Here is a 111934-nt window from a genome sequence, read left to right as displayed (position 1 = left end):
TACGGATTTTTTCGTCATCAGACCAACGGCGGCGACGGCCGGTATCAGAGACTGACAAAACTTGAATGCGGGGGGTCTTCGTGTGCGTCCATAAGGATACTCGATAAACGATCTCACAGCTCAGCAGCCAGACGGCCCTCGGCGGAAGTATACCGTAAGTCCGACCTTATGTCCGACTTTATCACTCGCCCCCAAATCGAAGTTCTGTCTGCTGCCGATGGTGAACGCCGCCGGTATTGGTCGGATGATGACAAGCTGCGTATGGCATTGCCAACCCAAGGCTTGATACGCTCTATTGCGCGGCTGCTGGGGGTTGCGATCGCAGTGCCGGATTTTTCCACTCTACCGCGCCGTGGCAATAGCCTTACGTTGCGCCCGAAGCCCAGGTCCAAGAGCGACAAACCCTTGCAACTGGTTGTGGACAGTACCGGCCTGAAGATCTTTGGCGAAGGTGACTGGTTTGAGCGAAAGCATAAAACAAAGTGCAAACGGCGCACTTGGCGGAAGCTGCCCCTCGGCCTTGATCTTGTCAGCGGCGAGATCGTCTGCTCTGATCTCACCAAGGACGACGTCGGCGATCCGACGGCGCTGCCAGGTCTTTTAGATCAAGTCGACGGTCCGATTGACCGGTTCCTTGCAGATGGTGCATACGACGGAGAACCAACATCTGATTTGCTTGCCGCTCGGTTCGGATCGACGATCAAGGTCACTATCCTACCTCCCAGAAATGCGATCCCGAGCCCCAGGGTGGCCTACAATCCGACGACACGCGACCGAGATATTGCGCAGTTCAAGGCCCGCGGGAGGATGGCATGGCAGAAGTCATCGGGCTACAATCAGCGGAGCCGCGGCGAAACCCAGATGGGTCCCTGGAAGACCGTCATCGGGCCAAAGCTAAAGGCGCGTACCTTCGAAAATCCGAAAACAGAAGCCAGGATTGGTGTTCGGGTTCTCAACCAGATGACCGCACTTGGCCGCCCAAGTTTTGAACGTACCGCCTGAATTCCGTCTCGGGTTGGGCGCTTTCCGACAACTTCATCCTCCATGCAACATCGTCCCTCGGATGGAAGACGCCAGCCGAGGTCTTCCGCGAAAAGATGTTGGAGGAAAGGCGATGACGTCCCTACCCTGATCCCAACAAGATTCGCAGTTCACGTATCGCTCACACTGACATCGCCATCAATCAGTCCTTGAGTGTGTTCAAAATCAGCAGAATGCGGCCTCTCACGCCCGCTGTTTATTCGGCTTATAGGTCATCGTTCTTGCGATTTCCTGGATGGGACGCTTCTCGCCAGCCAGAACATCGAAGTCGAGTTGGTTTTCGGGGGGAACAAGGGGACAAGTCACAAAGTTCGTAAAGGCGCAGGGTAAGGCGACTGCATAGTTGAAATCTATCCAGTCGATACGTTGGTTGCTCGCATCTGAGAACTGGAGCTCAATAACCCGCCCTGCCCCGTAGGTGATCGGCCCGCTGGTTAGGTCGCGAATATGTGCCACGGGTTGCACACCAGTTTCGGTATCTTTCCCGATTAAAACGATCTCATACGACTTGCCATTATGTTGGAATGCGAAGGTGCCTACCCGAGGTGTGGTCTCACGCACGCCCACTTCGACGGTCTTAGCTTCAAAATCTACCCGCTTGCTTGGCGTAAAGACACCAGGGACACGCCAGGCTGGATCGTAGTCGAAACTGCTAACATTTGCGTCTTCAGCGCGTGTCGCCTCTCTGGGGTCGCGCACCCGAACGGCGTAGAGGCGGCGTCCATCGTCGCTCGTGCGCACCACGGTCTCGACTTCATTGATCCCAAAGTAGACCGGAACGCTTTGCCCGTGCCCGTAGGTCTGATTGCGCCCTGGGACGATCTCAATAGGGGCCGTCGGATAGGCCCCATTTACCGAAAGGTTTGGTCCAGAAGCCGCGGGCGTGTAGATCACCTTCCCTGCATCGGCTGACCATGTTCCAGGGAGCAGATCAAAGCGGACGTCACGATCCCCCTCTTCAAGCCAGTATTGTGCGACAAGTGATGTCCAGCCATATGGTCGAAACATTGTGGCGACATGAGCGTGACGCCATTCGCGCCACTGCCCTTCCAGATGTTCAGATGTACTCACAGTTTCATTCCTCAAGAGTTTCTCGTGTCAGATTATTTGCGGTGAGAATGGCGTGCCCCTACTTTTGGGTCGCATCATTCAGGAAGGTCAGCACACCCCGCCATGATCCCTCATCTGCTTTGGCATTCCCCGAGGGGGTGCCGCCGCTGGTAAAGGGGACCTTGGAGACAGGATGCATGGTGCTCAGCTGTGTTGATGGCACAAACGGCAGATTGATTGAATGGCCTGCATCATCAAAATCCAGATGACTTACCTGATGGGGGTGTTGCGAACGCTGCAGCGTCGTCACCACCATGCGAGAGTACAAACTGGACGGCCAAGCGCGGTCGTCCCGTCCTGAAATCAGCAACACTGGGCCCTCAATCTTTTCCACAGGAATGCGCGCATGCACTGCAAGATCGCGGTCTTTGAGACCTTCAAAAAAGACTGAGTGGTGACGATCAGGTGGAGTATCGCCATGCCAAGGATGCCAATGGACGGCTTTGTTATCTTGCCACAGATGGGTCAAAGGCTGGCCGTCCTTTGTCCAGGTAACACCTTGCCAGCCGCCACGTTCGGGATCTCCAGCGCCTTGGGCGCCGTGCACCATTGCACCAGGGACATAAGCAATCACAGCCGAGATCAAATCTGGATAAGTGGCGCCCAAAAGCAAAGAAAGCTCGCCCCCGCGAGATTGCCCGCTGACAGCGACAAAGCCGTCGCGGGGGTGCAGTTCTTTATGCGCCCAACGAAGTCCCGTCTCGAAGTATTCTAGCGGCGTTTCAGTAATATAGGGCGACAAGCCAGGGGTTTTGAAATAGCCAAGCGCAAATGCCTGATAGCCATGGGAGGCATAAAGGGCGCCGCGCGGTTCATTTATACCGCCGCTGGAGCCGCTCAGAACCACAACGACCGGATGTGGGCCGGGTCCTGGGGGAGTAAACACAGTTCCCACCAGGCCGTCTTCACGCATTTCACGTCTTGTGACACCAGGCCCTGCAAAGTGCTGGATCAAGTCGGCTTGTGCGCTGCGGCCATCGCCAGTTTCTACTGTCAGCGTGGTTTGGAGCGGCTCCATCACATTGTCCGCAAAAATATCCTTTCCGACAGTATCGGATCGCTGTTGACCCCAAAGCAAGCCCATAGCGGAGACTTCGGCATAGTCCCCGCCCACGGGGGCATCACGGCTAAGGTCCACGACGCCAAGACTATCGGCTAAATATGTTGCTTGGCTGTCCCAATAGCCGCCGCCCGTGCGCTGCGTCTTGGCCGAAATCGCAACCAATTCGTCAGGTACGAGACCTGTGACTGTGATTTTGCGCGGCTCATCAATCAATCCGTCGGCAGGTTGAACCGTAAGAGTCGGCGTGGTTGCGTTCGTGGTGGTCATGTGAGTGTACCATCCTTTCGCGTTGGTAGGTTGGTGCGGTGTTTGGAATGCATGATCCCCGCGGGGCGCCGCAAAAAAGAGCCGTGCTGCATCAGCTCTCTCCTTTTGGGGTCATCTGCGAAAGATAGGCTATGAGACGCTGTTCGAATTCTCGACTGAGAACCGCGTCAGGGGGCATTCCGCCGCCTCGTGGCCAGTGCCCCCCAGCTGCCGACCAATCTTTTTGCAACTGGCAGAGCTTTTCTTCCCATTGGGCCTGCTCACCCGAAGCCGCAGGATCAATGGCGAGGATTAATACACCGCGACCCTTGGAGTCATCGCGGCCGCCGGTGAGGATGCCGCTCAAAAGCTCAACCGTCAGCCCCACAAGTGATCCTATCTGGCCGCCGCGGGGCAGCAATGCTGCCACTTGTGAGGCTCGAAGGGTCGGGTTTCCTGCGCCGTCTACGGCAATGCCTTCGGTCAAGTCTGTGTTCTCGGCACTTGCTTTGCGTATCTCGGCCATCGTAGCGGTGCTAGTTGCAATATCGATTACCACTCGGTCGGCCCCCTGCCCCAAAGCAATTGCGAAAGGGTTGGTGCCGATCAAAGGCCGGTTTCCGCCATGCGGGGCAACGAACGGAGGCCCTTGTGCACACATCATACCCACAAGTCCTGCATCAGCGAGATGACGCACGAAGGGCGCAAGGCGGCCAAAGCCCTTTACGCCGCGTAGAAATACCGCCGCGACACCGAATTGTTCTGCAACGCGAGGTAAGTCTTGGGTCGCAGAGGCAATGGCCAGAGGGGAAAAACACTCTGAGCAATCATGCCAACTGACAGCACTCTGGCCCGGGATCTTAGGCATGTTCCGAGCGGCATTGGTCCATTCGTCCAGCATTGTGATGCCGAACCGCGATTGTCCGAGCACATCCGCCTCAACCAACGCCGATGCTGCAAGTTCGGCTTTTGGATCCCCGCCGAGGGCGAATGACAACTTGCCGACCGCTTCGCGCGCCGCAATCATCGCCCCACCTGCCCGTCTGGAAGACGCCCCGGAACAGGGTTTTCTGACAGATAGCCAAGTGTCATCAAGCGCTCGATCAGAAAGTCTCGGCTGCTGCTGATATGGGCCGCCTCGATCGCCGCCGCCCGGTCTCCATCGCCAGCTTCAATCGCGTCTACCAGCAAAGTATGTTCGTCTGAATGCTCGCCAGCTTTGACCGAGAAATCAATGGCGAAGCGGACGAGCCGTTCGAGTTCATCGAACAAGGTCTCTGAGAGCGTCACCAGCCGCTGGTTGCGGCCGCATTGTGCGATTGTCACATGAAAGCGCCGCGCCACCTGCTGCATCGCCCCGACATCAAGTGGGCTTTTATACTCTTCTACGATGGATCGAAGCTGAGCGATCTCTTCCGGTCTGGCATAACGTGCAGCTTGTCGCGCTATGTGCGGCCCAATCGCCGTTCTGAGATCGAGGAGTTCGTGTACGCCTTGGAAAGTAATTGGCGCCACGCGATATCCACTACGCGATTGAATCGCGACTAGCCCGTCTGCCGCAAGTCTTTGCATTGCATCACGCACAGGCGTCCGGGAGACGTCGTACTCGCGGGCGATTGCGCCCGCATCAAGCATTGTCCCCGGTGAGATCTCGCACCGAATGACCGCTTTGCGAAGGGCGAGGTAAATCCGCTGAGAGATTGGCGGCAAGCTTTTTGCAGCCTGATTTGCATCACTGGTCATGATTACCTTCTCATCAGATGATGATTACTGCTTTGCCCAGGGCACAAGATGTCGCTCCAATGCCTCAATCAAAAGGATTGTTAGGTATCCCATGAAGGAGATCACAACGATGCCGACGAACATGCGCGACACGGCGAAGGTCTGCCAGGACGCCCAGATGAAAAATCCGACCCCACTGCGGGCGCCAAGAAACTCTGCGGCAGCGATGATAATGTAGGAAGATCCGGCAGCGAGCTTTAACCCGGTAAAAATATTGGGCAAGGCGGCAGGGAGCGCGATATGCTGAAACGTTTGGAACCGTGTGGCGCCCACATTCTTCGCCACATCCATATAGATCTGCGGTGCCTGCATGACGCCACCCAATGTGTTGTAAAACATTAGGAAAAATACGCCGATTGCGATCAAGACATATTTGGACATGTCGCCAACGCCAAAGATGAGCAAGATGAGCGGCAAAATCGCAATCTTGGGCACAGGGTATAGCGCCGCAAAGATCGGCCCCAGCAAACGGCGCATCGTCTGCGACAAACCAAGCATGAGCCCCAAAATAACGCCGGGGATGGCGCCCATTGCATATCCAATGCCGACCCTGCGCAGGGTCGCACCAATATGATCAAACAACTCAAGACTGACAATCATGCTCCACGCAGTCTGGGCGATTGCACTGGGGGCCGGGAAGAAACGACGATCAATCAGGTTGAGCTGGCTGGAAATTTCCCAGAGCAACAAAAGCAGAAGAGGACTAAAGAGTGATGCGCGCCGGAACAACCGTTCGCGCCGGGCCGGGGACTTCAACCGATGCATTTCTTCGTGGGTCAGAGGTCTGGAGGTCGTGTTCATTCTATGCCCCTCCCGGAGAAGCCAAGAGATTCCAAACCTGATAGGTCAGATCCCAAAAGCGCTTGTCTCGGCGCATTTCCACAACATCGCGGGGCCGCTCAAAAGGTACTTTGAGATCTGCAACCAAGGTTCCTGGACGCGGCGACATGACCAGAACGCGGTCGGCCAATGTAAGCGCCTCGTCCACACTATGGGTGATGAAGACAACCGTTTTACGGGTGGCCTCCCAGATGCGAAGCAACTCTTGCTGCAGCACCAATCTGGTTTGCTCATCAAGCGCCCCAAAGGGCTCGTCCATCAGAAGAATATCGCGATCATCGGCCAAGGCGCGCGCCACAGAAACGCGTTGCCTCATGCCGCCCGAAAGCTGGCTGGGACGGGCGTTTGCGAAACTGGTAAGCCCCGTTAAAGCCAACATTTCCGCCACGCGCGCTTTTTGTTGTGCATGTGGCGTGCCTTTCAACTTCAGAGGCAATGCCACGTTCTGTGCAACAGTCAGCCATGGAAGGACCGAGGCTTCTTGAAACACCATCGCTGGCGCATCGTCGGTATGCAGCTTCACCTCACCGCTGAGCTTGTTTTCTAAATCAGCCAGAATGCGCAGAACGGTGGTTTTGCCGCAGCCGCTGGGGCCGACGATGCAGACAAACTCTCCGCGCGCGACAGAAAAGCTGAAGTCGGAAACCGCCAAGGTGACGCTATCGGCATCGCTGTTGTAGAAGGCCTTGGTCAGGGTGGTGACTTCGATCGCTGGCGGCGTGCAAACCACTTTGGGCTTCGGCGTTTTTTGAAGGGCCGCTGTCATCAGAGGGTGCCTTTGAGAAGCTCATTCGCCTGCTTCAAAAGGTCCACACGGTAAACAGCTTCGATATTGGCTTCCCCTTCATAGGCGAGGGATCCACGCTCGCGAAAGAAGGTCTCTTGCGCGCGTACAGATGTCATATCGATGGCGCCGTCTTCGGGGCGGATCGTATAGGGAATGCCGCGCAGCGTGTCAGGTTCGGTGCCTGTATAATTTGCCACGATGCCAACGATCTCACCCTCCTCCCAACCGCCATTGTCGAGCTGGCGCGCCGCCTTGAGATAGCCTGCCATAAAGGCAATAACTGCGCCTTCGTGGGCGTCAACAAAGTCTTGGTTAAATGCGATGAAGCCAAGTTCTGTGCCGAAAGTATGATCATCTACCAAACGGCGCCCAATCCCCTCTTTCTCAAGCTGATGGGCAAAGGGTTCGATGCTCCAACCGGCATCGAGTGCGCCGTTGACAAAAGCAGGGGCCGTCGCAGGGGGCGGCAGGAAGACCGCTTCCACGTCATCAACTGTCAAACCACCTTTTTCGAGCGCTTTGGCTACGGAATACATGCCAAAACCGCCGGGGCCCGGAATGCCAACGCGCCCCTTAAGATCGGCAACGCTTCTCACGCCCTCATCCCACGCGCTTTGAGAAACCATAAAGGGCGACGGCGAGGGTACGGTATCAGGCATGCGTGCCAGCGTCGCGATGATTGAGACTGTGGCGCCGCGGTCAAGCGCGTTGAAAAGGCTTGCTCCCCAAGTGGCCGCGCCCGCCTCAATATTCCCAGAAGCGAGCAGTTGAATGGTCTCAGCAGTACCGCCCTTGGGCGACAAGGTGACATCGACACCAAAGTCGTCAAAGTAGCCTAAGTCTTTTGCCACAAAAAACGGAGCATAGTCAGCGAAGGGCGAATAAAGAAACTCGATCTTCGGGTGATCTTGGGCCCAGCTTGGCAGAGCCGCAGTAGCTAAACTGGCAGCAGCTGCCGCTGCAATGAGATGACGACGGCTGAACAAAGACATTCAAAATTCTCCCTGATGGCCAAAACGGCCGTTGGATGCAAAGCAATTAACACGCCGTAGCTCTCCCTAAACCGAAGACGCATGCTTAATATCCAAAACGCTACATCTGATGCATCAGGTAGGCAAGGTAATATTTTAGCGCTTTCGTGTTCGCCTGACAGCAAGGCGCAACGTTAAGGTCGTAAGGGCCTTTCTGCGACAGGCGCGGAAGACGGTCCGCCTTTATCGACCGTTGACCATCATAACCGACCAGACGCACAGCTATGCTAAGGTCATCGGTGAAATCAACGAAAGGCGGGGGTCAGACGGCGCGGTCCGTGATGTTGACCGCAAGTATCTCAACAACTGGCATTGCCAACTTAGCGACACTGACCTGTGAAGTTCGCCGAGTGTGATTTCTTCAGGCTGTCATTTTGAGCGCATAACCGTGCCACAGGTCGAAGGCATCTGACCTTGCGTGGCGGTATGAGACGGTGGAGAGGCGGTAGCGGCGGGGTCTGAATATTGTGTCGTTTTGATCGTGGGCCGCGAGGAACCTTTGCGTCTGTCGGATCGATTTGAACCGGCCCATGACCTTCTCCCGTTTGCGGGTCGGCCGATGCGACCCCTCGATGCGATTGTTGAGCCCTTTGTGTGCCCGATGATCAGCTTCAGGCGCAAGAGCCCGGATCGGTTTGATGTAATTGCGCAATTTGTCAGTCACGACGACACGAGGCTTGCCAAACCGGGCAATCAACCTAGCAAGGAAACGCTTGGCGGCTTTGGCATTTCGGCGCGGCTGGCCACGACTTCACGGGGGAAACGATAGCCCTTCAGGCGCGGCAACTCAGATGGTATTCTCATGACAAAACGCTAGTCGTACCAAGGTGTGGCAGCAAGTTGGCAATGCCCCTCGGAGACATCGAATTTGGTCGTGCGGGATCGGGCCATGGCTGGCCTCCTTTCGAGTTTTTGTGAGAAAGACAGACCGGAGCCCGGCCCGGACCCGTCCGAGGGACCCCCAAGGTCCCTCATCTGTCAGTCACAAAACCGGAAGGACACTTTCCCTTTCTGCCAACCCGGAGGCACAGGCTGAGGAATTCTGGGGCCGTCAAAACCGCGGTTCACCTTCATTGCATACTACACCCAAAGATCGGCGACGCACATCGGCAAAGAAGTTCATTAGTCTTCTGATTTAAAAGCTTTATCAACTACTTAGGATTTCCCCAGACCGGCAAGCCTCACCGGTACTTGGCTGACACTTCCTTGGAGTCCGCGTTTGGGGCTTCGCGTGTGACAAGCCTCTTTACGTCGCCGTCAGGGAATAGCTGGTGCTGCGTCCACCAGCCTCGTCTTTCTCCAAGGCGCCCAAGTCGATCAGATCGAGGATGTCGCGATATGCTGTGTCCTGCGAACACTTTTCGATCTTTGCATATTTCGACGTCGTGAGTTTGCCTTCGAACCCATCCAGCAGGCGGTTGAGCATGTCCCGTTGGCGGTCGTTTATGTTGGCCGCTCCGTATGTCTCCCAGAACCGCGCCTTCTGGAACACAGCCTCAAGAATGATTTCTGCACCATCGAATGCGCGGTCCAGGCAAGCAAGGAACCAAACGAGCCACGCCGTGACATCAAGCCCGCCTTTCTGCGTTTTCTCGAGCATGTCGTAATAGTCGCTCCGCTCCTGCCGAATTTGCGTCGACATGCTGTAGAACCGCTGGGCGCTGCCTTCCGATCGCGCCAAGGCCATGTCTGCGATCGCGCGCGCAATGCGCCCATTGCCATCATCGAAGGGGTGGATGGTGACAAACCACAGATGAGCGATGGCGGTACGTATGACGGGATCTGTTTCGGGTGGCTGGTCAAACCATTCCAAAAACCGCGTCATCTCCGCTTCCAGTCGGTTGGCCGCAGGCCCCTCAAAATGCACGCGTTCGCGGCCATAGGGTCCTGATACAACCTCCATCGGACCGTCACGCCAATTTCCCACCCTGATCCGGGTCATTCCGCTTCGCCCGGTCGGAAAGAGAGCTGCATGCCAGCCGAACAGGCGCTCAGCATCCAGCGGCTGGTCATACGCTTGGGTCGCGTCCAACATCATCTCCACGACACCATCAACATGGCGATCAGACGGGATCAGTCCACCAATTTCGAGCCCGAGCCGCTTCGCGATGGACGAGCGCACCTGATCCTTGTCGAGCGTCTCCCCCTCGATCTCGCTGCTTTTCACGACATCACTGGTAAGAGTGCGCAGCATTGCCTCGTTGCGAAGATCAAAGCCCAGACCCTCCATGCGCCCCAAAAGCTTGCCTTGACGGTGACGGACCGCGGCAAGTTGTGAAGACAGCTTGGCCTTATCCCAGATAAACTGCGGCCAATCAGGGAGTTCGTGGATGTAGGTCATATATTACGCACTCTTTGCGGATATTATACCGCTTTTTCTCCGCAAGACAACAATAACCGACGCAAAACCTGCGGAGAATACAGACGGCAATCTCCGCATGCCCCGCCTGGAACTTGGACCGCTGGACAATTGCTTGCGCATTGCTTCACGCGGCCTGTCCGCTCAACCGGCCATAGAAACGGTAGTGTCGCAAAGTTTCCGTTTCCCTCTTTTACTCGGGTATGTCAGCGTTGTCAGGGAGTTGGTGAAAGGCAGTTGACGTGATCGAGTTCAAGGGCGTGCATTACCCGAAATCGGTGATCCTGCACGCGGTCTTCTTCTATGTTCGTTTCGCCGTTTCCTACCGGGACCTTGAAGAGATCATGGCCGAGCGCGGGGTGAAGGTTGATCATGCCACGCTGAACCGCTGGGTGGTAAAGTTCGCATCGCTGATCGCAGCCCGGGCGCAAACGAGGAAACGGCCGACCGCCCCCTCTTGGCGGATGGACGAGACGTACATCAAAGTTAAGGGCAAATGGACCTTCCTCTATCGCGCCGTCGATCGCGACGGTCAAACCCTTGATTTCCTGCTGTCAGAACGCCGAAATCTGTCCGCCGCCCGGCGCTTCTTCAAGCGAGCGATTGCCGCCAACGGCGTGCCAGATCGGGTCGTCATCGACAAAAGCGGTGCCAACTTGGCTGGCCTGCAGGCGGTCAACGTGATCCTTAAATTCACCGGCGAAGGCCGCACAATCGAGATCCGGCAGATCAAATATCTCAATAATATCCTTGAACAGGACCACCGCTTCATCAAGCGGATCACCCGCCCGATGATGGGCTTCAAGGCTTTCCACTCGGCCGCAGCCACCATCGCAGGGATCGAGACCGCCCACATGATCCGAAAGGGGCAGATCCCCGCCGATGGCGCCACCGCCTTCCAGACATTCGCGAAGATCGCGGCATAATCATGTCCGCCGGTCGGCCCCCTTCATGCTGCCGGAAAGTTTGCGACGGAACCCTCCGGCGAAGGTTAGACCTATCCATATTCACCGTGAATAACGCTCCGCCTGAGGCTCCGGCCAATGTTAAGCCCACCCATATTCACCGTGAATATTGCTCTGCCTGTGGTTTTGGTTGAGATGAACGCCTGGCCAATTGTTCTATGTGGCACGGGCCAACTCAATTGCATAAAAGATGTCACGCACCTGGTCGGCGTTGTTCATCAGATGGATGATCCGCGAGCCTTATCGTGTACTGATGAAAGAAGAGATTTGTGAACATGCGCGCCATGTCACGCACAGGCAAACAAGGCTGTCGATAATGATCAGAACGTGTTCCCGGCCAGGCCAAGGTTCCTACCATATGACGGTGTTCACAAACCTTTTTTCCGACCGGATTTGATGAACATGCAAAAGAGTGAGCCAGAGCGCATTTTTTCGCTCCGGCCCTTATGCGCCGCCCCGGCCTTGCCCTGCGCCGTGATCTGCCACGAATGACCGGGCGTGCCGATGGCATGGGTGGCGACCCGCGCCTGCACCGTGGGCACGGCCCAAGACACGTCGGCCACATCCGTTGACCCCATCATCGCCGGCCCGCGCGACTGCGGCGGCACGATGTAGTCGCACAACGGTGAATCCTTGCGCGGCGCCAGTCCGTTCTGGCGGTACTCGGCATTGATGTCCTCATCGCTGAGCGTGGCCTGAATGCGCGCGGCATAGGCACGATCAGCATCGTCGAAAGGCACGCCGCCCAGCACGTCCATCGCCTGTTGCATGGCCTCTTCCAACGGGGTGTTGCCCTGCATGTTCGACACCGCTGACATGATCGGAATGTCGACCTTCGTCCCGGTCATCAATGCCGCACCCCCATCACTCTGTCTGTCTTTCGTGCCCGCGTATCCGCAACCTATGCTAAGGTCTACGTCAGAGCCTATCGTCAAAATGAGAGTCCTCTCTGAAGGAGGAATTAATGGATAGCATCTCATCAATCCTGCTTGCTGAAATCTCGCTGATCTCCATCAGCTCAGGGATCATCGTGGCGAGCTTGCTCGCTCTATGGCTCACGCGAAAAAAGCCAAAAAGAACAATTGACGTCAATGCAGCGGTTCGAAATGCCCCGTACCACTTACTCGGAGAAGCTGGGATCCCTATCGCTCGCATTAAGTGTTGAGAGGGTGACCGTAGCGTATGCCAAAGGAAACGGGCAAAGCGACTGAAAGTGCTTAGCGACTTGCTGTACTTTGTGGTGCGGGAGGTTCAACTCTGCAACAAATGACATCTGAAGTTTGAGAGGGACTTCAGAGAAAAAGGAGAAAGCGGGGCCCATCGCGGCCTCACCTGCGTTAAAATCCGAGATTGCGTAGGCAAGCTGATATGCGGAAAGGTTCGCACTGTACGGAGCATTCACAGTTTCAAGAACCTTAGATGCGGAGTCCATCGTCGTTTACCTCCCTACAAATGGATGTGCAGCCACTGGGTCTTCGGGATCTCATCGTTGTAGCGCTTAAGGTGCTCGTACGAGCATGGAGATCATATCAGATGGTCCGCGCAAAGTCACAGCGTTGCAAACAATACCGGAAGAGACGATCGCGAGCGTTGAGAGGTAGACGAGCAGTTGGTCACTCAATGGCTATCATTGACACACGCATCTACCGATAGCCGTGCCATTGAGACCCCGCCAATGTCCAAGGGTCCAAAAAGTATAGCAGTGTCCGCATTTCGTGTTGGTAAGTTTAGACAGCGCGTGGGACATCGCCTGACTGGGTGGTCAACTTGGAAGGGCCCACGTCGTTTGAAACTTTCGGAAGCGCTGAGGATGCAATGCCACTTGCTGCTGATCTGAGCCGATTGATCATCCCGGAGGGCTACTACGAAGATCCATCCGACCCGACGGCGGAATAGTCGCGCAGAGGCTTGATCGAGCGCAGTGCGGGCTCTTGGGCCCGCACTTATCCGCCGGGGTTCCGGGCGGATGTGTCCTGGTTTTCAGTAACCCGGGCAGACCACCACGATGACAAGGTCAGTGCCGGTAGAAGACGACCTTGAGCTTTGGTTCAAGCTGGCTCAGCCGATCGAAGTCAGCGACGTTTCGCGTGACGAGCGTGAGTTGCTCTTCGACTGAGTGGGCGGCAAGCATGGCATCCATCAAGCACTTGCGTCTCTGACCTTCATCGAAACCCAGCTCCCTGGCCATGACCCCTGCCAGGATGGCACCCCGGGCTTGTGCCGTGGGAGACACAGGCAGAATGCGGCGTTGAGGAATAGCGTCGATCAAGGCCTCGATGGTTGCAAGGGCCGAAGATGTGCGCGGATCGGCTGGATTGAGGCGACCGAAGGGGAAACATATTTCCGAGAGCGCAACGCTTGAGTGGAAAATGCTGCGGGCTGTGATGCGCGCCTCGACAGCGACAGGTAGCTTGCCTTGGAGCTGATCGATATAGACGCATGCATCCAGCATGATGGCGCCTCCGGCCACAGGCAGGCCCTCCATGAAGAGGAGATCCAAGTCAGTCCGGGTGGGGAGCGAGCGTGTCTTGCGCGCAGCGCGGGTCGCGCGAAGAACCTTTCGAATATTCAATGAGCCGCTCGATCAGATGCTGAGATCGATGTCCGCGGGGACGCGTCCTCGCGCGCGGGTGAATGCCCCCGGGAAGCCGTCTTCGGCCGCGAGGTTGGCGATGGCAAGCTCGACGAGGGCACTGTTGGCTTCTACCCCTGCTCGTTCCTTGGCAAGCCGGAGCAGTTCTGGGTTGATCCGTGCGGTCACGGTCTCCGACTTGCGCTCCAGCAGGTGAAGCTCACGCATGCTCTCCAAGACCATTGCGAGGCGGTGCCTAATCGGAGTGTCGGTCGCTTCTGCGGATTGCGGTGCCATGGCTCATTCTCCTATCCCTCTTGGATGTATTACATTCTTTGCGATTTGTCAAACATGGCATCGTTTTCGGCAACCTGGACGCGCTCCTGAGGTGAAGGCGATGCCATTCAGGGGACCGGTGTCAAAGTATCTCGAAGGGTATTTGCAGTGGTTCATCGCCCGTATCGGGAAGGTGCCGCCAGGCGATGTCTTACGCACTGTCTAAACTTACCAACACGAAATGCGTGTAGCAGCACAGCCGCGTCCAACCGCCGCCCCCTCTGGCCGCTTGGCCCAAAGCCGATTAAAAGCAAAGGCGAAACCGGGGGAGCGAACCGTTGCAAAAGATCACATTGCCCGAAAGACCCGACTGGCGCGCCCATGCGCAAGAGGTGGGCTTTACCTTTGCCGATATGCATGGCGAACCCTATTGGGACGAAACCTCGGCCTATGCGTTCTCCCTCACCCAGATCGAGAATGACATCGAAGACCCTTCGACCGAGCTTCACGCCATGTGCCGCGAGGCCGTGGCCGAGATCATCGCCAGCGAAGAGTTGATGTCCCGGCTCGCCATTCCAGATGCCCACCGCGATCTTGTGGCCGAGAGCTGGCGCCGGGGCGATCCTGAGATCTATGGCCGTTTCGATCTGGCCTATGACGGCACAAGCCCGGCCAAACTGTTGGAATATAACGCCGACACGCCGACATCGCTTTACGAAAGCGCGGCCTTTCAGTGGCAGTGGCTTGAGGACCAGTTGAAAGCAGGCCTGTTGCCCGAGGGCACGGATCAGTTCAACGGCATTCATGAGGCGCTGGTCGCCCGTTTTGGCGATGTCTTCGAGCAGGACAGCGATCTGCATTTCACCGCCGTGGCCGACAACCCCGAAGACTACGGCACCGTCGAAGCCATGGGCTGGGCCGCCCGCGAGGCGGGGCTGGGCGCGCATTACTGCGATCTCGAAACGATCGGGCTGAGCGACGATGGCCACTTCCTTGATGATCAAGACCGCCGCATTGCCGTCCTGTTCAAACTCTACCCATGGGAAGACCTGCTGCGCGACGACTACGCCGCCCATATCCAAGGCTCGGGCTGTCTGTTTCTTGAGCCTGCGTGGAAAGCGCTTTTGTCCAACAAGGGCCTTCTGCCGGTGCTATGGCAGATGTTCGAAGGCCACCCCAATCTGCTGCCCGCGTTTTTCGAGGCTGATGTGGCCGATGCGCTCGCCGGGCGCGGCCCCGCCGCCCCCGCCTGCGCCGACGCTTTTGACCGGGCGGCGGCGGAACTGGCCGAGGCGCATGTGCGCAAGCCGATCCTTTCGCGCGAGGGGGCGTCGGTCACGATCCACCAGTCCGGTAAGGTGATCGAACAGTCGCAAAACTCTGATTACGCCGAGCATCCGCGCATCGTGCAGGCCTATGCCCCGCTGCCCACCTTCGACGGCTTCCGCCCGGTGATCGGCTCTTGGATCGTGGGCGAGACCTGCGCGGGCATCGGCATCCGCGAAGACCGATCGCGCATCACGCAGGATTTGTCACGCTTCAAACCGCACTACATTCTGGCATAGCCCACCGCTCCGCCGCCCCTTGGCAGAAAGACAACCATCATGACCAAACGCTCGAAACGGGTTTCCATCGCCATCGTCGGCGCCGCCGCCTTCACCCTTGCCGGCTGTGAGGAGGAAAAGGTCGACGCCGCCGCCTTCCCCGACCTGCAAAGCTGTCTTGCCGACGCCGCCCGTGGCGGTATGTACAGCGAACAGGAATGCGAAACCGCCTTTGACGCGGCGCAAACCCTTCATGTGGAATCCGCCCCGCGCTACGACAGTCTTGAGGTCTGCGAAGAGCAGCATGGCGAAGGCGCCTGCGGCTCGGAAGAGGCAGCGACCCAAGGCGGATCGGGTGGCATCTTCATGCCCCTGCTGGCGGGCTATCTGATCGGCAATATGATGAGCAACCGCGCCGGCATGGCGGCGGCGCAGCCGCTTTACAAAACCTCCGATGGGCGCTTCACCAATGCCGCGCGCTCCAGCACCTATTCGACAAATCGCGGTGCGGCCAAGCTCAGCACATCGCAATTCACCCGCCCCAGCACCACCATCGGCAAAACACCGATGACCCGCGCCACCGCCGCATCGCGCGGCGGCTTTGGCCGGGCGGGCGGATCGCGCGGCTTTGGTGGCTGATCGGCGCTGACGCCCTACTTGCGGCGCAGCACCGCCGCGGCAAGGATCACGATCGCCAGCGACAGCATCGCCACCGCCCAGAAGGGATCGTTGCCATGGGGGTGCACATGCGCGCCCTCATGCGCCGCCAGCGGTGCGGCAAAGGTGGCGAGGGCGAATGTCAGTTTCTTCATCTCAATCTCCTTGATCTATCACGGTGGACCGGGCGGCCTCAGGCCAGCCCCAGAATCTGGCGCGCCTGCTGCGGGGTGGCGACAGGGCGACCGGCCTTGGCGCAGATATCGGCCGCGCGGGTCACGAGGGCGGCATTAGAGGGGGCGAGGGTCTGTTTGTCCAGCCGGATGTTATCCTCCAGCCCCGTGCGCAGATGGCCCCCCGCGGCGGCGCACCATGCGTTCAACTCGGCCTGATGCCGCCCGATCCCGGCGGCGCACCACGGGATATCGCCGAAGAGCCGTTTGACGGTTTTGATATAGAAATCAAAAACCTCCCGATCCGCTGGCATGGCGTTTTTCACGCCCATGACAAATTGAATATAGGGCCGGGCCGGGATCTTGCCCGCCTCGGCCATCGCCTTGGCCTGTAGGATGTGGCTGAGATCAAAGACTTCGATCTCGGGCAGCACGCTATAGGTCATCATCTCTTCCGCCAGCCAATCGACAAGCTCGGGCGGGTTCTCATAGACGCGGTTGGGAAAGTTGTTCGACCCCACCGAAAGCGAGGCCATGTCGGGCCGCAGCGGCAACATCCCGCCCCGGTTCTTGCCCGCGCCCGAACGCCCACCGGTCGAGAATTGCACGATCATGCCGGGGCAATGTTCCCGCAGCCCTTCTTGCAGCCGCGCAAAACGGTCGGGGTCCGCCGTGGGGGTGCCATCGGCGGTGCGCACATGGGCATGGCAGATCGTCGCCCCGGCCTCAAAGGCGGCATGGGTGCTTTCGATCTGTTCGCTGATGTCGATCGGCACCGCCGGGTTGTCGGCTTTGGTCGGCAGCGAACCGGTGATGGCCACGCAGATGATGGCTGGGTTATCGGTCATGGGTGTCCTCGGCTTTCTGGAAAATCAATCGGCGCTGTCGCGGGCAAGGGCGATGACACGGCGGAGGGCTTCCTCCGTCGGGCCCGAGCTCTCCCCCACGGGCCAGTCGTAGAACCCCTTGCCGCTGTGTTTGCCAAGATGCCCCCGCTCGACCAATGCGGTGAGGCTGGGCGAAGGGTCGTGCCGGTCGCAAAGGTCCGGGTAGAGGTATGCGGCGATGCTCAGATGGGTGCCCAACCCGTTCAGATCGCGCTGGCGGAACGGGCCGGAAAGCGCCATGCGCACGCCGACGGACCATTGCACGATCTCGTCGATCTCCGCCGGGCTGGCGACCCCTTGGTCCACCAAATGCAGACATTCGCGCATGATGGCATGTTGAATGCGATTGGCCACGAAACCGGGCGGCGCGTGATCGAGCCGCACGGGCCGCCGCTCCAACCCGCGCAGCAGGGTCATGACCTCGGCGCAAAGCCCTTCGGGCGCGTCTTCAGCTGCGACGACTTCGACGGCGGGGATCACATCGCCGGGGTTGAAGAAATGCGTGATCACGGCGCGTTCGGGCCGGGCCATATCCGCCGTCATCTCTTCCAACGTCAGGCCAGAGGTGTTGGACAAGATCGGCGCGCCCTCTGGCACGGCCCCCTCCAAGGCGGCGAGCACGCGGCGTTTCAGCGCGAGGTCTTCCGGCACGCATTCCAGCGCGAGATCGGCCTGCCCTGCCCCCTCCAACGCAGCGCAAGCGGTCGCCCCCGGCACCGTGGCCAAAAATGCCTCCCGCGCGGCCTCGGTCGGGTCGACCGCTTGGACCCTCCAGCCGTGCTGGCCAAAGAGCCTGCCGATGGATTGGCCCATCGTGCCCGCCCCCACGATGATGATGCCTTTGGCCATGTAATCCCCCTCCCGGATATCAGTTGTTTACTTATCACCAGCGCGTAGTGATAAGTAAACAGCGAATAGGAAAAAGGATACCGCCCCGTGACCCAAGACCCCTCTCCGCGCCATGCGCTCGTCACCGGCGGGGCGCGCAACATCGGCCTCGGCATCGCGCGCAGGCTGCGTGAAGATGGCTGGCGTGTCTTCGTCCTCGATATCGAAGAGCCCGAAGACCCAGCACTTCAGGCCGACGCGCAGCGCGTAGATCTGACGGACATCGCGGCGACCACGGCTGCCCTCCAACACATCCTCGCGCAGGGGCCGGTCACCTGTCTGGTCAATAACGTCGGCATCGTGAAACCTGCGTCTTTCGACGCTGTCGACCTCGACGATTTCGACTCCATCATGCATCTGAACCTGCGGCCCAGTATTTTGGCGGCGAAACTGGTCGTGCCGGGGATGCGCGCGGCGGGGGCTGGGCGGATCGTGATGAACACCAGCCGCGTCACCAAGGGCAAGATCGACCGCACGCTCTATTCCGCGAGCAAGGGCGCGATCCAGTCGATGGCACGGACTTGGGCGTTGGAGCTGGCGTGCGACGGGATCACCGTGAACTGCGTCGCCCCCGGCCCCATCGCCACCACCGCCTTTTGGGAGAACAACCCCGAAGACGCGCCGGAAACCCGCGCCATCGTCGATGCGGTGCCGGTGGGCCGGATGGGAACGCCTCAAGATGTGGCGCAGGCGGTGTCCTTCTTTGCCGATCCGCGCAGCGGCTTTATCACCGGGCAGACGGTCTTTGTCTGTGGTGGCACGGCGGTCGGGTAATCAGCCCTCGGGGGCGAGGGCCGCAAGCAACCTGCGCAGAACCGGATTGCGCGCATCGCGCAGGTAGGCCAGCCCGATCCGGCTTTGCACCTTGGCGTCACGGATCGGCAGAAAGGACACGCCCGCATCCTTCATCCGCGCGGCGGAGGCGGGGACGAAAGCCACCCCCAGACCCGCCGAGACGAAGTTTACAATGGCGGTGAACTGCGGTGCGCGATGGGCCACGCGGGGGGCGAAACCGGCATCGGCGCAGAGTTGATAGGCGCAGGCCGCGAAACCCATATCGGGGCCGAGATGGCTGAATATGAAACTCTCCTCGCGCAGCGTTGCCATGGAAACCGAAGGCACCCCGGCAAGACGGTGGTCGGGTGGGACGGCCAGCAGAATATCCTCGGTATGGACGGTGCGCGTGGCCAAATCCTCTGGCACGCCGGAAAGCGGCAGGCGCACGAAACCCGCGTCGAGCCTGCCCGCCACGATCTCGGCGATTTGCAGGTCCATGTCCAACTCGCGCAGGATCAGATCCACCTCTGCCGCGCCCGCGCGCAATTCGCGCAGGAGCCGCCCGAGGATCCCGGCGTAGGAGGCCGAGCCGACATAGGCCAATTCGATCCGCCCGCGCTGGCCGCTGCGCGCCGCTTCGGCCAATGCCTCGACCCGCCGGGCCTGTTGCAGCAGGGCACGGGCCTCGGGCAGGAGCGACTTGCCGAAGTCCGTCAGCATCACCCTGCGGCGGTTGCGGTCAAAGAGAAGCTCACCGCCAAAGGCGGTTTCAAGATGTTTCAGCTGCTGCGTCAGCGCCGGTTGCGCCACGCCGAGCGCGGCTGCCGCTTGACCGAAATGCAGCGTTTCCGCGATGGCGACGAAGACCTCATACTGGCGCAACGTGGCGGTGAGTGGCGTTTCCATGCGGCCCCCTGAACTGACGTCAGAGGGTTTTCACACGCGGGCCGGTGATAAGCAAGTTAGATCACCGGCCCCTACCCCTCCGCCGCGCGGGCGCGGCTGCGGCGGGCGTGCAGGGTCTCGGCATCGGCCAGATCGTCGCTTTCGACCTTAACCGTCTCATGCCCACCGGGGCGCCGTGCGCGCTTGCGCCGAAGCGGCCCGCTGTCATCGTTTTCCCGTGGGAGGATCAGCCGGTCGACCAAAGTGCGGCGGAGGCCGAGGGTCGAGGTCAGATCGAAGACCCGCGCGGCGACCGCGTCAGCCTCTTGCGGCTGGACCAGCAACTCAAGCCGCGTGACGGGGCGGGATTTCTTGCCCTGCCCGCTGAGCATCATGAGATCGACCACGCCCTCCATGCAGCGCAACCGATCCACCGCCGCGCCCAGTTCTTCGCCTGTCATGTCGTCAATATCGCAGGCGAATTGCACGAGACTGTCCTGCGCGATGCCCGCCGTGGCGGTGTCAAAGACGCTCACGCGGAGGATATTCGGCAGGCCTTTCATCACCCGCATCCCCGCGCCCGAGCCGGTGCAGCGCAGCCGCCCCGGTGGACGGCTGGCGATAGGGCTACCGGAGGTAAGATGGGCAAGGATCGCTGCCCCCGTGGGTGTCACCCGCTCGCCCGGCACGCCGTCGTCATGCCAATCATAGCCTTGCAAGATCAGCGCCGTGGCGGGCGCGGGAACGGGCAGTTTGCCATGCGCCGTTTCCACCAGCCCGCCGCCGAGCGGCAGCGGCGCAAGCGAGAATGTCGCCCCCGCCAGCGTGGCGCAGATGCTGCCTGCGGCGGTCACATCCATCAGCGCGTCCCAATCCGCGATCTCGTGGAAATGCACCCGGTCGATGGGGATGTCATGGACCTGCGCTTCGGCCTCGGCGATCCGGTGAAGGATGGCGCAGGCGGCCTCCGCCGTGCCCTCTGACAGCGCTGCGTTTTCCAGCAAATTGCGCATGGCGCGATAGGTCGTTTCGGCACCGTGCCGCCTGCCGGCGTCGGGTGCTGTCAGCACCAGCTCAAACCGCCGCGAGGTAATGCCCGAGGCGACATGTTCGCTCAGTTCCGCATGGCCCACCTCGGCGGGGAGGACGGCGGCGACATCGGCCAAGGCGCGCTCGGCCAGATCGGGGAAGGCATGCAACATCGCGGCGATGAACATATCCCCCGCCGCCCCGCCAACGGGATCGAGGTGTAGGTGAAGCCCCTGCCCCCGCATCAATGCCCCTCCGGCCAAGGGTTGCGCAGCAGGCCGTCGTTGAACTGCATCTCTTGCAGATCGCCAATCACCTCCAGCCCCGGACGGTCGCGCAGTTCCGGCAGCATCGCCTCGGAAGCATAGAGATACTCAAGCTTCAGCGTGTTGGGGATACGCAGCAGCCGGACCTTGGTGATATCCTCGGCCCCGCAGGTCTTGACCGCCGTCTGGATCGCGGTGCGGTCGCAGGGCATGACCATCGGAATTTTCGACTGTTTCAACACCTGCGAGGTGATGGCATTGGCATAGACCGCCTCGCGGTCGAAATCCTGCTCCAACCGCTGCGTGATCACATCCGCCCGCGCCGCGCCATTGCCATTGCCGTTGCTGCGCGGCGAAAGGCCAAGCGCCACCAGCCGCGAGATATGCAGATGGACCTGCATCTTCTCGCTCGAAAACCGATGGGTGATATTGGGGTCCATCCCGGTGCCTGAGAACTCCTTGCCGATCTCATCCACCACCAGCACATCCAGATCGCCCGAGGCCGAAGGCGCGTCCAGCGGCCCCAGCGGCAGACGGGGCATGTTGCGCATCGCCTCTTGCAGATAGGGCGCTTCGGCCTCCAGCATCCCGTCACTGTCGAGCGCGACCACCTGCGAGAGTTCGTCATAGGCATTCTCAATCGTGCCAATGCCGAACAGCACCTTGCAACGTTCCAGCTTCATCCGCGCCATTTTGGCCACGAAGATGCCGACGTTATCGATGCCGCGCGAATGGCAGGTTTCGGCCCCCGATTGCTTGCCCAACCCGATCGAGAGCATTTTGGCCAGCCCGCTTTCGTTCGGCGCGCGGAAAGAGGTATGCGGCTTGATCCGGTTGAACAGGATGATCCCATCGGCGGCATTGGCATGGCGGTCCATCCGCACCGACATGCCGTTGTCGAGCACGCCGATCTCATCGGTCTCCATCGAAGAGCGGATTTCGCAACCGAGGCTCTCTTCGGTCACGCCCAGTTTCGCCAGCAGCGCGGTTTGCCCCTCTGCGGTGGCGCCGCCGTGGCTGCCCATGGCGGGCACGACAAAGGGATGCGCCCCGCGCGCGCGGACCTCGGCCACGATGGCGGCCAGCAGTTCCGGCAGGTTCGCCAGCCCGCGGCTGCCCGCGGTGATGGCGATGGACATGCCCGGTTTGATCTTGCCCGCGCAATCGGCCTGCATCGCCTCTGCCACGGCGGCGCGCGGGTCGTCGATCTGGGTTGCGGCAAAGGTCTGACGGCAAAGCGCCATGCGCGGCAGCGGCGTATCCTCGACCAGTTTCACATAGTTCGGTTTCATCTGCGCTGTCCCCTTCGACATCTGTTACCCCGTGACCCCAATCGGCCAAGGCGCGAATTCCTCTTCGCCCACGCCGAGCGCTTCGGACTTGCTCGGCTCCCCCGAGGCGATGGCGAGGATGCGCTCGAAGATCCTTTGGCCCAACTCCTCTAGGCTCTGCTCCCCGTCGATCACGGTGCCACAGTTGATGTCCATATCGTCCTGCATCTTGGTGAACATCGGCGTGTTGGAGGCGAGCTTGATCGTCGGTGAGGGGTAAGAGCCAAAGCAAGACCCGCGCCCGGTGGTAAAGCAGATCAGGTTCGCGCCCCCCGCGATCTGCCCGGTGGCCGAGACGGGATCGAAGCCGGGCGTATCCATGAAGACCAACCCCTTTTGCGTCACGGGTTCGGCATAGCGGTAGACCTCCATCAGCCCCGTGCTGCCGCTTTTCTTGGCCCCGCCGAGCGATTTTTCCAGCACATTCGCCAGCCCGCCCGCCTGATTTCCGGGGCTGACAACGCCGTTGATCTGCGTGTCGCGGCCCTTGGTATAGTCCAGCCACCAATCCATGCGTTCGACCAGCTTGCGGCCCACCGCTTCACTGCGGGCGCGGCGGGTCAGCAGGTGTTCGACGCCGAAAATCTCGGGCGTTTCCGAAAGGATCGCCGTGCCGCCGTTGCGCACGAGGATATCCGCCGCCGCCCCCAGACCGGGGTTGGCCGAGAGCCCCGAAAGCCCGTCCGACCCGCCGCATTGCATCCCGATGGTGATATGTTCCGCCGAACAGGGCTCACGCCGGACGGCATTGGCCTGATCCAGCATTTCGCGCACCGCCTCTTTGCCTTCGGCAATCGCGCGGGCCGTGCCGCCGACATGTTGCATGGTGACGCAGCGCAGCATCTTGCCCTCGGCCAACCCCTCCTCTTCAAAGAACTGGGCGAGGTTGTTGCGCTCGCAACCCAGCGACAGGACCACGGCACCGGCCAGATTGGGGTGGCGGATATAGCCCGAGAGCGTGCGGCGCAGCAGGTCCATCGGCTCGCCCGTAAGCTCCATCCCGCAACCGGATTCGTGGATGAAGGGGATCACCCCGTCGACGTTCTCCCATGCCTCCATCCGCTCTTCGTCGAAGTAATTGGCGATCTTACGCGCCACGGTGGCTGAGCAATTCACGGTGACGAAAAGCCCGATGTAGTTGCGCGTGCCCACCCGGCCATTGGCGCGGCGGATGCCCATGAACTGGGCGCGCTCTTGCGGTGGCAGCAGCTTGGTCGGGGTATAATCGCGGGCGAAGGCATAGTCTTTGTCAACCGCGTCGAACTTGATGTTATGGCTGTGCAACCAATCGCCTGCGGCGATCTCTTCTGCCGCATAGCCGATCACCGTGTCGAATTTTAGGATCGGCGCGCCGCGCTGGATCGGGCGGATCGCGATCTTGTGACCTTGGGGCGTATCATGGTTGGCACGCAGCCCGTCTTGCGGCAATACCGCGCCACGGGGAACCGCCGCGGTTGCCACGACCACGTTATCCGTCGGTGATAGTAGCATCACCTTTGCGCGTCTGTCCTCTTGCATGGTCTGGCTGTCCATCGGATGCTCCCCCTCCCTTGGGTGTCGAAAAAACCGCTTCGGTAAGATGTCATTAACTGATATATTAGATTTAACAGCTATGGAAGAGCCCGCATGACCGCATCGAAGAAACCCGCCGCGCAGAGCGCACAGACCCTTGCCAAAAGCATCCTTGGCGGCGGGGCCGACTTGGGACTGTTCGAGGGCGGGCCGACGGGGCGCGGGGTTTACGCCACGCTGCGCGATCAGATCGTAAGGCTCGACCTGCCGCCCGGCACACCGCTGTTGCGTGCCGAACTGGCCGAGACCCATGGCGTCAGCCTGACGCCGCTGCGCGATGCGCTGCAACAGCTGGCCAAAGAAGGGCTGGTCAAGATCTACCCGCAATCGCGCACGCTGGTCACACCGATCGATATGTCGGCAATCCGCGAAGCGCAGTTCATGCGCATCGCGCTTGAGACAGAAGTCGTGCGCCGTTTGGCCGATGAGATCGCGCCCGAAGCCCTCACCCGTTTGCGCAGCATCGTTGCCTTGCAAAGCAGCATCTCGGACCAGCCCGGCGATGTGCCGACCTTTCAGGAATTGGACGAGGTGTTTCACCAGACCCTCTTCGTGGCGGCGGGTCATGTGCAGAGCCAGCGCATCATGCGCAGCCATGCGGGCCATTTGGAACGCCTGCGCCGCCTGCATTTGGACGACATTGATGAGGCGGGACGCATTCTGAACAACAAGGACGTGATCGGCGGCCACAGCCGCATCCTCGACGGGATCGAAGCGGGCGATGCGCCCGCGGCGATGGAGGCGCTGCGCCAGCACCTGCAACGCACCGTCGACCGGATGACCGAGAAACGGGCGGCGTTCCCGGAGTATTTCACCCCGGAAAAGCCTTAAGTCAGCGGTTGTTGGCCTTGCGCCACGCGGCGAACTTATCAAGGTTCTCTTGCTTGGTGCCGGGGTAGAGCCCGATGATCCCGGCGCCATCTTTGACCTGCTCCACCACGAAATCCTCATAGGCGGTCATCTCGACAGCCTCTTCGGCCACCTCTTCGGCAATATCCGCGGGGATGATGATAACGCAGTCGTCGTCGCCCACCACGATATCACCGGGAAAGACCGGGGCATCGCCGCAGCCCACGGGGCAGTTGATCTCAATCGCCTCATGCAGCGTCAGGTTCGTGGGGCTGGAGGGCCGCGCGTGATAGGCGGGGATCTCAAGCGCGCCGATGGTCGCGGCATCGCGCAGGCCCCCGTCGGTCACCACACCCGCCGCGCCGCGCATCATCAGCCGGGTGATCAGGATGTCACCGGCGCTGGCGGCGCGGGCATCCTTGCGGCTGTCCATCACCAGCACATGGCCCTCGGGGCAGGTCTCGATCGCGACGCGCTGCGGATGCTCGGGATTGCGGAATTCGACCAGTTGGTTGCGGTCTTCGCGGGCGGGCATATAGCGCAGGGTAAAGGCAGGGCCGACCATGTTGCGCCCCTTGGCGGCCACGGGGCCGACCCCCTGCACCACCTGATTGCGCAGCCCACGCTTATACAGCGCCGTCGCCAATGTCGCGACCGAGACCGCTTGGAGTTTCTCGCGTAGTTCGGGGCTCATGCCGCCTCTCCCTTCAGTTGATTGTCTTTCACGAATTGATCCAACACCGCCTGCTGCTGTTCCGTCAGCGGCCATGCGGACGGCGGGCGCGTGGGGCCGCAATCCTGTCCGATGGCCATGAGAGCCGCTTTGACGCCGGTGACATTGGTGCCGTTATGCTCTTCCGCGCGGATGTCCTCAAAGGCGCGCATCCCGGCGATGAGGCGGTTCGCTTCGCCGTAGTTGCCCGCATCGAGTGCCGCGTGGATGGCGACCGAGCGCTCGGGCCAGACGTTGATAAGGCCCGAGGTGAAGCCCCGCGCCCCCACGGCATAGAGCGGCGGCGCCCAGACCTCGGCCAGACCGCCGACCCAGACAATGTCTTTCGGCGCCGCTTCGATCGCGCGGGCAAGGTTCAAGGGGTTCGGCGTGGCCCATTTGACGCCCTTCACCCCGTCGACCTCGCACAGCCGCGCGATGCCCTCGGGCCCCATCGCGTCATTGCGCAGGTACAGCATCACCGGCAGCCCGCCCGAGGCATCCCGCACCGCGCGCACATAATCGACCGTACCGCGGGGGGAGACGAAGGGATCGGGCGGTTGGTGGATCATCAGCGCATCCGCCCCCGCCTCGGCGCTTGCCTTGGCCAGCGCGCAGGCATCGCGAATGCCGCGCCCGACACCCGCAAGCAGCGGCGCGCGCCCATCGACCATCTGCGCCACCTCGCGTACCATGGTGCAGGCCTCATCATTGGTCAGCGCGTAATATTCGCCGGTATTGCCGTTCACCACCGGGATATGCACCCCGGCGGCAAGCGCGCGGTCAATGATCGGCGCCAGCTTGCGCGGCGCGATCTCTCCGCCCGCGTCATAGGGCGTCACGAGGATGCCCGAGATGCCGGTAAGCGCTTTCGATAGATCATGTGTCATTGCCAGCCCCTCTCAGAAGATATCCGGCTCGCCCGCCGCTTGGCCGAAGGCCGCGGTGAGATAGTCGAAGTCGCAGCCCTGATCGGCCTGCCCCACATGGCGCTGGAACATGTAGCCCCAGCCCCGCTCGAACCGTGGCTCCAGCGCTTTCCACGCGGCGCGGCGGGCGGCGAGTTCGTCCTCATCCACCAGCATGTCGAGGGTGCGCGCCTCAAGATCCATGCGCACGATGTCCCCCGTTTTCAGCAGCGCCAGCGGCCCGCCCACGAAAGACTCCGGCGCGACATGCAGGATGCAAGCGCCGTAAGAGGTGCCCGACATCCGCGCATCCGAGATCCGCAGCATGTCGCGGTGCCCCTGTTTCAGAAGCGCCTTGGGCATCGGCAGCATCCCCCATTCCGGCATCCCCGGCCCGCCCTGCGGCCCTGCGTTGCGCAGCACCAGCACATGGTCGGGCGTCACATCGAGGTTCTCGTCATCGATCGCGGCCTTCATCTCGGGGTAGCTGTCAAAGACCAACGCCGGACCTTCGTGGTGGTGGAATTTTGGATCGCAGGCCGCCGGTTTGATCACCGCGCCATTGGGGCAAAGGTTGCCCTTGAGCACGGCAAGCGAGCCTTCTTTATAAACCGGGTTCGACAGGGGCCGGATCACGTCGTCATTATAGACAGGCGCATTCGCAATCCCCTCCTCCAGCGGTTTGCCGGTGCAGGTGATGGCCGACCGGTCAAGCTTGTCGCCCAACTGGTCCATCAGCGCCCGCAGCCCGCCCGCGAAGTAGAAATCTTCCATCAGATATTCGCTGCTGCCCAAGGGGCGGATATTGGCGATCAGCGGCGTGATGCGGCCCAGAGCGTCGAGATCGCTCAACTCCAGCGCCACACCGGCGCGGCGCGCCATGGCCAAGAGATGCACCACCGCATTGGTCGAACAGCCCGTCGCCATCGCCACGGTCGCCGCGTTTTGCACGGCGGCGGGGGTGATGATCTTGTCGGGCGTCAGGTCCTCCCAAACCATATCGACAATGCGCCGCCCGCAAGAGGCGCTCATCCGTTTGTGGCCCGCATCCGCAGCGGGGATCGAGGTCGCCCCCGGCAGGGTCAGCCCCATCGCCTCGGCAATCGCGGTCATGGTGGAGGCGGTGCCCATCGTCATGCAATGCCCGTAGGACCGCGCAATGCCGCCTTCGACGCCGACCCATTCCTCGGCTGAGATCGTGCCCGCGCGGCGCTCGTCCCAGAACTTCCAGGCGTCCGAGCCAGAGCCAAGCGCCCGGCCCGCGTAATTGCCCCGCAGCATCGGCCCCGCGGGCAAAAAGATGAACGGCACGCCTGCGCTGATCGCGCCCATGGTCAGACCGGGCGTGGATTTGTCACAGCCGCCCATGAGGACTACTCCGTCAAGCGGGTGCGAGCGGATCGTCTCTTCGGTCTCCATCGCGATCATATTGCGGTAGAGCATCGAAGTCGGCTTGGTGAAGCTCTCGTCGATCGAGATCGTCGGGATCTCAAGCCCCAGCCCCCCGGCCTGCGCGATTCCCTTCTTCACGTCCTCCGCGCGGTCGCGAAAATGAAGGTGGCAGGGGTTCATCTCGGACCAAGTGTTCAGGATGCCGATCACCGGGCGCCCCTCCCAATCCTCGGGGCCCAGACCCATCTGCATCATGCGCGACCGATGGCCAAAGCTGCGCAGATCGTCGGGGGCGAACCAGCGCGCGCTGCGCAGCTGATCGGCGGTTTTCTTGGTCTCGGTCATGGAATCCTCGCCAGCTAAAACATCATCGCAAAAAGGTTGGAAAACACATCTTGCTCGAACTGATATATTACCGTATCACCCCAGTTGTCGATACCATTTGAGGGAGGAGCCGCGAAAATGTCGGCAAAACCACTGAAACACACGCTCCGCCCCGGCAGCCGCCTGTCGGGCTTTTGGCTCTCGCTTTGCTCTCCTACGGTGACCGAGATCGCGGCGGGCAGCGGGATCGACTGGTTGTTGTTGGATATGGAGCATGCGCCCAACGATCTCAGCCAAATCACCGACCATCTGCGCGCGGCAGGCAGTGCCAATCCCGATGCGCAGATGATCGTGCGGATGCCCTCTTCCGATCAGACGATGACCAAACGGCTGCTGGATATCGGCGTGCGCAACCTGATGTTCCCGATGATCCAGACTGCCGAGGCCGCCCGCCAAGCCGTATCATGGACCCGCTACCCGCCCGAAGGGCTGCGCGGCATCTCGGCCACGATCCGCGCCAATGATTACGCGCGGCAAACCGATTACCTCAGCACCTATGCAGAGGCGCAATGCGTGATCGTGCAGGTCGAAACCCCCGAAGCGGTGGCCGAAATCCCCGCCATCGCCGCCGTGCCGGGGGTCGATGCGATCTTTATCGGGCCGGGGGACCTCTCCTCTGCGATGGGCCATACCGGCAACCCGATGCACCCCGATGTCCAAGACAAAATCCGCGAGGCGGTCGCGGCCATCCATGCCGCCGGGCTGCCTGCGGGCATCCTCGGCTATGGTGCCGATCTTGCGCAACGGTACTTTGATGAGGGTATCGAATTCGTCGCCATCGCAGGCGACGCTTGGCTGCTCACGCGGCAGATGGATGCGCTGGTGCAGACCATGGCGCAGCCCACCCCCACTTTGACACAGCAAACCCATAAGGATGGATCATGACCGCGGACAGCAAGAGATTTCACCCCCACGGCAAGCATCTGATCGCCGGCGAATGGGTCGGCGGCGGAGAGACCTTCGCCAATTCCCCCGCCACCGGCGAAAGCGACCAATTCCAAAGCGGCACCCCGGCCCATGTCGACCGGGCCTGCCAAGCGGCGGAGGAGGCTTTTTGGTCCTACGCCCATACCAGCCGCGAGACCCGCGCCGCCTTCCTCGACACCATCGCGGATGAGATGGAGGCCCGCGCCGAGACCATTACCGAGATCGGCACACGCGAATCCGGCCTGCCCGAAGCCCGTCTTCAGGGCGAACGGGGTCGGACAACCGGGCAGCTGCGCCTCTTTGCCGATCACATCCGCAAAGGCGCGCATCTCGACCGGTGCGTTGACGGCGCCCTGCCCGAACGCCAGCCGATGCCGCGCCCCGACATCCGCATGATCCAGCGCCCCATCGGGCCGGTTGCAGTCTTCGGCGCGTCGAACTTCCCGCTGGCCTTCTCCACCGCGGGCGGCGACACCGCCGCGGCGCTGGCGGCGGGCTGCCCGGTCGTGGTCAAGGGCCACTCCGCCCACCCTGGCACGGGGGAGATCGTCGCCGAAGCGATCCACGCGGCGATCCAGAAATGCGACATCCACCCCGGCGTCTTCTCTCTGATCCACGCCAACAGCCGCGAGGTGGGGCAGACGCTGGTGCAGCACCCGCTGATCAAGGCCGTGGGCTTTACCGGATCGCTCGGCGGGGGGCGCGCACTCTTTGATCTCTGCGCCCAACGCCCCGAGCCGATCCCCTTCTTTGGCGAGTTGGGATCGGTGAACCCGATGTTCGTTCTGGCCGAGGCCACCCGAAACCGCGGCGCGGAAATCGGCGCTGGCTGGGCCGGGTCGCTGACCATGGGCGCGGGGCAGTTCTGCACCAACCCCGGCATCGCGGTCGTGGCCAAAGGGGCCGAAGGCGACGCATTCGTCGCCGCCGCGAAAGAGGCGCTTGAGCAGGTCGGCCCGCAGGTCATGCTGACCGACGGCATCGCCCAAGCCTACCGCGACGGCAAGGAACGTTTCACCGGGCGCAACGCCGTCCGCGCGCTGGTCAGCACCGACAGCGACGGCCGCGCCGCCCAGCCGAACCTGTTTGAAACCGACGCCGATACCTACCTGCAAGACCACGCGCTTGGGGAGGAGGTCTTTGGCCCCTTGGGACTGGTGCTGCGGGTGTCCTCGGGCGATGAGATGCAAGAGCTCGCCAAAGGGTTCGAGGGGCAATTGACCGCGACGCTCCAGATGGACGAGGGTGACACCGACGCCGCCAAGGCGCTGATGCCCATCCTTGAACGCAAGGCGGGCCGGGTGCTGGTGAACGGCTTCCCCACCGGGGTCGAGGTTTGTGACGCCATGGTGCATGGCGGCCCCTACCCGGCCTCTACCAACTTTGGCGCGACTTCCGTCGGCACCATGGCGATCCGCCGCTTCCTGCGGCCCGTGTCCTACCAAAACCTGCCCGAGGCGCTATTGCCCGAAGACCTGCGCGGAGCCTCGGCATGAGCGGCGGGTTGATCGGCCCCGTCGCCGTGCTCGACGCGATGCCGCAGGACATGCAAGACAAGGTGCGCGGCTATGCCGAAGGGCTCGACCTGCGCTTTGCGGCCTCTTTCTCGGAAGCGGACTTTGCCGAAGCGGTAAAGGGGGCAGCCTATATCGTCCCACGCGGGCGGGGGCTTCCGGCTGAGGTCTTGCGGGGGGCCGATAGCGTGCGCCTCGTGCATCAATGGGGCACCGGGTATGACAAAATCCCCTTGGATGTCGCGCGCGAGATGGGTGTTCCGGTCGCGCGCAGCCCCGGGGTCAACGCGCCCACCATCGCGGATCTGACCATCGGCATGATGATCTCCGCGCTGCGCCGCATTCCGCTGCACTACAACAACACCCGCGCGGGCAAATGGATCGTGCCCGAAATCGTCCCCGGGGCGCGGGATCTCAGCAGTCAGAAGGTCGGGCTGATCGGCTTTGGCGCCATTGGGCAGCTTGTCGCGAAACGGCTGACGGGCTTTGACTGCGAGGTGCTCTACTATCGCCGCTCGGGGCCCGCCGAAGGCACCAGCGCGCGCTATGCAGACCGCGATGAAATCCTTGAAACCTGCGATATCGTCAGCCTGCACATGCCGCTGACCGATGCGTCACACCACACTATTGGGGCGGATGAACTGACGCGAATGAAATCGGATGCCCTCTTGGTGAACACCGGGCGCGGCGGGCTGATCGACGAGGCGGTCCTGATCGACACGTTGACCCACAAGCGTATCGCCGGGGCGGCACTGGATGTCTTTACCCAAGAACCGGTGGAGCCGGACAACCCGCTGCTACGTCTCGATAACGTCCTGCCGCTGCCGCATATCGGCGGCCATAGTGAGGACAACCTCAGGCGCATGGTCGGCCATTGGGCGGGCAACATCCGCGCCTTCCACGAAGGGCGCGGCATCGACGAGGCCTGCCTCGTGACCTGAAGACTGCCCCGGCCTGACCTCTCAGGCCGGGGCGCGGCTTAACCCTCTAGCGGCACGGGCATCAGGATCTTATTGGTCTGGCTCACCAAATACCCCGCCTCGGCGCTTTTCTTGAGATAGGCCTGCCACTCAGGATCCGCCGCCATCTGCGCCCGACGGGCGGCACGGTCGGCAGCGTCCTTATAGGCCCAGATATGCACGAAGGAATTCACGTCGCCCGTCTCGACCTGCGCATAGATCACCGGCTCGCCCAGGATGCGGCGCTGCGCCGGAAAGCCGAATTCGGCATAGAGCGCGAGGTGTTTCTTGATCGTGCCGGGGCGGCAGCAATAGGTGCGGTGGTCGTAGATCATGGGGTGGTCTTTCTGCTTGCTTGGGTCATGCGATACCGGCGTGGTCGGTGATCCGGGCCCGCGCCTGCAAAAGGTGATAGGCCATCGACACGCCTGCGACTTCGCTGTCGCCCGCGCGGATCGCTTCGAGGATTTGCCGATGTTCGCTGATCACCACGTCGATCCGCGCCTGGGAGCCTTGGCGCGTCAGCTTTTGCGCCACGTCGATCCCCTGTTCGATCGAACCGCGGGCGCAATCCAGCATCTGCACGAAAACCTCATTGCCCGAAGCCGCCGCGATGGCGCGGTGGAATTGGTAATCGGCGTCAAAGGACGGGTCGCGCGCCTGCATCGATGCCTCCAGCGTCTGCAAGGCTGCCTCGATCCGGGCGATATCCTTGGGGCTGGCGCGCTGCGCGGCCATGCGGGCGGTGGCCTTTTCGATCGTGATCCGCGCCTCCATCGCGCGCATCAGCCCGGCGACGGAACCCGCCGTGGCATATTCGATCAGCTTTTCCGAAGGCCGCCGCCGCACGAAGGTGCCCACGCCGCGCCGCGCTTCGACCAGACCGTCCTCTTGCAGCTTGCGCAGCGCCTCACGCACCACGGGCCGCGACACGCCAAAGGCGGTGGCGATCTGGTTCTCCGAAGGCAGCTTTTCTCCCTGCACCAGCTTGTTAGACACGATCTGCTCAAGGACCTGCCCGTAGAGCTGGTCGGCCAAAGTCTGCCGTTTCTTGATCTTCAGTTTCGGTGCTGTCACCGGCTACCCTCCCGCCGCGGCGCGGCGCATCATATTGGCCAGCCGCAGCGCCGATGTTGCGGCCCCATAGCCGTTGTCGATGTTCACCACCGTCACCCCCGGTGCGCAGCTGGCGAGTATCGAATCGAGCGCGACCCTCCCGCCGCGGGCGACACCATAGCCGACGGAGGTCGGCACACCAATGACCACCCCCGGCACCAGCCCCGCCACGACCGAAGGCAAGGCCGCGTCCATCCCGGCAAAGACGATGACCACGTCCATCTCGCGCAGCAACTCTTCCCGCGCGAGCAGACGCCACAGCCCGGCCACGCCCACGTCCGAAACCTCGGTCGCCGCCATCCCGCCATAGGCCAGCGTGCGCCGCGCCTCGGCCATGGGGGCGTAATCAGAGGTGCCCGCACTGACGAGGGCGATGCGCGGGGTGCTGGCCAAGGACCCGATCTCTCCCAAAATGGCGGTGCGCGAGGCGGCGCAGTAATCGACCTGTTGCGCCGCGTCGGCGGGCAGGGAGGCAAACTGCTCTGCCGTCAGCCGGGTCAGCAACAGCCTGCGCCCCTCTGCCGCCGCATCGCCGATGATCGCGGCGATCTGCGCCACCGACTTATGCTCACAAAGCACGGCCTCTTCGATGCCGATACGCCCCCCGCGGCCCCGGTCAAAGGTCACGTCTGGATGCCCGTCGGGGCCGGTCTTAGTGATGGACAAATGCACTTCCTCTTGAATAGGCCCGCAGATCGACCGCGCGCCCGTCATCCGTGGCCTGCCGAACCTGCGTCAATATCGCTGCACGTTTCTGGGCGGAGAGGTCTTCGTAAACAGACGGATCAAGCTCCACCACCCAGCCCCCACGCAGCAGACGGCAGCGCAGGGTGATATTGCCCAACTCTGCACGCAGCAGGGTCTCTACCCGGTCGATCACCGCCAGATTCGCCGGCTCCACCCGCAGACCGGTCTCGATCCGGCTGGCCAAACAGGGGGCGGCTGGCAGTTCCGCCAGATCCCCCAGCCCAAGTGCGCGGGCCAAGGCGCGCACATCCGACTTGGACATCTGCGCCTCAACGAAAGGGTGCAGCACGCCGTGTTCCGCCGCGGCTTGCAGGCCGGGGCGGTAGTCCGACAGATCATCGGTATTGGTGCCCGCCGCCACCAGCGGCCCCATCCGCGCCAAGGTGCCATAGAGGTTCGACTTGCAGAAATAACAGCGATTGAACGGGTTGGCGCGATAGGCGGGATCGGCGAACTCCCCCGCGTCAACCAGCTTCATCGGCAGGTCCCATTCGGTGGCGAAATCCTTCACCCGCGCGGTTGCCGCCGCCGGAACGGCGGGTGAAACCGCATGGCAAAGCGTCACGCCCGCCGCGCCGCGCACCTTGGCCGCAGCGGCCGAGAGCGTCAGGCTGTCGATCCCCCCGCTGAGCGCGATGGTCAGTGAGGCGGGCCGCGCGAGGGCGGCGTGGAGGGCGGCAGGAATGGTCACTCTGCCAGCCCGTCCTCGGTCTTGAGCTGTGCCAAGAGCCGCCCGCTCGACATCTGGAGGTGGTCGCGCATCCGCTGGCGGGCGCGTTCCGCGTCACCCTCAAGGATAGAGGCTGCGATGTCGTAGTGTTCCTGTATCGCATCCCGGCTTTCGCCACCGCGTTTCAACGCTTGCAGCCGCCCGGCCAGCATCGTCTCGCGCAGGCTGGCGACAAGATAGTTGAACAGGCTGAGGTAATAGCTGTTGCCCGTCGCCTCGCAAACCGCGCGGTGAAAATCGAGGTCGGCAGTGACCCCTGCCGCCACTGCCGGCCCACCGATCTTGTTGCTTTGATCATAGGCGGCGGCGGCACGCTCAATCTCCGCGCGGGCCTCTGGGGTGGCGCGGGCGGCGGCGATGGCAGCGGCTTCGATCTCAAGCCCCATGCGCAGCTCTAGGATCTGTTCGAGCTTGCGCTGGCTTTCCATGTCACGTTCAGGAATCGCAAAGCCCTGACGGGGCCGGTCGCTGGCGACAAAGGCCCCCCGGCCCTGACGGCTCGACAACATGCCTTCGGCCTTGAGGCGCGACACCGCCTCGCGGATCACCGTGCGGCTCACGTCGAAATCGCTGGCCAATGTGGTTTCGGAGGGCAGCACATCGCCCACGTTCCACACGCCGTTCACCACGTTGTGGCGCAGCACCTCCGTCACCTGATCGCTTAGCGTGGCACCATCGACGAGGGGCACGGTCGCCTGAAGATTTGCAGCCATAATAACAACTTCTTTTCACCGATTGGACCACCTGTATGACAAGCTGTCAATAATCAGAAGGTAGGGTCATTCCCAGCATTACAACCAGAATACAACATTACAAGTAAGATGAAATCCCCATAAATTTGTATTTTTAATTGACAGGCTAGAGATTCCCCCGCAGTCTGCGGATCACGGCAAGAGGATGTCAGGGGGGAGCCCGGAAACCCATCCAGTAGCTGCCGACACACAGTCAAAACTCGGGAGGAGTTTCTATGTCACCGTTCTTCAAATCGATCCGCCGCACCACAGCGGCCACCATCCTTTTCGCCGTCGCAGGCGCCGCCGCCCATGCGCAGAGCTTTGTCATGGCGACCGGCCAGCAGGGCGGGTCGTGGTATCCCGTGGGCGGCGCGATCAAGGCGATTGTGGAGCGTGAGAACCCCGATATGGACATCACCGTCACGCCGGGTGCGGGCGTGTCGAATGTGGTCGGCGTGGACGCGGGCCGCTTTGGCATCGCCTTCGCCAACTCGATCTCGACCGTGGATAGCCTGTCGGGCAAAGAGCCGTTCCGCAAGGCCACGACCAATGTCTGCAACCTTGGCATTCTTTATCCGCAGTATTTCCAGATCGTCGCGCTTGAGGATTCGGGCATCAAGACGATCGCCGACATGAAGGGCAAACGCCTGACCACGCAACAGCTTGGCAACACTGGCGAATTCCTGACACGCGAGCTTTTGTCGACCGCCGACATGACCTTTGATGACCTCGACAGCGTCGCCAACACTTCCTATTCCGACTCCGCCTCGCAGATGAAAGACGGTCAGGCCGATTTCTTCACGCTGGGGTCGTCGCTGCCGACAGGTTCGGTCATGGATCTGGCGTCCTCCCGCAAGATTCGCCTGATCGACGTGGATGAAGAGACCTTCCAGTACTTCAAAGACAAGAACGCCGCCTTCCAGCGCCGCGAAGTCAAGGCAGGCGCCTACCCCGGTTTCGATGAGACCGTGCATGCGATCAGCTACGACACCCATATGGTCGCGCCCTGCGACTATGACGGTGAGATCGTCAAATCCGTGCTCGCCGCGATTGCCGACAACAACGACAGCTTCGCCGCGATCAGCAAATCCATGGCGAACCTGACGGTCGAGGAAATGGCCACCGACATCGGCGTGCCCTTCCACCCCGCCGCGAAAGAGTTCTACGCAGAGCGTGGCGTCTCGGGGATGTAATTCCCTTCCGACACGAAACGGGTCGGTCGGAGCCAAGCGCTTCGTCCGGCCCACATCCATAAGGTCCCTGCGCCCCGTGCATTCCGCGCGCTGACACACAGAGGCCGCCTTCCACTCTAGACGCGAGAACCCCCATGCAACTGTCGATCCTTCTGGACAAGATGCCCCTGATTACCCGCATAGCAAGGCTGATCCTGGTCGGTATGGCTGTGTGGCATCTCTACGTCGCCTTCGTCGGCCCGCCCAACCCCTATATCATGCGCGGCGTGCACGTCGCTCTGGCGCTTTTGCTGATCTTCCTGACCGTCAACCGCAAGGGGCTGCGCAACGATGTGCCGCGCTGGTATGACGTGGTGCTTGGGCTGGTTGCCTTGGGCGCGGCGCTCTATCCGTCCTTCAACCTCAACTACATCACGCAGCGCTTTCTCTACGTCGATCCGCTGATGCCGATGGACATTGTGGTGGGGATCACGCTGGTCGTCCTGTTGCTTGAGGCCACGCGCCGGATGCTGGGGCCGATGCTGCCGATCACGGCGCTGCTGTTTCTCGGCTACGGCCTCGCCTTCACCTCGACCCTGCCCTCGGTGATCCTTGAGCAGTTGTTCATGACGCCCGAAGGCATCTTCGGCATCCCGATCGCGGTTTCCGCGACCTATATGGTGCTTTTCATCCTCTTCGGTTCCTTGGTCGAGCGGATGGGCGTGGGCCAGCTCTTCATGGATTTCGCGGTGGCGCTTACCGGGCGGCAGGTCGGTGGTCCGGCCAAGGTGGCCTGTGTGACCTCGGGCCTCTTCGGGTCGGTGTCCGGCTCTGCCGTAGCCAATGTGATGACGACCGGCACCTTCTCCATCCCGCTGATGAAACGCATGGGGTTCAAACCCGCCTTCTCCGGCGCAGTCGAAGCCGTGGCCTCGACCGGGGGGCAGATCATGCCGCCCGTCATGGGGGCTGCGGCCTTTGTCATGGCCGAATACCTCGGCGTGGGATACCTCACGGTTGCGAAATACGCGCTGGCGCCCGCGATCCTGTTCTATGTGGCCCTCTTCGCTGCGGTCCACTTTGAGGCCAAGCGCAAGGGCATCGGTTCGGTCCCGAAAGAGGATCAAGTGCCGCTGAAAACCGTGCTGCTTGAACGCGGCCACCTGTTCCTGCCGCTGGCGATCATCGTGGGCGTGTTGATGCTGGGCTATTCGGCCCCCTATGCGGCGCTTTGCGGTATTGTGTCGGTCGTGCCCGTGGCGGCGCTGCGCAAGACGACACGGCATTACGTCACCGTCGACAACATCCTCGAAGCGCTCGAAGGCGGTGCCCGTAACGTGCTGGCGATTGCCGCGGCCTGTGCCTGTGCGGGCATCGTCGTCGGCGTGATCGACATCACCGGCCTTGGCCTGACCTTCTCGAACTTCGTGATCGAAGCGGCCCAAGACACGCTGGTCATCGCGCTCTTCCTGTCGATGATCGCGGGCATCATCCTTGGCATGGGGATGCCGACCACACCGGCCTATATCGTGCAGGTCGCCCTGCTGGTGCCGGCACTGGTGAAACTGGGCGTGCAGGTCGAAGCGGCGCATCTCTTCGTGTTCTACTTCGCCATCCTGTCGGCCATCACACCCCCCGTCGCCATGGCGGTCTATGCGGCCAACACCCTGTCGCACGCCAAGATCGTCGAGGCGAGCTGGGCCGCGGTGAAACTCGGGGCGACCGGCTTTATCGTGCCCTTCATGTTCGTCTATGAACCGGCGATCCTGATGCAGGGTTCGGCCACCCAAATCACCTTGGTCCTGTTGCAGGCCACCATTGGCGTCATCTTGCTGGCCGCCGCCCTGCAACGCTACTACTTTGGCCAACTGTCAAATGTGCTGTCGGTGGTGCTTTTCGCAGCGTCGCTCTTGCTGATCTATCCCGATCTGCGGCTCACCGCCTCGGGGCTGGTCATCGCGGGCGTTATCCTGGCCTTCCAAAAGGCCAGGAACCCCAGCCCGAAAAGCCAAGCGGCCACACATACTTAAATCTCAGAACGAACGAAACGGAGCCTTCTCCATGCTGCAAAAAACATCCCTCAAGGCGCGGACCGGCGGACAGGTCCTTGTGGATCAGCTTTTGATCCACGGCGCCGACACCGCCTATTGCGTGCCCGGCGAAAGCTACCTTGAGGTGCTGGACGCGCTGCATGACGTGCAGGACCGTTTCAACCTGATCAACGCGCGGCACGAAGCCGGGGCCGCGAATATGGCCGAGACCTATGGCAAGCTCACCGGCAAACCCGGCATCTGTATGGTCACCCGCGGCCCCGGCGCCTGCCACGCGGCCATCGGGGTGCATATCGCGCAGCAAGACAGCACGCCGATGATCCTGCTCGTTGGCCAGATCGCCCGCGACACCACCGACCGCGAAGCCTTTCAGGAAGTCGACTACCGCGCCATGTTCGGCCCCATCGCCAAATGGGCCACCCAGATCGACGACCCGGCGCGGGTGCCGGAATATATGGCCCGCGCCTTCCGCGTGGCGACCTCGGGCCGCCCCGGCCCGGTGGTGATCTCCCTGCCCGAAGACATGCTAACCGAGGTGGTTTCCGTGGCCGATGCGCGGCCCTATACGGCCACCCATGCGGGGCTATCGCCCGATGGCCTCGATATGCTCAAGACCGAGATCGCGCAGGCCGAACGGCCCCTGCTGCTGCTCGGCGGCTCCGGCTGGTCGGATGAGAGTGCGGCGGCCATCACCCGCTTTGCCGAGGCCAACAAGATCCCCGTCACCACCTCTTTCCGGCGACAGGACATCGTGAACAACCTCTCGCCGGTCTATGCAGGCGATTTCGGCACCTCTACCGCGCCCAGCCTCTACGCGCATCAACGCGAAGCGGATTTGTTCATCGTGATCGGCGCGCGTTTGGGCGAGATGACGACCAAGACCTACACCACCATGCAATCGCCCAACCCCGAGACCCGCCTGGTGCATCTCTATCCGGAGGCGGATGAGATCGGCCGCGTCTATTCGCCGGATTTGGGCATCGCGGCGGCGCCCGTCGCTGTGGCCGCTGCCTTGTCCGGCGTCGATCTGGGCCGGGCAGAAGCATGGGGCGATTGGTGCGACAAGCTGCATGCCGATTACCTCACCGATACCGAAGCACCCAATGGCGGCGACTGGGATCTCGACATGGGGGTGGCCCTTGCGCAACTGCGCGATGAGCTGCCCGACGACGTGGTGGTCACGCTCGACGCGGGCAACCACACCGGCTGGGCGCAGCGGTTCCTGCGCTTTGGCCGCCCGGGCCGGATCGTCGGCTCCACCTGTGGCGCGATGGGCTATTCCGTGCCCGCCGCCGTCGCGGCCTCGATTGCTGAACCGGAGCGTCTGACGCTGTCCTTTGTGGGCGATGGCGGCTTTATGATGAGCGGCAATGAACTCGCCACCGCCGCGCAATATGGCGGGCGGCCCATCGTGCTGCTGTTCAACAACGGCATCTACGGCACCATTCGCATGCACCAAGAACGCGACCACCCCGAACGCATCTCGGGCACCACCTTGCAGAACCAAGACTTCGTAAAGATGGCCGAAGGTCTGGGCGCCCATGCCGAACGGGTGACCAAGACCGAGGATTTCGCCGCCGCCTTCACCCGCGCCCGCGAGAGTGGCCGTCCGGCGCTGATCGAACTGGTGACCGACCCCGAGCAGATCTCGACCCGCACCACGATCAGCAAGCTGCGCGCCGCGGCTCAGAAAAAAGTCGATGCCGACCAGCGCTGAAGGATGACCCAGATGACGACCCTGACCGCGCCGCGCCGCGCAGATGATACGGACGCGCAAGACCACGCCGCCTTGCTCGATGCGCTGCGCGATGCCATTGGCCCTGCCCATGTGGTGACCGACGCCAAGGATTTCGATGCGCGGCTGATTGAAGACCGCGGGCTGCGGCGCGGCACGGCGCTGGCGCTGATCCGCCCCGGCTCAACCGAAGAGGTCGCCGCCTGCATGCGTCTGTGCCATGCCGCTGAGGTGCCGGTCACGCCGCAGGGCGGCAACACCGGCCTTGCGGGGGGCGGCGTGCCCGATGGCGGCATTATCCTCACGACCGACCGGCTGAACCGTATCCGCGCGGTCGATCCGACCAATGCCACGATGACGGTCGAGGCGGGCTGCATCCTCGCCAATATCCAAGCGGCGGCGGATGAGGTCGACGCGCTCTTTCCGCTCTCGCTCGCCTCTGAAGGGTCCTGCCAGATCGGCGGCAATCTTTCGACCAACGCGGGCGGGACGGCGGTGCTGCGCTATGGCAATACCCGCGACCTCGTGCTGGGGATCGAAGCGGTGCTGCCCGATGGCCGGGTGCTGAATGACCTGAACGGCCTGCGGAAAAACAACACCGGCTTTGACCTCAAACACCTCTTTATCGGCGCCGAAGGCACGCTTGGCATCATCACAGCGGCGGTGATCAAACTCTTTCCCAAACCCACCGCCCGGGCCACCGCGCTGGTGGCCTGCACCGGCCCCGATCCGGCGCTCGCGCTCTATGCGCGGATGCGCGGCCAGACCGCCGACACGCTTTCGACATTCGAGTATATCGACCGGCTGGGCCTGCAAATGGTGATCGACCACGCGCCCGGCTGTAGCGATCCGATGGCCGAGGCGCATCCCGCCTATTGCCTGATCGAACTCACCGGCAATGGCGCGCAGACAGACCTCGACGCCCGGCTGGAAACCGCATTGGAAGCGGCTTTCGAGGCGGAGGAGATCATCGACGCCGTGATCGGCGCCTCGGAGGCGCAGAAAGACGCGCTTTGGGCGCTGCGAGAGAACCTGTCAGAGGCGCAGAAACCCGAAGGCGCGTCGATCAAACATGACGTTTCGGTCCCGGTGTCGCGCGTGGCAGATTTCATCCGCGAGGCGACCCAAGCCTGTATGGATCACATGCCCGGCCTGCGACCCTGCCCCTTTGGCCATTTCGGCGACGGCAACCTGCATTTCAACCTGTCGCGCCCGGTGGATATGGCGGATGCGGCGTTCCTTGCCGAATACGGGGCCTTCAACCGGATCGTGCATGATATCGTGCACCAGATGGGCGGCTCTTTCTCGGCGGAACATGGCATCGGCACCTTTAAACGCGCCGAGCTGCGCCGGTATAAAGACCCGGTCGCGCTGGAGTTGATGGCGCAGATCAAGGCCACCCTCGACCCGGGCCATTTGATGAACCCGGGCAAGGTGCTTTGACCGCTTAGCCGCGCCCCGCGAAGGGCATTTTGGTGGCCATCACGGTGACGAACATGGCATTGGAGTCGAGCGACAGCTTTGCCATGTAGGACAGCGTTTCGGCCACATCGTTCACATCCATGCGCGGCTCGGACATGCGGCTGCCGTTGGGTTGCAGAATGCCGTCTGCCATCCGCTCGGTCATCTCGCTCGCCGCATTGCCGATGTCGATCTGTCCGCAGGCGATGTCATGCGCCCGCCCGTCGAGCGACAGCGCGCGGGTCAACCCGGTGATCGCATGTTTCGTCGCCGTATAGGGCACCGACAGAGGGCGCGGGACATGGGCGCTGATCGAGCCGTTGTTGATGATCCGCCCGCCCTTGGGGCTCTGCCGTTTCATCAGGGCAAAAGCCGCGCGGGCGCAGAGGAATGACCCGGTCAGATTGGTCGCGACGATGTCGTTCCACTCCGCCACGCTTAAGCCGTCCACCTCGACCGCCGAGCCATTGCGCCCGGCATTGTTGAACAGCAGATCCAGCCGCCCAAAGGTCGTCTCCACCCGCTCGAAAAGCGCGTCGACCTCCGCCTCGACGCCCACATCGGCGGCCACGGCGATATGCCCCTGCCCGTCGAGCGTCGCGCAGGCTGCGTCGATCTTATCCTGCCGCCGCCCCGTGAGCACGAGGGTGAAACCGTCCTTCGCCAAACGCTGCGCACAGGCAAGGCCCACCCCGCTTCCGGCCCCTGTTATCAGAGCAATCTTTTGATCCATCTTCTCATTCCATCCCTGTCATCGCCCTGCGGGCCGTTGTGTGGAATCTAATATATATGATCGCGCAAGAATAGATTTTTTCGCTATTTTCTGGTTTGGCGCCTCGTTCAACTTGGCCGCCTCACATTCGCGCGAGCGCACTAGACGACCGGTCTATTATTCCTTAGATGCCCCGGTATGACAGAGGTAAAGAAATCAGATCAGACGCGGCAACGCATCTTGGACGTAGGGCGCAGCCTCGTGCTGCGGCACGGGTTCTCTGGCGTTGGCCTGTCGCGCATTCTGAGCGAAAGCGGCGTGCCCAAGGGCTCTTTCTACTATTACTTCGCGTCGAAAGAGGCTTTTGGCACCGCAATGCTGGCAGATTACGTCGAGGCCTATCTCGATCGCGTCGATGCGCTGATCGCGGCTCCGGGAACGGCGGGCGACAAGCTCGACAGTTTCTGGGATGCATGGCTCAGCCAATCCAGCGCCCCGGGGATCGCCAGCGCCTGTTTGGTGGTGAAACTCGGATCCGAAGTCGCCGACCTGTCGGAAACGATGCGCGAAACGCTCGATCAGGGTGTCGATGCTTTGGTCGCCCGCATTGCCCAATTGCTGCGCCAAGGCGCAGAGGATGGGACCGTTCGTGTGCTCGAAAACCCCGAGACCACAGCCCGCATGCTCTATGCGAAATGGCTCGGCGCTGCGGTGCTGGCCAAACTGGCACGCAGCGATGCGCCCCTGCGCATGGCGCGCGCTGAAACCTCTGCCCAACTCTCCCCCACTGGGGGCCAATTCCCAACCTGAAAGGAAACAGCATGTTCGCTGCCATCCACGACACATTCGGCGAGCCCGCCGAGGTTCTGACCACCCGCGAAACCGACAAGCCCGCGCCCGCCGCTGGCGAAGCGCTGCTGCGCATGGTGCTCTCGCCCATCCACAACCACGACCTTTGGACCGTGCGCGGCAACTATGGCTACAAGCCCGACCTGCCCGGCGCCATCGGCGGCTCCGAAGCGCTTGGCATTGTCGAAGCCGTGGGCGAAGGCGTTGATGAGGCGCTGATCGGCAAACGCGTCACCGCCGCTGGCTTCCACGGCGCATGGGCCGAATATTTCACCGCCCCCGCCGCGGGCCTGCTGCCCCTGCCTGAGGCGATCTCGGACGAAGCGGGCGCGCAGTTGATCGCCATGCCCTTCAGCGCCCTGTCCCTGTTGGAAACCCTCAAGGTCGGCGAAGGCGATTGGCTGGTCCAAACCGCCGCCAATGGCGCAGTCGGCAAAATCATGGTCGGTCTGGCCAAGGCGCGGGGTGTCAAATTGCTGAACCTCGTCCGCCGCGAAGGTGCCGCCGAAGAGATGCGCGACACCGGCGCGGAACATGTCCTCTCCACCGAAGATGCGGATTGGAAGAGCAAAGCGCGTGAGTTGATCGGCAAAGAGGGCGCGGTCTCGGCCATTGATTCCGTCGGCGGTGAGTTGGGCGGTCAACTGGTCGAACTGCTGGGCAAGGACGGTGAGTTGATCGTCTTCGGCACGGCGACGGGCCAGCCGCTCTCCATGTCTTCGGGCGAATTGATCATGAAGCACATCACCGTCAAAGGCTTCTGGGGCTCGCGCGTGAGCGGCGAGATGGCGGCTGAGACGCGGGGCCGCCTGATTGGCGAATTGGTGCAACTGGCCGCGAAGGGCCAACTGCCCCTCGACACCGGCGGCATCTACCCGCTGGCCGAGGTGACCGAAGCGATGAAATCCGCGCTGACCACGGGCCGTGGCGGCAAGGTCATGCTGCGCCCGTGATCGGGATTTGACGACAGCGGCGGCCCTCCCTCCCCGGGGCCGCCGCCCCATGCGCGGAATGCCCAAGTTTCAGACAGCACCGCGATTTGTCGCCCATTTTTCAAGCAAACCCGCCCTGCAGGCGGCTCTGAACCGCCTCGGCGATGACTCTCCCCCGTCTCTATGGTGATTAAAAAATCATCAGACTTTACCGGGCGGAGCGTTCCTCATTCTCATCGACAGCAGCATAAACAGCCCCCAAGCGACCCCGGTGCAGCCGCGCGCTATTGGTGCTGCGATGGTCTCGGCCAAGGCTGCGCGGGGCGGGTCGACAATCGGCGAATTGCGCCAGTCGGGCGCGATGAAACTTCTCTTCCCCCGCCCCGACCCCGCGCTGTTGCAAGCAATCATCATTAATTCCGCAGGCGGCATCACCGGCGGCGATAGTTTTTCCTTGACGGCCCGTGCAGAGGCGCAAGCGGCGCTCAGCCTCACCACGCAGGCCGCCGAACGCGCCTATCGCGCGCAACCGGGGCAAGTGGCAGCGCTGCGCAACACCCTCACCGTCGACACCGGCGCGACGCTGCATTGGCTGCCGCAAGAGACCATTCTCTACGACGGATGCGCCCTGCGGCGGCATCTGACGGTCGACCTGGCGCAAGACGCCTCTCTCCTGCTGGTGGAGCCGCTGGTCTTTGGCCGCGCCGCTATGGGCGAAACCCTGCGTCATGCCTATTTCCGCGACCGGATCGAGGTCAACCGCGCGGGCCAGCCGCTTTTTCACGACGCGATGACACTCAGCGGCGATGTCACCGCCCATCTGGCGGCCCCGCACATCGCGGCCGGGGCAGGTGCCCTTGCCACGCTGATCTATGTGGCCCCCGATGCCGAAGCGCGGCTACCCCGGCTCCGCGCCCAATTGCCCGACAGCGCCGGGGCCAGCCTGATCGGCCCTGACCTGCTGGTCGCTCGGATCCTCGCCGCAGATAGTTTCGACCTTCGCCAATCACTCGTCCCGATTTTGGGCGCGCTGAGCGGTGACACCCTTCCCCGATCATGGATGACCTGACGTGCAACTGACCCCGCGAGAAAAAGACAAACTGCTGATCTCCATGGCTGCCGAGGTCGCCCGCAAGCGCCTTGCGCGGGGGGTCAAGCTGAACCACCCCGAGGCCATTGCCCTCATCACCGACACCGTGGTCGAAGGCGCGCGGGATGGCCGCAGCGTGGCCGATATGATGCAGGCCGGTGCCCATGTCATCACCCGCGACGACTGTATGGAAGGGGTGGCCGAAATGATCCCCGAGGTGCAGGTCGAAGCCACTTTCCCCGACGGGACCAAATTGGTCACCGTGCACAACCCCATCAGATAGGATATCCCATGCCGCGTTTTGCCCCCCTTCTTGCCCTGCCGCTTATGTCGCTCGCCATGGCGGCCTTCGCCCATAGCGCGCCGCTCCCCCACAGCCACGGCGGAGAGGGCGACGGATCGCTCGCCGTCTACCTGATCGCCGCCGCGGCCTTTGCGCTGTCGGGGGGGATCCTCGTCCTGCGGCGTCTGAAGACCGCCAAAGCATGATCCCGGGAGAGATCATTCCGGCGGAGGGCCTGTTGACCCTCAATGCCGACAGCACGGCGATCACGCTGATGGTCGCCAATACCGGAGACCGCCCGGTGCAGGTGGGCAGCCACTACCATTTTGCCGAGAGCAACCCGGCGCTTGAGTTCGACCGCGCCGCCGCGCGGGGCCTGCGCCTGGACATCGCGGCGGGGACTGCGGTGCGTTTTGAGCCCGGCCAACGGCGCGAGGTCGCGCTCATCCCGATCGGCGGGGCGCGGCGGGTCTTTGGCTTTAACAGCGCGGTGATGGGAGACCTCTGATGCCTGCACAGATCAAACGCGGTGACTATGCCGCCATGTTCGGCCCCACGGTGGGCGACCGGGTGCGGCTGGCCGATACGGACCTTATCATTGAAGTCGAGCGTGACCTGACCACCGGTGAGGGCCGGGCCTATGGCGAAGAGGTCAAGTTCGGCGGCGGCAAGGTGATCCGCGACGGCATGGGCCAGTCGCAGGTCACCCGCGCGGGCGGCGCCGTGGATACGGTCATCACCAATCCGCTGATCGTTGACCATACCGGCATCTACAAGGCCGATGTCGGGCTGAAAGACGGGCGCATCGCCAAGATCGGCAAGGCAGGCAACCCCGACACGCAGCCGGGGGTCGATATCATCATCGGGCCGGGCACCGAGGTGATCGCGGGCGAGGGGCGCATCCTCACCGCCGGGGGGTTTGACAGCCATATCCATTTCATCTGCCCGCAACAGATCGAAGACGCGCTGCATTCGGGGCTGACCACCATGCTCGGCGGCGGCACTGGCCCTGCACATGGCACATTGGCCACGACCTGCACACCGGGCGGCTGGCATATCGGGCGCATGATGCATGCCGCCGACGCCTTCCCGATGAACCTCGCCTTCGCGGGGAAAGGCAATGCCTCGCAACCCGCCGCACTGGAAGAGCAGATCAACGCAGGCGCCTGTGCGCTGAAACTGCATGAAGATTGGGGCACCACCCCCGCCGCGATTGACTGCTGCCTTGGCGTGGCCGATGCGATGGATGTGCAGGTGATGATCCACACCGACACGCTGAACGAAAGCGGCTTTGTCGAACATACCGTAAAAGCCATGAAAGGCCGCACGATCCACGCCTTCCACACCGAAGGCGCGGGCGGGGGCCATGCGCCGGACATCATCAAGATTTGCGGCGAAGAGCATGTGCTGCCCTCTTCGACCAACCCCACGCGGCCCTTCACGGTCAACACGTTGGAAGAGCATCTGGATATGCTCATGGTCTGTCACCACCTCGACAAGTCGATCCCCGAGGATGTGGCCTTTGCCGAAAGCCGCATCCGGCGAGAGACCATCGCCGCCGAAGACATCCTGCATGACATGGGGGCTTTTTCGATCATCGCCTCCGACAGTCAGGCCATGGGCCGGGTCGGAGAGGTTTTGCTCCGCACGTGGCAGACCGCTGACAAGATGAAAAAGCAACGCGGGCGGCTGCCCGAAGAGACGGGCGACAACGACAATTTCCGCGTCCGCCGCTACATTGCGAAATACACCATCAACCCCGCCATCGCGCATGGCATCTCGACCCATATCGGCAGCATCGAAGAGGGCAAGCGTGCCGATCTGGTGCTCTGGAACCCCGCCTTTTTCGGGGTGAAGCCCGAGATGGTCTTGCTTGGCGGCAGCATCGTCTGCGCGCAGATGGGCGACCCGAACGCCTCTATCCCGACGCCGCAGCCGGTCTATTCGCGGCCCATGTTCGGGGCCTATGGCCGCGCGGTGGAAAACTCTGCCGTGGTCTTTGTCAGCGAAGCGGCAGAGGCCGCGGGCGTTGGCGGCAGCCTCGGCCTTGCCAAACAGACGCTTGCGGTGCGCAACACCCGCGAGATCGGCAAGCGCGATCTGAAGTTGAACGACGCGCTGCCCGAGGTCGAGGTCAACCCCGAGACCTATGAGGTGCGCGCGGATGGTGAATTGTTGACCTGTGAACCCGCCTCTGTGCTGCCGATGGCGCAGCGCTATTTCCTGTTTTGAAGAGACCGAGATGACCCCAATCCTTTGCCAAGAGATGCGCCGCGCCGGAGCGTGGTCCGATGCCAGTGATCGGGTCGAGCTGACCTATGACGGGCGTTTTCTGCGCCGCAAGGTGCTGACCACGGCGGACGGGCTGGCGTTTCTGGTCGATCTTGCACAGACCACCTCGCTCGACCACGGCGATGCTTTCGTGCTGGCCGACGGGCGTCTCATCGAAGTAGTGGCCGCCGACGAAGCCCTGCTGGAGGTGACCGGCCCCGACCTGCCCCGCATCGCGTGGCACATCGGCAACCGCCATACCCCCTGCCAGATTGACGCCGAGCGGCTGGTGATCCAGCGCGACCATGTGATCGCCAAGATGCTCGGCCAGATCGGTGCCACCACGCGAGAAATCACCGGCCCCTTCCGCCCCGAAGGCGGTGCCTATGGCCATGGGCGCACCCATGGGCATGACCACGGCCATGTTCACCACGCCGTTCACGATCACGACCACCCACATGACCATGCGCATGGCTGACACCCTACAGGCCGGTACCCTTTTGACCTTGGTGCAGATGCTGTCGCCCTCCTACCCGGTGGGGGCCTTCGCCTATAGCCATGGGTTGGAATGGGCGGTGCAGAACGGGGATGTGACGGGGCAAGACAGCTTGGCCGACTGGCTGGGCGGCGTGTTGCGGCATGGGGCGGGTCAAGCGGATGCGCTTTTCCTTGCGGCGGCTTATTTCGTGGATGACCCATCGGAGGTCGACGCGCAGGCCCGCGCCTTCGCCGCCTCTGCCGAGCGGTTGAAAGAGACCGTGCTACAGGGCGAAGCCTTTGCCCGCGCCAGCGCCGCGATCTGGCAGCAGGACATGCCGCCGCTTTGCTATCCCGTGGCCGTCGGACGCGCCGCACGGCTGCAAGGGCTGCCGCTGCGCCAAACACTTGAGATGTTTTTGCACGCCTTTACCGCGAACCTCGCCACCGCGGGCATGCGCCTTATCCCCTTGGGGCAGACCGAGGGGCAGATCGTCATCCGCGACCTTGCGCCGCTCTGTCTTGAGGTCGCCGCGGCGGCAGAGGACGGCACGCTCGACGATCTCTCCTCCACCGCCTTTCTCAGCGACATCGCCGCGATGAAACACGAAACCCAGTATTCAAGGATTTTCCGCACATGAAACGCAACAACGGCCCTTTGCGCGTCGGCATCGGCGGCCCGGTGGGCGCGGGCAAGACCACTCTGACCGCCGCGCTCAGCCGCGCGCTGCGGGATCGGCTGTCGATCGGCGTGATCACTAATGACATCTACACCCAAGAGGATGCAGAGGCGCTGATGCGCATGCAGGTGCTGCCGCAAGACCGGATCATCGGGGTCGAGACCGGCGGCTGCCCGCATACGGCAATTCGCGAGGATGCCTCGATCAACCTTGCTGCCGTGGCGGAGATGGTTTCGCGGCACCCGGATGTGGAAGTGGTCTTGATCGAAAGCGGCGGCGACAACCTGTCGGCCACCTTCAGCCCTGAACTCGCGGATGTGACGCTCTATGTGATCGACGTGGCGGCGGGGGAGGAGATCCCCCGCAAGGGCGGCCCGGCGATCACCAAGTCCGACATTCTGGTCATCAACAAGACCGACCTCGCCCCCCATGTCGGCGCCTCGCTCGAGGTCATGCAGCGCGACAGCGCGCGGATGCGCCCGGACCTGCCGACGGTCTTCTGCGCGTTAAAATCCGGCGAGGGGATCGACGCGCTGCTGGCGCATCTGGCGCAGGTCGGGGGGCTCGACCTCGCCCCCATGGACCCGGTGAGCGCGGCTTAACCGCGGTAGACCTCTGACAGCCGGTCGCGAAATGCGGGCAAAAGGCTGCCATCATAGCCCCGGTGCGGGACGCCATGCCAAAGCGCGTTGAGGATCGCCTCCTCAACCGCTTCGACCGCGGCGATGAAGAGGGCATCCATCCGGTCTTCGTTCAACCGCTCGACGCTCTGCGTATCAGCCCCGCCACGGGTGATGCGGTTGGCGGTTGAGAAGGCCAGCGCGATGTCGCCGCTTTGATGGCCGATGTGGCTGCCCAACCGGCCAAGGGCTGCGGCGCTGCGCCGGGCCATGCGGGTCAACTGCCGCGACCCCATCGGCGCGTCGGTCGCCAGAATGATGATGATCGAGCCCTTGTCGGGCTCATTCCCCGGCCCCGGCGGCGGCAGCTGTTGGCCAAAGACCCGCAAAGCACTTTGCTGGCCGAAGTTCGACAAAACCAGCGCGCCAAGGTCGAACCCCGCGCCGCCCGGCAGGGTGACCAGCCGCGAAGCAGAGCCGAGACCACCAGCATAGCCGAAGGTCTTCATCCCGCTGCCGGCCCCGACCGTGCCCTGCGCAAACGCTGGCCCGCAAGCCGCAATCGCCGCCTGCGCGTGATCCTCTGTCACCGCCAGCGCCTGAATGTCGTTCACCGTGCCGTCGTTGCATTCCAAAACCAGCGGGTTGACCGTGCAAAGGCCCCGCCCGATCTCGGGGTTTTCTGCAATCGCCCGCCGGATCAGCGCCGTGCTACAGGGGCCCACGCCAAAGGTGTTGGTCAGCAGGATCGGCGTCTCGATCTGACCCAGTTCGGCCAGTTGCATCAGGCCTGCGCTTTTGCCGAAACCGTTCAACACGGCCACGCCCGCAGGCACCGGATTGCGAAAGAGATCACCTTCATGCGGCAGAACCGCCGTCACCCCGGAGCAAAGCCCCTCCCCGCGTAGGTCTTGGCTGCCCACGCGCACCCCCGCGACATCACAGATGGTATTTCGTGGCCCCGTGGGCAGGGTCGACCAGTTCTTGCTGTCGATCGTATTGCGCATTTTGCCTTCGAGAGTTTGGGGTGCCGTTGGTGCGTCAATCCGCACCGAAAAGATCGCGGGTAAAGACCTTGTCGGGGACATCCGCCAGATCCGGGTGATTGCGGTTGGCCACGATCACATCCGCGCGCGCCTTGAACGCTTCCAGATCGCGGGTGACTTCGGAGCCGAAGAAGCGTTCCTCTTGCAGCACCGGCTCATAAACGATCACTTCGATGCCCTTGGCTTTAAGCCGCTTCATGATCCCTTGGACCGAGCTTTGCCGGAAATTGTCCGACCCGGCCTTCATCACCAACCGGTAGATGCCCACCCGCTGAGGGCCAAGCGCCAGAATCTGCTCCGAGACGAAATCCTTGCGGGTGCGGTTCGCCTCGACCACGGCGTTGATCAGGTTTTGCGGCACGTCAGAGTAATTGGCCAGCAACTGCTTGGAATCCTTGGGCAAACAGTAGCCGCCATAGCCGAATGACGGGTTATTGTAATGCCCACCGATGCGCGGGTCGAGGCAGACACCGTCGATGATCTGCCGCGTGTCCAACCCATTGGTCAACGCGTAGCTGTCCAATTCGTTGAAATAGGCCACCCGCATGGCAAGGAAGGTATTGGCGAAAAGTTTGACCGCCTCTGCCTCGGACGCACCGGTAAAGAGCATGGGAATGTCGTCGTCGATTGCCCCCTCGGCCAACAGTTGCGCGAAGCGCCGGGCGCGCGGGCTGTCTTCGCCGACGACGATGCGCGAGGGGTGGAGGTTGTCGTAGAGCGCGCGGCCCTCACGCAGGAATTCCGGGCTAAAGATCACTTGGTCGCTGTTCAACTCGGCGGAGAGGCCCGCGGTATAGCCCACCGGGACGGTGGATTTGATGACGATAGTGGCCGTTCTCGTGACCGCCAAAACATCCCGCACCACCGCCTCGACACTGGAGGTGTCGAAGACATTGGTGCGTGGGTCATAGTTGGTCGGCGTGGCGATGAGCACGTAATCAGCCTCGCGATATGCCGCCTCCGCGTCGGTCGTGGCCCGGAGGGTGAGGGGCTTTTCCGCGAGATATTGCTCGATCTCCGGATCGACGATTGGCGCTCGGCGGGCATTCACCTGCGCCACCCGGTCTGCGTTCAAATCGACCGCTGTTACCTCATTGTGCTGCGCCAGAAGCACCGCATTCGAAAGCCCGACGTAGCCGATACCGACAACGGCGATCTTGGTCTTGGACATAAGCGTTGGCCTTTCTTGCGCGGCGTGGCGTGATGTTAAACTGCGGCTTTCGTTTTGAAAAGGCACCGCCTGACAGGGAGTTAGGGCGGTTTGGCGAAAGTGAAAGCCGCAACGTGAACCTTCCGCCCGCGCCGTGCGATGGGGCAGAACCGCCGCTTGTTGCGCGCGGCCCGAACGGTGGGTTGTCAGGCTGGCAAGACTTCCTTCTCACAGTCTCAGGCGACCCATAACGCGGAGAGCCCCGATGCCCGACACCTCTGAGCGCCTATCCCTGCCCTATCTGATGCCTGCACAGGCGCAAAAACATGTGACCCATAACGAAGCGCTGCAACGGCTCGATCTTCTGGTGCAGCTTGCGGTCGAAGGGTTTGACGCCAACACGCCGCCCGCCCTACCGCAGGCGGGGGAGGTTCATGCACTCGGTGATGCGCCGACAGAGGTTTGGGCGGGTCATCCCGGTGAATTGGCCGCGTGGGTCGGAGAGAGCTGGCAGTTCACCGCCCCGCAAGACGGCTGGGTTGCCTTGGATAAATCGACAGGGATTCTTCACCGTTGGGGCGCAGGGGCTTGGGCCGAGGTCTCGCCCCCCGATCTGGCGAACCTCTCCGGGCTGGGGGTTAATACGGATTACGACAGTGGCAATCGCTTGTCGGTCGCCTCCTCGGCGAGCCTGTTTACCCACGAAGGGGCGGGGCATCAGCTAAAACTCAACAAGGCCAGCGCCGCCGATACCGCGAGCCTGCTGTTCCAAACCGATTGGTCTGGCCGGGCCGAGATGGGCACGGCGGGGCAGGATGATTTTGCCATCAAGGTCAGCGCCGATGGCAGCAGCTGGACCACCGCGCTGGCATTTGACGCGGCGAGCGGCATCGCCTCAGGCGCGGCGCTGACGCAGGGCGTGGATGATGCGACGGTGGGTCGTTTGCTGCGGGTCGGGGATTTCGGCATCGGCGCTGACGCGGGGCCGCTGGTGACGGACCTCGACGCGCATGATCTTTCGGGCAGTTTTTCAAGCTATGGCGGCGCCCATGCGCAGGCGCCTTCCGGGGCCAACCCTTTCCCGGCGCTGAATGGGGTCTTCGGCCTGCTCTGCGGCAATAGCACCTTGGGCGGGCAGAGCGCCTATCTGTGGCAGATCGCACTGGGCATCGACACGCCGGGTCTGGCCTTTCGTCTCCGGGCGACGGGGGCATGGGGCGCGTGGCAGCCCCTGTGGTCCGGGGCGAATACGACTGTGGATGCGAATGGGTTCATCAAGGAAGCCAGCCCGATCGTGCGTCTGTTCCGCGATGGCAGTGAAGAGCCTGCGGTGCCTTTGGGTGCAGGGTTCGAACGGATCGGGCTTGGCCATTACCGATTGTCGAACGTCCCACCCCTCGCCAGCCGCGGTTGGCAGATCGAAGCGCCGCAGGATGCGAATGGCAACCGGCTGGTTCATGTCGCGTGTAGCTATGATGCGGGGACGCTCGATATCCGCACCCGCGAGGTGATCTGGCAGGACGGCTGGGCTGGCGGTGCGCCGCGGGACATTCCCGAGGGTCGTTGGGTCGACCTGCGGTTCGACATGCCCTGATGGAAAATGGCCGGGTAGCCGTCAGATGATTCCGCGCAACTGCTCGACCTCATAATTACCACCGCATAGCAGAACGACAGAGGTCTGGCCCGCGAAGTTCTGCGGCCCTGCCAGATAGGCCGCCAGCGCCAAAGCGGCGGCCCCTTCGACCAGCATGTTCTCTTCCCAAGCCAACACTTTTAACGCTTCGGCGATCTGATCCTCGTCGCAATGGATGATCTCGTCGATCACCGCGCTTGCGAGCGGCAGGGTCATCGAGCCAGCATCGACGCCGCCCGCCACGCCATCGGCCAGCGTGTCGAGATGTTCCGTTTCGACGATTTTCCCCGCTCTGATCGACGCGGCCAGCGCGCAGCTATTCGCGGCACTCACACCGATCACGCGGGTCCGCGGGGAGAATTCCTTGATGACCGATCCCACGCCCGAGATCAGCCCGCCACCGCCCATCGAGATGAAGACATTGTCGATGCCTTCGATCTGGTCGAGCAGTTCCAGCGCGGCGGTGCCCTGCCCCGCGATCACCTCAGCATCGTTGTAGGGTGAGATATAGGTGTAGCCCTCAGCCTCAGCCAAACTCTGCGCGTGTAGCTCTGAAAGCGAGGCATCGGCCCCATGGATCACGACCCTAGTGCCGTAGCTTTCAATAATCTTGCGTTTCTTGGCGATGACGGTTTCGGGCAGCACCACGATCAACTCATGCCCCGTGGTCTGGGCCGCAAGCGAGCAGGCGATGCCGTGGTTGCCGGAAGATGCGGTGATGACAGGCCGGTCGAGCGGCACCGTCGTCAGCTTTGCACTGGCGCCGCGCAGTTTGAATGACCCGGTATGCTGGAAGTTCTCGGTCTTGTAGAACAGCCGCGAACCCTCTGCCATTGGCAAGCGGGAGGCGATCACCGGCGTGCGGTAAACCGCGCCCGCGATTTTGCGATGAACCACGCAGGAACGGGCGGCGCTTTTGGCGATCAGGTCTGAGGCTGACGGCATGATGGGCTCCATCTAGCTTGACTGTGCCGCGCCGTGACGCGCGAGGAAAGCGGAGACACGCGCCAACCCGTCGCGCAGGTCCGCCGTCGAATTGGCGAAACCGATGCGCAGCCAGCCCTCCATGTCCATGGCGCTGCCGGGGGTGAAGAGGACGCCCTCCTCTTCCAGCAATTGCGTGCAGAAATCACGGCTCGGCAGCGGCAGGTCGTATTTCAGCAGCGCCGTGGTGCCCGCTTGCGGCTTCACCCATGAGATCAGCGGCTCGGCCTCGACCCAATCCGACAGGATCGCGAGGTTCTCACGCGTGATCCGATGTGCGCGGTCGAGGATCTGGGCGCGGTTTTCGAGGGCGAGGGCCGCGAAATACTCGTCAATCCGCCCGACAGAGATCGTGTTGTAATCGCGGTGGATCATGATGTCTTCCAGCAGGGCCTTCGGCCCCGCGACCCAGCCCACGCGCAGCCCGGCCAGCGAATAGGCCTTGGACATCCCCGCAGTACTGATGCCACGCTCGTAAAGATCGCAGATCGAGGCGGTATAGCCGTTCCCGGCCTGATCGGTGCCGCGATAGACCTCGTCGCAGAGCACCCATGCGCCGCTGCCGCGCGCGATCTCGGCGATCTCTGAGAGCATCGCCCGGTCCATCAGCGCGCCGGTCGGGTTGTTGGGGTTGTTGGTGGCGATCATCCGCGTGTCGGGCCGCATCATCGCGCGCAGCTCGTCAAGGTCGGGCAGGAAGCCGTTCTCCGGGCGCAGGTGCAAGAGTTCGACCTCGGCACCGATGCTCTCGGGGATCGAGTAATGCTGCTGGTAGGTCGGCACGATGGCGATGACATGATCGCCGCGGCTGACCAGCGTCTGATGAACCAGCGCATTGGCCCCGATGGTGCCGTGGGTGGTCAGCACGTTCTCGCGGGACTGGTTCTCGTAAAGCCCCGCCACTGCGTCGCGCAGCCGGTCTAAGCCTTCGATCGCGCCATAGCCCATGCGCATGCCGCGCAATTCGCCCAGCACGGAATTGTCGACGCCCGCCATGTCGATCAGCTCGCCTAGGGTGATCGAGTCCACGCAGGTCTCGGCGAGGTTGTAGCGGCAGTGGTTCTCGAATTCGTTCATCCACATTTCGACGCCGAAGGTCTTGATATGCATGGGGTTTCCTTTCGTGTCAGCTCTCGGTCAGCGCGGCGAAAAGCCGGCGGAGGAATTGCGGCGTGGCGGTCGGCGCGAGCCAGCGCATCACGGCGACGATCTCGTGCTCGGGCGCGATCCAGATCGTATGGCCGCCCGCGCCCTGCGCGCTGAAGGCGGTATCGGGCAGTTTCGGATCGGCTTCCGCCCCGCGGTTCAGCCACCACAGAAAGCCGTATTTGTCGAGTGTCGGTGTCGGCATCAGGGACCGCTGCATCCAGTCCTCGGGCAGAATTTGTTCGCCGTTCCACGCGCCGTTCTGGCAGATGAACTGGCCGAACTTTGCGTGATCCTCGGCAGAGATGAAGAGGCCCCCACCCCAATGCCCGCCGCCGGTGACCGACTGCATCCGTTTGCCATCCACCTCGACCCATGAGGTCGAATAGCCCTCCCACCGCCAGTCAGCGGAGGCCCCGATCGGGTCCATGATCCTTTCGCGCAGCACCTCCGGCAAAGGGCGGCGAAAACGCATCATCAGCGCATAGGCCAACGCGTTCACCCGGACGTCGTTGTACTCATAGTGGCTGCCCGGCGCACCGACCGCGCGCAGCTGCCCCTTGCGGCTGTTGTCCGCCCCCGGGCCGATCTGGCGGTAGTGGTCGACCTGATCGTCCTTGCCGAAAATCTCGCCGCGCCATTCGCTGTTCATCTGCAACATCTGCCGCCAGGTGATGCGCCCGTTGTGATCGCCCGCAAAATACGGCCCCGGCACGCTGTCGCCCACGGGCGCGTCGAGGTCCGCGATCAGCCCGTCTTTCACCGCCAGCCCCGCCAGCACCGACAGGTAGCTCTTGGCGATGGAGAAGGTCATGTCGGCGCGCGTCGTATCGCCCCAATCGGCTACGCGTTCACCGCGATGCAGGATCACCCCCGCGGGGCCGCCGCGCGGTTTGACGGGGCCCACGATCTCAGTCCAAGGGCCGCTTTCGTTCCACTCGCGATTGCCGACATAGGCGCCGTCGGCATGGTACATCGAGCGGGGCCAATCGGTCTCATGTGCTTGCGCATGATCAACGACGGCTTGCAGGGCGGGGGTGGCGGCGAATGTCATGGGGGCTCCTCGGAACTTCGGGCGCAGATTTCCCAAGGGGGACGGGATTGTAAACCGGTTAAATTGTTTTACCCCCGCTCAATCGCCGATGTCGGGGTAGACCTGAGAGCGCTTGACCACGCCGTAGACAAAACTGGTGTCGATCGACCCGATGCCGCCGATGGGATGCAGCCGCGCCCGCACAAAGCGTTCGTAATCCTCGAGATCGCCCACCACGACGCGCAGCAGGTAGTCCGACAGCCCGCTCATCACGAAACATTCCAGCACCTCCGGGATCGCGCGGATCTGGCTTTCGAAGCGCTGCACCGTGCCCTCGTCGTGACCGTCCAGCGTCACCCGCACCATGACCGTGACCGGCAGGCCGTAGGCCTTGGCATCGACCTCCACGCTGTAGCCCCGGATCGCGCCGTTTTTCTCCAGCGCGCGCAACCGGCGCAGGCAGGGCGAAGGCGAGAGACCGACTTCGTTAGCCAGATCAAGGTTGGTCATCCGGCCATTGCGCTGCAGCGCGCGGATGATCCGGCGGTCGGTGGCGTCCAATCGGGGCGTTTGGGGCATGATATGCCAAATCTCCTGCAATTTACGCATATATTAGCAACCAAATGCCCCTTGTGCCATCGGATCATGCCGGAAAATCAGACAGGGGCCAGCCATGACCGAGAACCAGAAATCCTTTGCCACCCGCGCCATCCACCACGGCTATGACGCGCAGGACGAACAGGGCGCGCTGAACCCGCCGATCTACATGAGCTCGACCTTCACCTTCGAGACCGCGGAGGCGGGCGGCGACATGTTCGCGGGCGAGCGTGCAGGGCATTTCTACACCCGCATCAGCAACCCCACGCTGGTCCATCTTGAAAAACGTATCGCCAACCTCGAAGGCGCCGAGGCCGGGCTTGCCACCGCTTCGGGCATGGGGGCGATCACCTCGACGCTCTGGTCCTTCCTGCAGGCGGGCGACGAGATCATCATCGACAAGACGCTTTATGGCTGCACCTTCGCCTTCATGACCCATGGCTTGCCGCGCTTTGGCGTCAAGGTGACGCTGGTCGACATGACCGAGCCCGAAAACCTCGCCGAGGTGATCAGCGACCAGACCAAGGTGGTCTATTTCGAAACCCCCGCGAACCCGAACAACAGGCTGGTGGACATCGCCGCCATCTCCGAGATCGCGCATCGCGTGGGCGCCAAGGTGGTTGTCGACAACACCTATGCCACGCCGGTCATCACCCGCCCCATCGAACATGGCGCCGACATCGTGCTGCATTCGGCGACGAAGTTCCTTTCGGGTCACGGCGACGTGGTGGCGGGCCTCGTTGTGGGCAATGCCGAGGACATGATGCAGGTGCGGCTCGTGGGTCTGAAAGACATGACCGGCGCGGTGATGTCGCCGCTCACGGCCATGCTGCTCTTGCGCGGGATCAAGACGCTGGAACTGCGCATGGAGCGCCACTGCGCCACCGCTGCCAAGGTCGCCGAGGCGCTGGAGCAGCACCCGGCGGTGCTGCATGTCGCCTACCCGGGGCTGGCAAGCTTCCCGCAGGCCGAACTCGCGCGGCGGCAGATGGGCAACTTCGGCGGCATGATCCCCTTCGAGGTCAAGGGCGGCAAGGCGGGCGGCATCGCCTTCATGAACCGGCTGAACCTCATTCAGCGCGCGGTGAGCCTTGGCGATGCGGAGAGCCTGATCCAGCATCCCGCCAGCATGACCCATTCCACCTATTCGCCCGAGGAACGCGCCCAGCACGGCATCGCCGAGGGGTTGGTGCGGCTTTCTGTCGGGCTGGAATCGGCGGAAGACATCATTGATGACCTTTACGCCGCGCTAGGGGCGCATAACATGCAAGCGGCCTGATCCGGCACGAACCGGACCAGTCGCGGGCGGTGTCGAGGAGGGCACCGCCCGAGGGATCCTCAGAATGAAAGACCTGCCATGACCGCTCTCGCCCCTGCCCAGCTGAAGACCATCGAACAACGTCTGCTGTGGCTGTCGCACTGGATGATCCACAACGCGAACCACATTCGGCCCAAGGTGGACGGGATCAAGGTGGGCGGGCATCAGGCGTCCTCGGCCTCGATGGTGTCGATCATGACGGCGCTTTTTTTCAGCGCCCTGCGGCCCGAGGACCGGGTGGCGGTGAAGCCGCATGCCTCGCCGATCTTCCACGCGATGCAATACCTGATGGGCAACCAGACCCGCGAGAAGATGGAGAACTTCCGCGGGTTCCAAGGCGTGCAGAGCTACCCCAGCCGCACCAAGGACGTGGACGACGTGGATTTCTCCACGGGGTCGGTCGGGCTTGGGGTGGCGGTGACCTCCTTCGCTTCGCTGGTGCAGGATTACATCACCGCGAAAGACTGGGGCGGGGAAGTTGATCTGGGCCGCATGGTTGCGCTGGTCGGCGACGCCGAGTTGGACGAGGGCAACATCTACGAGGCGCTGCAGGAGGGTTGGAAGAACGACCTGCGCAATACATGGTGGATCATCGACTACAACCGCCAGTCGCTCGACGGGGTGGTGCGCGAGGGTCTGTTCAAGCGCATCGAGCAGATTTTCGACGCCTTCGGCTGGGACGTGGTCAAGGTGAAATACGGCGCGTTGCAGCGTGCGGCGTTCGAGGAACCCGGTGGCGACAAGCTGCGCGACTGGATCGACAATTGCCCCAACCAGCTCTACTCGGCGCTGACCTATCAGGGCGGCGCGGTCTGGCGCGAACGGTTGATGGAGGCGCTTGGCGATCAGGGCGATGTCACGGCGCTGATCGACGCGCGCAGCGATGACGAACTGGCCGCGCTGATGGAAAACCTCGGCGGCAACTGTGTGCAGACCATGGCCGAAACCTTCGCCGCCATCGACCACGACCGCCCGGTCTGTTTTCTGGCCTATACCATCAAAGGCTGGGGCACACCGATTGCGGGGCACAAGGACAACCATGGCGGGTTGATGACCAAAAGCCAGATGGCCGATTGGCAAAAGCACATGGGCGTGGCCGAGGGGGAGGAATGGGAGCCCTTCGCCACCGTCGACGACCCGCAAGCGTTGCAAGCGGCGCTCGACCGCGTGCCCTTCTTCGCCAAGGGCCGTCGCCGCTACAATGATGCGACGCTGCCGGTGCCGCGGATCGAACTGTCGAGCGACCGCGAAATTTCCACGCAGATGGCCTTCGGCAAGATCCTCGACGATCTGTCGAAGGGCGACAGCGATCTCGCCTCCCGCATCGTCACCATGTCGCCTGATGTGACCGGCACCACGAACCTTGGGCCATGGGTCAATCGCCGCAAGCTCTTTGCCCGCAAGGAACAGGCCGACACCTTCATCAACGAGAAGATCCCCTCCACCGCGAAATGGGAGTTCACGCCCGAGGGCCAGCATATCGAGTTGGGCATCGCCGAGATGAACCTCTTCCTGCTTCTGGGCGCCGCGGGCCTGTCGCATTCGCTCTTCGGCAAGCGGGTCATTCCCATCGGCACGGTCTATGACCCCTTCGTCGCCCGCGGCTTGGACGCGCTGAACTACGCTTGTTATCAGGATGCACGTTTCATGATCGTGGGCACCCCCTCGGGCGTGACGCTCGCGCCCGAGGGCGGCGCGCATCAATCCATCGGCACGCCGCTCATCGGCATGAGCCAGGACGGGCTGGCGAGCTTCGAGCCTGCCTTCGCCGACGAGTTGACGGTCATCATGCGTTGGGCCTTCGACTACCTCCAACGCGACGGCGAGGGCGACCCGGACGAGCGCACGTGGCTGCGCGACGAGACCGGCGGCTCGGTCTATCTGCGGCTCACCACCAATCCCATCGAACAGCCCGGCAAGCGCGTCGACGAGGACTTCCGCCAAGGTGCCATCGACGGGGCCTATTGGCTGCGCAAGCCTGGGCCGAACTGCGACGTGGTGATCGCCTATCAGGGCGCCGTGGCCCCCGAGGCGATCAAGGCCGCCGGCAGCATCGCCGAGGGCCGGCGCGACGTGGGCGTGCTGGCGGTGACCTCCGCCGACCGTCTGAACGCTGGCTGGACCGCGGCACAGCGCGCCCGGGCGCGCGGCAATCACGCGGCGCAGAGCCATATCGAAACGTTGTTGGGTCAACTGCCGCGCGACTGCAAGCTGGTGACGGTGATCGACGGCCATCCGGCGACACTGTCGTGGCTGGGGTCGGTCGTGGGGCACCAGACGGTGCCGCTCGGGGTCGAACATTTTGGCCAGACCGGCGCCATCGCGGACCTCTACCGGCATTTCGGCATCGACGCGCGTTCCATCGTGGAAAAGGTGCAGGGCCTGACTCCGGGCCGCCAGATGCTGCACCGGGTGGCGGGCTAAGGTTCGAAGGGGGGGCAAACTGCCCCCCTCATCACCTGCCGAACTTGGCTTGCAGATAGGCCAGATAGGCCGTCGGGTCGTAGGCCCCTGCCCCGATCCCGGCGAGGATCTCGGCCCGGCTGCGCGAACGCCCGTGCTGCCAGACGAGATCACCGAGCGCCGCCTGCAAGGGGGCGTAGTCTCCCGCCGTGACGCCTGTGCGTACCTCGGGCTTCGTGGCATCCAGATGCGCCATGATCTGCGCGGCGGTCGAATTGCCCACCGTATAGGTCGGGAAAGAGCCGATGTAGCCGTGCGACCAATGCACGTCTTGCAGACAGCCCGCGCCGTTGTCCGGCACCTCCAGCCCCAGATCCTCGCGCATCGCCGCGTTCCACGCCTCGGGGACGTCGGCGACCTTCAGCGAGCCGTCCATCAGCGCCATCTCGATCTTCACCCGCAGCATGACGTGCAGATCGTAAGTGAGCTCGTCCGCCTCGACCCGGGTGAGGCCGGGGGAGACGCGGTTGATCGCGGCGACGAATTCCTCTTCGCTCACGTCGCCCAACTGCTCGGGGAAGGTGTCACGCAGGCCTCCGTAATGCACCGACCAGAAGGCGGGCGAGCGGCCGATGTGGTTCTCCAGCAGGCGCGACTGGCTCTCGTGCATCCCGAAGCTGGTCCCCGCCACGGCATAGAGCCCGATCATATCCGTCGCATGCGCCCCACGGGTTAGCGCCGGATCGGCACCCATCTCGTAAAGCGCATGGCCCGCCTCATGGATCGTGCCGAAGATCGACATCGGCAGGTAGTTCGGGTTCCAGCGCGAGGTGATCCGCACGTCGTTGCGGGTCATGGAAATCTCGAAGGGATGCACCGCCGTGTCGAGCCGCCCGCGGCCCATGTCATAGCCCAAGGCCTCGGCGATATAGGCGCAGAAGGCCTGCTGGCCCGCCACGGGATAGTCGCGGAACAGGAAATCGCTGCGCGGCGCGGGCCGGGCAAACGCCGCGTCGAGGATCGGGCGGATGCCGTCCCGGAGCTGGTCGAAGAACCGCGTGAGCTGCACCGCCGTGGCGCCCGGCTCGAAGACATCGGCCATCGGATCGTAGGGGTGGCCGTCATGGCCGAGCGCCTCGGCCTTCTCGCGCGCCAGATCGACGATGCTTTGAAGATGCGGCTGGAACAGGCCGAAGTCGCCGGTGCGGCGGGCCTCGGTCCAGGCGGCGCCGGCGGTGATTGATTGCTCGGCCTGCCGGCGCAGCAAGGCTGCGGGGATGCGGGCGTGGTGGGTGCGCGCCTCCTGCACCGATTGCGCGGCGCGGCGCTCGATCTCGGGCGCGTCGCTGTTGAGCACGGCTTCGGCGACCTTGCCCATCTCGGGGTCGAGGATCATCTCCCGCGCGATGCCCATAAGAGTCGCGATCTGGTGGCCGCGCGTCTCGGCCCCGCCCTTGGGCATCATCACCCGCGCGTCCCAATTGAGCAGGTTCACGGAGACAAGCACGTCGTTCAGCCGCCCCACGCGGTCGGTCAGGGTCAGGCTCATGCGGCGGCTCCTGTTTCGGCGCCGGTGCCCCCATCATGCAGGTGGCAGGCGACGCTGCGATTGTCTTTCGGGTTCACGAGGCGCGGCACCTCCACCTTGCAACGCGGGCCCGCAAGCGGGCAGCGCGGGTGGAAAGCGCAGCCCTTGGGCGGGTTGATCGGCGAGGGGATCTCGCCCTTGATCGGGTGGAAGTTGGCGCGCCCGGTGCCAAGGGTCGGCACGGAGGCAAAGAGCGCCTCGGTATAGGGGTGCAGCGGCTTGGCGTAGAGTTCATCCGCCGGCGCCGTCTCGACCACGCGGCCGAGGTACATGATCGCCACCCGGTCGCAGACGTGGCGCACGACCGACAGGTCGTGGCTGATAAACAGCGCCGTGAGGTCCAACTCGCGCCGCAGCTTCATGAAGAGGTTCAGCACCTGCGCCTGGATGGAGACGTCGAGCGAGGCCACGGCCTCGTCCAGCACCAGAAGCTCGGGCTGCATGGCGAGTGCGCGGGCAATGGCGACACGCTGGCGCTGGCCGCCGGAGAACTGGTGCGGCAGGCGATTGGCATAGGCGCCCTCCAGCCCCACCTGTTCGAGCAGGCTACGGACGCGCTCCTGCACCTCGCGCGCGGGGATCAACCCGTGGATGCTCGGGCCTTCGGCGATGATCTCGCCCACCTTCATGCGCGGATTGAGGCTCGCGAAAGGGTCCTGGTGGATCATTTGCACGCGGGTGGTGAGCTTGTCGACATTGCCGCGATGGTCGCGCGCCACCGGCTGGCCTTCGAGCGTGACGCTGCCCGCGCTCGGCGCATAGATGCCCGAGACGACGCGCCCCAGCGTGGACTTGCCGCAGCCGCTCTCGCCCACGATGCCCAGCACCTCGCCGCGCGGAACGCTTAAGGTGACGTCATTGACCGCGTGAACGGTCTGGGTGGAGTCGCGCCCCGACAGGCGTTCCAGCCCCCGGACGACCAGCCCCGGCTTGCGGGTGAACCGCTTCGAGACGCCGTCGATTTTCAGAATGGGATCGGTCATGTGGCCTCGATCGGATGGTGGCACAGGACGGAATGTGCCTCGGTTCCAGTGTTGGGTGGGATCATCGCGCAGATGTCCGTGGCCCGCGGGCAGCGCGGGCGGAACGGGCAGCCCGAGGGCAGGTTCGCCAGCTGCGGGGTCGAGCCCGGGATCTGCGGCAAGTCGCGGCCCGGCTCGTGCAGGCCGGGGACCGAGTCAATCAGCCCGCGCGTGTAGGGATGGCGCGGACGGGCGATGACCTCCTCCGCGGTGCCGCTTTCGACGATCCGGCCTGCGTACATCACCGCGATGTCGTCGGCGAGCGAGGAGACCACGGCGAGGTCATGGGTGACCCAGACGATGGCGGTGCCGGTCTCATCCGCCAATCGCCGCACCTCGGCAAGGATCTGGCCCTGGATCGAGACATCGAGCGCGGTGGTCGGCTCATCGGCGAGGATCACGGCAGGCCGGTGCAGCAGGGCCGTGGCAATGGCGACGCGCTGGCGCATGCCACCCGAGAGCTGGTGCGGATAGGCCTGCAACCGCTCGGCGGGGGCCGGGATGCCGACGATCTCAAGCGCCTCGCGGGCGCGGTCCCATGCGGCGGCCTTGCTGACCTTGTCGTGCACGCGCACCGCCATAGCCATCTGATCGCCCACCCGCAGCACGGGGTTGAGGGTCATCATCGGGTCCTGAAACACCATCGAGACATTGCGACCGCGCATCTGGCGTCGGCCTTCGGCGCTGAGGCTGCGCATGTCGGTGCCCTGCACCAGAACCTCGCCTGCGGTGATCCGACCGGGTTCGTCGATAAGCCCCATGATCGAAAAACCGGTGACGCTCTTGCCCGAGCCGCTCTCGCCCACCAGCCCGAGGATGCGCCCCGGCTGGACCGAAAAGCTCACGTCGTTGACGGCGGTGACATGTCCCTTGCGGGTGCTGAATTGCGTGGTCAGTCCCCTGACCTCCAGTGCGGCGCTCATCGGCTGTTCCTCGGGTCGAGCACCTTGCGGACCTGATCGCCCACGAGGTTGATTGCGACAACGGTCACCATCAGTGCCAATCCGGGATAGATCGACAGCCAGTAGCGGTCCGAATGGATGTATTTGAACCCGTTGGAGATCAGCGATCCCAGCGAAGGTTCAGTGAGCGGCAGGCCCACGCCAAGGAAGGACAGCGTGGCCTCGAGCGCGATTGCGCTCGCCACCTGCACCGTCGCCACGACAATGAGCGGCGGCAGCACGTTGGGCAGCAGGTGCTTGAAAAGCACCCGATGCGTCGGCAGCGGGGTGGAGCGCGCGGCCTCGATATAGTCCTTGCCGCGTTCGACCTTGGCCGCGCCATGGGTGGTGCGCGCGAAATAGGCATATTGCGCGACAACGAGGGCGAGGATGATCTGACCGATCCCCTGCCCCAGCATCGCCACCAGCACCAATGCCAGCAGGATCGCGGGCATTGAAAGTTGCAGATCGACGACACGCATCAACAACGCTTCGATGCGCCCCCCGAAATAGGCCGCGGTAAGACCAACCGCAATGCCGACCAACAGCGCCAGTGCCCCGGCGGACAGGCCGATCACGAAGCTGGTGCGCAGCCCGTAGAAAATGGCCGAAAGCATGTCGCGGCCCGCGTTGTCGGTGCCCAGCAGATGGACATAGCCGCCCGAGCCTTCGGTGCCCGGGCGCAGAAAGGCGTCGAGCCAATCGAGCGCGGCCATGTCGTAGGGGTCCTGCGGCGAAACCAGCGGCGCCCCGAAGGAGAGGAACAGCAGCACGGCAATCACGATGAGCGCGCCCACGGCGACCCAGCTTTCGCGGAAGTCCGACCAGAAGTTGCGCAGCCGCTCGGCGCGGGTCTCCACCGGCGGGGCCGAGGGCACGGCCATGGTGTTTTCAGCGACGATCTCGGGCATCATGCGCCTCCTTTCAGGCGGACCCGCGGGTCCAGTCGAGCGTAGACCAGATCAACCACGAGATTGATGAGGACAAAGAGGATCACGACCATGATGAGGTAGGAGACCATCACCGGGCGGTCGAGTTGCAGGATCGAGTCGATGATCAGCTTGCCAACGCCGGGCCAGTTGAACACGCTTTCGGTCACCACCGCGAAGGCCAGCGTCGAGCCAAGCTCGAGCCCCAGCACCGTGACGATCGGGATCGAGATGTTGCGCAGGATGTGGCGGAAGACGATCTGCCGGTCCGGCAGACCCTGCGCGCGGGCGAATTTGACGTAATCGGTGCCCATGGCCTCGACCATGCCGGCGCGGGTCAGTCGGATCATCAGGCCCATCTTGAAGAGCGACAGGTTGATCGCGGGCATGATGACATGGCTCCAGCCATCGGGGGTGAAAAGCGAGGAGGTGATGCCGAGGAAGGTCGCCTCGTCCCCGCGCCCGCCCGAGGGCAGCCAGCCAAGCTCAACCGCGAAGCCCATGATCAGCAGCATGCCAATCCAGAAAGTCGGCACCGAGAAACCCAGCACCGACAGCGCCATGATCATCTTCGCGCCGAGGCTCTCGGGGCGGTAGCCGGCCCAGAGACCGGCGGGAATGCCCACGCCCACGGCGATCAGCACCGAGGTCAGCACCAGTTCCAGCGTGGCGGGAAAGCGCGAGAAGACGAGGTCGACGACCGGGATGTTATAGACCATCGAGGTGCCCAGATCGCCCTGGGCCACGTTCTTGAGGAAGGTCCAGTACTGCACGGCCAGCGGTTGATCGAGCCCGTATTGCTCGATCAGCTTCTGGCGGATCTCGGCGGTGGCGCCCGGATCGATCATTACGTCGATCGGATTGCCGATGGCAAAGACGCCGACAAAGACGATCACCGACATGGCAAAGACCACGACAATCGCCTGTGCCAACCGGGTTACAAAATAGCTGAGCATTCGACCTCGCCCATCAGACTTGAAAAAAAGTGGCGCCCGCCGGCAAGCAGCGGGCGCCCGGTGCGTTATGCAGCCTTATTCGACCGGGGTGATCGCATAGGCGCGGGTTTCCTGATCGACGCGGGGCGTCATTTCGATGGTGTCGGCATTGGCCGCCCAGACGGTCTGCAGGATCACCGTCGGGATCAGCGCGCGGTCTTCCATCGCGATGAAGGAGGCCTCTTCATAGAGCTTCTTGCGCGCTTCCGGGTCGAGGGTCTGGGCACCTTCGCCGAAGACCTTGTCGAACTCGGGGTTGGAATAGCCCGCGCGGTTGAAGTTGCCGAAGCCCTTCTCGGGGTCCTTTGTGTGCACCAGCGCGCCGTAGGTATAGGCGGCCTCACCGGTGAGCGTGCCCCATGCGGACATGGTCATGGTGTATTCCTCACGCGCGGCGGCGGGGAAGAAGACCGTGCCATTGAGCGCCTGTGCGTTCACCTTCAGACCCAGACGCGACCACATCTGCGCCAGCGCCTCGCAGACCACGGCATCGCCGGGCACGCGGTTGTTGGTGCAGGTGAAATCGATCTCAAAACCCTCGGGGTAGCCGGCCTCGGCCAGCAGTTCCTTGGCCTTCTCGATGTCATATTCGCGCTTACCCAGTTCAGGGCTGTAGCCGAAGAAGCCTTCGGGCATCAGCTGGTTGGCGGGCGTGCCCAGACCTTCGAGCACCACGTTCACGAGCACGTCGCGGTTGATCGCCAGGTCCAGCGCCTTGCGCACGCGCAGATCCTGCAGCGGGTTGCCCTCGACCTCCTCGCCGTTGACCTTGATCGGCTGCGGCTCTTCATCCTTCACCGACGGCGCGATGTTCAGGATATAGACCGAGTCGGAAACGAATGTTTCGATGTCGCCATCGTTCTTCATCGCGAGGTAGTCGGAGGCGGGCACGTAGTTGATCAGGTCAACCTCACCCGAACGCAGAGCCGCGACGCGCGAGGTGTCCTCGGGGATCTCGCGGCGGGTGACGGTCTCCCACGTGGCCTGACCGCCCCAGTAGTCGTCGAAACGCTCGAGCACCAGATCGCCCTTGGGCTGCCAAGAGACGAAGGTGTAGGGACCGGTGCCGATCGCCTTCTCGCCCGAGTTGAACTCCTCGTTACCTGCTTCCATGCCGGTCTCAGACGGCACGACGAAGAGACGGGTGAAGTCGTTGGGCAGCGAGGGCGCCATGCCCTTGGTCTTCACGCGCAGGGTGTAGTCATCGACCACTTCGACGCTGTCGACATATTTGGTGTAGAGGGTCATCGGCATCGGGCCGGTCACCTGCGGGATACGCTCGATCGAGAATTTCGCGTCCTCGGCGGTGAAGTCGGTGCCGTCATGGAATTTCACGCCTTCGCGCATCTTGAATTCCCATGTGGTATCGTCGATCGGCTCCCAGCTCACGGCAAGGCCGGGCTTCAGCTGCAGTTTCTCGTCGACATCGACCAACGTGTCGAAGACATGGCGCAGGGCTTCGGCCTGCGAGCCCAAGGTCGACCAATGCGGGTCAATCGAATCCGGGCCGGCGCGCAGGCCGATCACCAGATCGGCGGCCATCGCTGCTGGCGCGGCAGCGATCAGCGCCAATGCGGCTACGGCGGATTTCAGGGTAAGCTTCTTCATTGGTCAAAACCTCCATGTGTTATATCTTGGAGTTACACTAGACAGCTATAATTGTGACGGTCAACACAAATATGTAACATTCGAACCTTCGGCCGCCGTATAAGCCCAATATATAAGCTTGTCGCGCTACTGTTTTTGAGGCAGTGTTACAGACATGAGTGACAAACAGGCAAAATTTGAACGGGCAATGGATCGAATCGTACGGGCGATGGATCGCAGTTCGTCCGTATCTCTTTCCGTTCAGCTCCGCGGAGCGCTGGAATTCGGGATCGCGTCGGGCGAGTTGCCTTCCGACGCGCGCCTGCCCTCGGTCCGCGCTTTGGCCGCGCGGATGAAGATTTCCCCGGTCACGGTCAGCAATGTCTACGCCGCGCTGCAATCCTCGGGGTTGGTCGAGGGGCGCGTCGGCTCGGGTACATTCGTCAGCGGCGGTGGTAGCCGCGCCCACGACGGGCGCTTTCGGCAGCTTGATCAACAGATCGCTGAACTGTTGAGCCTCGCGAAATCCTGTGGCGTCAGCGCGTCGGAACTGGCTGTGCGCATTTCCATGGCCAGCAGCGCCAGCCCGCGCCCGCTGCGCATTCTGATGGTCGGCAATTTCATCGACGCGACCCGCGCTTATGCCGATGAACTGCGCCAGCATCTGCCCGAGGGCGATGAGATCGACGCCGCCGTTCTAGATGAGATCGCACCCAATCCGCCCAAGGACATCGACCTGATTATCGCGCCCAAAACCCTTCTGTCCAAAACGCGAGAAATCTTGCCGAATGTCGAAGTGCTGGGCCTGACGCTCATCCCCAACGAGGCGACCCGCGTGGCGCTGGCCTCGATCCCGCCTGACGCCAAGACGCTCGCCTACTCCTATTTTCCCGGCTTCGTTACGATCATGAAAGCGGGCATCCTGCGGTTTGCCCCCCATGTCACGCAGTTGACCATGAAGGTCCGTGACGAGAATGGCCTGTCATCGGCCATGCGCGAGGCAGATGTGGTCATCTATGCCACCGGTGCCGACTACCTTTGTGGCGCGTTGCGCGCCGAGCAGACCGCTTTCGAATACCGTCACACCCCAGACGTACACGCCATCCGTTCTGAAATCCTGCCCGCCATTGAGACATGCCGGGCCTCTCTCAAATCCGCAAAGGCCGCCGAAGAATGAAGATATCCGAAAGCAATTGGTTCGAGATCGAAGAATACCTCAAGACCGACGACCGCTGCGTCCTGCCCCTCGGCAGCACCGAGCAGCACGCATATCTCAGCCTCTCGGTCGATTCGATCCTGTCGGAGAAGGTCGCCGCCGATGCCGCCGAACCTCTGGGCGTGCCGGTGTTTCCGGCCGTGGCCTATGGTCTGACGCCTTATTTCATGGGCTTCCCCGGCTCGGTCTCGCTGAAGCTTTCGACCTATGCGGCGCTTCTGCGTGACATCCTCGACAGCCTCTATGCCACCGGCTTCCGCCGCGTGCTGATCGTCAACGGCCATGGCGGCAACAGCCCGGTGCAGCCCGTCACGATGGAGTGGATGGAGGCCAACGAAGGCGCCCGCTGCCGCTTCCATGACTGGTGGCGTGCGCCCGAGACCTGGAACTGCGTGCAGGAGATTGACCCGGTCGCAAGCCATGCCTCCTGGATGGAGAACTTCCCCTGGACCCGCCTGCCCGGTCGTGAGTTGCCGGACGAGCAGAAACCCTTCGTCGATTTCGACCGCCTGCGCGACCGCAACGCCGCCGGCGTGCGCGCGCTCATCGGGGACGGCAACTACGGCGGCGTCTACCAAAAAACCGACGCCGACACCGACCGTCTTTGGGAGATCGCCGTGCGCGAGACCCGCGCGCAGCTCGAGGGGGATTGGGCATGAGCGAGACGCCGATCCTGATCTGGGGCGCCGGTGCCATCGGCGGCATCCTCGGCGCCTATTTCGCCCGCGCGGGTCATGCCGTGCATATGGTCGATGTCGTGGAAGAGCATGTCGAAGCCATGCGCAGCAGCGGGCTGCGCATTGAAGGCCCGGTCGAAGCATTTACCCAAGTCCTCCCGGCCAGCACGCCGGACGAACTGACTGGCCAATACGACCGCATTTTCCTCTGCGTGAAGGCGCACCACACCGCCGCCGCTTTGGAGATGCTTGCCCCCCATCTCGCGCCGGGCGGCTATGTCGTCTCGGCCCAGAACGGGCTCAACGAAAAGGCCATCGCCGCGCGCATCGGGGCCGAGAACACGGTGGGCTGTTTCGTCAACTACGGCGCCGATTGGCTGGAGCCGGGCCGCATCCTCTTCGGCAACCGCGCCGCCGTGGCTGTGGGGGAACTCGACGGGCGCATGAGCGACCGCGTGGCCGAGGTGCATGAGCTGTTGAAACTGGTCGAGCCCGAGGCCGTCGCAACCGACAACATCTGGGGCTATCTTTGGGGTAAGATGGGCTACGGTGCGCTGCTCTTTTGCACCGCCCTCACCCCCGACAGCATGTCCGACGCCATGGCGCGCGACGAACACCGCGCGGCCTACCGCGCGCTTGGCCACGAGGTGATGACACTGGCCACGCATGAGGGCGTCTCCCCCCTCGGTTTCAACGGGTTCGTCCCGGAAGCCTTCCGCGAGAACGATACCGCCGCCATCGACGCCGCGATGGAGAAGATGATCGCCCACAACCGCAAGACCGCCAAGACCCACTCGGGCATCTGGCGCGACCTCGCGGTGCGCAAGCGTAAGACCGAAGTCGACGCGCAGATCGGTGTCATGGTCGACTTGGGCCGTGAAGCAGGCATCGCGGTGCCGACACTGGCGCGCATGGTGGACCTCATCCACGACATCGAGGACGGCAAGCGCGAACAATCCGCGGACCTCGTCGACCAGTTGGTGGCGGCATGAAGATCGATTTGACCGGCAAGGTCTTTGCCGTGACCGGCGCAGCACAGGGCATCGGCGCCGCGATCCTGTCCGAACTGCGCGCCGCCGGGGCCACCGTGGCCGCGATGGACATCGACGTGGCGGGCCTCGTCCCGCTGGAGGCTGAAGGCGTGACCCTGCATAGCGGCGATCTGGGCAACCGCGAGACGACCCTCGCGCTCTGCACCGAGATCCTCGAACGTCACGGGCGGATCGACGGGCTGGTGACTTCTGCCGGCGGCGTCCGCGGTCAGGTCGGACGCCCTCTGGAAGAGATCAACGAGGCCGACTGGCAGGCGATCTTTCAAGCCAATGTCGATGCCGCCATGTGGTGTGCGCAAGGTTTCGCGCCCGCGATGAAGAGCGCGGGATCGGGCCGGATCGTCACCATCTCCTCTGGCGCGGGGCTGAAGCCCAGCCTCACCGGCATCCAAGCCTATGCCGCGGCGAAACACGCGCTCGTGGGTCTCACCAAGCAGCTGGCGCTTGAGCTGGGACCGCAGGGCATCACGGTGAATTCCGTGGCCCCCGGCTTCGTCCTGTCGAACCCCTCGACGGAGAAGCAATGGGACGCCTTCGGCCCCGAGCGGCAGAAGCAGATCATCGGCGGCATCCATATGCGCCGCTTGGGCCGCGCGCAGGACATCGCGGATGCGGTCACCTTCCTTTGCTCCGACCGCGCCGGTTGGATCACGGGCCAAATCCTTTCCGTCGACGGAGGCCACGCATGAGCGAGCCGCATGAATGGGACGAGCCGCATTGGCGCGGGCTGGTCGAACAGGTCCGCGCGGGGCAGAACCTATTGCCGAAATCTTGGCCCGGCGGCGCGCGCTGTGCCGTGGCGCTGAGTTTCGACAGCGATCACGAGACTAACGAGCTGCGCGACGGCGGCACAAGCATTGCGCGCCTCGGCTGGGGCGAATACGGCGCGCGCCGCGGCATCCCCCGTATTCGCCGCGTCCTTGACCGGCATGGGGTGAAAGCGAGCTTCTTCGTGCCCGCCGTCTCTGCCCTGCTGCATCCGGAGGAGCAGCGCAGCCTCGCCGAGGAGGGCCACGAGATCGGCCTTCACGGCTGGATCCACGAGCGCAACACGCAGGTCCCGCCGGAGGCTGAACGCGATCTGATGCTGCGCGCCTCGGACACGCTGGAAAAGATCACCGGCACGCGCCCTGTCGGCATGCGCACGCCGTCTTGGGACTACAGCGCCCACACGCTCTCGATCGCCCGCGAGATGGGGCTCTTGTACGACAGCTCCCTGTTCTCGGACGACGACCCTTACGAGATCGTCGAGAAGGGCGAGGCGACCGGGATCGTGGAACTCCCAGTGGAGTGGATTCGCGACGACGCCGTCTATTTCATGATGAACCGTTTTGGCGCGCAAAGGCCCTATACGCCGCCTGCGGATGTGCTCGATATCTTCCGGCGCGAGTTCGACGGGGCCTATGACGAGGGCGGTCTGTTTCTCTTGACCATGCACCCGCATGTGACAGGCTACCGCTCGCGTATCTTCATCCTCGACGAGTTGATCGACCACATCAAATCCCGCGGCGATTGCTGGATCGCCACCCATGCCGAGATCGCCGCCTATTGCGCCGAACAGGCCGGATTGAAAGGACAGACATGACCTATTCCCTTGCCATTCACGGTGGCGCAGGAACCATCCTCAAGGAAAACATGACGCCCGAGAAGGAGGCCGCCTATCACGACGGCCTCGCCCGGGCGCTGGAAGCCGGCGAAGCGGTGCTGCGCGAAGGTGGCAGCGCGATGGACGCGGTGGTGGCCGCGGTCTGCGCGCTTGAAGATGAGCCGCTGTTCAACGCAGGGCGCGGCGCGGTCTATACTTCCGAAGGCGTGCAGGAGATGGACGCCGCCGTGATGGACGGCGCCGACCGGCGCGCAGGCTCGGTCGCCGGTGTTTTCGGGCCGAAGAACCCGGTGAAACTGGCGCGCGCCGTCATGGAGCGGACCGAGCATGTCACCCTCATCGGCCCCAACGCGTTGGAAATCGCCCGGCAGGCGGGCCTCGAGTTCGCCGACCGTGACTATTTCTTCACCCAGTCCCGTTGGGATGCATTGCAGGAGACGCTCGAGATGCGCGCCCGGGGCGAGGTTTCGGACGATCCGGCGCGACGGCATGGCACCGTGGGGGCCGTGGCGCGCGACGCGGCGGGCAACATTGCCGCCGCCACCTCAACGGGGGGCATGACCGCCAAGGCCCCGGGCCGGGTTGGCGACACGCCGATGATCGGCGCGGGCACCTTCGCCGACAACGCGACCTGCGCGGTCTCTGCCACCGGTCATGGCGAGATTTTCATCCGCTGGAACGCCGCCGGGGAGATCGCCGCGCGGATGCGCCACGCGGGCGAGGATCTGGCCACCGCCGCCGAACATGTGGTGATGCAGGATCTGGCGCCCAACGACGGCTCGGGCGGGATCATCGCGGTGGATGCGGCGGGCAATATCGCCATGCCGTTTAACTCGCAGGGCATGTACCGCGGCATGGTGCGCAAGGGCAGCGCGCCCGAAACCAGCATCTACTGAGCGGCGCGGCCCTTCGGTTGCCTTCCTGCCACGGGAAGGCGCCAAATGCAGCCGGGAAGAGCCGCCCGCCATCTAAATCTTGACATTCTGTCCCCTCCCTTTGATTGACGATCAAACGAACTTGACGGGAGAGGGGACAAGGTGCGTTTTTTAGCAGCAATTGCCAGGGTGATCTGCGCGGTGAACTTGGTCATCGGCAATCTCTTCTCATGGCTCGCACTCGGCATCGTGTTGGTCTGTTTCACCGTGGTCGTGCAGCGCTATGTCTTCGCGATCAGCTTCGTTTGGATGCAAGACCTTTATATCTGGCTTAACGGTGCGATGTTCACGGCCGTGGCCGGTTTTGCGCTGCTGCGCGATGACCATGTGCGCGTCGACATCTTCTACCGCCCCGCCACCATGGCCCGCCGCGCGCTGATTGACCTGATCGGCGTCATCGTCTTTCTGCTGCCCTTCTGCTGGATCGTCTACACCTATTCGATCCCCTTCGTGATCCGCGCTTGGGGCTATCAGGAAGGGTCGGCCAATGTGGGCGGAATGCCGGGGCTTTATATTCTCAAAGCCTTCATCATCGGCTTCGCATTTCTACTCGCAATTCAAGGGATTGCATGGATCATCCGCTCCATCCTCGTGCTCAGCGGCAATGCTGATCTGGTGCCCAAATCCATGCAATACAGCCGGGACCAAATCCCCGCAGACCATCCGCAGGGAGCCGTTTGATGGATCCGATTTTCATTGGCGAGATGCTCGCCGCGCTCATGTTTTTTGGCGTGATCGGCTTTTTGCTGCTCGGCTTTCCGGTGGCTTTCACCCTTGCTGGCGTGTCGCTGCTGTTTGGCGCCGTGGGCATGGGGTTCGGCGTGTTCGATCCCTCGAACTTCGGCTCGCTGCCGAACCGCTACATCGGCTTTATGACCAACGAAGTCCTGGTCGCCGTGCCGCTCTTTATCTTCATGGGGGTGATGCTGGAACGCAGTCAGATCGCCGAGCAGCTTTTGCTCACCATGGGCAAACTTTTCGGCAATATGCGCGGCGGTCTGGGGATCTCGGTGGTGCTTGTGGGCGCGATGCTCGCGGCATCCACGGGCGTCGTGGGGGCGACGGTTGTCACCATGGGCCTGATCTCTCTGCCCGCGATGCTGCGGGCGGGCTATGACCCCAAACTTGCCACCGGGGTGATCTGCGCCAGTGGCACTTTGGGTCAGATCATTCCGCCCTCCACCGTGTTGATCTTCATGGGCGACATGCTTTCGGGCATTAACTCTCAGGTGCAGATGGCCAAGGGCAACTTTGCCCCCACGCCCGTCTCGGTCGGAGATCTTTTCGCCGGGGCGTTGCTGCCGGGGATTTTGCTGGTTTCGCTTTATCTCAGCTACGTTCTCTTCAAAGCCGCGACCGCGCCCGCCTCCTGCCCCGCGACGCCGGTTCCGGCGGATGAGAAAAGCCAGCTGGTGCGAGATTTCTTTGTCGCCCTGATGCCGCCGCTGTTGCTGATCCTCGCCGTGCTGGGGTCGATCCTCGGCGGCATCGCCACCCCGACCGAGGCCGCCTCTGTCGGTGCCGTGGGGGCGATGGTGCTTGCGGCCATGCGCTGGCGCCTGTCCTTCCGCATCCTGCGGGAGACGATGATCGCCACGGCCACGATCACCAGCATGGTCTTTGTCATTCTGCTGGGGGCTTCGGTCTTTTCAATCGTGTTCCGCATGATGGGCGGCGACAATCTGGTGCATGAGTTCCTCAGCAACCTGCCCGGCGGCCCCTTGGCAGCGGTGGCGGTGGTAATGATCATCATGTTCTTCTTGGGTTTCATCCTCGATACCTTTGAGATCATCTTTATCGTGATCCCGATCACCGCGCCGGTGCTGTTGATGCTGGACATCGATCCGATCTGGCTGGGCGTCTTGGTCGGGGTGAACTTGCAGACCTCCTTCCTGACGCCGCCCTTCGGCTTTGCGCTGTTCTATCTGCGCGGGGTGGCCCCGGCGGATCTGCCGACGAGCGCGATTTACAAAGGGATCCTGCCCTTCGTGATGTTGCAGGTGGTGGCGATTGCGATCCTCTTTGCCTTCCCGCAGATCGTGACTTGGTTGCCTAAGGTGATCGCGGGGTGAAATAGTCCCCCCCCCGACGTTCAAAGGCCCGGCAGCAACGCCGGGCCTTTTTTGATTGAGCGGTAAGGGCATCGCCCTCCCTGGTGGGCGATCGAACCCGTGAAAGGGGCTGCGCCGGTGCCCATCTCGCCACCCGATCCGGCTGTCGAAACGCTGCAAAATCGCCCTCCGGGGGGAGGGAGGGCGATGCCCGGTGTGCCACCGGGCGGGACAGATTTCTTGGGGTTCGCCCATGAAAAAGGCCCGGCGTTTCCACCGGGCCTTTCCAATCACATTCAGCGCGAAGCTCAGTACTTCAGGAACTTCTGACGGGCCTGCACATAGGGGCTGTCGATGTTCTCGGTCCGGGTGCGGACGAGGTTCAGCGCTTCGACAAAGCTCTCGGCGGTCTTCTTGACCAGCGGGTCGTCGCTGTTGCGCAGCTCTTCGACCACTTCGACCGAGGCTTTGGCACCGGCTTCCATAATGTCGTCGGGGAAGTTGCGCACGGTCACGCCATGCTCTTCCTGCAGGGTCTTCAGCGCGCGCGGGTCGTTGGCGTAGAAGTCCGCGGCCACCTGATCGTACTCCGCTTGGCTGACGTCACGGATGATCGCCTGCAGGTTCTCGGGCAGTTCCTGATACTTCTTCTTGTCGACGACAAGCTCGGTCGCCAGACCCGATTCCACGAAGGACGGCATGTAGTAGTTCTTGGCCACCTGATGGAAGCCGAGCGCCAGATCGTTGTAGGGGCCGACGAATTCCGCAGCGTCGAGCGTGCCCGACTGCAGCGCTTGGAAGATCTCGCCCGCGGCCATGTTGGTCACGGTCGCGCCCAATTTCTCCCACACGCGGCCACCAAGGCCGGGCGTCCGGAAGCGCACACCTTTAACGTCATCGAGGCTCTTCAGTTCATCGCGGAACCAGCCGCCGGTCTGCGTGCCGGTGTTGCCCGACAAGAAACCCTGAACGCCGAACTGGTCATAAATCTCGTCCCAGATTTCCTGACCGCCCATGTAGCGCATCCATGCCGTCAGTTCCGGCGTGGTCATGCCGTAGGGCACGCCGGTGAAGAAGGACAGCGCAGGGGACTTGTTCTGCCAGTAGTAGGCGGCGCCATGGCTCATCTCGGCCGTGCCGTCGATCACGGCGTCAAGCGATTGCAGCGGCGGCACCATCTCACCGGCGGAAAAGACCTGAATGGTCAGCTCGCCACCCGAGGCGGCGGTGATCCGGTCGGCCAGACGCTGCGCGCCGACACCCAGACCGGGGAAGTTCTTGGGCCATGTGGTGACCATGCGCCAGGTGATGTTGCCCTGCGCAATAGCGGGCGCTGCAAGTGTCGTGGCGGCAGCACCTGCCCCCATCACACCGGCTCTGCGGATAAATGAACGACGATCCATGTTTTTCCTCCCAAACGGATATTTGCTTAGCCTCCCCCGACGTCGACGCGGAGGGCCATGCGCAGCAGATAATCGTCGCTTTTCGAAAATGTCCATGGCCTAGGCAAATTGAAATTTCACCTTCTGGACAATCCCGCCCCAAGCCGCATACGTAGTGCTACTTAAAGCAGCATTATTAATGGTCTTTTGCCTTGTTTTCGGCAGAAAGGCCAATAATGTGCGAGCTGCCAGGGAGGGCTCAGATCTTGATAAAATTCATCGACCAGATGAACGAATTCGTCGGGCGCATCGTGTCGGTCGTCGCCGTCATTTTCGCCGCAATCATCATCTATGACGTCTTCATGCGCTATGCGCTGAATGACCCGACCCGCTGGGCCTTTGACGTCACGAAACAACTTTATGGCTTCTATTTCGTGATGCTGGGCGGCTATGCGCTGCGCCATCAGGCCCATGTGCGCGTCGATCTGATCACCGAAACCCTTGGCCCCAGCCTGCGCCGTTGGGTCGAAGCGGCGGGCTATGTGATCTTTTTCTTCCCCTTCGCCTGGATCTTCACCACCCGCTCTTATGAATTCGCCATGCGCTCCTATGCCCAAGGTGAGACGACATATGGCTCGGTCCAGCTGCCGGTCTACCCGCTCAAGATGGCCATGGCCCTCGCCGCCGGTCTGCTATTGCTGCAAGGCGTGGCGGAATTTTTGAAACTCGTACTTAACCGTCAGGAACTGCCCCGTGACGCCTGAACTCATTGCTCTCACCATGTTCGGCCTGCTTTTGCTGGGCCTTTTCATGGGCCACCCACTGGCCTTCGTTCTGGGCGGCACCGCCGTTTTGGGCGCTGTCATCGCCGGCAAACCGATGGTGCTGGGCATCGTCATCAACCGGATTTTCGGCGATGTGCTCGACAACTTCACGCTGATCGCGATTCCGCTCTTTATCTTGATGGCACGGTTCCTGTCCGATTCGGGCGTGACGGATAAGATGTTCGAATCACTGCGACTTTTGATGTCCAACATCCGCGGCGGTCTGGCGCTGGCGGTGGTTTTCATCTCGATCCTGCTGGCCGCGACCACGGGTATCATCGGCGCGTCGATTACCGTGATGGGCGTGATGGCCCTGCGCCCGATGCTGCAATATGGCTATAGCCCCACGCTGACCACGGGTGTCATCGCCGCCTCTGGCTGTTTGGGCATTCTGATCCCGCCGTCGATCATGTTGATCCTCATGGCCTCTTATTCCCCCCTCTCGGTGGGGGAGCTTTTCGCGGGCGCCATGGTGCCGGGCGTGGTGCTGGGGCTGCTCTATGCGGTCTGGGTTTTCGTCGTCGCCGTGGTACGGCCCGATATGGCCCCTGCCGTCGAGCCGGATGAGAAAATCTCGAAACCCGCCCTTGTGCGTATGCTGCTGATCGAAGCCGTGCCGCCACTGGTTCTGATCCTCGGCATTCTGGGCTCTCTGCTCGCGGGCATCGCCACGGCGACCGAAGCTTCCGCCATCGGCGCGGCGCTGGCGCTGGTCATCGTCATCATGCGCGGCAAGTTCAGCTGGGCCTCCTTCTACGGCGCGATGCTGGAGACCGGGCGCACCTCGGCGATGATCCTGTTTATCGTCGTCGGCGCCACGGCCTTTACCGGCGTGTTCAACATCACCGGGGGTCTGCGCGCCACGCAGGAGATCATCCGCAACCTCGACATGGCGCCTTGGCTCTTGATTGCGATGATGATGTTCATCGTCTTCATCCTTGGGGCCTTCCTCGACTGGACCGGCATCGTGCTGCTGTCCTTCCCGATCTTCCTGCCGATCGTGCAGGAGATGGACGTGAGCCTGCTGTGGTTCGTCGTCCTGATGTCGGTGGTTCTGCAAACGTCCTTTTTGACCCCGCCCTTTGGATATGCGCTCTTCTACCTGCGCGCCATTGCCCCGCGTGAGGTCAAGACGTCGCATATCATCGTCGGCGTGCTGCCTTTCATCGGGTTGATCCTGATGATGTGCGTGGCCATCGCCCTGTTCCCGCAGCTTGTCACCTGGCTGCCGGAAACGCTCTATACAAAATAATCAACGGAGGAGAGAGATTATGAAATTGAAATCAACCCTTGCCGGCCTGGCACTCTGCGCGGGCGTCGCCACGCAGGCCGCGGCCCAAGACAGCTGGACCATGACCACCACATGGCCCACTTCGCTGGAACTGATCGAGATCGACAAGCATTTCGTCGATCTGGCCAACAAGCTGACCGGCGACGACCTGACAATCGAATTTTTCGAAGGTGGCTCCCTCGTGCCCGCGGGCGAAGTGTTTGGCGCGGTTGAATCCAACACCGTGCAGGCTGGCGCCGACTGGCCCGGTTACTGGGCGGGCCGCAACTCTGCCTTCTCGCCGCTGGCGACCACGGCGAGCCTGTTCAACGCGGTCGACTACGTCAACTGGATCGAACAATGGGGCGGCAAAGAGCTTTATAACGAGATCTACGGCAAGTTCGGCATGGTCTATCTGCCCTACGGCGTGACCAACAACGAATCCGGCTTCCGCACCAACGAGCAGATCGTCACGCTGGAGGACCTCAAGGGCAAGCGTTTGCGTCTGTCGGGTCTGGAGCAGGGCCGTCTGTTGGAGAAACTGGGCGGGTCGCAGGTCTCGATGGCTGGTGGTGAAATCTATCAGTCGCTTGAGCGCGGCGTGATCGATGGCGCGGAATTCTCGACCCCGAACGTCGACTTCTCGGGCGGTTTCCAGCAGGTCACCAAATATTGGGCGACACCGGGCTGGCACCAGTCCGCCTCGATCTTCGGTGTGATGATCAACAAAGGCGCATGGGACGCCCTGTCGGATGAGACCCGCGAAGCGCTTGAGATTGCGGCGCAGGCCAACCTCGTTTGGTCGCTGTCTTTCACCGAGAAGCGCGCGACCGAAGCTTACCAGCAGTTCCTCGACGCGGGCATCGAAATCAACCGCTATGATGACGAGACGCTGACCAAGGTTCAGGAGATGGCGAACGAGACCATCGAAGAGACCGCCTGCGAGAACCCCGATTCCGCAAAAGTCTACCTGAGCCAGTTGGAGTATCTGAACGACTACGCGAAATGGCGTGACGCGTCGGCTCCGTTCAACCTTGGCCGCACGCCGAATGGTCCGGACATCGAGAAGATCCGCGCCTGCGCGGAGTGATTTGAGCGTTTAGCTTTGATGGAAAGGCCCGCCATTGGTGGGCCTTTTTTGCATTCACGAGGGCCATCGCCTACCCGCGGGTTGGCGATCAAACGTCGCTTCGTACCACTTCATGGTTCAACCATGATGTGCCTTCGCGAGGTTGCACCCAGCCTCACCAAATCGCCTACCCGTCCGGGCGGGCAGGCGATGGCCCGGCGCCTGCGGCTTGTCCCGGGCCCCGGTGGCAAAATCACCCTACCCCTCAACCCGTTTCAAGAACTTCTGCAAACGCGCATCCTTCGGCGCGCCAAAAATCTCCGACGGCGCACCGCTCTCAACAATCTTCCCGCCGTCCATAAAGATCACCCGATCCGCGATCTCGCGGGCGAACTGCATCTCATGGGTCACGATCAGCATGGTCTGCTTGCGCTCTGCCACCGCGCGCATCAGGTCGAGCACCTCCCCCACCCATTCCGGGTCGAGCGCCGAGGTCGGCTCGTCGAACAACATCAGTTCCGCCCCGAGCGCCATGGCGCGACCGATGCCAACGCGCTGTTGCTGCCCGCCGGACAACGCCGCCGGGAAACTGTCAGCCTTATCGGCCAAGCCGGTCTCAGCCAGAACCGAAAGCGCGCGTTCTTCGGCTTCGGCCTTGGGCCGTTTCTGCACCGTGACGAGCGCTTCCATGATGTTCTCTTTCGCCGTCTTATTGGCGAAAAGCGCGTAGTTCTGGAACACCATCGCCGTCCGACGCCGCAGCGCCAGAATATCCGCCTTGCGTGCCTTTGCGGCATCGACGGTCACATCGCCGATGCGAATGACCCCCTCTTGCGGCACGTCGAGGAAATTGAGACAGCGCAGCAGGGTCGACTTGCCGGTGCCGGAGGGGCCGATCACGACCACCCGCTCGCCCTCGGCAATCTGCAAATCAATGCCGTTCAGAACCGGCGCGCCGCCGAAATCCTTGGTCAGGCCAGTGATATCGATCATCGCACGAACGCCTTATTCAGATAGGTTTCAAGCCGCTTTTGCACTTGGCTCAGCGCTTCGACGATGACCCAATAGATCATGGCGACAACGAGATAGGCCTCGAAATAAAGGAAACTTCCGGCGGCTTCTTTCTGTGCGGCGCCCATCATCTCGGTCACGCCGAGGGTAAATGCGAGCGAGGTGCCTTTGATCATGTCGATGAAATAATTCACCAACGTCGGCGCGGCGATCCGGGCGGCTTGTGGCAGGATGATCCGCCACATCATCTGACCTTGGGTCATGCCGATGGACTGGGCCGCTTCCCATTGGCTGCGGTCCACCCCCATGATCGCGGCGCGGATGCTTTCGGCCATATAGGCGGCGAAATGCAGGGTCAGCCCCATGATGGCGGCAGTCACACCGCTGATATTGGTCAGGAACGACAGCACCTGCGGCAGACCGAAGTAGAAGAGAAACAGTTGCACCAGCAGCGGCGTGCCGCGAAAGAAGCTGATGAAAACGATCACGAACCAGTCGAGCACGGGCACTTTCACAACCCGTTCGACCGCCAAAAGCGAGGCAAGGATGAGTGCAAACACCATCCCCGCCACCGCCATGAACAAGGTCAGCGGTACGTAGCCCAATATGACGGGCACCAGCCCCAGCATGTAGTCAAGGTCTAGCGCCCGCATGGGTTACTCCGCTTTGGTGATGTCTGTGCCGAACCACTTGTCCGAGATTTCGGCCAGTGTACCGTCTTCGCGCAGGGATTCCAGCGCAGTGTTGACACGGTCACGCAGCGCGCGGCCTTCGTCATTGTCTTGGAACGGCAGGGCATTGCGGATCTCGGAGAAGGGCTTGCCCGCCAGTTGCAGCGGCAGGGGGCTTTCCTGAATGAGCTGCGCCGAAGAAACCCGGTCCATCACAAAGGCATCGACCCGGCCAAGCGCGGTATCTTGGGCGATGTTGGACTCATAGGTCTTGATCTCGATCTCATCCGCGAAGGCGAGCTCGTTCAAAAGCTGCTCGAAGTTCGACCCGAGGTTCACCGCAACGGTTTTGCCGCGCAGGTCTTCGACGCCGCCGATCTCTTCGTTGCCCTCTTTGGTCACGACCTGCGCACCGTCAAAAACATAAGGCGCGGTAAAGGCGAACTTTTCCTGACGCTCAGGCGTGATGGTGATCTGGTTGGCGATCGTGTCAATGCGGCCCGCGTCCAACGCGCCGATCAGGCCGGAGAAGGCCATGGTCTCGAACTCGACCTCGAAACCCGCCTCTTCGCCAACGGCGTTCATGACATCGACTTCAAAACCCTGAAGCACGTCCTGCTTCACGAAGGTGAAGGGGAAATAGCCGCCCGACATGCCGACGCGGAGCGTGTCATTGTCTTGGGCAAAGGCTGCGGTGCCGGTGACCGCGGCGAGCGCGGTGACGGTAACGATCTGTTTCAGCATTGAATTTACTCCTCTAACGCTTGCGCTTCAGATGTCACCGGGCGCCCCCCGCTTCAACACTGTCGCTGAAACAGGAACGTTTGACGGGCAGGATCGGTTCAGATGGAATAACGGGTTTAGAGGAGCGGCCCCGGCAAGGATATCCTCCCTACAACAGCGCCCGTGATAGAATGGTATTCCGCGAATCCGATGCAGATTCCCCACATGCGGAACAGATATGCGCGTTTCGCATAGCTTTATCCGTCAAAACGCCTCGATATCCAACCCTTCGGCGGCCCAAGCGGCGAGCTTGCGGTCGACGGTTTTGCGCGACACGCCCAAGCGGCGCGCGGCCTCGGCCCGGTTGCCGTTCGACAGATCAAGGATGTGCAGCATATGGCGCTGCGTGACCAGTTCGAGATCTTCAATCGCCCGTGGCCCATCGACCGCGCCATGGCCCGCAAAGGCTTCGGGCAGGCTGCCGAGGATCACCGAGCGTTCGATCAGGTTGCGCAATTCGCGCACATTTCCGGGCCAGTCGTAACGGCGCAGTTTCAGCAAAGTCTCCGCATCCAAACGCAGCGCGGGCATGCCGAGCGCGGTCGAAAACTGCTGCATGAACATCGCCGCCAGTTCGACGATATCCTCAGACCGGTCCTTGAGCGGCGGCATCGCGACCTCGACCACATTCATGCGGTGATAGAGGTCGGCGCGGAAACGCCCCTCTTCCACCGCCTTGGGCAGGTCGGCGTTGGTGGCGAACAGGAACCGCAGGTTCAACGGAATCTCCCGCTCTGCCCCGTCGGGCCGGATGCGCTGGTCTTCCAACACCCGCAAAAGCGCCGCCTGTAGCTGCTCCGGCATCTGCGCCACTTCGTCCAGAAACAACGTGCCGCCGTCGGCCAAGAGGAACAGCCCCGGTTGCAGGGTTTCGTTCCCCTCCACCGCGCCAAAGAGTTCGGGGACGATCCGGTCCGGCGTGATGGCGGCGCAGTTCACCGCGACGAAGGGATTATCGGCGCGGTCGGACATTTGGTGCAACTGCCGCGCGGCCAACTCCTTGCCCGTGCCGCTGGGACCGGTGAAGAGCACCGGCGTCGGCACCGGGGCAAGACGGTTGAGCATGCCGCGCACCTTCGACAGCGCCTCGGACTTGCCGAGCATCTGCACCGCCGTGCCACCCTGCAATTCGCGCCGGAGCAGGGTATTGTCGCGGCGCAGGTTCTTGCGATCCAAGGTGCGCGACACCGCGCCGAGGATTTGGTTCGCCCGGAAGGGTTTCAGCACGAAATCACTCACGCCCGCCCGGAGTGCGGCAATGGCGGTTTCAAGATCGGCATAGGCGGTGATCAGGACCGTGTCGGCGTAGAACCCCTTGCGGCGTTGTTCGACGACCCATTCCAGACCGGTCTTACCGGGCATCACATTGTCCAAGACGACCACATCGAAATGCGCCTCGTCCAAAAGTTTGGTGGCCTCCGCAGGAGAGGCCGCTTGGGCCACGCGTTTGACGCGCGGCTCCAATATCTTGGTGAGGAAATGGCGCATCCCCGGTTCATCGTCGATCACAAGGATCGACGCGCCTTCGAGCGTGCCGCCGTATTCATCGCCTGCCGCCATGATATGCCTCTTTGGTGTCAGTCGAGCCGGACGTTTTCACCTGAATAGACCTCGGCGGAGGAAAAGCCTATCTCATGCAGCCCGAAATAGGCCACGACGCCGATCACCGCGACGCCCAGAAACCCTGCCAACATGGCTTTCATCGCGCGTCTCCTTTGATTTGAACGCCGCCGCCCGTCATTCTGCGGGGGTCCGTTTGTCTTGTTTGACCTCATCGAGCCAGAGCGAGTGGTGCTGTTCGGCCCAACGCTCATCGACCTCGCCATTGCCCATGGCGTCAAAGGCGCCTTCCATGCCGAGCGTCCCGATGTAAATATGGCCCAAGATCACCGCCATCATCAGAAAGCCGATGATCGCGTGCCACAGCTGGGCATATTGCATTTCGGCATGCGGCGTCAGATCGCCCTGAAGCGGACCAAAGCCCGCGGCCTCGGCCATGCCGATGTCATTGATGATGTTGAACGTATGCCCGAAAAGCTGAATTTCGAAGGGAAAGAGTAGCGACAGCCCCGAAAGCGAGACCGAGAAGCCCAGCAGGATCACGGCCCAGAAGACGATCTTTTGCCCGAAGTTAAACTTCTTGGCGGGCGGGTGTTTGTCACCGATGAAACCGCCGCCCTGTTTGATCCAGACCCAATCGGTCTTGTTCGGGATATTGTGCCAAATCCACATGACGAAGACCATGACGAGCGCAATCATGAAGGCCCATGAGACGTTGTTGTGGATGAACTTGGAGCCGGTCAACAGGGTCGAGTTGAACTCATGCCCCAGCAGAGGGATGACGACCTTGCGGCCAAAAAGCGTGGCCAAGCCCGTCAGCGCGAGCAGGATGAACGAGCCCGCCAGCATCCAATGCGCGAAACGCTCAATGGCTTTAAAGCGGGTGACGGTGCGCCCGACCTTGCCGCCTTCGATGCGGATCCGGCCCCGCAAAAGGTAAAAGAGCAGCAGCACGGCCAGCGTCCCGGCAAGCAGCCAAGCGCCATAGGTCGCCAGTGGGCCTTCGCGGAATTGCTGCCACCACATCCCGTTGTCTTGGACAAGGACGCGGCCCGTCTTGTTCATCGTGCTGACGCGCACGGGCAATTCGTTATATCGGATGCCGCGCCAGAGGTCGGGGTCGGAGCGTCCGCCGAGCGGGCCAAGGCTTGGCACCGTGGCCGCATCACCGCCCAGATTGTTACGCCGGAACCCATCGTCGATCTCTGCGCCGTTCTGACGCCGTTCGATATCGGCCAAGTTCTGCGCGCCGCCGGTGCTGGCGCGGTCGATGGCCGAAGGGGTCGCGTTCTCAGGCAGGCGCACGTCCTGCGCCGTGACGCTGACCGGCAGCGCGGCCAAGGCGAGAATGAAAAAAGCCATCAGGTGGCGCAGCATGGGAAATCCCCCGGCTAGACAGATATGGAGAAAAGGGACGGCCCGAGCAGGCCGCCCCCGAAAGCCGTTACTGGCCCTTTTGCTCGTAAGCCGTGCCCCAGCCCCAAGCGCCGGAGCCGAAGCCGCGTGCGACCACGCGCTCGCGGTAGATGTCGGAGACCATGTCCCCGTCACCGGCCAGCAGCGCCTTGGTCGAGCACATTTCAGCGCAGATCGGCAGCTTGCCTTCCGCGATCCGGTTGCGACCGTACTTCTGGAACTCGGCTTGGCTGTGGTTTTCCTCGGGGCCGCCAGCGCAGAAGGTGCATTTGTCCATCTTGCCGCGGCTGCCGAAGTTGCCGGCCTGCGGGTACTGCGGCGCGCCGAAGGGGCAGGCGTAGAAGCAGTAGCCGCAGCCAATGCAGAGGTCTTTGGAGTGCAGCACGATGCCGTCGTCGGTCTGGTAGAAACAATCCACTGGGCAGACCGCCATGCAGGGCGCGTCTGAGCAGTGCATACAGGCGACCGAGATCGAGCGTTCGCCCGGCTGGCCGTCCTGAATGGTCACCACGCGGCGGCGATTGATGCCCCAAGGCACCTCGTGTTCGTTCTTACAAGCCGTGACGCAGGCGTTGCATTCGATGCAGCGCTCGGCATCGCAGAGAAACTTTGCTCTTGCCATTCTCTTGTCTCCTTACGCTGGCATGATCTTGCAGAGAGTCGCTTTGGTCTCCTGCATTTGTGTGACTGAATCGTAGCCGTAGGTCTGCACGGTGTTGGTGCTTTCGCCCAGCACGATCGGGTCGGCCCCATCGGGGTATTTGTCCCGCAGGCTGACGCCGCCCATGTGCCCGCCGAAGTGGAAGGGCATGAAGGCCACGCCCTCGCCCACCCGTTCGGTCACCATCGCCATCACCTTGATCTTGCCGCCCTCGGGCCCTTCGACCCAGACATCGGACCCGTCGCGCACACCGAGGTTGTTGGCGTCACGGGTATTGATCTCGATGAACATGTTCTGTTGCAGCTCGGCCAGCCATGGGTTCGACCGGGTCTCATCCCCGCCGCCCTCATATTCAACCAGACGGCCAGAGGTGAGGATGATCGGGAATTCCTGCGAGAAGTCGTTCTTTTGGATCGATGCATAGAGCGTCGGCACCCGCCAGAAGGTCTTGTCGTCATAGGTCGGATAATCCGCCACCAGATCACGCCGGTTGGAATAAAGCGGCTCGCGGTGTTTCGGCACTGGATCGGGGAAGGTCCAGACCACGCAGCGGGCCTTGGCGTTGCCGAAGGGGGCGCAGCCATGTGCGATCGCCACCCGCTGGATGCCGCCCGACAGGTCGGTCTTCCAGTTGATGCCGCCGACTTGGGCCACGTAATCGGAATCAATCTCACCCTGTTGCGAAGTTTCACCGACTTCCGCCTGCCCGTCATCGGCGTTTTGCGGCGCTTCGTAACCGGCGACGGCTTCGATGATGCGACGCTCATCCGCTGTCAGATCACTGTCCCAACCCAAGTCAATCAGCATCTGCATGGTGAATTCGGGATAGCCGTCCTTGATCTCGGACCCTTTGGAATAGACGCCCTCAGCCAGAAGGTTCTCACCATCACGTTCCACGCCGAAACGGGCGCGGAAGGTCAGACCGCCATCTGCAACTGGCAGCGACATGTCATAGAGGTTCGCCGTGCCCGGGTGCTTCATCTCGGGCGTGCCCCAGCAGGGCCACGGCATGCCGTAGTAATCGCCATCTGCCGGGCCGCCGACGGCGCGCAGGGTAGTTTTGTCGAAAGTATGCTGGTTCTGCATGTGCATCTTCATCCGCTCGGGCGACTGCCCGGTGTAGCCGATGGTCCACATGCCCTTGTTGAACTCGCGCGTCAGGTCTTCGATGAGCGGCTCTTCACCATTCACCTCGATGTTGCGGAACATGCGTTCTTCAAAGCCGAACTTCTTGGCGAACTTATAGAGGATCGTGTGGTCGGGCAGGCTTTCGAACAGTGGCTCCACGACCTTTTCGCGCCACTGGAGCGAGCGGTTGGATGCGGTGACCGAGCCGGAGGTTTCAAACTGCGTACAGGCCGGCAGAAGATAGGTGTCTTCGGTGCGGTCATGCAGAACGGCGGAAACGGTGGGGTATGGGTCGACCACGACCAAAAGGTCGAGTTTCTCCATCGCCGTTTTCATCTCGCCCTGACGGGTTTGGGAGTTCGGCGCGTGGCCCCAGAGTACCATCGCTTTGGTGTTGTCGGGCTGTTCGAGGTTCTCGCGATCTTCAAGCACGCCGTCGATCCAACGCGACACCGGGATGCCGGTGAGGTTGATCATGCGCTGCTCTTCGCCTGCGCCATCGGTCCAAGCGGCGAAACGGCTCTGGATCCATTCCAGATCCTCTCCCCAAACACGCGCCCAATGCGCCCAAGAGCCATCGGACAGACCGTAGTAGCCCGGCAGTGTATCGGCCAGAACGCCGAGGTCGGTCGCGCCCTGCACGTTGTCGTGGCCGCGGAAGATGTTGGTGCCGCCACCCGCGGTGCCCATGTTGCCAAGGGCCAGCTGCAGAATGCAGTAGGCGCGGGTGTTGTTGTTGCCATTGGTGTGCTGTGTGCCACCCATGCACCAGATCACGGTGCCGGGACGGTGGTTGGCCAGCGTGCGCGCGACGCGCTCAAGCTGGGAGCCGGGCACGCCGGTAACGCGCTCGACCTCGTCAGGCGTCCAGTTGGCGACTTCCTTGCGGATCTCATCCATGCCCCAGACGCGGGTGCGGATGAATTCCTCATCCTCCCAGCCGTTCTCGAAGATGTGGTAGAGGATGCCCCAGACCAGCGCCACGTCCGAACCGGGACGCATGCGCACATATTCGTCGGCATGGGCCGCGGTGCGGGTGAAACGCGGATCGCAGACGATGAGCGGCGCGTTGTTCTCTTCCTTCGCCTTCAGCACGTGCTGAAGCGAGACCGGGTGCGCCTCGGCAGGGTTGCCGCCGATAATGAAGATCGCACGCGACTTGTGGATGTCGTTGTAGCTGTTGGTCATGGCGCCGTAGCCCCATGTGTTCGCCACGCCCGCCACGGTGGTGGAGTGGCAAATCCGCGCCTGGTGGTCGACGTTGTTGGTGCCCCAGTAGGCCGCGAACTTGCGGAACAGATAGGCCTGTTCGTTGGAGTGTTTCGCCGAGCCCAGCCAGTAAACCGAATCCGGGCCGGAGGTGTCACGGATCGACAGCATCTTGTCGCCGATCTCGTTGATCGCCTGATCCCAAGAGATCCGCTGCCATTCGCCACCGACCTTCTTCATCGGGTACTTCAGGCGGCGCTCGCCATGGGCGTGCTCACGGACCGAGGCGCCCTTGGCGCAATGCGCACCGAGGTTGAAGGGGCTGTCCCAACCGGGTTCCTGACCCAGCCAAACACCGTCCGACACTTCGGCGATGACTGTGCAACCGACCGAGCAATGGGTGCAGACGGATTTCTTGACTTCCATCTTGCCGCTGACAGCGGCGGTGGCGGCGCTGGCCTGTTGCACGCTGCCCGCGGTGCCCGCGATTGCGGCAAGTCCACCGATGGCAAGTCCCGAGCCGCGCAGGAACGCGCGCCGGTCAATACCGCTGCGCGCCACATCGGACATGATGCCTGTCCGCTGCGCAGACCGCGCGACCCCATTGGTCTTTTTCCTCAACATATCTTCACTCCCTATGCGCGGGCTGGACCCGCCTGAGGTGGCTATTGAACGGCGGGCGTTGTCGCCCTGCCAATTTTCGGGGCCGCGCCCCGGTTATCTGGTCAGAACCGCGCAGCGGCGTAATAGGCCCGCGTGTGTTCGGTGTCTTGGATACGGTCCGACGACAGGTCGGGCGCCTTGGCCGCTTCGGCCTCGGTCCCTGTGGTGGCCACGGCGACGGCGGCCAAAGGCGCGGCGCTGCCCGCGAATTTCAGGAAGTCGCGCCGATCCTTGCGAACGGCTGTGTCGGTGGATCCCTCTGGCTTGCGTGTCATCTTCTCTCTCCTGTTACGTCTCTTGTTCAGGGGCGCGCGGCCCCGCCTGTCTCATCCCGCTTGGTCTAGTCGTCTTTGCTCAGCCGGAAGGCTTCGGCCTCAATCTGCATGAAGGCCCGGCCGATCTTGCCCACCGGGGCGTAGAAGACCGAGTTTTTCGCGCCTTCGAGGTCGGCAAAGAAATGCCCGGCCCAAGGCGCGATATGCCGGTTAAAGAATGTCTTTTGCTGCGCCACCGTCGCGGGGGCCGAGAAACGGCCTGCGATCATCGCGCCCATCATCTCCATCAATGAGGCGATGTTGTCTTCCGGCTCGAACACATTCGCCGCCCGCTCCAACCCGCGTGCGACCATGTCTTGGCGCAGTGCGGCCAGCGGCTTTTCGTTGAGAAAGCCGGTGAGGTAGAAGCTGGCATAGGGCAACAGTTCGCCCCGGCCCAGACCGATGAAGAGCCGGTTGAACTCGCTCTCGGCCCCCGCGGGTTTGGTCTTGGCGGCCAGTTTGGAGAGCGCTTTAAACCCCTGCCCCAATTCGCTGTCGTCGCCCGACAGGGCGGCACATTGATCCAGCAGGATCTGATCCGGCGGGCCGGAAAGGATAAGCCCCATGAAGTTGTAGAGGTCCGCGCGCAGGCGGTCTTCTTCGGGCAGGGGCGTCGCGGCCAATTGGGTCATGCGCTGCTACCTTCCATGTCCTGTGCCAGATCGCTGGCGAAGTGAAACCGCATGCGGCGGTGGGTCGGCGCAGGCTGCGCCTCGGCGTCTTCTTCGGGGGTCACCGTCTGCGCCTCGTAAGGCGCGTCTTGAGCCAGAGCCGTTTCGGTGCGCCGCGGGCCCGGCACGACGACATCATGGGTCGGTGCCAGCGCGGGCGCTTCTGCCTCGGCCATCTCTTCCGGCGCGTCAGCCTCGGCGGTCAGCACCTCTTCGACCTTCGCGACCATGCCCCGGCCCACTTTGTAGATCGTGTTGACCGGCTTTCCAGCGGTGGCCGCCGCTGTGTAATCGTCGTCATAGTCGTTCAACCCGTCAAGGCAGGCGAGCACCGGGTTGGTTTTCCAAAAACTGCGCAGCGCACGGGTCTTGAGCCGTTGCGGCAGTTGCGCCTTGAGAAAGGCGCGCAGCTGTTCGCCGCTTACCAGATCCTCGGGCGCGGGCAGGTCGAACTCGGCCAGCAGATCATCATCGCTACGCTCAGCCAGCGCGGCCTCTTCGGCGGCGGCGGCGCGGGCTTCGTGAAGGCGCGCTTCGGCCTCCGCCTCGGCGGCGACGGCGGCGCGGCGCTTTTGCCAGAAACCGCTCATGCCAGACGCTTTCGTTTCAACGCGGGCGAGGCGTAGATGTCGGCGGGCTTTTCGATGCGCGGGTCGCCGATACCGTCTTGCTTGCGATCGGTGCGCAGACGATCCCGGCGGCGTTTGACGAAGGCTTCTTCTTGATGGAACTCTTCGACGAATTCCTGCACCCATGCGATCAACCCCGGCGTCATCGCGACCTTTTCCACGACCTCTTCGGCGCTGTCGCAATAGTCCTGCGCCTCATAGGGCGATGCGGTCACAAGGGCGAGCTTGAAGGGTCGGTCTATCGCGCCGGGAATGGGGCGCATCACGACATAGACACATGGCACATCCGCGCCCAGCCCGTGCACATAGGCTTCGGTCTCGGCGCCGTGGAGCTCCAGCTTGAGGGTCGCGGCGTGGTATTCGACAGTCTCACCCTCGCGGCGCAGTTCACGCCAATCCGCCTTTTCCGCACCGGGCAGCACGGCGGTCGCTTTCCAGCTCCACTTGGCCCAACGGGTCACACCCGGCGCGCGCCGCAGTACAATGCCCAAGGGCATCGTCCGATACATTGTCGGGTTGTGAATCAAGTCGCTCCTCCGTTTCGAAGACCTTCGCCGGAAAGCCCGGTCCGGGGGAAGCGCTAATCCGCGCCGAGGCCCGAAAAACCCGGCTTTCGAGACAAGATGGCCCGCCGGTTCTGCCCATCAATGGAGCCTCGGCCTATTTGTCTAACTTGAGTATTTTGATCGGAAAACAGGCAAATCGCTGATATCGAATCACCCGAGCCGCAAGGAGCCGCGCCGCCCCGCCGATCGCCCCTGTCGCGACGCGATCGCGGGGCGAATTTCGGTTGTAGGGGGTGGCAAATCCCGTCTAGCTTGGGGCCTCAGCCGCCGCCGGAGAGGCCGCGGATTGACGGGCGAGATAAGGGAAAATTCATGGCCAAGACATTGATAACATGCGATTGCGCAGAGTCGCAGCGTATTGATTCCGATGCATTGGCCGAGCGTAGCGGTTTGGCGGTCTCCCCCCCCTGTTCGGCCCTTTGCACCACCCAGATCGACCGCGCGGCCAAGGCGCTCACCGCGGGCGATGCGATTTTATGCTGCACCCAAGAAGAGCGGGTCTTTACCGAATTGGCCGAGGAATTGGGCCTGCCCCCTGCCCCCCTCTTGGACCTGCGCGACCGGGCCGGATGGTCCGATGACCCCCGGGACAAACTACCCAAAATGTCCGCCCTCGCGACGGAAGCGCTGTTGGACGTTCCGGCTGAGAAAACCATCGACGTCGCCTCGGAAGGGCTTTGCCTGATCGTCGGGCGTGGCCCGGCGGCTCTGGAAGCGGCGGCGCAACTCAAGGACCACCTCAGCGTCACGCTGTTGATGGACGACGCGGTGACCGAGGCCGAGGACAACCTGCCCGAGGTTCGCGATTTCGATCTCATTTCCGGCAAGCTCCGCCGCGCCAAGGGTGCGCTCGGCCAGTTCGAGGTGGTGATCGACGCGCTGCGGCAGGTCGATCCGCGCGGCCGTGGCCCGCTAAGCTGGACCGCGCCGCGCGACGGCGCGCGCAGCCAGTGCGACATAATCCTCGACCTGCGCGGCGAGACGCCGCTGTTCCCCGCCCATGAGAAACGCGAAGGCTACCTGCGCGCCGATCCGGGCCACCCGCCCGCCGTGGCCGCCGCCGTGCTCGCCGCCTCGCATCTCACCGGCACCTTCGAGCAGCCGCTCTACGTGCGTACCGAGCCGCTGCTCTGCGCCCATTCCCGCGCCGGTCAGACCGGCTGCACCGCCTGCCTCGACCTCTGCCCCACCGGTGCGATCACCCCCGACGGCGATCACGTCACCGTCGATCCGATGATCTGCGCGGGCTGCGGCGCCTGTTCCTCGGCCTGCCCCTCGGGCGCGATCAGCTATGACGCGCCGCCCGTAGATTTCACGATGCGCCGGGTGCAGACGTTGGCGCGCGCCTATCTTGAAGCGGGCGGCGACGCGCCGCGCCTTTTGGTCCACGACGCCCACGGCGCCGAGATGATCCGCCTCGCCGCGCGGCACGGGCGCGGGCTGCCCGCCGACGTCGTCCCGATGGAACTCGACGCGCTCGCCGCCTTCGGCCATGCCGAGGCGCTCGCCGCCCTTGCCGCCGGTTTCGCCCATGTCTCGCTCCTCCTCGGCCCCAAGGCCGACCGGGATGCCATCGAGACCCAGACCGCGCTGGCCCGCGCCATTGCGGGGGAAGCGCGGATGTCGCTCATCGACACCCCCGACCCCGAGGCGCTGACCGACATTCTCTACGATGGCGCGGCCCCTGCCCCGGTCGCCCAGCCCGTGCGCCCCATGGGCAGCCGCCGCCAGATCGCCCGCCAATCCGCGCGCGCACTCAACCCCGAGGCGGAGGTGCTCGACCTGCCCGCCGGTGCCCCCTACGGTGCCGTGCTCGTGGACAAGAACGCCTGCACGCTCTGCCTCTCCTGCGTGTCGCTCTGCCCCTCGGGGGCCTTGGGCGACAACCCGGACCTGCCGCAACTGCGCTTTCAGGAAGACGCCTGCCTGCAATGCGGCCTCTGCGCCAATGTCTGCCCCGAGGATGCCATCACCCTCGCGCCGCGGCTCGACCTGACCGAGGCGGCCCTGAGCCAGCGCGTGCTGAACGAGGAAGAACCCTTTGCCTGCGTGGAATGCGGCAGCCTCTTCGGCGTGAAATCCACCGTCGAGCGGATCACCGACAAGCTGCGCAGCCATTCCATGTTCGCCGACGAGGCCAAGCTGCGGATGATCCAGATGTGCGATGACTGCCGCATCAATGCGCAGTATCACAGCACCAATAACCCGATGACGGGCGCCGAGCGGCCCCGCCTCCGCACCACCGACGATTACCTCTCCAAACGGCGCGACCACTAGGCCGCCCTCAAGCACAGGAGCCACCCATGAGCGAAGACTTTAACATGTCGATGCGCAAGTTTCTCAAGCAGGTCGGCGTGACCTCGCAACAGGCCATCGAAAAGGCCATGCGCGAGCATGACACCGCTGGTAAGACTTTCCCGGTCAAGGCCGTGATCTCGATCCCCGAACTGGGTCTCGAACAGACCATCGACGGCACCATTGCCGGCGCGGACAAGGGCGAGGCATAAGCGACGTGGCTGCCAGCAGAGACGCGGTCCTGACCGCCTTGAAAACCGTGACCGATCCGGCCACGGGCACCGATATAGTGGCCAGCGGCGTGATGCGCGCGCTCAACGTGGACAACACCGGCGCGGTGCGTTTCGTGATGGAAATCCCGCCCGCGCAGGCCAAGGCCTACGAGGAAGCCAAGGCGCAAGCCGAAGCGGCACTGGCGCAGGTCGAGGGGGTCTCGAAGGTCTCCATCGTGCTGACCGGCCACAGCGAAAAAGCCCCGCCGCCCGACCTCAAGCCGCAACGCAAGGCAGAGCCCACGGGCCCGCAGAAGATCCCCGGTGTCGACCGGATCATCGCCGTGGCCTCGGGCAAGGGCGGTGTCGGCAAATCCACCGTATCGGCGAACCTCGCCTGTGCGCTGGCCGCGCAAGGCCGCCGCGTGGGTCTCTTGGATGCCGATGTTTACGGCCCCAGCCAGCCGCGGATGCTCGGCGTTTCGGGCAGGCCCGCCTCGCCCGACGGCAAGACCATCCTGCCGATGCGCAACCACGGCGTCACCATGATGTCGATCGGTCTGATGACCAACGAGGATCAGGCCGTGGTCTGGCGCGGGCCGATGCTGATGGGCGCGCTGCAGCAGATGATGACGCAGGTGCAATGGGGCGCCCTCGACGTGCTGATCGTGGACCTGCCGCCGGGCACCGGTGACGTGCAGATGACGCTGGCGCAAAAGGCGCAAGTCGACGGCGCGGTGATCGTCTCTACCCCGCAGGATGTGGCTCTGATCGACGCACGCAAGGGCATCGACATGTTCAACCAGCTCAAGGTGCCGATCATTGGCATGATCGAGAACATGTCGACCCATGTCTGCTCCAATTGCGGCCACGAGGAACATGTCTTTGGCCACGGCGGTGTCGCCTCCGAAGCCGAAAAATGGGGCGTGCCGCTGCTCGCCGAAGTGCCGCTCGACCTGCAGATCCGCCTGGCCTCTGACGGCGGCGCGCCGATCACCGTGAGCCAGCCCGACAGCAAGCAGGCCGCGGCCTTCCACGCCATCGCCAAGAAACTCGTGGACGCCGGCGCGGCATGAGCGAACCGCTGTCCTTTCCGCCGCTGATGTCGGGCGAGGCGGTGGCCGGCGATGCCGTCGTCGCCGCCTGCACCCGCGCGGCCGAGGGCTGCGACGCGGGGCTGATTTGCTATCGGCTGGGCGAGACGGAGATCGAGGCCGCGCTGGTCTTCGCCCCCGAGGTGCCGCTGGCGCGCGCCGTGGCGATGTTGCCGCTCTGCGGGGTGGGCTTCCAAAATGCACTCGGCGCGCTGTCGCCGCCTGAGGTGGCGGTGCAGCTCGACTGGGACGGCGGCATTCGCCTCAACGGCGCTTCCTGTGGCCGTTTTCGCATGGTAGCATCCACGAGTGACGCTCAGGCGGTGCCCGACTGGCTCGTCGTGGGCTTCACCCAGCCGCTCTACCCTGAAGACGATCCCGAGATGGCCCGGACCGGCCTCACCCCTGATCAAACCGCGCTCTATGCCGAAGGCTGCGCCGAGGTCCAGCCCCCTGCCCTCGTGGAATCCTGGGCGCGGCACAGCTTGCATTGGATCAACCGCTGGGAAGACCTCGGCCCGAAGGCGCTGCATAATGAATGGCGCGGGTTGGTCTTCGACCTCGATACGCATGTGACCGTGCAGGGCCAAAGCGGTACATTCATCGGTGTCGACGAGGATTTCGGCATGTTACTGCGGGACGGTGAGACCACCCGCCTCATCCCGCTCACCAGCTTATTGGAGCCCGCCCCATGACCCTCAAACTCGCCCGCGCGATCCATTTCGACGAAAGCGACCGCAATGTCTTCGCCTCCCCCGCCCGCACCGGCGAATGGTGCATCTCGGGCGGGTTCGAGTTCTCGGACTGGACCGAGGGTGATCTCACCGGCAAGGCACGCCAAGCTTTCGCCAACGGCTGGCTGGGGCTGGAGACCTTCGGCCGCGTCACCTTCGTCGCCGTCACCCAAATCGAAGAGGCCGAGGTCGAGGCGCTCACGGCTCTGCTGGCGCAGCATTTCGTGACATACTACGGCGCGCCCTCGGTCGATGCCGCGCGCCCCGTGGCGAAAGAGGAACTGGCGCAGATGGTCGACCTCTGCGCCGATCACGCGCCCAATTGCCTGCTCACCGTGGCGCGCGAGTTGACCGAGGCGGGCGTGCGCGAAAGCTTCCGCATGATCCAGCCGCAGGATGCGGGGCTTGAGCAATTCGCGATCCACGGCGACCTGCCCGAATAAACCACCCGCGCCCCGGCTGGCGCGGATGGTCTCTAACAAAGGCTATTCAGCCTCTGCCGCGTTGAAGACAAAGAGCGTCTCACCGTTGATCTTGTAGTCATTGATCAAGGTTTTCGCGCGGTCTGATGTCAGCCAATCCTCCAGCTTGAAGGCCAGATCGTTTTTCACATGCCCATGCATTTCGGGATTCACCGGCAGATAGGCATATTGGTTAAACAGAACCGGATCGCCCGCGTAGAGCAGCGCCAGATCGCCTTTGTTTCCGAAGTTCAGCCAGCTCGCGCGGTCCGACATGACATAGGCGGGCATCCCCGACGCGGTGTTGAGCGCGGCGCCCATGCCCGCGCCAACGGCGTTGTACCAATCCCCGAATGTCGCCGGGTCAAGGCCCGCTTCGGCCCAAAGGGACAGTTCCTTTTTATGGGTGCCGCTGTCGTCGCCCCGGCTTACGAAGGCAGATTCCGCCTCGGCGATCGCGCTCAAGGCAGCCGTGGCCGCCTCTGACCCTTCGATGCCCGCCGGATCGTCTTTCGGCCCGATGAAGACGAAATCGTTATACATGATCTCGGTCCGGTGGCTGCCAAAGCCACCTTCGACAAAGGCTTCTTCCGCCTTGCGCGAATGGACGAGGATCGCATCCACGTCGCCTGCCTCGCCTAGTTTGATCGCTTGGCCGGTACCGACGACCAGCAGTTGCACATCCAGATCAAGGTCCGCCGCGATCTCGGGCAAGAGCACGTCCGCAAGGCCCGAGTTATTGAACGAGGTGGTCACCGCCATCTTCATCACATCCGCGGCCTGCGCGGCACTGCTCATCGCCAGAGCGGAAATTGCGCCGATCATCCAATGTTTCATTCTACGATATCTCCTCTTAGAAATGCCTGAGCCTCTGCGGTCTCAGGTCGGTTGAAAAACACATTTGCGGGACCGGCCTCATGCAGACGGCCCCCCAGCAGAAACAAAACGTCATCGGCCAAACGGCGTGCTTGGCCGAGGTCATGTGTCGATAGGATCAGCCGCGTGCCGGTCGATTTCGCCGATTGCAAAATCGCCTCGATTTCTCGCGTCGCGCGCCCGTCCAATGCGGCACAGGGCTCATCCAGAAACAGCAATTTAGGCTTGCAGATCAGCGCACGGGCAAGGGCCAACTTTTGCTGCTCACCGCCCGAGAGCACCGGGGCCGCGCGGCCCAAAAGTGGCTCTAACCCGACGCGGTTGGCCCATTCCTCGGCTTCTTTTCGCGCGTGGGCCTTTGACACGCCGCGCAGACGCAAGGGGTAGATGAGGTTCTCAAGTACCGTCCGACGCAGCATAACAGGGCGCTGAAAGACAAATGCTTGGTGATGCCGCGCCTCCTCGGTCGAGCAAGCCCACTCGATCTCTCCGACCGAGAGCCGTGCGGTGCCGTGCAGCAATTGCAACAGCGTGGTCTTCCCCGCGCCGTTCGGCCCCATCACAACCGTAGCGCCCTGACCGTCCAGCGCCAGATCGATCGGCCCCACCAGCCGCTGCCCCCGCCTGCGGCTTTCAATCGCTTTGGCTTGCATCGGGAAAAGCTGCGTCACCACCGGCCCTCCCGCTCTGTCCGGCCCAGCCAATGGATGGCGAGGTTCACCGCCACCGCCAGCCCAATCAGCACAAACCCGAGGGCGAGCGCCAAGGCGAACTCCCCCTTGCCGGTTTCAAGGGCGATGGCCGTGGTCAGCACCCGCGTCGCATGGTCGATATTGCCCCCGACGATCATAATCGCTCCGACCTCGCCAATCGCGCGGCCAAACCCCGCAAGTGCCGCAGTCAGCAACGCACGGCGAGAGTCCCAGAGCAGGGTCCGTATCTTCTGGCCCTGCGTGACATTCATCGAAATCAGAAGGTCATGATATTCCTGCCAAAGCTCACGGATCGACTGATGCGCGATGGAAGCGATCAGCGGCACGATAATGATCACCTGCGCGATGATCATCGCCGTCGGCGTGAAGAGCAGCCCAAACACCCCAAGCGGTCCGGAGCGGGAGAGAACCACATAGACGATCAGCCCCACCACGACCGGCGGCAGCCCCATGAGCGCGTTCAATATCGCAATGACCAACCGCCTCGCGCGGAACCGTTTGACGGCGACCAAAGCGGCGAGGGGCAGCGCGATCAGGCAGGCGACAGCCAAAGCGGAAAGGGTGACACGAAGGGACCGGCCGGCGATCTCCACCAGCTCGGCATCGAAGGTAAGGACAAGCCAAAAGGCCTGCGTGATACCGCTCCAAATATCGACCATCTCGCGGAGGCCTCCCCCGAATAGGAGCCCGCGGCCCCATCGCACGCGCAGAGTGTCAGGACTATCCTTCGGACGCCAGAGCCTGTGGGCGTGAAAATACCTAGGAAGACAGGCTGGCTTTGATTTTACCTCGCTCAGAAGGACAGAAGGTCAACTTGACCCGCCTGTGATTCCCGCAAAAGGAAGGATGTGGCTCTAACAAGGGCAAGCGAACTCGCCCGTGGGGTTAACTCGTGGTTGGCGAGGGCCTGTTGCCGCAAGAATAGTTTTATTGTTTATTTACAGTCACTTCGGTCGAATGGGACATTCTATCTTTGCGTTTGGCCCAGATAATTAATGCCGCCTTGCCCACTCCTTCCGCAAGAATCTATTGCAAGCTTCGCTCCAATCGCATTAAGTAACGGAAACAAAAGCGCTACCGAATAATAGCGTTACTGAGAGCGAGGGCAGATGTGACGGACACGGTACACATCAATACACGGATCCGCCGTAATGCGGAAACGCTTTCCGAGGCGTTGGAAAACCACATGCTGAAGGTCTTTGCGCCCGACGCGCGCAAGGAGTTGCGCCGGTTCTCCGCCGGGGAAGCGGCTGAATTGCTTGGCATTTCCACGAGCTTCCTTCGCAAACTCCATTTCGACAATAAGATCGTCGATGTCCAGACCAGCCCGGGCGGGCGGCGGCACTACAGTGCGGACGATCTACTGTCGATCCGACGGACTTTGGAATCCACCGCTAAATCCCGCGGCGCCTATCAACGCGGCCGTCGTGAAGGGGACAAACTGCAAGTATTGTCCTTTTTGAACTTCAAAGGCGGTAGCGGCAAAACCACGAGCGCGATCCATGCGGCACAGCGGCTGGCCCTTAAAGGCTACCGCGTGCTCTGTGTCGATATCGACCCGCAAGCGTCTCTAACAACGCTGTTTGGCTATCGGCCTGAGTATGATTTCCTGAACTCCGGCACCATTTACGATGCGATCCGCTATGGTGATCCCGTCCCCTTGGCCGATGTGATCCAAAACACCTTCTTTACGGGTATTGATCTTGCCCCCGGCGGATTGATGCTACAGGAGTTCGAGCACGAAACGCCTCAGGCACTGCTTAACAATACGCAGCCTCCATTTTTCGCGCGTTTGGCGACCTCCTTGCAGGATGTAGAGCAGAATTACGACGTGGTTATCTTCGATTGTCCGCCGCAATTGGGCTATCTAACCATGTCGGCGCTCTGCGCCTCGACGGGTGTGTTGATCACAGTGGTCCCGAACATGCTCGACGTCGCATCCATGTCGCAATTTCTACAGATGAGCGCCGATCTGCTTGATGTCGTCTCTAATGCAGGGGCGAGCATGGAGTTCGACTTCCTGCGCTTCCTCATCAATCGTTACGAGCCGAATGACGGGCCGCAGCAGCAGGTTCTATCCTTCTTGCGGCAACTCTTTGACGAGGAAGTCATGGTGGCCCCGATGCTGAAATCCACTGCGATTTCTGACGCGGGGCTGACCCATCAGACCATCTATGAGGTCGACCGGTCGCAGTTTCATCGGACGACCTATGACCGCGCGGTGGATTCACTCAATCTTGTGAATGATGAGATCGAAAGCATGATCCAGAAAGCATGGGGGCGGTAATGGCACGTAAAGGTATTCTATCATCTGCGCCAGCGAAATCTCCAAAGACGGAGCCGCCTAAAACGCCCGCGGTAGAGCCGAATAAGAGCCGGAACAAGCCTAGCCTTATGCCCCGCGGCGCTGTTGGGGCGCTTCAGTCGTCGTTGAACCGGATGCAAGAGAATGCAGTTCAAGAATTGGACGGCAGCCTGATTGATATGGCCGGCGTCGAAGACCGGCTAGGGACTGATACGCAGGCTCAGAAACAGCTTCATGATAGTCTGAAGACCTATGGCCAGCAGGTCCCGGTTCTGGTTCGGCCGCATCCGGGAACCCCGGGCCGGTTCGAAATTGTCTACGGGCGGCGGCGACTTCAGGCTCTGAAAGCGCTTGGGATGCCGGTTAAAGCGATGGTGCGTCAATTGGATGACCACGCTTTGGTAATGGCGCAGGGCCAAGAGAACACGGCCCGTCAGGATCTCTCTTTCATCGAAAAAGCCAGTTTTGCGGCTCAGCTCGATGCGGGGGGGCATGACCGGCAGACAATTGCGGATGCGCTTTCGATCGACCTGCCAATGGTCAGCCGGATGCTCAAGGTCGGCCATGCGTTCGATCTGCCCTTTCTGCGTCAGATCGGGTCGGCGCCATCCATCGGGCGTGATCGCTGGATGGCACTGGTCAAATTGTTTGAACAACCGGGCGCGAAAGAACGGGCAGTAAAACGAATGGCGCGGCCCGATTGGGACGGGTTCACCTCGGATGAGCGGTTTGAGGCGATTTTCGCCGAGGCTTCGACGACCCCTGAAAAGTCTGCCACCTCCCCTGCCCCATCGGCCAAGCCCCGCACGCTGCGGAGTCGGGAGGGCAAGGCGCTGGCGGACATTCGCAGCGGCAAGCGTGGTGTCACGGTCACCGTGCCCGCCCGCGCGGCAGAGGGTTTTGATAAATGGCTCGATGCACATGCAGAAGAGCTTTTGCAGGAGATTCACGACCGCTGGCAGAAGACCCGCGCGTGAGACATTGAGGAAGTAGCAACAGGAGGCACATCCAAGACCACAAAAGAAAAGCCCCCCAGGATAAATCCCGGAAGGCCCTTCTCAAACTTTGCACCTTCGAGATAGCCCCAAAGATTTATCGATGTCAACTCTACCCGATGGGATAGGGCCGGTAATTTGTTGTCTTTCGTGATTTTAGATGAAAAACACGTTCCGAACTGCGTTCGGGCGGCCGAAATCGGCTACCCAAGTGAAATGCGAGGGGCCGGACAAATGGGCTTTGCTCGACCGGCTGACAACCGCGGCAGAGGCTTTCGATCTGTCGCACCGCACTCTCACCGTATTGAAGGCTTTGCTGAGTTTCCTACCAAACCGGCATATTCCTGATGGTGCGGCGGGCATTGTATTTGCCTCAAACGCCCGGCTCTCCGAACGGCTTCACGGTATGCCGGAGAGCACTCTGAGGCGGCATCTGGCGCAGTTGGTCCGCGTGGGCCTGATTGCGCGACATGATAGCCCCAACCGAAAGCGTTTTGCACGAAACCAAGGCGGTGCAATTGCGCTGGCCTTTGGGTTTGATCTTGCCCCTCTTGTCGTTCAGGCGGGGATGATCGAAAGCACTGCTCAGGCCGCCGAGGCAGAGCAGGAGCGCTTGCAGGCGCTGAGGGACCGCGTTCTGGTCCTCCGACATGCGCTGATCAGGGAGGGTTGCGGCGAGGGATTGGCTGATGAGGCGGGCCGGGTTCTGCGGCGCAAACCAGATGAAATGGCGTTGTCTCAGCTTGAGACGGCGCTCCGAGTGGCACTTGAAAATGCCCGTGGAGAAGAACCTCTGGGCGAAACAGCACCCGTCTCCCCTGCCCTGCTTACCGGTCAAATGAGCGCCAACGACGGTGAAAATGAGCGGCACGTACAGGATTCAGATAAATCCTATTTTGACTCTGAAGAGCGCGGCCACGGTGGTGTGGCCTATCGTACGGCTGACAAATCCGAACCTGATAATTCTGAGAAAGAACAAAGCGTATCATTCGCAGATGTCGTGGACGCCTGCGCAGAGGCTCGGAGCTTTTTCCCGGGTGCGATGCGTAACTGGGGAGACCTTGTGCGGGTCGGAGACCGGATTGCGCCGATGCTGGGGATTGACCCGCCTGTGTTAAATGAGGCAAAACGAGACATGGGCGCGGAGAGCGCTGCGGTAACGGTGCTTTGCTTGCTTGAGAAAGCCGCGACAATCCGTAGCCCCGGAGCTTATCTGAGGCGTTTGACGCAGATGGCCCGAAATGGTGCCTTTTCCCTTGGTCCGATGGTCTCAGCCTTGGCAAACCGGCGAAGTTGTCAGCTGACAATTTGAAAACCATAGGTTTTACAGTCACTTAGGTTGACTTGCACCTGGCAATTTAAGAAATCGGGCCTTCTATCGGGCAAAATCCCTCCATATGCTTCACCCTCCTTGGCTCAACGGCTAACTTAGGTGAAGTTCTTCGGGAAAACCCATGACCTCTGTCCGCCTCCGCCTGCTTATCCTCGCGCTCACACCGCTCATTGTGCTGATCCCGCTTCTGTTGGTTCTGGGCATGTCACGCTGGACGGCGGATTATGACGAAGTCCTCATCGCGAATGTTGAAAGCGAATTAAGGATCGCCAACCAGTATCTCGCCCGGTTGTTGGCGCAGACGGGGAATGAGTTGGACGCCGTCGCGGGGTCCGTCGAATTCTCCCGGCAGCTTGATAGCCCGACGGCAGAGCAGGCGGCTTTCTTTACCGAGATACAGGACCGGCTGGGTTTGGACTTTCTACAGTTTCTCCCCATTGAGGCCGCCATCGAAGACGGAGAGGATTGGCCGGTAATCGCCCGCGCCGCGCGGGGCCAGAGCGGCGCGGAGATCGACGTATTCAGCAGCGCGCGGCTGACAAGGTTGAACGACCCCCTCGCGCTCCGCGCCCAAGTCCCGGTGATCGAAACCCCCGCCGCCGTGCCGACGGACCGAAAGACCGAAGACCGCGGCATGGTGGTTCACGCAGCAAGCCCGGTTGATTTGGACGGCACGCAGGGGGTCTTGGTGGGCGGGATGCTGTTGAACCGCAACCTCGACTTTATCGATACGATCAATGACCTCGTCTATCTCAATGCGGTGACCGGTGGGGACAGGCAGGGCACGGCGACGCTTTTCCTAGATGACCTGCGCATCTCGACCAATGTGCGTCTTTTCGAAGATGTGCGCGCCCTCGGCACCCGGGTCTCGGCAGAAGTGCGGGAGGCCGTGTTGATTGATGGGCGCACTTGGCTCGACCGGGCCTTCGTTGTGAACGATTGGTACATCTCTGGCTACCAGCCGATCACGGATAGTTTCGGCGAGCGGGTGGGGATGCTTTACGTCGGCTTCCTCGAAGCACCTTTCGCGCAGGCGAAGCGGGAGGCGTTCTGGTGGATGCTGGCTGCTTTCTTTGCCGTGCTTGCGCTGTCGGCGCCGGTGTTCCTTTGGCTGGCGCGCGGTATCTTCTCACCGCTTGAACGGATGACAAAAGTCATGCACCGCGTCGGCAAGGGGGAACTCTCGGCGCGGATCGGCGCGGTCCCCGCACGGGATGAGATCGGCGCCGTGGCACATCATCTCGATTGGCTGCTGGAGCAGGTGCAGGAGCGCGACCGGCAGTTGCGCAGCTGGAATGACGCGTTGAACCAGCGGGTCGATCAGCGCACTGCCGAACTGCGCGAGGCGAACGAGAAGCTGGAGCAGACCTTTCGCCAATTGGTGATGAGCGAAAAACTCGCCTCCATCGGTGAAATCACCGCGGGGGTCGCGCATGAAATCAACAACCCCGTCGCGGTCATCATGGGGAATGTCGATGTCATCCGGGAGACGCTTGGCCCGGATGCAGAACCGGTGGCCACGGAACTCGGCTTGATCGACCGGCAGCTGTCACGGATCGAGGTCATCGTCGGCAAATTGCTCAAGTTCGCCGCGCCATCCGAGTTTTCTGATTGTGAACATAATATTGCGTTTCGGCCCTTGGTGCAGGACTGTCTCGTACTGGTCGATCACCTCATCAGCCGGGGCGGGATCGAGGTGCATTGCGATCTGGACGAGGTGCCGCCAGTGCGCGCGGACTCCGGTGAGATTCAGCAGGTCGTGGTGAACCTTGTGGTCAATGCGGTGCAGGCGATGCAGGGGGCAGGGCGGTTGGCATTGTCCCTCAGCCCTGAGGATCGCGACGGCGTGGCCGGTGTGGCGTTGTCGGTGCATGACAGCGGGCCGGGGGTGCCTGAGGCGTTGCTCGGCTCGCTTTTCGATCCCTTCTTTACCACCAAACCGGGGGAGGGGACGGGCTTGGGCCTGTCGATCTCTCAGACGCTGATCCAGCGGGCCGGCGGGATCATCACGGTCCGCAATCGGGCGGAAGGGGGCGCGGCCTTTACCGTTTGGCTGCCGCAAGCCCCCGAGGATGCGGGCCCCCCTGAACACGCGTGATGCGCAGGGGGGCAGGGGGCTTTAGGCTGCCTTACCGTCAAAGCCCTCAAGATAGGCCACGAGGATATCGAGTGCGGCTTGCAGGTCGCCTTTCGACACCATCTCGGTCACCGTGTGGATATAGCGGGTGCCGACCACGATCCCCACAGCCCGCGCGCCAGCGGCGGCTTGCTGCGCCGCAGCGCCGTCTTGTCCACCTGCGGCAAGCATAGTGCGTTGGAAGGGGATGTCGCGCGCCTCGGCCAGTTTTTCGATGTCGCGCACGAGGTCCACATCGGCGATGAAGCTGCTGTCGCGGACATGCAGGCCAAAGCCTTTGCCGAGCCGCGTGGTAGAGAGATGCTCCGGCACGCCGGGCGTGTCACAGGCCAGCGTCGTGTCGATGCCAAGGCCGATGTCGGGCTGCACCTTATAGGCCGCCGTGCGCGCCCCGCGCAGGCCAACTTCTTCCTGACAGGTGAAGGCCACATGAATCTCCGCGCCACGCCCCTTGTCGGCCAGCTTGCGGATCGCCTCGATCCCGAGCCAGCAGGCCACGCGGTTGTCGAGCGCTTTGGAGACGAACTGCTCACCCATCTCAAGGAAAGGCTCGTCCATGACGATGAAGTCACCGACCTTGACGATCTCCTTCGCCTTCTCGCCCAGCCCGAGGTCGACGAAGAATTCCGAGACTTCGGGGATCTTCTTGCGGTCTTCGGGGGAGGAGATGTGAATGGGCTTGCCGCCGGGGTTCATCACGCCCTTCAGATCGCCCTGATCGGTGCAGACCAGCACCCGGCGCGAGAAGAGGTTGCGCGGATCGAAACCGCCGACGGGCTGGAGGTAGAGGAACCCGTCTTTCGACACATGGCTGACCAGAAAGCCGATCTCGTCCATATGGCAGAGCAGCATGATCTTGGGCGCCTTGCCATCGCCCGCCGTCGCATCCCGGCGGCAGAGGAGGGAGCCCATGGCGTCGGTCTCCACATGGTCGAACAGCCCTTCGATCTCACGGGTGATCAGATCGCGCACGCGGTGTTCGCGCCCCGGAACGCCGGGTGTTTCGCAAAGGTCTTTGAGTAGGTCGATGTTCATGCTGGCCTCATCCTTGGTGATTTGGCCGCACTATCGCGCCGCGCCTGCCGAAGTGCAAACAGACGCGGCGCGATGAGGCTGAGAGGGCAGGGGGCTACATCTGACCCGGCAGGAACAGCACCAGCGCGGGGAAGACGAGCAGCAGGATCAGCCGCAGAATATCGACCAGCCAGAACGGGGTGACGCCGCGAAAGATCGTGCCGGTGGAAACATCGCCGACCACGCCTTTGAGGACAAAGACATTGAGGCCGACGGGCGGGGTGATCAGGCTGATTTCGGTCACGACGACGACGATGATGCCGAACCAGACCGGATCGAAGCCAAGGCTCGTGACCAGCGGGAAGAAGATCGGCACCGTCAGCAGCAGCATCGACATGCTCTCGAAAATGCAGCCGAGCGCGATGTAGATCACGAGGATCAACCCCATGACCACCCAAGGCCCGAGGTCGAGCGCGGTGACGGTGGCCAGCAGCCCTTCGGGCAGCCCCGCGAGGTTCACGAAGTTGGAGAAGATCCACGCCCCGATCAGCACAGAGAAGAGCGAGGCGGAGGTGAGCGTCGTCTCCTCCAGCACTTCACGCAGGCCCCGCCAGCTGAGCCCGCCGCGCGCCCAAGCGATGAGGAAGGCCCCCGCCGCCCCCATGCCCGCGGCCTCGGTCGGGGAGAAGGCGAGGTGGATCGGCCAGAAGTCCAAGACCCCATAGAGCCCGCCGATAACCAGCGCAAAAAGCGCCAGCACCGACCAGACGTGATTGAGCGCGCGTAGCCGCTCGCCCCAAGTCGCACGGGGGCCAGCAGGGCCGGCCTCGGGGTTCATGGCAACGGAAAAGCGGACCGCGCAGAGGTAGAGCAGGATGCCGAGCGCGCCGGGCACGATGCCCGCGATGAACAGTGCGCCGATGGAGGTCTCGGTCAGCAAGCCATAGATCACGAGGATCACCGATGGCGGGATCAGGATGCCGAGCGTGCCCCCGGCGGCAATGGAGGCGGTCGAAAGACTGTCAGCATACCCGTATTTGCGCATCTCAGGCATGGCGACTTTGGACATCGTGGCGGCGGTGGCAAGCGATGAGCCGCAGATCGCCGCGAAGCCCCCGCAAGCGACGATGGTGGCCATCGCCAGACCGCCCCGAAAGTGGCCCAAAAAGGCGTTGGAGACTTGGTAAAGCTCACGGCTGATGCCGCCTTTGTTGACGAAAAGCCCCATGAGGATGAAAAGCGGAATCACCGAGAGGCCGTAGTCTTGGCTGGTGTCGATGATCAGCCGCGACACCATGGAGATCGACGCGCGGTAGCTGGTCTCATAGACCAGCCCGATCATCCCGACGAGGCCCATGGCAAAAGCAATCGGCAAGCGCAGCAAGACGAGGACGAAAACGGCGGCAAAGCCGATAGCAGAGGCGATCATGTAGCAGGGTCCAGAAGTTGCGGCGCAAAGAGGCGCAGAAGCCCGCGCAGGATCAGCACGACAGCGGTGAGATAGGTCATCACCGCGATGAACATGCCGATGTAGAAGGTCGGGATTTCAAGATATTCGGTCACGTCGCCATAGCTCAGCGCGCGGTAGGCGAGGTCGACGACCCGCCCCGCCGGAAACCACAGCATCACCCCGCAGCCCAAAGTCACCAGCCCGTCGCGCCAGCGTTGCAGCCCCCAGTTTTCAAAGGGGCGGTCCAAAAGGTCGGCGGCGATATGCCCCTCGCGGCCCGACAGGACCGGCAGAGCAGAGAAAACGATTAGCGCGATGCCGATGCGGATCAGCTCGGTCGCAGCTTCGATGGGCGCGTTGAAGACCGACCGCATGATGACATCGGCAAAGGTCAGCACCATCAGCGCGAAGAGCGCGAGTGAGGCCATCGTCATCGGCAGGGCCGAGAGGGCGGTGGTTAGGCGGATTAAAGAGCGCATGGCGGTTCCCTAGCTGGGGGCCGACCGCCTCTGCGCCCGGCCCCTTTGGCGGTGGGGGTTACTGGCTGGCCTTCGCCATTTCCTCACGCATCATCTCATAGGCGGCCTGCCCATCGACACCGGCCTCGTCGAGCTCTGCGATCACCTTGTCGCGCACTTTGGCGGCCATCTCGGCAAAGCGGGCTTGATCCTCTTCCGAGGCGGTGACGATCTTGTTGTCGCCCGCGGCCTCGGTCGCCTCACGCGCGTCAACGTCGCTCTGGTCCCAGACGGCGCCTATCATGCGGCTCGCCGTCTCGCCAAAGACTTCGCTGTCGAGCTTTTGCTGCACGTCTTCGGGCAGGCTGTCGAAGGTCTCTTGGCTCATGATGACCGAGAAGGAACCGCGGTAGAAGCCGCCGGGCATTTCATAGACGTTCTTGGCCACTTCGTTGAGCTTGAAGCTGATCCGCTCGCCCATGTTCATGGCCACGGCATCGGCGGCCCCGGAATCGAGTGTTTCGTAAACCTTGGGCGCGGGCACCTGAATGCCGACGAGGCCAAGCTCCGCCCCCACATCCGCCGAGACACCACCGCCGAGGCGGGTTTTCAGCCCTTGCAGATCGTCGAGGGTGTTGACCTCTTTGTTGGAGTGGATTTGCCCCGGCCCGTGGGTTGTGAGCGCGATTACCTTCACGCCGCGGTGCTCGTCCAATTCAGACAGCATCGCCTCATGCACGCGCCAATGGGCGACCGATGCGGCCTCGGCGTTGCCTTCGTAGCCGGGGATTTCCACCAGTTTCGTGCCGACGAAACGACCGGGCGTGTAGCCGTGGAACAGAATGGCGATATCGGCGGCACCGTCCAGCAGCAGGTCCATCTGCGCGGGCGGCGGGGCGAGGCCGTTTTTCAGCTCGGTCTCGATCAGCCCATCGCTGGCCTCGGCCATCATGTCGGTCAGCTGGGTGAACATGCCGGTGTTGACCGGGTGGCTTGGCGGCAGCCATGTGGAAATGGTCAGCGTCTCGGCGGCGAAAGCGCCGGTCGCCGTGCAGAGCGCAAGCGCACTCGTCGTGAGAAACTTGGTGAATTTGGTCATTTTGGGCTCCTCCCCATACCGTTCGATATGCCTTGGCGGGGTTCTCCCAAACCCGGATCGCCAAGTATATGCTTTTTCATGTATTCACATTTACAGCACGATTGGAACCATTTTTTGCGCCCGGGGCAAGGGCGCTGATCAGCCGCGAAGATCCCCCGTTTCGTCCAAGGCGGCGAGCAGCGATTTCAGCGCGGGCTTCAACTGCGCCCCCTCATTGCCCTTCAGCATTTCCATCAAGGCCGCCTCATGGCGGCGCGCTTGCGGCACTAGTTCGGCGGCAAGCGCGCGGCCCGCGTCGGTCAGATATACCCGCACGCGGCGGCCATCGGCGGGGTCGCTGCGGCGAAGCAGCAGGCCGCGTTCCTCCATCTGGGCGATGATCCGTGTGAGGCGGGATTGTTCGGCCAGCGCCCGGCGCGCGAGCTGCGTGATCATCGCGCCATCAGTGTCCGACAGGCAGGCCAACACGCGCCATTCCGGCACCCGCAGCCCCGCCTTGCGCACCTGCGCGTGGAACTGCGCGCTCGCCACATCGCTGGCCGCCGCCAAGAGATACAGCAGGTAATCCGAGACGAATCCCCCCTCTTGACCCGTCTCCTTTTGGGCGGTTGCATCGGTCTTTTGCTGCGTCACACCAGTTAACCCTTTGATGGAAAGAGGGCCCCTTGCGCCTCGGCCTCTCTAAATGGCGGGCAAATTCGCGCTTGGCAAGAAAACCCTTGACCGAAACTATATGAAAAATCATATTGTTTGGCAGGGGAGGACATCACATGTCGAAGATCAACGCCATCGTGCGCAGGGTCACAGCGCTGACCGATCGCATCAGCGAATTCGAGATTGCAGCCGCCGACAGCAGCCCGTTGCCGAACTGGGATGCCGGGGCGCATGTGCTTTTCGATCTGCCCGATGGCGACACCCGCGCCTATTCCCTGATCACCTTCGATCCGATCCCCGAGGCCCCCGAAAGCTACCGCATCGCCGTTCAACGCGAGCCCGAGGGCAAGGGTGGCTCGACCCATATGCACGGGCTGAAGCCGGGGGCAGAGATTACCTGCGCCGCGCCAAAGAACGATTTCCCCTTGTCCCCGGATGCGCCCGCCGTGCTGCTGGCGGGGGGGATTGGCATCACGCCGATGATCTCGATGGCGGCGACGCTCAAGGCCGCGGGGCAGGACTTCACCTTTCACTATACGGGCCGCAGCGCGCCCGTCATGGCCTACCGCGATGCCCTGCGCGACAGTTTCGGCGATGCGCTGCATCTGCATTGCGATGATGACGCCACGGCGCTGGACCTAGGCGCGGTGATCGACAGCCTTGGGGCCCAAGCGCATCTCTATGTCTGTGGGCCCAAAGGGCTGATCGACGCGACCAAGGCAAAGGCCGAGGCCGCGGGCATCGCCGCCGAGCGCATCCATTTCGAACTCTTCGACGCGCCACAGGAGCAAGAGGGCGACAGTGCCTTTGAGGTCGAAGTCGCCTCAAGCGGGGAGGTTTTCACCATCCCCCCCGGCCAATCCATCATCGACGTGCTGGAGGCGGGCGGTGTCGATGTCATGTACGACTGCCAGCGCGGCGACTGCGGCATCTGCCAATGCGATGTGCTCAGCGGCACCCCCGATCACCGCGACGTGGTCCTGTCCGAAGCCGAGCGCGCGGCAGGCAATGTCATGCAAATCTGCGTCAGCCGCGCGAAATCTCCGCGCCTTGTGCTCGACATCTGAGGGAGGAACTCATGGGACGTTACGACAGCCCGGCGGCCTTGGCCGCCCTCGTGCAGCCACATCAGGTGCACCGCGATATCTACACCGACCCAGAGGTGTTCCAGCAAGAGATGAAGCATCTCTTCGCCAATGCTTGGGTCTTTGTCGGCCATGAAAGCCAGACCCCGAACAAGGGCGATTATTTCAGCACCCATATCGGCACCCAGCCCGTCATTCAGGTGCGCCATTCGACGGGGGACATTCATGTCCTGCTGAACCGCTGCCCCCACAAAGGCACCAAGATTGTGATCGACCGGCAGGGCAACACCGGCAAATTCTTCCGCTGCCCCTATCACGCATGGAGCTTCAAGACCGATGGCTGCCTCTTGGCGATCCCGCTCAAGAAGGGCTACCAGAACACCGGGCTGGAAGAGACCGACAGCGGCAAGGGGATGCGCAGCGTCGGCGATGTGAAAAACTACCGCGGCTTCATCTTTGCCCGTTTGGCCGAAGAGGGCATGAGCTTCGAAGAGTTCTTTGGCGAAAGCCTGTCCTCGCTCGACAATATGGTTGACCGCTCCCCTGCCGGACGGCTTGAAGTGGTCGGCCCGCCGCTGCGCTACATGCATCATTGCAACTGGAAGATGTTGGTCGAAAACCAGACCGACACCTGCCACCCGATGGTGGCGCATGAAAGCTCTGCCGGGACGGCGGTGAAGCTCTACGAAGAACTGGGCCTGCCCGAGGACGCGCCCAAACCCCCCGCGATGGAGATCATCGCCCCCTTCATGTCGCCTTACGACTTTTTCGAAGGCATGGGCATCCGCACATGGCCCAACGGGCATGGGCACACTGGCGTAAACCACTCTATCCACTCGGATTATTCCGCCATCCCCGGTTATTTCGAAGCGCTCTGCGACAGCTACGGAGAGGAGAAGGCAAAGGCGATCCTCGACGAGAACCGCCACAACACGGTCTATTTCCCCAACATTATGATCAAGGGGCCGATCCAGCAATTGCGGGTCTTCATCCCCATCGCCGCCGACCGGACCGTGGTGGAAAGCTACATCTACCGCCTTGTCGACGCGCCCGATGAGCTGACCGCCCGCACCGCGATGTACAACCGCATGATCAACGCGCCCACCTCCATCGTCGGCCATGACGATCTGGAAATGTACGAGCGCGCGCAGGAAGGGCTGATGGTCGACGGGCTGGAATGGGTGAACATCCAGCGACTGATCGAAGAGGACGAAGACTTTGAGGTCGAAGCGGTCGAGAACGGCACAACCGAACGCCAGATGCGCAACCAATTCCACGCGTGGGTCAAGTTCATGACCATGGGCCAAAAGACGGAGGCGGCGGAATGAGTGTGACGCGCGAAAGCCTGATCGACTTCATCTATGATGAAGTGCGCATGTTGGACGAGGGGCGCTATACCGAATGGCTCGATCTGTGGCTGCCCGATGGTCACTACTGGATGCCGTTGGACTATCAACAGAAAGACCCGATCAACGAGACCTCGTTGATGTATGAGGATATGTTCATGCTTAAGCTGCGTGTCGAACGTCTGAATGGCGCGCGCACCTTCAGCCAAAAGCCCAAAAGCCGCTGCCACCATGTGATCCAACGGCCCTACGTGGATGAAATGGATACGGAGGCCGGGCGTTTCGTCACGACCACCTTCATGCACTACGTCGAGACGCGGCTGGACGAGCAGCAATTGCTCGCCGTCACCGCGCGGCATGAGTTGGCGCTGGTCGAGGGGCGTCTGCGCATTGCCAACAAACGGGTGGATATCGTGAATTGCGACGCGGCCTTCCGCAACATCCAGTTGCTGCCATGATCGGGGCAGAGACTGAGACGGTCTTCGCGGCCTTTGACGACACCGCCGCGCGGCACCCCGAACGGGGTTTCCTGAATGTCCTCCCGGAAA

General features: G+C 62.6%; 113 protein-coding genes and 1 pseudogene (2 of these 114 running past the window's edge). 52 read left to right on the top strand and 62 right to left on the bottom strand.

Annotated features, from left to right (window positions below; genetic code table 11):
* Positions 1-58, bottom strand: partial view of an IS66-like element accessory protein TnpA gene (gene tnpA, locus ACGYLX_RS14690; RefSeq protein ID WP_394450356.1) — the start only. The gene continues 302 nt to the left of window position 1, outside the view; the window shows 58 of its 360 coding nt (coding positions 1-58); its start codon is at positions 56-58; its stop codon lies beyond the left edge, outside the window.
* 110 nt (positions 59-168) lie between these two features.
* Here tnpA and ACGYLX_RS14685 point away from each other — a divergent pair, with 110 nt between their 5' ends.
* Complete coding sequence (locus tag ACGYLX_RS14685) at positions 169-1002, top strand: IS5 family transposase (RefSeq protein ID WP_394450354.1); 834 nt, start codon at positions 169-171, stop codon at positions 1000-1002.
* Between the two features lie 222 nt (positions 1003-1224).
* Here the strand turns inward: ACGYLX_RS14685 and ACGYLX_RS14680 are convergent, their stop codons facing one another.
* The 7 genes from ACGYLX_RS14680 to ACGYLX_RS14650 all read right to left on the bottom strand — a co-directional run bounded on the left by ACGYLX_RS14680 (position 1225) and on the right by ACGYLX_RS14650 (position 7861).
* The gene (locus tag ACGYLX_RS14680; RefSeq protein WP_394450352.1) at positions 1225-2112 is read right to left on the bottom strand and encodes a DUF1684 domain-containing protein; all 888 of its coding nucleotides are present in this window, start codon (positions 2110-2112) and stop codon (positions 1225-1227) included.
* A 58-nt stretch (positions 2113-2170) separates the two neighbouring features.
* Complete coding sequence (locus tag ACGYLX_RS14675) at positions 2171-3481, bottom strand: acyl-CoA thioesterase/bile acid-CoA:amino acid N-acyltransferase family protein (protein WP_394450350.1); 1311 nt, start codon at positions 3479-3481, stop codon at positions 2171-2173.
* Between the two features lie 91 nt (positions 3482-3572).
* Positions 3573-4487 carry an Ldh family oxidoreductase gene (locus ACGYLX_RS14670; protein ID WP_394450348.1) on the bottom strand — a complete coding sequence of 305 codons (915 nt, stop codon included), beginning with the start codon at positions 4485-4487 and terminating at the stop codon, positions 3573-3575.
* Positions 4484-5203 carry a GntR family transcriptional regulator gene (locus tag ACGYLX_RS14665; RefSeq protein ID WP_394450346.1) on the bottom strand — a complete coding sequence of 240 codons (720 nt, stop codon included), beginning with the start codon at positions 5201-5203 and terminating at the stop codon, positions 4484-4486. The genes ACGYLX_RS14670 and ACGYLX_RS14665 overlap by 4 nt, the downstream gene beginning before the upstream one ends.
* Before the next feature lie 24 nt (positions 5204-5227).
* Positions 5228-6043 carry an ABC transporter permease gene (locus ACGYLX_RS14660; protein WP_394450344.1) on the bottom strand — a complete coding sequence of 272 codons (816 nt, stop codon included), beginning with the start codon at positions 6041-6043 and terminating at the stop codon, positions 5228-5230.
* Between the two features lies 1 nt (position 6044).
* Positions 6045-6848, bottom strand: a complete 804-nt coding sequence (locus ACGYLX_RS14655; protein WP_394450342.1) for an ABC transporter ATP-binding protein — start codon at positions 6846-6848, stop codon at positions 6045-6047.
* The gene (locus ACGYLX_RS14650) at positions 6848-7861 is read right to left on the bottom strand and encodes an ABC transporter substrate-binding protein (RefSeq protein WP_394450340.1); all 1014 of its coding nucleotides are present in this window, start codon (positions 7859-7861) and stop codon (positions 6848-6850) included. Before ACGYLX_RS14650 ends, ACGYLX_RS14655 begins: the two co-directional genes overlap by 1 nt.
* A gap of 154 nt (positions 7862-8015) precedes the next feature.
* On the opposite strand from ACGYLX_RS14650, the gene ACGYLX_RS14645 reads away from it, so the two are divergent.
* Positions 8016-8240: a DDE-type integrase/transposase/recombinase gene (locus tag ACGYLX_RS14645; RefSeq protein ID WP_394450408.1), complete on the top strand. Its 225-nt coding sequence runs from the start codon at positions 8016-8018 to the stop codon at positions 8238-8240.
* A 21-nt stretch (positions 8241-8261) separates the two neighbouring features.
* Here ACGYLX_RS14645 and ACGYLX_RS14640 read toward each other — a convergent pair.
* Positions 8262-8642, bottom strand: a pseudogene (locus ACGYLX_RS14640) (DDE-type integrase/transposase/recombinase); the annotation flags it as partial.
* 504 nt (positions 8643-9146) lie between these two features.
* Positions 9147-10241, bottom strand: coding sequence for a Fic family protein (locus ACGYLX_RS14635; RefSeq protein ID WP_394450338.1), 1095 nt, complete (start codon positions 10239-10241; stop codon positions 9147-9149).
* A gap of 260 nt (positions 10242-10501) precedes the next feature.
* On the opposite strand from ACGYLX_RS14635, the gene ACGYLX_RS14630 reads away from it, so the two are divergent.
* Positions 10502-11185 carry an IS6 family transposase gene (locus tag ACGYLX_RS14630; protein ID WP_394415059.1) on the top strand — a complete coding sequence of 228 codons (684 nt, stop codon included), beginning with the start codon at positions 10502-10504 and terminating at the stop codon, positions 11183-11185.
* A 407-nt stretch (positions 11186-11592) separates the two neighbouring features.
* On the opposite strand, the gene ACGYLX_RS14625 is transcribed toward ACGYLX_RS14630, so the two are convergent.
* The gene (locus tag ACGYLX_RS14625) at positions 11593-12072 is read right to left on the bottom strand and encodes a hypothetical protein (RefSeq protein WP_394415297.1); all 480 of its coding nucleotides are present in this window, start codon (positions 12070-12072) and stop codon (positions 11593-11595) included.
* Between the two features lie 116 nt (positions 12073-12188).
* Between ACGYLX_RS14625 and ACGYLX_RS14620 the strand changes: the two genes are divergently transcribed.
* Positions 12189-12389, top strand: a complete 201-nt coding sequence (locus ACGYLX_RS14620; protein ID WP_394415053.1) for a hypothetical protein — start codon at positions 12189-12191, stop codon at positions 12387-12389.
* A gap of 849 nt (positions 12390-13238) precedes the next feature.
* Here the strand turns inward: ACGYLX_RS14620 and ACGYLX_RS14615 are convergent.
* Together ACGYLX_RS14615 and ACGYLX_RS14610 are read right to left on the bottom strand one after the other, a co-directional pair.
* Positions 13239-13724 (bottom strand): type II toxin-antitoxin system VapC family toxin, encoded by a 486-nt coding sequence (locus ACGYLX_RS14615; RefSeq protein WP_394442152.1) that lies wholly within the window; start codon positions 13722-13724, stop codon positions 13239-13241.
* Between the two features lie 84 nt (positions 13725-13808).
* Positions 13809-14093, bottom strand: coding sequence for a hypothetical protein (locus ACGYLX_RS14610; protein ID WP_394415047.1), 285 nt, complete (start codon positions 14091-14093; stop codon positions 13809-13811).
* 317 nt (positions 14094-14410) lie between these two features.
* Between ACGYLX_RS14610 and ACGYLX_RS14605 the strand changes: the two genes are divergently transcribed.
* Both ACGYLX_RS14605 and ACGYLX_RS14600 read left to right on the top strand, forming a co-directional pair.
* Positions 14411-15637, top strand: a complete 1227-nt coding sequence (locus ACGYLX_RS14605) for a glutathionylspermidine synthase family protein (RefSeq protein ID WP_394450336.1) — start codon at positions 14411-14413, stop codon at positions 15635-15637.
* 39 nt (positions 15638-15676) lie between these two features.
* Positions 15677-16255, top strand: coding sequence for a DUF1190 domain-containing protein (locus tag ACGYLX_RS14600; protein WP_067267677.1), 579 nt, complete (start codon positions 15677-15679; stop codon positions 16253-16255).
* A 14-nt stretch (positions 16256-16269) separates the two neighbouring features.
* Here ACGYLX_RS14600 and ACGYLX_RS14595 read toward each other — a convergent pair whose 3' ends face one another.
* The 3 genes from ACGYLX_RS14595 to ACGYLX_RS14585 are packed head-to-tail and all read right to left on the bottom strand — an operon-like array spanning position 16270 to position 18182.
* The gene (locus ACGYLX_RS14595; protein WP_073037890.1) at positions 16270-16428 is read right to left on the bottom strand and encodes a peptidase M23; all 159 of its coding nucleotides are present in this window, start codon (positions 16426-16428) and stop codon (positions 16270-16272) included.
* 38 nt (positions 16429-16466) lie between these two features.
* A complete protein-coding gene (locus ACGYLX_RS14590; protein ID WP_394442157.1) occupies positions 16467-17294 on the bottom strand; it encodes a 3-keto-5-aminohexanoate cleavage protein in 828 nt (275 codons plus the stop codon).
* Between the two features lie 24 nt (positions 17295-17318).
* Positions 17319-18182, bottom strand: coding sequence for a 3-hydroxyacyl-CoA dehydrogenase NAD-binding domain-containing protein (locus ACGYLX_RS14585; protein WP_394450334.1), 864 nt, complete (start codon positions 18180-18182; stop codon positions 17319-17321).
* Between the two features lie 87 nt (positions 18183-18269).
* On the opposite strand from ACGYLX_RS14585, the gene ACGYLX_RS14580 reads away from it, so the two are divergent.
* Complete coding sequence (locus ACGYLX_RS14580) at positions 18270-18995, top strand: SDR family NAD(P)-dependent oxidoreductase (protein WP_394442163.1); 726 nt, start codon at positions 18270-18272, stop codon at positions 18993-18995.
* Here the strand turns inward: ACGYLX_RS14580 and ACGYLX_RS14575 are convergent, their stop codons facing one another.
* From ACGYLX_RS14575 to ACGYLX_RS14560, 4 genes are all read right to left on the bottom strand, one after another.
* On the bottom strand, positions 18996-19904 hold the full coding sequence (locus tag ACGYLX_RS14575; protein ID WP_394442166.1) for a LysR family transcriptional regulator: 909 nt from the start codon (positions 19902-19904) through the stop codon (positions 18996-18998).
* A gap of 71 nt (positions 19905-19975) precedes the next feature.
* Entirely contained in the window at positions 19976-21157 is a 1182-nt protein-coding gene (locus ACGYLX_RS14570) for a LarC family nickel insertion protein (protein WP_394442169.1), read from the bottom strand.
* Positions 21157-22491, bottom strand: coding sequence for a lactate racemase domain-containing protein (locus ACGYLX_RS14565; protein WP_394442172.1), 1335 nt, complete (start codon positions 22489-22491; stop codon positions 21157-21159). The genes ACGYLX_RS14570 and ACGYLX_RS14565 overlap by 1 nt, the downstream gene beginning before the upstream one ends.
* Before the next feature lie 3 nt (positions 22492-22494).
* Positions 22495-24042, bottom strand: a complete 1548-nt coding sequence (locus tag ACGYLX_RS14560; RefSeq protein ID WP_394442175.1) for a UxaA family hydrolase — start codon at positions 24040-24042, stop codon at positions 22495-22497.
* 93 nt (positions 24043-24135) lie between these two features.
* Here ACGYLX_RS14560 and ACGYLX_RS14555 point away from each other — a divergent pair, with 93 nt between their 5' ends.
* Positions 24136-24912: a GntR family transcriptional regulator gene (locus ACGYLX_RS14555; RefSeq protein WP_084729401.1), complete on the top strand. Its 777-nt coding sequence runs from the start codon at positions 24136-24138 to the stop codon at positions 24910-24912.
* A gap of 1 nt (position 24913) precedes the next feature.
* On the opposite strand, the gene ACGYLX_RS14550 is transcribed toward ACGYLX_RS14555, so the two are convergent.
* The 3 genes from ACGYLX_RS14550 to araD are packed head-to-tail and all read right to left on the bottom strand — an operon-like array spanning position 24914 to position 28287.
* Entirely contained in the window at positions 24914-25624 is a 711-nt protein-coding gene (locus tag ACGYLX_RS14550) for a ribonuclease activity regulator RraA (RefSeq protein ID WP_271690337.1), read from the bottom strand.
* On the bottom strand, positions 25621-26532 hold the full coding sequence (locus ACGYLX_RS14545; protein WP_394442178.1) for a dihydrodipicolinate synthase family protein: 912 nt from the start codon (positions 26530-26532) through the stop codon (positions 25621-25623). The genes ACGYLX_RS14550 and ACGYLX_RS14545 overlap by 4 nt, the downstream gene beginning before the upstream one ends.
* A gap of 12 nt (positions 26533-26544) precedes the next feature.
* The gene (araD, locus tag ACGYLX_RS14540; RefSeq protein ID WP_394450331.1) at positions 26545-28287 is read right to left on the bottom strand and encodes an L-arabinonate dehydratase; all 1743 of its coding nucleotides are present in this window, start codon (positions 28285-28287) and stop codon (positions 26545-26547) included.
* 117 nt (positions 28288-28404) lie between these two features.
* Between araD and ACGYLX_RS14535 the strand changes: the two genes are divergently transcribed.
* From ACGYLX_RS14535 to ACGYLX_RS14525, 3 genes are read left to right on the top strand one after another with little or no spacing between them, the layout of a single operon-like run.
* Positions 28405-29211, top strand: coding sequence for an HpcH/HpaI aldolase/citrate lyase family protein (locus ACGYLX_RS14535; protein ID WP_394442181.1), 807 nt, complete (start codon positions 28405-28407; stop codon positions 29209-29211).
* The gene (locus ACGYLX_RS14530) at positions 29208-30749 is read left to right on the top strand and encodes an aldehyde dehydrogenase (NADP(+)) (RefSeq protein ID WP_394442184.1); all 1542 of its coding nucleotides are present in this window, start codon (positions 29208-29210) and stop codon (positions 30747-30749) included. Before ACGYLX_RS14535 ends, ACGYLX_RS14530 begins: the two co-directional genes overlap by 4 nt.
* Positions 30746-31708, top strand: a complete 963-nt coding sequence (locus tag ACGYLX_RS14525; protein ID WP_394442187.1) for a 2-hydroxyacid dehydrogenase — start codon at positions 30746-30748, stop codon at positions 31706-31708. The genes ACGYLX_RS14530 and ACGYLX_RS14525 overlap by 4 nt, the downstream gene beginning before the upstream one ends.
* Before the next feature lie 38 nt (positions 31709-31746).
* Here the strand turns inward: ACGYLX_RS14525 and ACGYLX_RS14520 are convergent, their stop codons facing one another.
* Genes ACGYLX_RS14520 through ACGYLX_RS14500 form a run of 5 tightly spaced genes read right to left on the bottom strand, consistent with a single transcriptional unit; the run spans position 31747 to position 35032 of the window.
* A complete protein-coding gene (locus ACGYLX_RS14520) occupies positions 31747-32061 on the bottom strand; it encodes an NIPSNAP family protein (RefSeq protein WP_271690331.1) in 315 nt (104 codons plus the stop codon).
* A 25-nt stretch (positions 32062-32086) separates the two neighbouring features.
* Positions 32087-32803, bottom strand: coding sequence for a FadR/GntR family transcriptional regulator (locus ACGYLX_RS14515; protein WP_067264865.1), 717 nt, complete (start codon positions 32801-32803; stop codon positions 32087-32089).
* 3 nt (positions 32804-32806) lie between these two features.
* The gene (gene larB / locus ACGYLX_RS14510; protein WP_394442192.1) at positions 32807-33508 is read right to left on the bottom strand and encodes a nickel pincer cofactor biosynthesis protein LarB; all 702 of its coding nucleotides are present in this window, start codon (positions 33506-33508) and stop codon (positions 32807-32809) included.
* Complete coding sequence (locus tag ACGYLX_RS14505) at positions 33495-34280, bottom strand: adenine nucleotide alpha hydrolase (RefSeq protein ID WP_394450328.1); 786 nt, start codon at positions 34278-34280, stop codon at positions 33495-33497. The genes larB and ACGYLX_RS14505 overlap by 14 nt, the downstream gene beginning before the upstream one ends.
* On the bottom strand, positions 34277-35032 hold the full coding sequence (locus tag ACGYLX_RS14500) for a FadR/GntR family transcriptional regulator (RefSeq protein WP_394442198.1): 756 nt from the start codon (positions 35030-35032) through the stop codon (positions 34277-34279). The genes ACGYLX_RS14505 and ACGYLX_RS14500 overlap by 4 nt, the downstream gene beginning before the upstream one ends.
* A gap of 254 nt (positions 35033-35286) precedes the next feature.
* Here ACGYLX_RS14500 and ACGYLX_RS14495 point away from each other — a divergent pair, with 254 nt between their 5' ends.
* The 4 genes from ACGYLX_RS14495 to ACGYLX_RS14480 all read left to right on the top strand — a co-directional run bounded on the left by ACGYLX_RS14495 (position 35287) and on the right by ACGYLX_RS14480 (position 41454).
* On the top strand, positions 35287-36246 hold the full coding sequence (locus tag ACGYLX_RS14495; RefSeq protein WP_067263721.1) for a TAXI family TRAP transporter solute-binding subunit: 960 nt from the start codon (positions 35287-35289) through the stop codon (positions 36244-36246).
* Between the two features lie 134 nt (positions 36247-36380).
* Positions 36381-38255, top strand: a complete 1875-nt coding sequence (locus ACGYLX_RS14490) for a TRAP transporter permease (protein ID WP_394442201.1) — start codon at positions 36381-36383, stop codon at positions 38253-38255.
* Between the two features lie 31 nt (positions 38256-38286).
* Positions 38287-39993, top strand: coding sequence for a thiamine pyrophosphate-binding protein (locus ACGYLX_RS14485; protein WP_394442203.1), 1707 nt, complete (start codon positions 38287-38289; stop codon positions 39991-39993).
* Between the two features lie 12 nt (positions 39994-40005).
* On the top strand, positions 40006-41454 hold the full coding sequence (locus ACGYLX_RS14480) for an FAD-binding oxidoreductase (RefSeq protein ID WP_394442206.1): 1449 nt from the start codon (positions 40006-40008) through the stop codon (positions 41452-41454).
* A gap of 4 nt (positions 41455-41458) precedes the next feature.
* Here ACGYLX_RS14480 and ACGYLX_RS14475 read toward each other — a convergent pair whose 3' ends face one another.
* The gene (locus ACGYLX_RS14475; protein WP_394442209.1) at positions 41459-42205 is read right to left on the bottom strand and encodes an SDR family oxidoreductase; all 747 of its coding nucleotides are present in this window, start codon (positions 42203-42205) and stop codon (positions 41459-41461) included.
* 177 nt (positions 42206-42382) lie between these two features.
* Between ACGYLX_RS14475 and ACGYLX_RS14470 the strand changes: the two genes are divergently transcribed.
* The 10 genes from ACGYLX_RS14470 (at position 42383) to ureG (ending at position 49368) form a co-directional block, all read left to right on the top strand.
* Complete coding sequence (locus tag ACGYLX_RS14470; protein WP_394450325.1) at positions 42383-42994, top strand: TetR/AcrR family transcriptional regulator; 612 nt, start codon at positions 42383-42385, stop codon at positions 42992-42994.
* 11 nt (positions 42995-43005) lie between these two features.
* Complete coding sequence (locus ACGYLX_RS14465) at positions 43006-43986, top strand: zinc-binding dehydrogenase (protein ID WP_394450323.1); 981 nt, start codon at positions 43006-43008, stop codon at positions 43984-43986.
* A 250-nt stretch (positions 43987-44236) separates the two neighbouring features.
* Entirely contained in the window at positions 44237-45034 is a 798-nt protein-coding gene (locus tag ACGYLX_RS14460) for an urease accessory protein UreD (RefSeq protein ID WP_394442218.1), read from the top strand.
* Position 45035: 1 nt separating this feature from the next.
* Entirely contained in the window at positions 45036-45338 is a 303-nt protein-coding gene (locus ACGYLX_RS14455; protein ID WP_067263701.1) for an urease subunit gamma, read from the top strand.
* An 8-nt stretch (positions 45339-45346) separates the two neighbouring features.
* Complete coding sequence (locus tag ACGYLX_RS14450) at positions 45347-45544, top strand: hypothetical protein (RefSeq protein WP_073037937.1); 198 nt, start codon at positions 45347-45349, stop codon at positions 45542-45544.
* Complete coding sequence (locus ACGYLX_RS14445) at positions 45541-45846, top strand: urease subunit beta (RefSeq protein ID WP_067263695.1); 306 nt, start codon at positions 45541-45543, stop codon at positions 45844-45846. The genes ACGYLX_RS14450 and ACGYLX_RS14445 overlap by 4 nt, the downstream gene beginning before the upstream one ends.
* Positions 45846-47570: an urease subunit alpha gene (gene ureC / locus ACGYLX_RS14440; protein WP_394450321.1), complete on the top strand. Its 1725-nt coding sequence runs from the start codon at positions 45846-45848 to the stop codon at positions 47568-47570. Before ACGYLX_RS14445 ends, ureC begins: the two co-directional genes overlap by 1 nt.
* Positions 47571-47580: 10 nt before the next feature.
* Positions 47581-48087, top strand: coding sequence for an urease accessory protein UreE (gene ureE, locus ACGYLX_RS14435; protein ID WP_209219253.1), 507 nt, complete (start codon positions 47581-47583; stop codon positions 48085-48087).
* Positions 48080-48727 carry an urease accessory protein UreF gene (locus ACGYLX_RS14430; protein WP_394450406.1) on the top strand — a complete coding sequence of 216 codons (648 nt, stop codon included), beginning with the start codon at positions 48080-48082 and terminating at the stop codon, positions 48725-48727. Before ureE ends, ACGYLX_RS14430 begins: the two co-directional genes overlap by 8 nt.
* Positions 48724-49368, top strand: coding sequence for an urease accessory protein UreG (gene ureG, locus ACGYLX_RS14425; RefSeq protein ID WP_394419384.1), 645 nt, complete (start codon positions 48724-48726; stop codon positions 49366-49368). The genes ACGYLX_RS14430 and ureG overlap by 4 nt, the downstream gene beginning before the upstream one ends.
* Here ureG and ACGYLX_RS14420 read toward each other — a convergent pair.
* Both ACGYLX_RS14420 and ACGYLX_RS14415 read right to left on the bottom strand, forming a co-directional pair.
* Positions 49365-50393: a P1 family peptidase gene (locus ACGYLX_RS14420; RefSeq protein WP_394450319.1), complete on the bottom strand. Its 1029-nt coding sequence runs from the start codon at positions 50391-50393 to the stop codon at positions 49365-49367. The genes ureG and ACGYLX_RS14420 overlap by 4 nt on opposite strands.
* Positions 50394-50427: 34 nt before the next feature.
* Positions 50428-51603 carry a nucleotide sugar dehydrogenase gene (locus tag ACGYLX_RS14415; protein WP_394450318.1) on the bottom strand — a complete coding sequence of 392 codons (1176 nt, stop codon included), beginning with the start codon at positions 51601-51603 and terminating at the stop codon, positions 50428-50430.
* A gap of 244 nt (positions 51604-51847) precedes the next feature.
* Here ACGYLX_RS14415 and ACGYLX_RS14410 point away from each other — a divergent pair, with 244 nt between their 5' ends.
* Positions 51848-53176 (top strand): DUF2793 domain-containing protein, encoded by a 1329-nt coding sequence (locus ACGYLX_RS14410; RefSeq protein ID WP_394450317.1) that lies wholly within the window; start codon positions 51848-51850, stop codon positions 53174-53176.
* 21 nt (positions 53177-53197) lie between these two features.
* Here the strand turns inward: ACGYLX_RS14410 and ACGYLX_RS14405 are convergent, their stop codons facing one another.
* The 4 genes from ACGYLX_RS14405 to ACGYLX_RS14390 all read right to left on the bottom strand — a co-directional run bounded on the left by ACGYLX_RS14405 (position 53198) and on the right by ACGYLX_RS14390 (position 56957).
* Positions 53198-54160, bottom strand: coding sequence for a pyridoxal-phosphate dependent enzyme (locus ACGYLX_RS14405; protein WP_394450315.1), 963 nt, complete (start codon positions 54158-54160; stop codon positions 53198-53200).
* A 12-nt stretch (positions 54161-54172) separates the two neighbouring features.
* Positions 54173-55309: an aminotransferase gene (locus tag ACGYLX_RS14400; RefSeq protein ID WP_394450313.1), complete on the bottom strand. Its 1137-nt coding sequence runs from the start codon at positions 55307-55309 to the stop codon at positions 54173-54175.
* 16 nt (positions 55310-55325) lie between these two features.
* Positions 55326-56399, bottom strand: coding sequence for a serine hydrolase domain-containing protein (locus ACGYLX_RS14395; protein ID WP_394442245.1), 1074 nt, complete (start codon positions 56397-56399; stop codon positions 55326-55328).
* Between the two features lie 78 nt (positions 56400-56477).
* Positions 56478-56957 (bottom strand): Lrp/AsnC family transcriptional regulator, encoded by a 480-nt coding sequence (locus ACGYLX_RS14390; protein ID WP_394442248.1) that lies wholly within the window; start codon positions 56955-56957, stop codon positions 56478-56480.
* A 94-nt stretch (positions 56958-57051) separates the two neighbouring features.
* Between ACGYLX_RS14390 and ACGYLX_RS14385 the strand changes: the two genes are divergently transcribed.
* Both ACGYLX_RS14385 and ACGYLX_RS14380 read left to right on the top strand, forming a co-directional pair.
* The gene (locus ACGYLX_RS14385; protein ID WP_394442251.1) at positions 57052-58254 is read left to right on the top strand and encodes a methionine gamma-lyase; all 1203 of its coding nucleotides are present in this window, start codon (positions 57052-57054) and stop codon (positions 58252-58254) included.
* Between the two features lie 78 nt (positions 58255-58332).
* The gene (locus tag ACGYLX_RS14380) at positions 58333-60717 is read left to right on the top strand and encodes a transketolase-like TK C-terminal-containing protein (RefSeq protein ID WP_394450310.1); all 2385 of its coding nucleotides are present in this window, start codon (positions 58333-58335) and stop codon (positions 60715-60717) included.
* Positions 60718-60748: 31 nt separating this feature from the next.
* On the opposite strand, the gene ACGYLX_RS14375 is transcribed toward ACGYLX_RS14380, so the two are convergent.
* The 6 genes from ACGYLX_RS14375 to ACGYLX_RS14350 form a co-directional block, all read right to left on the bottom strand.
* Positions 60749-62245, bottom strand: coding sequence for a carboxypeptidase M32 (locus ACGYLX_RS14375; protein WP_394450308.1), 1497 nt, complete (start codon positions 62243-62245; stop codon positions 60749-60751).
* On the bottom strand, positions 62242-63267 hold the full coding sequence (locus tag ACGYLX_RS14370) for an ABC transporter ATP-binding protein (RefSeq protein WP_394450306.1): 1026 nt from the start codon (positions 63265-63267) through the stop codon (positions 62242-62244). The genes ACGYLX_RS14375 and ACGYLX_RS14370 overlap by 4 nt, the downstream gene beginning before the upstream one ends.
* Positions 63264-64229: an ABC transporter ATP-binding protein gene (locus tag ACGYLX_RS14365; protein WP_394442263.1), complete on the bottom strand. Its 966-nt coding sequence runs from the start codon at positions 64227-64229 to the stop codon at positions 63264-63266. Before ACGYLX_RS14365 ends, ACGYLX_RS14370 begins: the two co-directional genes overlap by 4 nt.
* Positions 64226-65158, bottom strand: coding sequence for an ABC transporter permease (locus ACGYLX_RS14360; protein WP_394442265.1), 933 nt, complete (start codon positions 65156-65158; stop codon positions 64226-64228). The genes ACGYLX_RS14365 and ACGYLX_RS14360 overlap by 4 nt, the downstream gene beginning before the upstream one ends.
* Positions 65158-66132, bottom strand: a complete 975-nt coding sequence (locus ACGYLX_RS14355; RefSeq protein WP_394442268.1) for an ABC transporter permease — start codon at positions 66130-66132, stop codon at positions 65158-65160. The genes ACGYLX_RS14360 and ACGYLX_RS14355 overlap by 1 nt, the downstream gene beginning before the upstream one ends.
* A 75-nt stretch (positions 66133-66207) precedes the next feature.
* Positions 66208-67779, bottom strand: coding sequence for an ABC transporter substrate-binding protein (locus ACGYLX_RS14350; protein WP_394450304.1), 1572 nt, complete (start codon positions 67777-67779; stop codon positions 66208-66210).
* A 187-nt stretch (positions 67780-67966) separates the two neighbouring features.
* On the opposite strand from ACGYLX_RS14350, the gene ACGYLX_RS14345 reads away from it, so the two are divergent.
* The 8 genes from ACGYLX_RS14345 (at position 67967) to ACGYLX_RS14310 (ending at position 75316) form a co-directional block, all read left to right on the top strand.
* Positions 67967-68935, top strand: a complete 969-nt coding sequence (locus ACGYLX_RS14345) for a GntR family transcriptional regulator (protein ID WP_394450302.1) — start codon at positions 67967-67969, stop codon at positions 68933-68935.
* A complete protein-coding gene (locus ACGYLX_RS14340) occupies positions 68932-69633 on the top strand; it encodes a creatininase family protein (protein WP_394450300.1) in 702 nt (233 codons plus the stop codon). Before ACGYLX_RS14345 ends, ACGYLX_RS14340 begins: the two co-directional genes overlap by 4 nt.
* The gene (locus tag ACGYLX_RS14335) at positions 69630-70643 is read left to right on the top strand and encodes a ketopantoate reductase family protein (protein ID WP_394442278.1); all 1014 of its coding nucleotides are present in this window, start codon (positions 69630-69632) and stop codon (positions 70641-70643) included. The genes ACGYLX_RS14340 and ACGYLX_RS14335 overlap by 4 nt, the downstream gene beginning before the upstream one ends.
* Positions 70640-71392, top strand: coding sequence for an SDR family NAD(P)-dependent oxidoreductase (locus ACGYLX_RS14330; protein ID WP_394442281.1), 753 nt, complete (start codon positions 70640-70642; stop codon positions 71390-71392). Before ACGYLX_RS14335 ends, ACGYLX_RS14330 begins: the two co-directional genes overlap by 4 nt.
* Complete coding sequence (locus ACGYLX_RS14325; RefSeq protein ID WP_394442284.1) at positions 71389-72288, top strand: polysaccharide deacetylase; 900 nt, start codon at positions 71389-71391, stop codon at positions 72286-72288. Before ACGYLX_RS14330 ends, ACGYLX_RS14325 begins: the two co-directional genes overlap by 4 nt.
* Positions 72285-73205, top strand: a complete 921-nt coding sequence (locus ACGYLX_RS14320; protein WP_394450297.1) for an isoaspartyl peptidase/L-asparaginase family protein — start codon at positions 72285-72287, stop codon at positions 73203-73205. The genes ACGYLX_RS14325 and ACGYLX_RS14320 overlap by 4 nt, the downstream gene beginning before the upstream one ends.
* A gap of 141 nt (positions 73206-73346) precedes the next feature.
* On the top strand, positions 73347-73925 hold the full coding sequence (locus ACGYLX_RS14315; protein WP_209219230.1) for a TRAP transporter small permease subunit: 579 nt from the start codon (positions 73347-73349) through the stop codon (positions 73923-73925).
* Positions 73925-75316 (top strand): TRAP transporter large permease subunit, encoded by a 1392-nt coding sequence (locus ACGYLX_RS14310; RefSeq protein ID WP_209219229.1) that lies wholly within the window; start codon positions 73925-73927, stop codon positions 75314-75316. Before ACGYLX_RS14315 ends, ACGYLX_RS14310 begins: the two co-directional genes overlap by 1 nt.
* Before the next feature lie 287 nt (positions 75317-75603).
* Here the strand turns inward: ACGYLX_RS14310 and ACGYLX_RS14305 are convergent, their stop codons facing one another.
* On the bottom strand, positions 75604-76698 hold the full coding sequence (locus ACGYLX_RS14305; RefSeq protein ID WP_209219228.1) for a TRAP transporter substrate-binding protein: 1095 nt from the start codon (positions 76696-76698) through the stop codon (positions 75604-75606).
* Between the two features lie 242 nt (positions 76699-76940).
* Here ACGYLX_RS14305 and ACGYLX_RS14300 point away from each other — a divergent pair, with 242 nt between their 5' ends.
* The 3 genes from ACGYLX_RS14300 to dctP are packed head-to-tail and all read left to right on the top strand — an operon-like array spanning position 76941 to position 79861.
* Complete coding sequence (locus tag ACGYLX_RS14300; protein WP_394442560.1) at positions 76941-77441, top strand: TRAP transporter small permease subunit; 501 nt, start codon at positions 76941-76943, stop codon at positions 77439-77441.
* 16 nt (positions 77442-77457) lie between these two features.
* On the top strand, positions 77458-78753 hold the full coding sequence (locus ACGYLX_RS14295; protein ID WP_067266597.1) for a TRAP transporter large permease subunit: 1296 nt from the start codon (positions 77458-77460) through the stop codon (positions 78751-78753).
* 19 nt (positions 78754-78772) lie between these two features.
* Entirely contained in the window at positions 78773-79861 is a 1089-nt protein-coding gene (gene dctP / locus ACGYLX_RS14290) for a TRAP transporter substrate-binding protein DctP (RefSeq protein WP_067266589.1), read from the top strand.
* Positions 79862-80098: 237 nt separating this feature from the next.
* Here the strand turns inward: dctP and ACGYLX_RS14285 are convergent, their stop codons facing one another.
* The 12 genes from ACGYLX_RS14285 to ACGYLX_RS14230 all read right to left on the bottom strand — a co-directional run bounded on the left by ACGYLX_RS14285 (position 80099) and on the right by ACGYLX_RS14230 (position 91056).
* On the bottom strand, positions 80099-80833 hold the full coding sequence (locus ACGYLX_RS14285) for an amino acid ABC transporter ATP-binding protein (RefSeq protein WP_394419364.1): 735 nt from the start codon (positions 80831-80833) through the stop codon (positions 80099-80101).
* Entirely contained in the window at positions 80830-81504 is a 675-nt protein-coding gene (locus ACGYLX_RS14280; RefSeq protein ID WP_322329781.1) for an amino acid ABC transporter permease, read from the bottom strand. The genes ACGYLX_RS14285 and ACGYLX_RS14280 overlap by 4 nt, the downstream gene beginning before the upstream one ends.
* A 3-nt stretch (positions 81505-81507) precedes the next feature.
* Positions 81508-82266, bottom strand: coding sequence for an amino acid ABC transporter substrate-binding protein (locus tag ACGYLX_RS14275; RefSeq protein WP_394442296.1), 759 nt, complete (start codon positions 82264-82266; stop codon positions 81508-81510).
* A 243-nt stretch (positions 82267-82509) separates the two neighbouring features.
* A complete protein-coding gene (locus ACGYLX_RS14270; RefSeq protein ID WP_209219224.1) occupies positions 82510-83865 on the bottom strand; it encodes a sigma-54 dependent transcriptional regulator in 1356 nt (451 codons plus the stop codon).
* 17 nt (positions 83866-83882) lie between these two features.
* Positions 83883-84008 carry a hypothetical protein gene (locus ACGYLX_RS14265; RefSeq protein WP_259950196.1) on the bottom strand — a complete coding sequence of 42 codons (126 nt, stop codon included), beginning with the start codon at positions 84006-84008 and terminating at the stop codon, positions 83883-83885.
* A gap of 34 nt (positions 84009-84042) precedes the next feature.
* The gene (locus ACGYLX_RS14260) at positions 84043-85242 is read right to left on the bottom strand and encodes a formate dehydrogenase subunit gamma (RefSeq protein ID WP_394442301.1); all 1200 of its coding nucleotides are present in this window, start codon (positions 85240-85242) and stop codon (positions 84043-84045) included.
* 67 nt (positions 85243-85309) lie between these two features.
* Positions 85310-85903: a formate dehydrogenase FDH3 subunit beta gene (gene fdh3B, locus ACGYLX_RS14255; RefSeq protein WP_067266580.1), complete on the bottom strand. Its 594-nt coding sequence runs from the start codon at positions 85901-85903 to the stop codon at positions 85310-85312.
* Between the two features lie 12 nt (positions 85904-85915).
* A complete protein-coding gene (locus ACGYLX_RS14250; protein WP_394450293.1) occupies positions 85916-88903 on the bottom strand; it encodes a formate dehydrogenase subunit alpha in 2988 nt (995 codons plus the stop codon).
* A gap of 101 nt (positions 88904-89004) precedes the next feature.
* A complete protein-coding gene (locus tag ACGYLX_RS14245) occupies positions 89005-89217 on the bottom strand; it encodes a twin-arginine translocation pathway signal protein (protein WP_067266573.1) in 213 nt (70 codons plus the stop codon).
* A 65-nt stretch (positions 89218-89282) separates the two neighbouring features.
* Positions 89283-89891, bottom strand: coding sequence for a molecular chaperone (locus ACGYLX_RS14240; protein WP_067266571.1), 609 nt, complete (start codon positions 89889-89891; stop codon positions 89283-89285).
* Entirely contained in the window at positions 89888-90520 is a 633-nt protein-coding gene (locus ACGYLX_RS14235) for a DUF3306 domain-containing protein (RefSeq protein ID WP_394442307.1), read from the bottom strand. The genes ACGYLX_RS14240 and ACGYLX_RS14235 overlap by 4 nt, the downstream gene beginning before the upstream one ends.
* A complete protein-coding gene (locus ACGYLX_RS14230; protein ID WP_394450403.1) occupies positions 90517-91056 on the bottom strand; it encodes a DUF3305 domain-containing protein in 540 nt (179 codons plus the stop codon). Before ACGYLX_RS14230 ends, ACGYLX_RS14235 begins: the two co-directional genes overlap by 4 nt.
* 381 nt (positions 91057-91437) lie before the next feature.
* On the opposite strand from ACGYLX_RS14230, the gene ACGYLX_RS14225 reads away from it, so the two are divergent.
* From ACGYLX_RS14225 to ACGYLX_RS14205, 5 genes are read left to right on the top strand one after another with little or no spacing between them, the layout of a single operon-like run.
* Entirely contained in the window at positions 91438-93402 is a 1965-nt protein-coding gene (locus tag ACGYLX_RS14225; RefSeq protein ID WP_394442310.1) for a 4Fe-4S binding protein, read from the top strand.
* A 26-nt stretch (positions 93403-93428) separates the two neighbouring features.
* Positions 93429-93632 (top strand): DUF6494 family protein, encoded by a 204-nt coding sequence (locus ACGYLX_RS14220; protein WP_394450290.1) that lies wholly within the window; start codon positions 93429-93431, stop codon positions 93630-93632.
* A 5-nt stretch (positions 93633-93637) separates the two neighbouring features.
* Positions 93638-94708 (top strand): iron-sulfur cluster carrier protein ApbC, encoded by a 1071-nt coding sequence (apbC, locus tag ACGYLX_RS14215; RefSeq protein WP_394450288.1) that lies wholly within the window; start codon positions 93638-93640, stop codon positions 94706-94708.
* Entirely contained in the window at positions 94705-95421 is a 717-nt protein-coding gene (locus tag ACGYLX_RS14210) for a DUF4444 domain-containing protein (RefSeq protein WP_394450286.1), read from the top strand. Before apbC ends, ACGYLX_RS14210 begins: the two co-directional genes overlap by 4 nt.
* Positions 95418-95903 carry a DUF6505 family protein gene (locus tag ACGYLX_RS14205; RefSeq protein WP_271690283.1) on the top strand — a complete coding sequence of 162 codons (486 nt, stop codon included), beginning with the start codon at positions 95418-95420 and terminating at the stop codon, positions 95901-95903. Before ACGYLX_RS14210 ends, ACGYLX_RS14205 begins: the two co-directional genes overlap by 4 nt.
* A 42-nt stretch (positions 95904-95945) precedes the next feature.
* Here the strand turns inward: ACGYLX_RS14205 and ACGYLX_RS14200 are convergent, their stop codons facing one another.
* The 3 genes from ACGYLX_RS14200 to ACGYLX_RS14190 are packed head-to-tail and all read right to left on the bottom strand — an operon-like array spanning position 95946 to position 98169.
* Positions 95946-96758 carry a substrate-binding domain-containing protein gene (locus ACGYLX_RS14200; RefSeq protein WP_394442319.1) on the bottom strand — a complete coding sequence of 271 codons (813 nt, stop codon included), beginning with the start codon at positions 96756-96758 and terminating at the stop codon, positions 95946-95948.
* Positions 96755-97468 carry an ATP-binding cassette domain-containing protein gene (locus ACGYLX_RS14195; RefSeq protein WP_394442322.1) on the bottom strand — a complete coding sequence of 238 codons (714 nt, stop codon included), beginning with the start codon at positions 97466-97468 and terminating at the stop codon, positions 96755-96757. The genes ACGYLX_RS14200 and ACGYLX_RS14195 overlap by 4 nt, the downstream gene beginning before the upstream one ends.
* Positions 97465-98169 (bottom strand): ABC transporter permease, encoded by a 705-nt coding sequence (locus ACGYLX_RS14190; protein WP_394442325.1) that lies wholly within the window; start codon positions 98167-98169, stop codon positions 97465-97467. Before ACGYLX_RS14190 ends, ACGYLX_RS14195 begins: the two co-directional genes overlap by 4 nt.
* Positions 98170-98621: 452 nt before the next feature.
* Between ACGYLX_RS14190 and repA the strand changes: the two genes are divergently transcribed.
* The 4 genes from repA (at position 98622) to ACGYLX_RS14170 (ending at position 104241) form a co-directional block, all read left to right on the top strand.
* On the top strand, positions 98622-99797 hold the full coding sequence (gene repA / locus ACGYLX_RS14185; protein WP_394450283.1) for a plasmid partitioning protein RepA: 1176 nt from the start codon (positions 98622-98624) through the stop codon (positions 99795-99797).
* Complete coding sequence (repB, locus tag ACGYLX_RS14180) at positions 99797-100792, top strand: plasmid partitioning protein RepB (protein WP_394442331.1); 996 nt, start codon at positions 99797-99799, stop codon at positions 100790-100792. Before repA ends, repB begins: the two co-directional genes overlap by 1 nt.
* 178 nt (positions 100793-100970) lie before the next feature.
* Positions 100971-102122, top strand: a complete 1152-nt coding sequence (repC, locus tag ACGYLX_RS14175) for a plasmid replication protein RepC (protein ID WP_394450281.1) — start codon at positions 100971-100973, stop codon at positions 102120-102122.
* A gap of 142 nt (positions 102123-102264) precedes the next feature.
* Positions 102265-104241 carry a cache domain-containing protein gene (locus ACGYLX_RS14170; protein ID WP_394450280.1) on the top strand — a complete coding sequence of 659 codons (1977 nt, stop codon included), beginning with the start codon at positions 102265-102267 and terminating at the stop codon, positions 104239-104241.
* A 21-nt stretch (positions 104242-104262) separates the two neighbouring features.
* Here the strand turns inward: ACGYLX_RS14170 and ACGYLX_RS14165 are convergent, their stop codons facing one another.
* The 5 genes from ACGYLX_RS14165 to ACGYLX_RS14145 all read right to left on the bottom strand — a co-directional run bounded on the left by ACGYLX_RS14165 (position 104263) and on the right by ACGYLX_RS14145 (position 108934).
* The gene (locus tag ACGYLX_RS14165; RefSeq protein ID WP_394450278.1) at positions 104263-105315 is read right to left on the bottom strand and encodes a M42 family metallopeptidase; all 1053 of its coding nucleotides are present in this window, start codon (positions 105313-105315) and stop codon (positions 104263-104265) included.
* A gap of 94 nt (positions 105316-105409) precedes the next feature.
* Positions 105410-106723, bottom strand: a complete 1314-nt coding sequence (locus ACGYLX_RS14160; protein WP_394450276.1) for a TRAP transporter large permease — start codon at positions 106721-106723, stop codon at positions 105410-105412.
* Positions 106720-107223: a TRAP transporter small permease gene (locus ACGYLX_RS14155; protein ID WP_067266537.1), complete on the bottom strand. Its 504-nt coding sequence runs from the start codon at positions 107221-107223 to the stop codon at positions 106720-106722. Before ACGYLX_RS14155 ends, ACGYLX_RS14160 begins: the two co-directional genes overlap by 4 nt.
* Before the next feature lie 58 nt (positions 107224-107281).
* On the bottom strand, positions 107282-108301 hold the full coding sequence (locus tag ACGYLX_RS14150) for a TRAP transporter substrate-binding protein (protein ID WP_394450274.1): 1020 nt from the start codon (positions 108299-108301) through the stop codon (positions 107282-107284).
* A 138-nt stretch (positions 108302-108439) separates the two neighbouring features.
* Positions 108440-108934 carry a MarR family winged helix-turn-helix transcriptional regulator gene (locus tag ACGYLX_RS14145; RefSeq protein WP_394442346.1) on the bottom strand — a complete coding sequence of 165 codons (495 nt, stop codon included), beginning with the start codon at positions 108932-108934 and terminating at the stop codon, positions 108440-108442.
* 137 nt (positions 108935-109071) lie between these two features.
* Here ACGYLX_RS14145 and ACGYLX_RS14140 point away from each other — a divergent pair, with 137 nt between their 5' ends.
* The 4 genes in view from ACGYLX_RS14140 to ACGYLX_RS14125 are tightly spaced (at most 11 nt apart) and all read left to right on the top strand, a layout consistent with a single transcriptional unit that may run on beyond the window.
* On the top strand, positions 109072-110022 hold the full coding sequence (locus ACGYLX_RS14140) for a PDR/VanB family oxidoreductase (protein WP_394442349.1): 951 nt from the start codon (positions 109072-109074) through the stop codon (positions 110020-110022).
* Positions 110023-110033: 11 nt separating this feature from the next.
* Complete coding sequence (locus ACGYLX_RS14135; RefSeq protein WP_067266528.1) at positions 110034-111368, top strand: aromatic ring-hydroxylating dioxygenase subunit alpha; 1335 nt, start codon at positions 110034-110036, stop codon at positions 111366-111368.
* Positions 111365-111844 carry an aromatic-ring-hydroxylating dioxygenase subunit beta gene (locus tag ACGYLX_RS14130; protein ID WP_394450271.1) on the top strand — a complete coding sequence of 160 codons (480 nt, stop codon included), beginning with the start codon at positions 111365-111367 and terminating at the stop codon, positions 111842-111844. The genes ACGYLX_RS14135 and ACGYLX_RS14130 overlap by 4 nt, the downstream gene beginning before the upstream one ends.
* Positions 111841-111934 carry the beginning of an AMP-binding protein gene (locus tag ACGYLX_RS14125; RefSeq protein ID WP_394450269.1) on the top strand. It continues 1532 nt past the right edge of the window, so only the first 94 of its 1626 coding nucleotides appear in the window; it begins with the start codon at positions 111841-111843; its stop codon lies off the right edge, out of view. The genes ACGYLX_RS14130 and ACGYLX_RS14125 overlap by 4 nt, the downstream gene beginning before the upstream one ends.

Origin of the sequence: Sulfitobacter sp. 1A13496 (assembly GCF_043557225.1) — a bacterium.
Lineage (GTDB): Bacteria > Pseudomonadota > Alphaproteobacteria > Rhodobacterales > Rhodobacteraceae > Sulfitobacter > Sulfitobacter faviae.
Note: the sequence above shows the minus strand (reverse complement) of the source record. Positions and strands in the feature narration are given on the sequence as shown.

Coding starts and splice junctions, on each gene's coding strand:
- ACGYLX_RS14190 (WP_394442325.1), bottom strand. CDS start 98,169: ATGGTCGATATTTGGAGCGGTATCACGCAGGCCTTTTGGCTTGTCCTT.
- ACGYLX_RS14265 (WP_259950196.1), bottom strand. CDS start 84,008: ATGAAAGCCATGTTGGCAGGGTTTCTGGGCGTCGCGGTGATCGGCGTC.
- ACGYLX_RS14130 (WP_394450271.1), top strand. CDS start 111,365: ATGAGTGTGACGCGCGAAAGCCTGATCGACTTCATCTATGATGAAGTG.
- ACGYLX_RS14430 (WP_394450406.1), top strand. CDS start 48,080: ATGGCTGACACCCTACAGGCCGGTACCCTTTTGACCTTGGTGCAGATG.
- ACGYLX_RS14340 (WP_394450300.1), top strand. CDS start 68,932: ATGAAGATATCCGAAAGCAATTGGTTCGAGATCGAAGAATACCTCAAG.
- ACGYLX_RS14390 (WP_394442248.1), bottom strand. CDS start 56,957: ATGCCCCAAACGCCCCGATTGGACGCCACCGACCGCCGGATCATCCGC.
- ACGYLX_RS14135 (WP_067266528.1), top strand. CDS start 110,034: ATGGGACGTTACGACAGCCCGGCGGCCTTGGCCGCCCTCGTGCAGCCA.
- ACGYLX_RS14335 (WP_394442278.1), top strand. CDS start 69,630: ATGAGCGAGACGCCGATCCTGATCTGGGGCGCCGGTGCCATCGGCGGC.
- ACGYLX_RS14155 (WP_067266537.1), bottom strand. CDS start 107,223: ATGCGCTCTTTAATCCGCCTAACCACCGCCCTCTCGGCCCTGCCGATG.
- ACGYLX_RS14140 (WP_394442349.1), top strand. CDS start 109,072: ATGTCGAAGATCAACGCCATCGTGCGCAGGGTCACAGCGCTGACCGAT.
- ACGYLX_RS14670 (WP_394450348.1), bottom strand. CDS start 4,487: ATGATTGCGGCGCGCGAAGCGGTCGGCAAGTTGTCATTCGCCCTCGGC.
- ACGYLX_RS14395 (WP_394442245.1), bottom strand. CDS start 56,399: ATGACATTCGCCGCCACCCCCGCCCTGCAAGCCGTCGTTGATCATGCG.
- ACGYLX_RS14665 (WP_394450346.1), bottom strand. CDS start 5,203: ATGACCAGTGATGCAAATCAGGCTGCAAAAAGCTTGCCGCCAATCTCT.
- araD (WP_394450331.1), bottom strand. CDS start 28,287: ATGACCGAGACCAAGAAAACCGCCGATCAGCTGCGCAGCGCGCGCTGG.
- ACGYLX_RS14620 (WP_394415053.1), top strand. CDS start 12,189: ATGGATAGCATCTCATCAATCCTGCTTGCTGAAATCTCGCTGATCTCC.
- ACGYLX_RS14445 (WP_067263695.1), top strand. CDS start 45,541: ATGATCCCGGGAGAGATCATTCCGGCGGAGGGCCTGTTGACCCTCAAT.
- ACGYLX_RS14270 (WP_209219224.1), bottom strand. CDS start 83,865: ATGGCGGCAGGCGATGAATACGGCGGCACGCTCGAAGGCGCGTCGATC.
- ACGYLX_RS14205 (WP_271690283.1), top strand. CDS start 95,418: ATGACCCTCAAACTCGCCCGCGCGATCCATTTCGACGAAAGCGACCGC.
- ACGYLX_RS14360 (WP_394442265.1), bottom strand. CDS start 65,158: ATGCCCGAGATCGTCGCTGAAAACACCATGGCCGTGCCCTCGGCCCCG.
- ACGYLX_RS14530 (WP_394442184.1), top strand. CDS start 29,208: ATGACCGCGGACAGCAAGAGATTTCACCCCCACGGCAAGCATCTGATC.
- ACGYLX_RS14570 (WP_394442169.1), bottom strand. CDS start 21,157: ATGCGGGGGCAGGGGCTTCACCTACACCTCGATCCCGTTGGCGGGGCG.
- ACGYLX_RS14330 (WP_394442281.1), top strand. CDS start 70,640: ATGAAGATCGATTTGACCGGCAAGGTCTTTGCCGTGACCGGCGCAGCA.
- ACGYLX_RS14160 (WP_394450276.1), bottom strand. CDS start 106,723: ATGATCGCCTCTGCTATCGGCTTTGCCGCCGTTTTCGTCCTCGTCTTG.
- ACGYLX_RS14355 (WP_394442268.1), bottom strand. CDS start 66,132: ATGCTCAGCTATTTTGTAACCCGGTTGGCACAGGCGATTGTCGTGGTC.
- ureC (WP_394450321.1), top strand. CDS start 45,846: ATGCCTGCACAGATCAAACGCGGTGACTATGCCGCCATGTTCGGCCCC.
- ACGYLX_RS14240 (WP_067266571.1), bottom strand. CDS start 89,891: ATGACCCAATTGGCCGCGACGCCCCTGCCCGAAGAAGACCGCCTGCGC.
- ACGYLX_RS14610 (WP_394415047.1), bottom strand. CDS start 14,093: ATGGCACCGCAATCCGCAGAAGCGACCGACACTCCGATTAGGCACCGC.
- ACGYLX_RS14385 (WP_394442251.1), top strand. CDS start 57,052: ATGACCGAGAACCAGAAATCCTTTGCCACCCGCGCCATCCACCACGGC.
- ACGYLX_RS14375 (WP_394450308.1), bottom strand. CDS start 62,245: ATGAGCCTGACCCTGACCGACCGCGTGGGGCGGCTGAACGACGTGCTT.
- ACGYLX_RS14655 (WP_394450342.1), bottom strand. CDS start 6,848: ATGACAGCGGCCCTTCAAAAAACGCCGAAGCCCAAAGTGGTTTGCACG.
- ureG (WP_394419384.1), top strand. CDS start 48,724: ATGAAACGCAACAACGGCCCTTTGCGCGTCGGCATCGGCGGCCCGGTG.
- ACGYLX_RS14660 (WP_394450344.1), bottom strand. CDS start 6,043: ATGAACACGACCTCCAGACCTCTGACCCACGAAGAAATGCATCGGTTG.
- ACGYLX_RS14225 (WP_394442310.1), top strand. CDS start 91,438: ATGGCCAAGACATTGATAACATGCGATTGCGCAGAGTCGCAGCGTATT.
- ACGYLX_RS14410 (WP_394450317.1), top strand. CDS start 51,848: ATGCCCGACACCTCTGAGCGCCTATCCCTGCCCTATCTGATGCCTGCA.
- ACGYLX_RS14260 (WP_394442301.1), bottom strand. CDS start 85,242: ATGCTGCGCCACCTGATGGCTTTTTTCATTCTCGCCTTGGCCGCGCTG.
- ACGYLX_RS14555 (WP_084729401.1), top strand. CDS start 24,136: ATGACCGCATCGAAGAAACCCGCCGCGCAGAGCGCACAGACCCTTGCC.
- ACGYLX_RS14285 (WP_394419364.1), bottom strand. CDS start 80,833: ATGATCGATATCACTGGCCTGACCAAGGATTTCGGCGGCGCGCCGGTT.
- ACGYLX_RS14380 (WP_394450310.1), top strand. CDS start 58,333: ATGACCGCTCTCGCCCCTGCCCAGCTGAAGACCATCGAACAACGTCTG.
- ACGYLX_RS14595 (WP_073037890.1), bottom strand. CDS start 16,428: ATGAAGAAACTGACATTCGCCCTCGCCACCTTTGCCGCACCGCTGGCG.
- ACGYLX_RS14475 (WP_394442209.1), bottom strand. CDS start 42,205: ATGGATCAAAAGATTGCTCTGATAACAGGGGCCGGAAGCGGGGTGGGC.
- ACGYLX_RS14480 (WP_394442206.1), top strand. CDS start 40,006: ATGACGACCCTGACCGCGCCGCGCCGCGCAGATGATACGGACGCGCAA.
- ACGYLX_RS14165 (WP_394450278.1), bottom strand. CDS start 105,315: ATGAACATCGACCTACTCAAAGACCTTTGCGAAACACCCGGCGTTCCG.
- ACGYLX_RS14370 (WP_394450306.1), bottom strand. CDS start 63,267: ATGACCGATCCCATTCTGAAAATCGACGGCGTCTCGAAGCGGTTCACC.
- ACGYLX_RS14450 (WP_073037937.1), top strand. CDS start 45,347: ATGCCGCGTTTTGCCCCCCTTCTTGCCCTGCCGCTTATGTCGCTCGCC.
- ACGYLX_RS14470 (WP_394450325.1), top strand. CDS start 42,383: ATGACAGAGGTAAAGAAATCAGATCAGACGCGGCAACGCATCTTGGAC.
- ACGYLX_RS14465 (WP_394450323.1), top strand. CDS start 43,006: ATGTTCGCTGCCATCCACGACACATTCGGCGAGCCCGCCGAGGTTCTG.
- ACGYLX_RS14400 (WP_394450313.1), bottom strand. CDS start 55,309: ATGCATATCAAGACCTTCGGCGTCGAAATGTGGATGAACGAATTCGAG.
- ACGYLX_RS14635 (WP_394450338.1), bottom strand. CDS start 10,241: ATGACCTACATCCACGAACTCCCTGATTGGCCGCAGTTTATCTGGGAT.
- ACGYLX_RS14535 (WP_394442181.1), top strand. CDS start 28,405: ATGTCGGCAAAACCACTGAAACACACGCTCCGCCCCGGCAGCCGCCTG.
- ACGYLX_RS14235 (WP_394442307.1), bottom strand. CDS start 90,520: ATGAGCGGTTTCTGGCAAAAGCGCCGCGCCGCCGTCGCCGCCGAGGCG.
- ACGYLX_RS14585 (WP_394450334.1), bottom strand. CDS start 18,182: ATGGCCAAAGGCATCATCATCGTGGGGGCGGGCACGATGGGCCAATCC.
- ACGYLX_RS14600 (WP_067267677.1), top strand. CDS start 15,677: ATGACCAAACGCTCGAAACGGGTTTCCATCGCCATCGTCGGCGCCGCC.
- ACGYLX_RS14320 (WP_394450297.1), top strand. CDS start 72,285: ATGACCTATTCCCTTGCCATTCACGGTGGCGCAGGAACCATCCTCAAG.
- ACGYLX_RS14170 (WP_394450280.1), top strand. CDS start 102,265: ATGACCTCTGTCCGCCTCCGCCTGCTTATCCTCGCGCTCACACCGCTC.
- ACGYLX_RS14245 (WP_067266573.1), bottom strand. CDS start 89,217: ATGACACGCAAGCCAGAGGGATCCACCGACACAGCCGTTCGCAAGGAT.
- ACGYLX_RS14545 (WP_394442178.1), bottom strand. CDS start 26,532: ATGACACATGATCTATCGAAAGCGCTTACCGGCATCTCGGGCATCCTC.
- ACGYLX_RS14490 (WP_394442201.1), top strand. CDS start 36,381: ATGCAACTGTCGATCCTTCTGGACAAGATGCCCCTGATTACCCGCATA.
- ACGYLX_RS14345 (WP_394450302.1), top strand. CDS start 67,967: ATGGATCGAATCGTACGGGCGATGGATCGCAGTTCGTCCGTATCTCTT.
- ACGYLX_RS14325 (WP_394442284.1), top strand. CDS start 71,389: ATGAGCGAGCCGCATGAATGGGACGAGCCGCATTGGCGCGGGCTGGTC.
- ACGYLX_RS14590 (WP_394442157.1), bottom strand. CDS start 17,294: ATGACCGATAACCCAGCCATCATCTGCGTGGCCATCACCGGTTCGCTG.
- ACGYLX_RS14625 (WP_394415297.1), bottom strand. CDS start 12,072: ATGACCGGGACGAAGGTCGACATTCCGATCATGTCAGCGGTGTCGAAC.
- repC (WP_394450281.1), top strand. CDS start 100,971: ATGAAAAACACGTTCCGAACTGCGTTCGGGCGGCCGAAATCGGCTACC.
- ACGYLX_RS14220 (WP_394450290.1), top strand. CDS start 93,429: ATGAGCGAAGACTTTAACATGTCGATGCGCAAGTTTCTCAAGCAGGTC.
- ACGYLX_RS14650 (WP_394450340.1), bottom strand. CDS start 7,861: ATGTCTTTGTTCAGCCGTCGTCATCTCATTGCAGCGGCAGCTGCTGCC.
- ACGYLX_RS14565 (WP_394442172.1), bottom strand. CDS start 22,491: ATGTCGAAGGGGACAGCGCAGATGAAACCGAACTATGTGAAACTGGTC.
- ACGYLX_RS14310 (WP_209219229.1), top strand. CDS start 73,925: ATGGATCCGATTTTCATTGGCGAGATGCTCGCCGCGCTCATGTTTTTT.
- ACGYLX_RS14250 (WP_394450293.1), bottom strand. CDS start 88,903: ATGTTGAGGAAAAAGACCAATGGGGTCGCGCGGTCTGCGCAGCGGACA.
- ACGYLX_RS14550 (WP_271690337.1), bottom strand. CDS start 25,624: ATGAGCCCCGAACTACGCGAGAAACTCCAAGCGGTCTCGGTCGCGACA.
- ACGYLX_RS14485 (WP_394442203.1), top strand. CDS start 38,287: ATGCTGCAAAAAACATCCCTCAAGGCGCGGACCGGCGGACAGGTCCTT.
- ACGYLX_RS14275 (WP_394442296.1), bottom strand. CDS start 82,266: ATGCTGAAACAGATCGTTACCGTCACCGCGCTCGCCGCGGTCACCGGC.
- ACGYLX_RS14365 (WP_394442263.1), bottom strand. CDS start 64,229: ATGAGCGCCGCACTGGAGGTCAGGGGACTGACCACGCAATTCAGCACC.
- ACGYLX_RS14685 (WP_394450354.1), top strand. CDS start 169: ATGTCCGACTTTATCACTCGCCCCCAAATCGAAGTTCTGTCTGCTGCC.
- ACGYLX_RS14150 (WP_394450274.1), bottom strand. CDS start 108,301: ATGACCAAATTCACCAAGTTTCTCACGACGAGTGCGCTTGCGCTCTGC.
- dctP (WP_067266589.1), top strand. CDS start 78,773: ATGAAATTGAAATCAACCCTTGCCGGCCTGGCACTCTGCGCGGGCGTC.
- repB (WP_394442331.1), top strand. CDS start 99,797: ATGGCACGTAAAGGTATTCTATCATCTGCGCCAGCGAAATCTCCAAAG.
- fdh3B (WP_067266580.1), bottom strand. CDS start 85,903: ATGGCAAGAGCAAAGTTTCTCTGCGATGCCGAGCGCTGCATCGAATGC.
- ureE (WP_209219253.1), top strand. CDS start 47,581: ATGACCCCAATCCTTTGCCAAGAGATGCGCCGCGCCGGAGCGTGGTCC.
- ACGYLX_RS14500 (WP_394442198.1), bottom strand. CDS start 35,032: ATGGCTGCAAATCTTCAGGCGACCGTGCCCCTCGTCGATGGTGCCACG.
- ACGYLX_RS14405 (WP_394450315.1), bottom strand. CDS start 54,160: ATGCCGTCAGCCTCAGACCTGATCGCCAAAAGCGCCGCCCGTTCCTGC.
- ACGYLX_RS14280 (WP_322329781.1), bottom strand. CDS start 81,504: ATGCGGGCGCTAGACCTTGACTACATGCTGGGGCTGGTGCCCGTCATA.
- ACGYLX_RS14305 (WP_209219228.1), bottom strand. CDS start 76,698: ATGGATCGTCGTTCATTTATCCGCAGAGCCGGTGTGATGGGGGCAGGT.
- ACGYLX_RS14495 (WP_067263721.1), top strand. CDS start 35,287: ATGTCACCGTTCTTCAAATCGATCCGCCGCACCACAGCGGCCACCATC.
- ACGYLX_RS14420 (WP_394450319.1), bottom strand. CDS start 50,393: ATGCGCAATACGATCGACAGCAAGAACTGGTCGACCCTGCCCACGGGG.
- ACGYLX_RS14675 (WP_394450350.1), bottom strand. CDS start 3,481: ATGACCACCACGAACGCAACCACGCCGACTCTTACGGTTCAACCTGCC.
- ACGYLX_RS14200 (WP_394442319.1), bottom strand. CDS start 96,758: ATGAAACATTGGATGATCGGCGCAATTTCCGCTCTGGCGATGAGCAGT.
- ACGYLX_RS14415 (WP_394450318.1), bottom strand. CDS start 51,603: ATGTCCAAGACCAAGATCGCCGTTGTCGGTATCGGCTACGTCGGGCTT.
- ACGYLX_RS14560 (WP_394442175.1), bottom strand. CDS start 24,042: ATGGACAGCCAGACCATGCAAGAGGACAGACGCGCAAAGGTGATGCTA.
- ACGYLX_RS14575 (WP_394442166.1), bottom strand. CDS start 19,904: ATGGAAACGCCACTCACCGCCACGTTGCGCCAGTATGAGGTCTTCGTC.
- ACGYLX_RS14350 (WP_394450304.1), bottom strand. CDS start 67,779: ATGAAGAAGCTTACCCTGAAATCCGCCGTAGCCGCATTGGCGCTGATC.
- ACGYLX_RS14210 (WP_394450286.1), top strand. CDS start 94,705: ATGAGCGAACCGCTGTCCTTTCCGCCGCTGATGTCGGGCGAGGCGGTG.
- ACGYLX_RS14230 (WP_394450403.1), bottom strand. CDS start 91,056: ATGCCCTTGGGCATTGTACTGCGGCGCGCGCCGGGTGTGACCCGTTGG.
- ACGYLX_RS14520 (WP_271690331.1), bottom strand. CDS start 32,061: ATGATCTACGACCACCGCACCTATTGCTGCCGCCCCGGCACGATCAAG.
- ACGYLX_RS14295 (WP_067266597.1), top strand. CDS start 77,458: ATGTTCGGCCTGCTTTTGCTGGGCCTTTTCATGGGCCACCCACTGGCC.
- ACGYLX_RS14525 (WP_394442187.1), top strand. CDS start 30,746: ATGAGCGGCGGGTTGATCGGCCCCGTCGCCGTGCTCGACGCGATGCCG.